At 61.8% G+C, this 83,460-nt stretch carries 62 protein-coding genes and 1 pseudogene; 41 read left to right on the forward strand and 22 right to left on the reverse strand.

From position 1 onward, the window contains the following. The 25 genes from ACFQ95_RS20185 to ACFQ95_RS20305 all read left to right on the forward strand — a co-directional run. On the forward strand, nucleotides 1-929 hold a 929-nt coding region (locus ACFQ95_RS20185; RefSeq protein WP_422833857.1), incomplete at its 5' end, for a TRAP transporter substrate-binding protein. A gap of 55 nt (nucleotides 930-984) precedes the next feature. After that, nucleotides 985-1,923, forward strand: a complete 939-nt coding sequence (locus ACFQ95_RS20190; protein ID WP_422833858.1) for a C-terminal binding protein — start codon at nucleotides 985-987, stop codon at nucleotides 1,921-1,923. Nucleotides 1,924-1,970: 47 nt separating this feature from the next. Next, on the forward strand, nucleotides 1,971-2,618 hold the full coding sequence (locus ACFQ95_RS20195; RefSeq protein WP_422833860.1) for an RraA family protein: 648 nt from the start codon (nucleotides 1,971-1,973) through the stop codon (nucleotides 2,616-2,618). After that, nucleotides 2,605-3,561 (forward strand): sugar kinase, encoded by a 957-nt coding sequence (locus ACFQ95_RS20200; protein ID WP_422833862.1) that lies wholly within the window; start codon nucleotides 2,605-2,607, stop codon nucleotides 3,559-3,561. The genes ACFQ95_RS20195 and ACFQ95_RS20200 overlap by 14 nt, the downstream gene beginning before the upstream one ends. A gap of 61 nt (nucleotides 3,562-3,622) precedes the next feature. Further along, nucleotides 3,623-4,837, forward strand: a complete 1,215-nt coding sequence (locus tag ACFQ95_RS20205) for an L-dopachrome tautomerase-related protein (protein WP_422833864.1) — start codon at nucleotides 3,623-3,625, stop codon at nucleotides 4,835-4,837. A gap of 834 nt (nucleotides 4,838-5,671) precedes the next feature. After that, entirely contained in the window at nucleotides 5,672-7,210 is a 1,539-nt protein-coding gene (locus tag ACFQ95_RS20210; RefSeq protein ID WP_422833866.1) for an efflux RND transporter periplasmic adaptor subunit, read from the forward strand. Continuing rightward, nucleotides 7,207-10,392 carry an efflux RND transporter permease subunit gene (locus ACFQ95_RS20215; RefSeq protein WP_422833868.1) on the forward strand — a complete coding sequence of 1,062 codons (3,186 nt, stop codon included), beginning with the start codon at nucleotides 7,207-7,209 and terminating at the stop codon, nucleotides 10,390-10,392. The genes ACFQ95_RS20210 and ACFQ95_RS20215 overlap by 4 nt, the downstream gene beginning before the upstream one ends. Further along, nucleotides 10,379-11,884 (forward strand): efflux transporter outer membrane subunit, encoded by a 1,506-nt coding sequence (locus ACFQ95_RS20220; protein ID WP_422833870.1) that lies wholly within the window; start codon nucleotides 10,379-10,381, stop codon nucleotides 11,882-11,884. The genes ACFQ95_RS20215 and ACFQ95_RS20220 overlap by 14 nt, the downstream gene beginning before the upstream one ends. Before the next feature lie 586 nt (nucleotides 11,885-12,470). Next, on the forward strand, nucleotides 12,471-14,132 hold the full coding sequence (locus tag ACFQ95_RS20225) for a DUF1302 domain-containing protein (protein WP_422833872.1): 1,662 nt from the start codon (nucleotides 12,471-12,473) through the stop codon (nucleotides 14,130-14,132). Between the two features lie 29 nt (nucleotides 14,133-14,161). Continuing rightward, nucleotides 14,162-15,544: a DUF1329 domain-containing protein gene (locus ACFQ95_RS20230; protein ID WP_422833874.1), complete on the forward strand. Its 1,383-nt coding sequence runs from the start codon at nucleotides 14,162-14,164 to the stop codon at nucleotides 15,542-15,544. Between the two features lie 12 nt (nucleotides 15,545-15,556). Beyond that, nucleotides 15,557-16,708, forward strand: a complete 1,152-nt coding sequence (locus tag ACFQ95_RS20235) for a WD40/YVTN/BNR-like repeat-containing protein (protein WP_422833876.1) — start codon at nucleotides 15,557-15,559, stop codon at nucleotides 16,706-16,708. Beyond that, complete coding sequence (locus tag ACFQ95_RS20240) at nucleotides 16,705-19,200, forward strand: efflux RND transporter permease subunit (protein WP_422833878.1); 2,496 nt, start codon at nucleotides 16,705-16,707, stop codon at nucleotides 19,198-19,200. The genes ACFQ95_RS20235 and ACFQ95_RS20240 overlap by 4 nt, the downstream gene beginning before the upstream one ends. An 84-nt stretch (nucleotides 19,201-19,284) precedes the next feature. After that, on the forward strand, nucleotides 19,285-19,944 hold the full coding sequence (locus ACFQ95_RS20245) for a glutathione S-transferase family protein (protein ID WP_422833880.1): 660 nt from the start codon (nucleotides 19,285-19,287) through the stop codon (nucleotides 19,942-19,944). A gap of 167 nt (nucleotides 19,945-20,111) precedes the next feature. Next, entirely contained in the window at nucleotides 20,112-21,083 is a 972-nt protein-coding gene (locus ACFQ95_RS20250; RefSeq protein ID WP_422833882.1) for an ABC transporter substrate-binding protein, read from the forward strand. Nucleotides 21,084-21,100: 17 nt separating this feature from the next. After that, entirely contained in the window at nucleotides 21,101-22,141 is a 1,041-nt protein-coding gene (locus ACFQ95_RS20255; RefSeq protein ID WP_422833883.1) for an amidohydrolase family protein, read from the forward strand. Next, nucleotides 22,138-22,983, forward strand: a complete 846-nt coding sequence (locus ACFQ95_RS20260) for an amidohydrolase family protein (RefSeq protein WP_422833885.1) — start codon at nucleotides 22,138-22,140, stop codon at nucleotides 22,981-22,983. The genes ACFQ95_RS20255 and ACFQ95_RS20260 overlap by 4 nt, the downstream gene beginning before the upstream one ends. Before the next feature lie 91 nt (nucleotides 22,984-23,074). Continuing rightward, nucleotides 23,075-24,403 (forward strand): MFS transporter, encoded by a 1,329-nt coding sequence (locus ACFQ95_RS20265; RefSeq protein WP_422833887.1) that lies wholly within the window; start codon nucleotides 23,075-23,077, stop codon nucleotides 24,401-24,403. 86 nt (nucleotides 24,404-24,489) lie between these two features. Next, nucleotides 24,490-25,491: a protocatechuate 3,4-dioxygenase gene (locus tag ACFQ95_RS20270; protein ID WP_422833889.1), complete on the forward strand. Its 1,002-nt coding sequence runs from the start codon at nucleotides 24,490-24,492 to the stop codon at nucleotides 25,489-25,491. Nucleotides 25,492-25,552: 61 nt separating this feature from the next. Continuing rightward, nucleotides 25,553-26,416, forward strand: a complete 864-nt coding sequence (locus tag ACFQ95_RS20275) for an HpcH/HpaI aldolase family protein (RefSeq protein ID WP_422833891.1) — start codon at nucleotides 25,553-25,555, stop codon at nucleotides 26,414-26,416. A gap of 13 nt (nucleotides 26,417-26,429) precedes the next feature. Then, entirely contained in the window at nucleotides 26,430-27,974 is a 1,545-nt protein-coding gene (locus ACFQ95_RS20280) for an acetolactate synthase large subunit (RefSeq protein ID WP_422833893.1), read from the forward strand. A gap of 43 nt (nucleotides 27,975-28,017) precedes the next feature. Then, entirely contained in the window at nucleotides 28,018-28,914 is an 897-nt protein-coding gene (locus ACFQ95_RS20285; protein ID WP_422833895.1) for a phosphate ABC transporter substrate-binding protein, read from the forward strand. 214 nt (nucleotides 28,915-29,128) lie between these two features. After that, nucleotides 29,129-30,067 (forward strand): helix-turn-helix domain-containing protein, encoded by a 939-nt coding sequence (locus tag ACFQ95_RS20290; RefSeq protein ID WP_422833897.1) that lies wholly within the window; start codon nucleotides 29,129-29,131, stop codon nucleotides 30,065-30,067. Nucleotides 30,068-30,224: 157 nt separating this feature from the next. Beyond that, nucleotides 30,225-31,412, forward strand: coding sequence for a lactonase family protein (locus tag ACFQ95_RS20295; RefSeq protein WP_422833899.1), 1,188 nt, complete (start codon nucleotides 30,225-30,227; stop codon nucleotides 31,410-31,412). 51 nt (nucleotides 31,413-31,463) lie between these two features. Next, nucleotides 31,464-33,383, forward strand: coding sequence for a hypothetical protein (locus ACFQ95_RS20300; protein WP_422833901.1), 1,920 nt, complete (start codon nucleotides 31,464-31,466; stop codon nucleotides 33,381-33,383). Between the two features lie 80 nt (nucleotides 33,384-33,463). After that, on the forward strand, nucleotides 33,464-34,432 hold the full coding sequence (locus tag ACFQ95_RS20305; RefSeq protein WP_422833903.1) for a Bug family tripartite tricarboxylate transporter substrate binding protein: 969 nt from the start codon (nucleotides 33,464-33,466) through the stop codon (nucleotides 34,430-34,432). A 79-nt stretch (nucleotides 34,433-34,511) separates the two neighbouring features. Here ACFQ95_RS20305 and ACFQ95_RS20310 read toward each other — a convergent pair whose 3' ends face one another. The 17 genes and pseudogenes from ACFQ95_RS20310 to ACFQ95_RS20390 all read right to left on the reverse strand — a co-directional run bounded on the left by ACFQ95_RS20310 (nucleotide 34,512) and on the right by ACFQ95_RS20390 (nucleotide 54,027). Next, entirely contained in the window at nucleotides 34,512-35,468 is a 957-nt protein-coding gene (locus ACFQ95_RS20310; RefSeq protein WP_422833905.1) for an NAD-dependent epimerase/dehydratase family protein, read from the reverse strand. Continuing rightward, nucleotides 35,465-36,451 carry a fumarylacetoacetate hydrolase family protein gene (locus ACFQ95_RS20315; RefSeq protein WP_422833907.1) on the reverse strand — a complete coding sequence of 329 codons (987 nt, stop codon included), beginning with the start codon at nucleotides 36,449-36,451 and terminating at the stop codon, nucleotides 35,465-35,467. Before ACFQ95_RS20315 ends, ACFQ95_RS20310 begins: the two co-directional genes overlap by 4 nt. Before the next feature lie 26 nt (nucleotides 36,452-36,477). Further along, nucleotides 36,478-37,254: an SDR family NAD(P)-dependent oxidoreductase gene (locus tag ACFQ95_RS20320; protein WP_422833909.1), complete on the reverse strand. Its 777-nt coding sequence runs from the start codon at nucleotides 37,252-37,254 to the stop codon at nucleotides 36,478-36,480. 6 nt (nucleotides 37,255-37,260) lie between these two features. Further along, nucleotides 37,261-38,241 (reverse strand): Bug family tripartite tricarboxylate transporter substrate binding protein, encoded by a 981-nt coding sequence (locus tag ACFQ95_RS20325; RefSeq protein ID WP_422833911.1) that lies wholly within the window; start codon nucleotides 38,239-38,241, stop codon nucleotides 37,261-37,263. Nucleotides 38,242-38,387: 146 nt separating this feature from the next. Next, entirely contained in the window at nucleotides 38,388-39,299 is a 912-nt protein-coding gene (locus ACFQ95_RS20330; RefSeq protein ID WP_422833913.1) for a helix-turn-helix domain-containing protein, read from the reverse strand. 94 nt (nucleotides 39,300-39,393) lie between these two features. Next, the gene (locus ACFQ95_RS20335) at nucleotides 39,394-40,392 is read right to left on the reverse strand and encodes a PDR/VanB family oxidoreductase (RefSeq protein ID WP_422833915.1); all 999 of its coding nucleotides are present in this window, start codon (nucleotides 40,390-40,392) and stop codon (nucleotides 39,394-39,396) included. Then, a complete protein-coding gene (locus ACFQ95_RS20340) occupies nucleotides 40,392-41,480 on the reverse strand; it encodes a Rieske 2Fe-2S domain-containing protein (RefSeq protein WP_422833917.1) in 1,089 nt (362 codons plus the stop codon). Before ACFQ95_RS20340 ends, ACFQ95_RS20335 begins: the two co-directional genes overlap by 1 nt. Before the next feature lie 40 nt (nucleotides 41,481-41,520). Then, entirely contained in the window at nucleotides 41,521-42,948 is a 1,428-nt protein-coding gene (locus ACFQ95_RS20345) for an MFS transporter (RefSeq protein WP_422833919.1), read from the reverse strand. 151 nt (nucleotides 42,949-43,099) lie between these two features. Further along, on the reverse strand, nucleotides 43,100-43,615 hold the full coding sequence (locus tag ACFQ95_RS20350; protein ID WP_422833921.1) for a MarR family winged helix-turn-helix transcriptional regulator: 516 nt from the start codon (nucleotides 43,613-43,615) through the stop codon (nucleotides 43,100-43,102). A gap of 234 nt (nucleotides 43,616-43,849) precedes the next feature. Next, complete coding sequence (gene fdhA / locus ACFQ95_RS20355; protein WP_422833923.1) at nucleotides 43,850-45,046, reverse strand: formaldehyde dehydrogenase, glutathione-independent; 1,197 nt, start codon at nucleotides 45,044-45,046, stop codon at nucleotides 43,850-43,852. Nucleotides 45,047-45,149: 103 nt separating this feature from the next. Continuing rightward, nucleotides 45,150-46,277, reverse strand: coding sequence for a porin (locus ACFQ95_RS20360; RefSeq protein WP_422833925.1), 1,128 nt, complete (start codon nucleotides 46,275-46,277; stop codon nucleotides 45,150-45,152). Nucleotides 46,278-46,436: 159 nt separating this feature from the next. Continuing rightward, nucleotides 46,437-47,600, reverse strand: coding sequence for an ABC transporter substrate-binding protein (locus ACFQ95_RS20365; protein WP_422833927.1), 1,164 nt, complete (start codon nucleotides 47,598-47,600; stop codon nucleotides 46,437-46,439). Nucleotides 47,601-48,048: 448 nt separating this feature from the next. Beyond that, a pseudogene (locus ACFQ95_RS20370) lies at nucleotides 48,049-49,073 on the reverse strand (IS630 family transposase); the annotation flags it as partial. 122 nt (nucleotides 49,074-49,195) lie between these two features. Further along, on the reverse strand, nucleotides 49,196-50,680 hold the full coding sequence (locus tag ACFQ95_RS20375) for a methyl-accepting chemotaxis protein (protein ID WP_422833929.1): 1,485 nt from the start codon (nucleotides 50,678-50,680) through the stop codon (nucleotides 49,196-49,198). 286 nt (nucleotides 50,681-50,966) lie between these two features. Further along, nucleotides 50,967-52,250, reverse strand: a complete 1,284-nt coding sequence (locus tag ACFQ95_RS20380) for a glucarate dehydratase family protein (RefSeq protein ID WP_422833931.1) — start codon at nucleotides 52,248-52,250, stop codon at nucleotides 50,967-50,969. A gap of 128 nt (nucleotides 52,251-52,378) precedes the next feature. Continuing rightward, nucleotides 52,379-53,068, reverse strand: a complete 690-nt coding sequence (locus ACFQ95_RS20385; protein WP_422833933.1) for a FadR/GntR family transcriptional regulator — start codon at nucleotides 53,066-53,068, stop codon at nucleotides 52,379-52,381. A gap of 38 nt (nucleotides 53,069-53,106) precedes the next feature. Further along, nucleotides 53,107-54,027 (reverse strand): dihydrodipicolinate synthase family protein, encoded by a 921-nt coding sequence (locus ACFQ95_RS20390; protein WP_422833935.1) that lies wholly within the window; start codon nucleotides 54,025-54,027, stop codon nucleotides 53,107-53,109. A gap of 258 nt (nucleotides 54,028-54,285) precedes the next feature. Here ACFQ95_RS20390 and ACFQ95_RS20395 point away from each other — a divergent pair, with 258 nt between their 5' ends. From ACFQ95_RS20395 to ACFQ95_RS20425, 7 genes are all read left to right on the forward strand, one after another. Further along, nucleotides 54,286-56,250: an ABC transporter substrate-binding protein gene (locus tag ACFQ95_RS20395; RefSeq protein ID WP_422833937.1), complete on the forward strand. Its 1,965-nt coding sequence runs from the start codon at nucleotides 54,286-54,288 to the stop codon at nucleotides 56,248-56,250. A gap of 71 nt (nucleotides 56,251-56,321) precedes the next feature. Then, on the forward strand, nucleotides 56,322-57,308 hold the full coding sequence (locus tag ACFQ95_RS20400) for an ABC transporter permease (protein ID WP_422833939.1): 987 nt from the start codon (nucleotides 56,322-56,324) through the stop codon (nucleotides 57,306-57,308). Nucleotides 57,309-57,333: 25 nt separating this feature from the next. Then, nucleotides 57,334-58,500, forward strand: coding sequence for an ABC transporter permease (locus ACFQ95_RS20405; protein ID WP_422833941.1), 1,167 nt, complete (start codon nucleotides 57,334-57,336; stop codon nucleotides 58,498-58,500). An 8-nt stretch (nucleotides 58,501-58,508) separates the two neighbouring features. Continuing rightward, nucleotides 58,509-60,212: an ABC transporter ATP-binding protein gene (locus ACFQ95_RS20410; protein WP_422833943.1), complete on the forward strand. Its 1,704-nt coding sequence runs from the start codon at nucleotides 58,509-58,511 to the stop codon at nucleotides 60,210-60,212. 13 nt (nucleotides 60,213-60,225) lie between these two features. After that, entirely contained in the window at nucleotides 60,226-61,452 is a 1,227-nt protein-coding gene (locus ACFQ95_RS20415) for a mandelate racemase/muconate lactonizing enzyme family protein (RefSeq protein WP_422833945.1), read from the forward strand. Between the two features lie 11 nt (nucleotides 61,453-61,463). After that, nucleotides 61,464-62,219, forward strand: coding sequence for a ribonuclease activity regulator RraA (locus ACFQ95_RS20420; RefSeq protein WP_422833947.1), 756 nt, complete (start codon nucleotides 61,464-61,466; stop codon nucleotides 62,217-62,219). After that, nucleotides 62,216-63,415, forward strand: coding sequence for a mandelate racemase/muconate lactonizing enzyme family protein (locus tag ACFQ95_RS20425; RefSeq protein ID WP_422833949.1), 1,200 nt, complete (start codon nucleotides 62,216-62,218; stop codon nucleotides 63,413-63,415). Before ACFQ95_RS20420 ends, ACFQ95_RS20425 begins: the two co-directional genes overlap by 4 nt. Nucleotides 63,416-63,460: 45 nt before the next feature. On the opposite strand, the gene ACFQ95_RS20430 is transcribed toward ACFQ95_RS20425, so the two are convergent. Beyond that, on the reverse strand, nucleotides 63,461-64,372 hold the full coding sequence (locus tag ACFQ95_RS20430; protein WP_422833950.1) for an aldose 1-epimerase: 912 nt from the start codon (nucleotides 64,370-64,372) through the stop codon (nucleotides 63,461-63,463). Between the two features lie 271 nt (nucleotides 64,373-64,643). Here ACFQ95_RS20430 and ACFQ95_RS20435 point away from each other — a divergent pair, with 271 nt between their 5' ends. Together ACFQ95_RS20435 and yddG are read left to right on the forward strand one after the other, a co-directional pair. After that, the gene (locus tag ACFQ95_RS20435; protein WP_422833952.1) at nucleotides 64,644-67,712 is read left to right on the forward strand and encodes a bifunctional diguanylate cyclase/phosphodiesterase; all 3,069 of its coding nucleotides are present in this window, start codon (nucleotides 64,644-64,646) and stop codon (nucleotides 67,710-67,712) included. 309 nt (nucleotides 67,713-68,021) lie between these two features. Beyond that, on the forward strand, nucleotides 68,022-68,951 hold the full coding sequence (yddG, locus tag ACFQ95_RS20440) for an aromatic amino acid DMT transporter YddG (protein ID WP_422833955.1): 930 nt from the start codon (nucleotides 68,022-68,024) through the stop codon (nucleotides 68,949-68,951). Between the two features lie 83 nt (nucleotides 68,952-69,034). On the opposite strand, the gene ACFQ95_RS20445 is transcribed toward yddG, so the two are convergent. The 3 genes from ACFQ95_RS20445 to ACFQ95_RS20455 form a co-directional block, all read right to left on the reverse strand. Further along, entirely contained in the window at nucleotides 69,035-69,817 is a 783-nt protein-coding gene (locus tag ACFQ95_RS20445; RefSeq protein ID WP_422833957.1) for a transporter substrate-binding domain-containing protein, read from the reverse strand. 190 nt (nucleotides 69,818-70,007) lie between these two features. Then, complete coding sequence (locus ACFQ95_RS20450; RefSeq protein WP_422833959.1) at nucleotides 70,008-71,600, reverse strand: glucan biosynthesis protein; 1,593 nt, start codon at nucleotides 71,598-71,600, stop codon at nucleotides 70,008-70,010. Between the two features lie 139 nt (nucleotides 71,601-71,739). Beyond that, nucleotides 71,740-73,035, reverse strand: a complete 1,296-nt coding sequence (locus ACFQ95_RS20455; RefSeq protein ID WP_422833960.1) for an acetyl-CoA hydrolase/transferase family protein — start codon at nucleotides 73,033-73,035, stop codon at nucleotides 71,740-71,742. Nucleotides 73,036-73,239: 204 nt separating this feature from the next. Between ACFQ95_RS20455 and ACFQ95_RS20460 the strand changes: the two genes are divergently transcribed. Continuing rightward, a complete protein-coding gene (locus tag ACFQ95_RS20460; RefSeq protein WP_422833962.1) occupies nucleotides 73,240-75,021 on the forward strand; it encodes a methyl-accepting chemotaxis protein in 1,782 nt (593 codons plus the stop codon). A gap of 45 nt (nucleotides 75,022-75,066) precedes the next feature. Here the strand turns inward: ACFQ95_RS20460 and ACFQ95_RS20465 are convergent, their stop codons facing one another. Continuing rightward, nucleotides 75,067-76,005, reverse strand: a complete 939-nt coding sequence (locus ACFQ95_RS20465; protein WP_422833964.1) for a LysR family transcriptional regulator — start codon at nucleotides 76,003-76,005, stop codon at nucleotides 75,067-75,069. A 161-nt stretch (nucleotides 76,006-76,166) separates the two neighbouring features. On the opposite strand from ACFQ95_RS20465, the gene ACFQ95_RS20470 reads away from it, so the two are divergent. The 6 genes from ACFQ95_RS20470 to ACFQ95_RS20495 all read left to right on the forward strand — a co-directional run. Then, nucleotides 76,167-76,892 carry a class II aldolase/adducin family protein gene (locus tag ACFQ95_RS20470; RefSeq protein WP_422833966.1) on the forward strand — a complete coding sequence of 242 codons (726 nt, stop codon included), beginning with the start codon at nucleotides 76,167-76,169 and terminating at the stop codon, nucleotides 76,890-76,892. Between the two features lie 36 nt (nucleotides 76,893-76,928). Then, complete coding sequence (locus ACFQ95_RS20475) at nucleotides 76,929-77,900, forward strand: Bug family tripartite tricarboxylate transporter substrate binding protein (protein WP_422833967.1); 972 nt, start codon at nucleotides 76,929-76,931, stop codon at nucleotides 77,898-77,900. A gap of 48 nt (nucleotides 77,901-77,948) precedes the next feature. Beyond that, entirely contained in the window at nucleotides 77,949-79,883 is a 1,935-nt protein-coding gene (locus tag ACFQ95_RS20480; protein ID WP_422833969.1) for an FAD-binding monooxygenase, read from the forward strand. 137 nt (nucleotides 79,884-80,020) lie between these two features. Further along, nucleotides 80,021-81,307, forward strand: a complete 1,287-nt coding sequence (locus tag ACFQ95_RS20485; RefSeq protein ID WP_422833971.1) for a citrate/2-methylcitrate synthase — start codon at nucleotides 80,021-80,023, stop codon at nucleotides 81,305-81,307. A gap of 133 nt (nucleotides 81,308-81,440) precedes the next feature. Beyond that, nucleotides 81,441-82,418: a tripartite tricarboxylate transporter substrate binding protein gene (locus ACFQ95_RS20490; protein ID WP_422833973.1), complete on the forward strand. Its 978-nt coding sequence runs from the start codon at nucleotides 81,441-81,443 to the stop codon at nucleotides 82,416-82,418. A 72-nt stretch (nucleotides 82,419-82,490) separates the two neighbouring features. After that, the coding region (locus tag ACFQ95_RS20495) for a thiamine pyrophosphate-binding protein (RefSeq protein ID WP_422833974.1) at nucleotides 82,491-83,460 on the forward strand (970 nt) is incomplete at its 3' end.

Here is an 83,460-nt window from a genome sequence, read left to right on the forward strand (position 1 = left end):
ACCCGCCGCTGGCACAAAGTGTGGCCAAGCTTGGCTACGGTGCTGCTGACGACCACCCCCAAGGCCTGGGCGCCAAACGTTTTGCCGAACTGGTCAAAGCCAAGACGGCGGGCCGCATTACCGTCAACACCTACGGTAGCGGCAAGCTGGGTTCCGACCCGGCCATGCAGTCGTCCGTGCAAGGTGGCACGCTGGAGATGATGGTTGGCCCCACGTCCAACCTGGTGGGTGCCGTCAAGGAATTTGCGGTTTTTGACCTGCCTTTCATTGTGGCCAACTACAAAGAGGCCGATGCGCTGCTGGACGGCCCGGTAGGTCAGCAACTTGCGGGCAAGCTGGATGCGATTGGCCTGGTGGAACTGGCCTACTGGGAAAACGGCTTTCGCAGCATGACCAACTCCAAGCGTGCCATCCACAAGCTCGAAGACCTGGCCGGTCTGAAGGTACGCGTGATCCAGAACCCGGTGTTCATCGAAACCTTCAAGACCCTGGGCGCCAACCCCGTGCCCATGCCGTTCACCGAACTGTATGGCGCGCTCGAATCCAAGGCTGTGGACGCACAAGAAAACCCCGTGGGCTTGATCGATGCATCGAAGTTCTACGAGGTGCAAAAGTACTTGTCCATGACCGGCCACATCTACTCGCCCTTCATCCTGATTGCGGGCAAGAAGTGGATGGACAAACTCTCGCCCGCCGACCGCACGGCGGTGAAGGAAGCCGCCGAAGAAGCCGCCAAGTACCAACGCCAGTTGCAGCGCGAGCAGTCACTCAAGCTGGTGGCCGAACTCAAGGGCAAGGGTATGCAGGTCAACGAGTTGAGCCCAGCAGAGCTGCAGCGCCTGCGCGATGCGGTCAAGCCCGTGGTCGCCAAGTTCTCCAATGACATTGGCGCCGAGCTGGTGAAACAAGCCACAGCCGTGAAGAACTGATGACGCAGAACACCGGAGACACAAGCTGTTTATGAGCCCTTCCAAAAGACTTGTTGTGGCCATTGACGATGGCTACCCGTCGTATGACCAGGAACGGGCGCTGCTGCAAACCGTGGGCGCCGATTTTGCAGTGCGCCCCTGTGCCGCTGACGTGCAACGCGCACGCGAAAACTGCCGCGATGCCGATGTGGTGCTGGTGCGTGAGTCGCCCGTGACCCGTGCCGTTATCGAAGACATGCAGCGCTGCAAAGCCATCATCCGCTACGGCATCGGCGTCGACAACATCGACATGCAGGCGGCGCGTGAACGCGGCATTGCCGTGGCCAACGTGCCCGACTACGGCATCGACGAAGTCAGCACACAAACCGTGGCGCTGCTGCTGGCGGTGGTGCGGCGGCTGCGCATCCATGACCGCGAGGTGCGCGAGGGTAGGTGGTCTACCGGTGTGCTGCAACCCATGTACCGCCTGCGTGGCCGTACCCTCGGCTTGCTGGGTTATGGGCGCATTGCGCGCATGACCCACGAGATGCTGTCGGGTTTTGGCTTTGGCCGGGTGCTGGTCAATGACCCTTTGGCCAAAGCCGCTGACGGCATTGAGCTGGCCTCGGTCGAACGCATCTGCCAAGAGGCTGACGTGATCTCGGTGCATGCACCGTTGACGGCCGAGACCAGGCAGCTGTTGAACGCCGAGCGCATCGCCATGATGCGCCCGACCGCCGTGGTGGTGAACACCGCGCGTGGTGGTCTGGTGGACTTGAATGCGCTTCACAAAGCCCTGGCCGAGGGCCGTATTTTGGGCGCTGGCCTGGACGTGTTCGAGCACGAACCCCCCGATGCCAAACACCCCCTGTTTGCTTTGGACAACGTGGTGGTGAGCAACCACATCGGCTGGTATAGCGAAGAAGCCATGCGTGACGTGCAGCGCAAAGCCGCCGAAGAGGCGGTGCGTGTGCTGCGCGGCGAAGCGCCGGTGCACTGGCTCAACCGCTGGTAGCCACCACAGCGCATTTCCCCGTATTTATTCATGACAAGAGGACAAACATGCAAGATCTGATTGAAGGTTTCAAAAACGTCGCCATTGCTTCCATCGCCGACGCGGTGGACAAGGTGTGTGGCCAACGCGGCTACTTGAGCAGCAGCATCAAGCCACGCATCAACGACGAACGTATCTGCGGCCCGGCCGCTACCGTGCTGGAAGCCGCAACCGATGAATTTGTGCCACCACAACATGCGCTCGATCTGATCGACGAAGCACCTAGCGGCAGCGTCATCGTCATCGCCATTGAAGGCGGCCAAACCGATGTGGCGGTGTGGGGTGGGTTGATGACGGCGGGTGCCGTGGCCAACGGCCATGTGGGCGCGGTGCTGGACGGCGCGGTGCGCGACCTCACCGAAATTCGCCGCGACTACGGCTTCCCCATCTATGCCCGCGATGTGAGCCCCGGCACCACGCTGGGCCGCTACCGTACGGTGGCTTCGCAGGTGCCGGTGCGTGTCGGCGATGTGGTGGTGCACCCAGGTGACATCGTGGTGGGTGATGTGGACGGCGTGGTGGTGGTGCCGCAGAACAAGGCCGCCGAAGTGCTGGCCGTGGCGCAAGAGATCGACGTGCGCGAGCTGGAGCAGGCCAAGTTGATCATTGCCGAAAAGTCCTTGCGCACCGGGCTTGCCAAATATGGCCGCATCTGAGGGCAAGGCGCACACCGGTCTCGACATCGTGGCGCTGGGCGAAGCCATGGTCGAGTTCAACCAGACGGGCGAGCGCGGCGGCAAGCTCTATCTGCAGGGCTTTGGTGGCGACACCTCCAACTTTGCCGTGGCCGCCGCGCGCCAGGGCGCGCGTGTGGCTTATGTGAGTGCACTGGGGCAGGACCAGAATGGTGCCATGTTGCGCGCGCTGTGGGATAGGGAAGGCGTCGACCATTCGGCCGTTCAGGCCGTGGCTGATGCGTACACCGCTATCTATTTTGTGAACCACAACGAAGCCGGGCACCACTTCAGTTTCTTCCGAAGTGGCTCCGCCGCCAGCCGTATGACGGCAAGCGACTTGCCGCTGGACGTGATTCGCCGCGCCAAGGTGCTGCACCTCTCTGGCATTTCGCTGGCAGTTTCGGCATCGGCCTGCGATGCGGCCTATAGCGCCATTGAGCAGGCGCGGGCCGCCGGCACGCTGGTGTCGTTTGACACCAACTTGCGTCTCAAGCTGTGGTCGGTGCAGCGTGCGCGCGCGGTGATGACGGACGTGATCCGTCAGTCGGATATTTGTTTGCCGAGTTATGAAGACATCGTGGCCATCACCGGCCTCACCGATCCCGATGCACTGGTCGACCATTGCCTGAATCTGGGGGCCAAGGTGGTGGCGCTGAAGCTGGGTGAACGTGGGGCGTTGCTGGCAGACGGCCATCAACGTCATATGCTGCCGCCGCACCCTTGCCAGCCGGTGGATGCCACCGGCGCGGGCGACACCTTTGGTGGCGCCTTTGTGGCGCGCCGCGTGGCGGGCGACGACCTGCGTACCGCTGGCCGTTATGCGGCAGCCGCAGCGGCGCTATCCACCCAAGGTTTTGGCGCGGTTGATCCCATTCCCCATGCGGCGCAAGTGCTTGCCGCCTTGCAGGCGCAGAGCGACTGACGGTTTTGCCAAGATTTTTCCGTGTTCCCTGCTACGCCAATCAATTTATGGAGACATGTTCATGAACGCATCTTTGAAGTTGTGTGCCCTGGCCTTGGCCGCGAGTGCCAGTCTGGCGCAGGCGCAAACTGCCGCGCCCAAGCTGGAAGTGGTGGCCGAATGGAACCGTCTGTCTTATGACCTGGGCGACAAGGCCGCGGAGAAGGCCTATGACGACCAGCAGGTCTACAAAAAGGCTTTGTTGCATGGGGTCAAGGTCGACTCGCGCGGCACACTTTACGTGAGCACGGCGCGCTGGGGCGGGGCCGAGGTGCCGGCCACCTTGTCTAAGCTGGTGAAGAAGGGCAAGGCGTGGAAGCTGCAGCCCTTTCCCAGCAAGGCGCTGAACGATGTGACCAATCCCAAGGGCCTGAAGGCAGTGTTGGGTTTCGAGATCGACCGTAATGATGTGATGTGGATACTGGACCAAGGGCACGTGGCCGGTGCACCTTCCAAGCCGGGAGATGAAAAGCTGATTGGCTGGGACTTGAAGACCGGCCGCGAAGTGGCGCGTTACGAGTTCTCTGATGCCGACAGCGACAAGAAGTGCTCGTTCTTGAACGACGTGGCCGTAGACAACGATGCGGGGGTGGTCTACATCAGCGACTCGGGCATTTTCTGCAATCCGCTCAAGGGCGGCATTCTGGTGTACGACATCCAGTCGAACAAAGCCAAGCGGGTGTTGTCGGCCCCCGAGTGGGTCAACAACGAAGACTACAGTTTCAAGATCCACGGCCGCGATGTGCTCAAGCCCGTGGACGGCAAACCCAACGGCATGAAAACCGGCGCGGACGGCATTGCCTTGTCGGGCGACAAGAAAACGCTTTACTGGACCAACCTCACGGGCAACCGCCTGCTGTCCTTGCCCACGGCGCTGATCCGCGACTTCAGCAAGAGTGAAGACGAGGTCAAGGCGGCGGTCAAGCTGGTGAACAGCTTGCCATCGAACACCGACGGCATGACGGCAGACCGCAACAACAACCTCTACATGACTGCGCTGGGTTTGAACGGCATCATGAAGCGCGATGCCGCCACGGGCGAGGTCAAAACCCATGTGAGCCATGACGAGGTTTCCTGGCCCGACACCTTGGCCTGGGGGCCAAAGGGCATGCTTTACTTCGTGAGCAACCATCTGCATTTGTGGGTCGACGGTGACATGGATTTCGACCACCCTAAAGTGCCGAACTTCCGCATCTACCGCTTCGCAACCGGCGCAAAGCCGTACCTCGCGAAGTAGGCCGCCATCGCTGTGCGTCATGAGAGCCGCTTGGCTGCGGATCTCATGGCGGCTGGGGATCTGGTGGTTTATGCCGATCTAAAAGGTATGGCCGGCGTTTTTGGATGAATTCAGTATGCCCCTTTGCCCAGTCGTACTGCAGCGTTGCCGGAATCGCGGCGGTAGACAGGGTGCACCTTTGCCCTGCAAGAAGACTGTGCTTCGCGGTCCGGCAATGGCATCCACGCGCTTGGTGAAGCTTGACCACGCCATGTCTTTCTGCTGCATGTCGCTTGCAGCGCGATAGAGACAGGAAAAACTACACCGTCTGGTGATGGCCAACTGGCTGTACATCAAGCGCCGCCAAGCCTTGGCCGGCGACGGTTCACGCGGTCAGCCACTGCTTGACGCTCCAGAAAGCAGGGACGGAGCTTGAATCGACTGAGGCCTGTTTTGTTGGTGCAATACAACTGGACACGACCTATGTCGCTGGTTAGCATCAGTCTGTCTTCCAGTTTCAGCGCAGCTGTTTTCGCCTCTTTGCAGCGTTAGCGCGCAGCCCATGGCCATCTTCTGTGTTTACATCTTTGGGGTGCGTGTTCTAGCGTCAAGTTTGACAAGACTTTCGAGTCAGGCCTCATGCGGCCTGCGATGGGCCAGAGCAAAGTTAGCAGCCTCAAAGCTTGCCCATCGTTTCATCCGTATGGCCGGACCGAAGAGATGAGACCGAGGCCTGCGCACCTGGGGAATTGATTCATTCGAGCGGACCATGTGAAGCCAGGGCGAAGTCAGCCCAAGCCAAGGCGCGTCGCCACGCATCCAGCACAGCGCCCGAGAGGGCGGAAAGAGGGGAATATGCACGCGAAAGTTGTTCCTGTCCTTTTGATCACGGCCTGCTTGGTCGCATGCTCCAAAGCGCCACCAGCCGCGCCCGCAGCCGCTGCGGCGGTCGAAGTCAGCGCCATCACCGTCAAGGCTCGCGACGTTCCGGTCGAGTTCCAGTTCGTAGGCCAAACCGAGAGCTCGCAGCAGGTCGAGATACGCGCACGTGTGCCCGGCTTTCTCAACAAGCGCATCTACACCGAAGGCAGCATGGTCAAGGCCGGCCAGCCGATGTTCCTGATCGACGCCAAACCATTCAACGCCGATCTGTCGGCGGCACGTGCCGAGATGGCCCAGCAGCAGGCCAGGCTCAACACCGCGCGCGCCAACCTGACCCGTGTCAAGCCGCTGGTCACCGACAACGCGCTGTCGGCGAAAGACCTGGATGATGCCACCGGCCAGGAGCAGGCAGCCGCGGCCGCGTTGGAGGCCGCGCGCGCCAAGGTCACCTCGGCGGAACTGAACCTGAGCTACGCCACGATCAGCTCGCCGGTGTCGGGCTTGTCGTCTTTTGCCAAGGTCCAGGAGGGCGCCTACGTGGACATGGGCAACAGTCTGTTGACCTATGTTGCCAAGCTAGATCCTATGCGGGTCAACTTCAGCCTATCGGAGAACGAGTCGCTGAGTCTGCGTTCCGAGGTCGCCAGTGGCCGTTTGAAAGCTGCGCCTGGCGAGCGTTATACCGTAGAGGTGGTGTTGGCCAATGGCGCCTCGTACAAGAGCCCGGGACGCATCACCTTTGCCGATGCCTCGTTTAGCCAGGAGACCGGCTCTTTCCTGGTGCGAGCCGAAATTCCCAATCCCAAGGGGGAGTTGCGGCCTGGGCAATTTGTTCGCGTTCGTGTGCATGGGGCCACGCGCAGCCACTCTATTGTCATCCCGCAGGCTGCTGTCCAGCAGAGTCCGCGGGGCAGCTTTGTCTGGGTGGTTGACAAGGACGGCAAGGCCGCACAGCGCAATGTCGAGGCCGGCCAATGGATGGGCGACAACTGGCTGGTCAGCAGTGGCCTGGCCGATGGCGACCGTGTGGTTGTCGACAGTATTCTGCGCATGGCGCCGGGCGTGCCGCTGAAACCCACCGAGGCCCCGGCCGTGGTGCTGCCGCCGGCAGCCACCGGCAGCGCGGAGGCACAAACGTCCGGGGCGGCCACGGCCAGCGCCGGTGCTGCTGGTGCCGCCGGTGCCACATCGGCTGATGCCGCATCGCTGTTGTTTGCCAGCGCCAGCACCCAACTGGACGCCGTCGCCCGCGCCGAGCTGTCACGTGTCGCGGAACGCCTGCGCGCCAACCCGCAGCAGCGCGTGTTCATCAGTGGTTATGTGGATGAACACGGTGACCCAGAGCGTAATGCCAAGCTGGCGCAAGCGCGCGCAAGCAGCGTGCGTGCCGCCTTGACGGCCCAGGGCATCGCCGCCACACGCATTGAACTCAAAGCCCCCGCCGATATCGTTGGTGGTGCCGATGCCGAGCAGGCGCGCCGTGTGGACATCGTCACGGTGGCCGGCTCATGAAGATTGCACACTTCTTCATCGACCGGCCGATCTTCGCATCCGTTCTCTCCATCATCCTGGTGCTCGCCGGCGCCGTGGCGATGCTGAACCTGCCGATTGCGCAGTTTCCCGAGATCACTCCGCCGCAGATCTCGGTCACGGCTACATATCCCGGAGCCAGCGCCGAGGTTGTGTCGGAAAGCGTGGCCGCGCCTATCGAGCAGCAGGTCAACGGTGCCGACAACATGATGTACATGAACTCGACCTCGAGTTCGACCGGCAACGTCACGCTGTCAGTGTTCTTCGAGATCGGCACCGATCCGGCATTGGCGCAAGTCGATGTGCAAAACCGCGTCAACCTGGCGCTGCCAACCTTGCCTTCGGCGGTCAGCAGCCAAGGGGTTAGCGTGGCCAAGAAATCGGCCGCCTTTATGGTGGTGGTGGCGATCTATGCACCCGATGGCCGCTACGACGCCAACTATGTTGCCAACTACGCCAACATCAACGTGCTGGACGCGCTCAAGCGCATTCCCGGCGCCAACCAGAGCGCCATCATAGGCTCGCCCGACTACGCCATGCGCCTGTGGCTCAAACCCGATCGCATGGCCAGTCTGGGCCTGACCGCGACCGACATCCAGCAGGCCGTGGCGGCGCAGAACCAGCAGTACGCGGCCGGCCGCCTGGGCGCGCCACCGACCACGACGCCGGTCCAGCAGACCTTTCCCGTGACAACTTCGGGCCGCATGACCGAACCCGCGCAGTTCGAGAACATCATTCTGCGCGCGCAGGGCGGCACGGGCGCCATCGTCAAGGTCAAGGATGTGGGCCGCGCCGAACTCGGTGCCAAGGACTACTCCATACGCGGCAAGTACAACGGCAAGGTGGCCACGCTCATCGCCATCTACCAGCAGCCGGGCGCGAATGCGCTGCAAGTCTCAAAGGACGTGAAGTCCACGCTGGCCAGCTTGAAGAAAAGCTTTCCCGAAGGCATGGATTACGACATCGCGCTGGACACCACCGAGTTCGTGCAGGAATCCATCACCGAGGTGATCCACACCTTTGTCGAGGCGGTGATCCTGGTGATCATCGTGGTGTTCCTGTTCCTGCAGAGCTGGCGTGCCACGCTGGTGCCCATCCTGGCCGTGCCGGTGTCCATCATCGGCGGCTTCATAGGCATGACGGCCATGGGCTTCTCTATCAACATGCTGACGCTGTTCGGCATGGTGCTGGCCATCGGCATCGTGGTCGACGACGCCATCGTTGTGGTTGAAAACGTAGAGCGCAACATGGCCGAGTTCGGCCTGTCGCCCAAAGAGGCCGCCAAACGCGCGATGGACGAAGTCTCTGGCCCCGTGGTGGCCATTGTGCTGGTGCTGTGCGCGGTGTTCATTCCGGTGGCATTCTTGTCGGGCATCACCGGCCAGCTCTACAAGCAGTTCGCCATCACCATCGCGGTCTCGGTGGTCTTGTCGGGCCTGGTGGCGCTGACCTTGTCGCCGGCCCTGGCCGCCATCCTGCTCAAGCCTGGCACACACGAGAAGAAGGGCTTCTTCGGCATGTTCAACCGGGGCTTTGACAAGCTGACCAATGGTTATAGCCGGCTGGCGCAGTTGGTGATCAAGCGTGTGGTGGTGGCCGTGGCGTTGATCGTGGTGATGGTGGCGCTGATGCTGGGCCTGTTTGGCCGGGTACCCTCGTCCTTCCTGCCGGTAGAGGACCAGGGCTACCTGTTCACTGCGGCCATCATGCCGGACGCCGCCAGCCTGGACCGCACCGAAGCCGAGACCGACCGTGCGATGGCCTGGTACCAGAAACACCCGGCCGTCAAATCAGTCGCGGCGATGCCGGGCTTCAGCCTCATAGACTCGCAATACAAGTCGAATGCAGGCACGCTGTTCGTGGCCTTGAAGGGTTTTGCCGAGCGCCAGGCGCCATCGGACAAGGCGGCGGCCTTGATCCGCGACGCGGGCGCCGAGTTCCGCCACGACAAAAACGCGCTGCTGATCCCTATCAATCCACCGTCCATCCCTGGCCTGGGCACGACCGGCGGCTTTGAGTTCTGGGTCCAGAGCCAGGGCGACGCGCCACTGCAAAAGCTCGAGGCCGTGACACGCGACCTGATCGCCAAGGCGCACCAGCGGCCAGAGCTGCGCGGTGTCAGCTCGACCATCAACACACGCTCGCGGCAGATGCTGGTCGACGTGGACCGTGAGCGCGCCGAAAGCCTGGGCGTGCCGGTGCAAGACGTGTACTCCACCTTGCAGACCCTGTTCGGCTCGCTCTACGTCAGCCAGTTTCCCAAGAGCAGCCGCTTGTTCCAGGTGATTCTGCAAGCCGAGCCCAATTACCGCGTCCAGCCCGAGGACCTGGGCAATATGTATGTGCGCAACCGCGCGGGCCAAATGGTGCCGCTGAAGGCGGTGGCGACAACCCGCTTCGTCACCGGAGCCGACATCGTTACCCGCTTCAACAATTTTCCGGCGGCCAAGGTGACGGGTGATGCCGCCGAAGGCTACAGCTCCGGCCAGGCGCTGGCCGCGATGGAAGACCTGGCGCGCGAGGTGCTGCCGCCAGGCTTTAGTTATGCGTGGTCCGGCCAGTCCTACGAGGAAAAGAAGGCCGGCTCCACGGCCGGCATGGTGTTCGCCTTTGCGCTGGTGATGGTGTTCCTGATTCTGGCGGCGCAGTACGAGAAATGGACCCTGCCATTCGGCGTGTTGCTGGCCGTGCCGTTTGCGCTGTTCGGCGCCATCACGGCCATCTGGCTGCGCGGCATCGAAAACGATATCTACTTCCAGATCGGTCTCACGGTGCTGATTGCGTTGGCGGCGAAGAATGCGATCCTGATCTTCGAGTTCGCGGTCGAGTTGCGCGAGAAGGAGGGCAAGTCGCCGTTCGACGCCGCGGTTGGAGCTGCCAGATTGCGTCTGCGTCCTATCATCATGACCTCGTTGGCCTTCATCCTCGGGTGTATTCCGCTGGCGATTGCCAGTGGTGCATCGTCGGCCAGCCGGCAGTCGCTGGGCACCGGTGTGATCGGCGGCATGTTGGGCGCTACGGTGATTGCCATCTTCTTCATTCCATTGTTTTTCTGGGGTTTCGAAACCTTGTCCGAGCGTTTTGGTGGCGCAGGCAAGGCCAAGGCGCCAGCAGCGGAAGAAGCCGCAGCCTTGACGCAAGGGAGGCCCCATGGCGAAGCTTGACATTGCTTCTGGCCGCCTGGGGGTTATCCGCGGCGCTTATATCCTTCCGGTTGCACTGCTCGCCGTGTTGAGTGGATGTACCTTGGGGCCCGACTATCAGCGGCCGGCCCTGGATGTTCCGGCGCAGCACCGGCATGCCGAGTTGGCCACAACTGGTGCGGTGGTGGACGTGGCCTGGTGGAAGCAGTGGGGCGATCCCGTGCTGGCCGCGCTGGTGGACGAAGCCTTGACGGCCAACCAGGACATCGCCGCATCCTCGGCCCGGGTTGAGCAGTTTTATGGCAGCCTGGGCCAGATCAGAGGCCAACTCTATCCACAGATTGGCGCAGACTTGGGCGGCACACGCAGCCGGGCCAGCGGCCGCAGTGTTTCACCGGCACCAGCGCAAAACCCCTACTCCGGCTATCAGGCTGACCTGACCGTCTCGTGGGAGATCGACCTGTTTGGCCGTGTGCGCCGCCTGACCGAAGCCGCCCAGGCAGATTTGCAGGCGGCGGAAGAAGCGCGCAGAGGCGTATTGCTGTCGGTGGTGGCGGCCACGGCCAGCGGTTACGTCACGCTACGCGACCTGGACAATCGGCTGGAGGTGTCACGGCGCACGCTGGCATCACGCGAGGCAGCGCTCAAGCTGTTCGAAAGACGCTTCAGGGGCGGCGTGATCTCCGAGGTGGAACTCAGCCAGGCACGTACCGAATACGCGCGCGCATTGCAGTCGGTTCCCCAGTACGAACAATTGGTCAGCCAGCAAGAGAACGCGCTGTCGTTATTGCTTGGACGTAACCCTGGGCCGATTGCCCGTGGCCTGTCTATCGACCAGTTTCAGCCGCCTCCGGTACCTGCCGGCCTGCCTTCTGAGCTACTCGAACGGCGCCCGGATGTGCGCCAGGCTGAGCAATCCCTGGTGGCGGCCAATGCGCGTATTGGTGCGGCGAAGGCGCTTTATTTCCCGCGTATCTCGCTCACCGGGGCTTTCGGCTCTGAGAGTTCTGGGCTGTCCAATCTTTGGAGCGGGCCGGCGCGCACCTGGAGCTACGGCGGAATGCTGGTGGCGCCGATCTTTACCGGTGGCAGCACACAAAGCCAGGTTTTTGGCGCAGAAGGTGCACAGCGCGAAGCTTTGGCTCTTTATCGGCAGTCGGTGCAAACCGCATTTCGCGAAGTCGACGATGCCTTGGTCGGCATTCGCAATACAGTGCAATCGCGCGATGCGCAAAAGCTTCAGGTCGATTCCACCGGTCGTTACGCGCAACTGGCCCGGCGCAAGTACGAGGGCGGATACACCAGCTACCTGGAGGTGTTGGATGCCGAGCGCTCGCAGTTCAGCGCCGAGTTGGCCTACTCCCAGGGCATAGGCGACGTTCTGCTGCAGCAGATCGCCATGCTGAAGGCCTTGGGTGGATCCTGGGTGGAATGGGCCGAGAAAAACGCATCTCCACCCCGCTCGCTGGATGTCGCCGAAAGCACTGCTACATCACCTCGTCAAGAAAAGTGAATGCAGCGGCAAACGCGCTGTGTGTGTTTGCCGCTTCGTTTGTACTTCGTTGTATTTGCTCCAATCGCCGCTCTACGCCTGGCCGCTGCTGAATGCCGGCCAGCAGACGCGTCCACTGGAGATCGCCGGGCCTGTCTACAACTCCGCTGGAAACACGCATTCCTCGGGGTGATCAAGAAGCCCACGCAGTCACTGGATCCGCAGCACCTCGAACAGTGATCTGGCTGGGGGGCCGCCTGCTTTGTGGGGCCTGTAGGCGCTGAGAAGGGAGACTCTGCCGAAATGCGACCGGCGGCGAGCGCCCGGCGGTTCTAGCCCCTGCGCTTGTTGACCACCATGTGTCCTCTCTACTTGGTGGACCACTTGGGCCAAAACGGTTCGCACTATTGGCGCCTTTCCGTCCAACAAGCGCCTCAGCCTTGTTGCGCGTCTCGGGCGCCTATTGCCTCTGAACAAAAGTGCCAGCGAATCTGCTTTTTGTATAGAGGCTTGCCGCCACGCAATCAATACAGTTCCCTTAGCCAGCGACGAACACCCCGAGCAGAGGGTGGCGGCTTGGCACAAGCATTAAAAACAGGAGACAAGAGTGGACAAGATTGCGTGCACGAAGAATCCGGCCGCACCAGTGGCCAAACACCTGGTGATGGCCATTTTGGCGACGTTGGGTGGCGGCGCCTCGGCGATGGACCTCAACCCCGGCGGCGAATGGCAGGTGCGCTGGGACAACACCGTCAAATACAGCTCGGGTTATAGGCTCAAGTCCCCATCGGCGGACTTGATTAGCCCTGTCTCGGTCAAGGCCAACGCAGACGATGGCGACCGCAGCTTTGGTCGTGGCCTGGTGTCCAGTCGCGCCGACTTGCTGAGCGAGTTTGACATTCAAAAAGACGGCTTTGGCCTGCGCCTGAGCGGCGCCGCCTGGTACGACCAGGTCTACAACCGCAGCAACGACCACGACTCGCCGATCTCGGCCAACCGCGTGCCCTACAACCAGTTCACGCCCGGCACGCGCGATGTGGCCGGCAACAAGGCCGAGATGCTCGATTGGTTCGCATTCGGCCGTAACCAGATCGGCGACAGCACCTTGTCGTATCGCCTGGGTCAGCACTCGTTGATCTGGGGCACCAGCATGTTCTTCGGCATGAACGGTCTGGCCAAGGGCATGGCGCCTATCGATGTCTACAAGCTCAGTATTCCAGGCGCCCAGGCCAAGGAAACCACCATTCCTGTGCCGCAGCTGTCGTCCACGTTGCAGTTCACCGAGCAGACCAGTGTGGAAGGTTATGTCCAGTTCAAATACCGTCCCACCCGCTTGCACCCCGCCGGCAGCTACTTGAGCAGCACCGACATGTTGGGTGATGGCGCCCAGCGTATGTTCATAGGCAACCCCACGGCAAACCAGTGCGGCAGCACGGCCGTGCCGGTGGCGCAGCGCTTCAACAACTGCTATCTGGGCTACAACGGTATCGACGAGGGCAAGAACAGCAACAACTTCGGTTTTGCGCTGAACACCCGCAGCGACTGGCTGGATGCCGACCTGGGCTTTTATGCCATCAGCTACCGCGACACCTCGACCATCATCCAGACCAGCACCGCCACAGGCCGCTACAAGCTGATTGTGCCGACCGACCCCGTGCGTTCGGTAGGCATGAGTGTGGCCAAGCTGGTGGGCGACACCAACGTCGGCCTGGAGATGTCCTTGCGTGACCGCCAGCCGCTCGCCGTCAAGGAAGGTGTGGTGACGCCGACCGACCCGAACTATGTGACCGGCCGCACCGCACACATGAACCTGTCCTGGACGCAATTGAGCGGCAAGGCGGGCTTCTGGGAAGGGTCCAGCCTGGTCGGTGAACTGGCGGCCAACCATGTGATGAGCATCAACGACGTGCGCACCACGGTGGCCGGGCGTTATGCCGTGGGCACTGAGAAGGTCAACCGCGACAAGAGTGAATCGAGTGTTGGCATGCGGGTGATCTTCACACCCACCTGGTACCAGGTGTCGCCCGGGCTGGATCTGAGCGCCCCCATCAACCTGGGCTGGGCTTTCCGTGGCACGTCGATGATCGACACCTCGTTCCCCTTTGGTGGCAGCCCCAACCGTGGCGGCGAGCTGATCCTGGGCCTGACGGGGGTCTACCTCAACAAGTGGATCGTCAACCTCTCGTGGATCAACTACCTGGGCAAGTCGGACACCCAGGCGCTGCTGGACCGCGACTATCTGCGTCTGAGTTTGCAGACCACCTTCTGAGCTGAAGAACAACTATCTGGAGACTAGCCATGCGCACCCCTTACTATCCACCTCTGCCACTCTTGCGGTCACTGCCACGCCTGAGCGTTCTGGCCGCCGCCTTGCTGATCGCCGGTGCGGCGTCCGCCGCACCCGAGGACGTGGCCGCCCTGAAGTCGGGCAACCTCACCCCCTACGGCGCCGAGCGCGCGGGCAATAAAGACGGCAGCATTCCCGCCTGGGATGGCAAGGCACCTGCCACCGGCGGTGCAGGCAATGCCAAACGCAGCGACCCGTTTGCCGCCGACAAACCACGTCTGACCATCACCGCCGCCAACGCCGCGGAGTACAGCGCGCAGTTGAGCGACGGCACCAAGGCCTTGCTGGCCAAGTACCCCGGATTCAAGCTCGACGTATACCCTACGCGGCGCAGCGCGGTGTTTCCGCAGGCCATCTACGACCAGGTGGCGAAAAACGCGGCGCGCGCCAAGCTCATCAACGATGGCTTGACGGTGGAAGGCGCCTACGGCGGCGTGCCTTTCCCGGTCCCCAAGAACGGGCACGAAGCCATCTGGAACCACATGCTGAGCTACCGGGGTCAGGTGACGAGTTTTGTGGCCGACAAATACGTCATGACCGCCGCTGGCGACCAGTTGCTCACCAGCCGCCAAAAGACCAATCTGATCTATCCCTTCTACGACCCGGCGGGCAGCCCGGAACAGTTCAGCGGTGAATGGGCGAGGGCGCGCATCGACATCACCGAACCACCCGCCAACGCGGGCCAGGCGCTGATGACGGTGGACTATGTCGACAACTTCGGCAAGCCCAAGGAAGGCTGGCAATACCTGCCGGGCCAACGCCGTGTGCGCAAGTCGCCATCGATTGCCTACGACACGCCCGATGGCTCGGCCGCCGGTCTGGCCAACTTCGACGACGTGAACCTGTTCATAGGCTCGCAAGACCGCTACCAGATGAAGCTGATCGGCAAGCAAGAGGTCTTTGTGCCCTACAACAACAATGGTTTGATGGCCAAACCCATCAAGGACGCGATTGGCAAGGGCACGCTGAACCCTGATGCCGTGCGCTGGGAACTGCACCGCACCTGGGTGGTGGAAGGCACGCTGCGTGAAGGCAAACGCAACACTGCGGCCAAACGCCGCTTCTACCTGGACGAAGACACCTGGCAAGCCGTGTTGACCGACAGCTGGGACGCACAAGGCAAGCTGTGGAAGACCGGCCAGGCCTTTACCTTGGTGGCCGGAGACCAACCCCTGGCGACCACGCTGAGTTATGCCTGGTTCGACTTGCTGGCCGGTGGCTGGGTGTTTGCCGGTGCGGTCAACGAAACCGGTGGTGTGGCCTACCGCGCTTTTGACAGCAAACAAATGGCCAACTTCTCGTCCGCCGCACTCGCCAGCGGCGGTGTGCGCTAAGGCCAATAAACGATGAAGCAAGTGGATGGAATGACACGCCGCATGGCGCTGCTGGGGGCAATAGGCTTTGGCCTGGCTCCGGCCGCCCACGCGGCTCAGCCTTTGGCGCGGGCGCTGGGCCAGCCCGCACTGAAGGTGGCGCGGCCTACACAGGCTGTGCTGCAAGCCGTGGCGCGCGCCGGGCAACGCCTGGTGGCCGTGGGCGAACGTGGCTTGGTGGTTTATTCAGATGACCACGGCCAGAGCTGGCAGCAGGCACAGGTGCCGGTCAGTTGCACCCTGACCGCACTGCGTTTTGCCGATGCCAAGCGCGGCTGGGCCGTGGGCAATATGGGCGTGGTGTTGAAGACCGAAGACGCTGGCGCCACGTGGCTGAAGATGCTCGATGGCCAGGCTGCTGCCGAGTTGGCATTGCAGGCCGCACAGGCGCAACGCGAGATCGGCAAGAGCCCGGACGCGGCCGCGCGGGCCAGCGTGTTGCTGGAAGACGCCCAACGCCTGGTGGCCGAAGGCGCAGACAAGCCGCTGCTGGACCTGAGCTTGCGTGCCGACGGCTCGCTGCTGGTGGTGGGGGCTTACGGCCTGGCCTTTGCCAGCACCGATGGTGGGCGCAGTTGGCAGTCGCAAATGCACGGCCTGCCGAATCCCGAGGGGCTGACGTATTACGGCATGGCCGAGCGCCGCCACGAGAGCCTGCTGTTTGGCGAACAAGGCCTGCTGCTGCGTGCCACCGCGCCGAATGAGACTTTTGCAGCGCAGACGCCGCCGGCGAACGGTAGTCTGTTTGGCGCTGTTGTATTGCGCGAGGGGCCGCTGCTGCTGCTGGGCCTCAGAGGCAAGCTGCTGCGCAGCGCCGCGGTGGGCGAGGGCTGGAGTGTGCTGCAAACCCCGGTTGAGGCTTCGTTGATGGCTGGCAGCCAACTGGCCGACGGCCGGGTGTTGTTGGTTGGCGCCGCCGGCCAGTTGCTGCAAAGCGAGGATGGCGGCGAACGCTTCCAGCCCCTGGCATTGACCCAGCGTTTCCCCTTCACCGGTTTGCAACAGGCCGCCGACGGCGCCCTGGTGCTGGTCGGCATGCGTGGCCTGTTGCGGCTGACACCGGCCGAGCTGGCCGCTGCTGCCATTCCTTCTTCTTCCCCTACTGCCAGAAAGCCCGCCATATGAGCATGGCGCCGCATCCCACGGTTCGCGCGAGCGACGCTGTTTCAGTCGAGCATTTTGATTCCGCCTCAGGCAGCCGCCTGGAACGCCTGGTGTTCAACCACCGCAGCCTGGTGCTGCTGGTTTGCCTGGTGTTGACACTGTTGCTGGGCTGGCAGGCCACACGTGTGACGGCCAACGCCAGCTTCGAAGGCATGTTGCCGCTGGCGCATCCATACCTGCAGAACTACCTGGCTGAACGCAAGAAGATTCCGTCGCAAGCCAATAGCCTGCGCATTGTGCTGGAGCGCAAAGACGGCGGCAGCATACTCGACCCCGACTACCTGGCCCGCTTGCGCGCGCTGAACGACGAGTTGTTCCTGTTGCCCGGTGTGCAGCGCGGCCAGATGCGGTCGCTGTGGACACCCTCCACCCGCTGGACGGCGGTGACCGAAAGCGGATTTGAAGGTGGCACCGTCATGCCCGACAACTATGACGGCTCAGCCACCGCGCTCGCGCGTGTGCGGCTGAACATAGAACGCTCGGGCGAGGTCGGGCAGTTGGTGGCCAAGGACTACCAGTCCAGCGCGCTGATCGTGCCCCTGGCCGAGCGCGACGCCGAGACCGGCCAGGCGCTGGATTACGCGCAGTTGTCGCAACGCCTGGAAGCCGTGCGTGCCAAGTACAGCGACGACAAGCTGGCGCTGCACATCACCGGCTTTGCCAAAGTGGTGGGCGACCTCATCGAGGGCCTGACCCAGGTGTTGGTGTTCTTCGCGCTGGCCGCCGCCATCGCCACCGCCGTGGTGCTGTGGTACACACGCTGCCTGCGTAGCACGCTGCTGGTGATGTTGTGCTCCATCGTCGCCGTGGTCTGGCAGTTGGGCCTGTTGCCGCTGCTGGGTTTTGCGCTCGATCCCTACGCGGTGCTGGTGCCTTTCCTGGTGTTTGCCATCGGCATGAGCCACGGCGCGCAGAAGATGAACGGCATCATGCAGGACATAGGCCGTGGCATGCACCGCCTAGTGGCCGCGCGCTACACCTTCCGGCGCCTGTTCACGGCGGGCTTTACGGCGCTGGCTTGTGATGCCGTAGGGTTTGCGGTGCTGCTGTTGATCAACATCCAGTCGATTCGCCAGCTGGCCATCATCGCCAGCCTGGGCGTGGCAATACTGGTGTTCACCAATCTGATTCTGCTGCCGGTGTTGTTGAGCTTCACAGGGGTGAGCCCGGCCGCCGCGCGCCGCATCGCGCTGGCCGAAAGCGGCGAAAACCCGAACACCGGCTGGCTGTGGGATCTGCTGTGCCGTTTCACAGCGCGGCCTTGGGCCCTGGGCGCGATCGTGGTCGCAGGGCTGCTGACCGGTGTGGGCCTCTACCATGGCCGATTGCTGCAGATTGGTGACCTGGATGCCGGCGCACCCGAGCTGCGTGCCAACTCGCGCTACAACCAGGACAACGCCTATCTCACCGCCCATTACGCCACCAGCAGCGATGTGCTGACGGTGATGGTGCGCACATCAGAGCAGGGCGCCATGTCGCATGCAGTGCTGGAGCGTGTCGACGAGTTGGAGTGGGAACTGCGCCAACTGCCCGGTGTGGAGAGCACGCAGTCACTGGCCTCGCTGGCGCGCCAAACGGCTGTGGCCATGAACGAAGGCAATCCGCGTTGGTACGAGCTGCAACCCAACCAGGGCGCGCTCAACACCGCCGGCTCGCGTGCGCCGCGCCAACTGGTGGATGCGGGCTTTTCGCTGCTGCAGGTGCAGGTCTACCTGGCCGACCACAAGGCGGAGACCCTGAAACGTGTGACGGCGGCGGTAGAAGACTTTGCGCGCCGCAACAGCCAGGAAGGCAGCGAGTTCCTGCTGGCGGCTGGCAATGCGGGTTTTGAGGCCGCCACCAACGCGGTGGTGGAAAAGGCCAACCGGCAGATGCTGCTGTGGGTTTATGCCGCCGTGGTGCTGCTGAGCTACTTCACCTTCCGCTCCTGGCGTGCCGTGGCCTGCGCCATCATTCCGCTGGCCGTGACCTCGGTGCTGGCCGAGGCGCTGATGGTGCAACTGGGCATTGGCTTGAAGGTGGCCACCTTGCCGGTGGTGGCGCTGGGCGTGGGCATTGGTGTGGACTACGCGCTGTACGTGCTGAGCATTGTCCTGGCGCAGCTGCGCCAAGGTGCGTCCTTGCGTGCCGCCTACCAGCAGTCGCTGCTGTTCACCGGCCGGGTGGTGATGCTCACCGGTGTGACGCTGGCGCTGGGTGTGGCCACCTGGGCGCTGTCGCCCATCAAGTTCCAGGCCGACATGGGGGTTCTGCTGGCCTTCATGTTTGTGGTCAACATGGTGGGCGCCCTGGTACTGCTGCCTGCGCTGGCGCACTTTTTGTTGAAGCCGGCGGTAGTGCCCCAGGTGGACGTGGTGAGTCGCCACAGTGCGGCTTCAGAGAAAGCGGCGGTGCCTGAATCCTTTGGCACGAACGTCACTGACACGTCGCTGCTCAAAAGCGCTAAAGCATAGGCCTTCACCGGGGCTTGCGCAGCGCAAGAAGCACGCCTATTCTGCTAAAGCTTGTGTTGTGCAAGCCTTAGCAGGTGCTTCGCCATGTCTCTCGCGCTCTACGGTCATCCCTTTTCTTCGTACACGCAAAAAGTGCTGGTGGCGCTGTACGAGAACCATACCGCTTTTGAATTTCGCAGCTTAGGGCCGGACACCCCGCAGCACGCGGCCAACTGGTTGCGGCTGTGGCCGCTGCGCAAGTTTCCGGTGCTGCTGGACGGAGAGCGCCGCGTCGCTGAGAGCAGCATCATCATCGAGTATCTGCAGCTCACACACCCCGGCTCGGTCAGCCTGCTGCCGGTGGAGCCTATCGCAGCCTTGGACGTGCGTTTTCTGGATCGCTTTTTTGATCTACACGTGATGACGCCCATGCAGCATGCCGTCAATGGCGCGTTGACGGGTGACGCCAGCAAACGCCGTGACGCGCAAACAGTGGCAACGGAAAAGCTGGAACTCGCCTACGCCTGGCTGGAAAACCATCTGGCCGACAAAACCTGGGCCGCGGGTGAACACTTCACGCTGGCGGATTGCGCAGCCGCACCGTCGCTTTTCTACGCCGATTGGACGCACCGCATCTCTGAGGCCTACCCCGGGCTGCGTGCCTATCGCGCACGTTTGTTGGCGCGCCCATCGTTCGCCAGGGCCGTGGATGAAGCGCGCCCGTTCCGGCCCTTGTTTCCGCTTGGTGCACCCGATCGGGATTGACCCGGCGGCAACTCTCATTTGCTCCAGCAGAAAGTGCAAGCGAATCTGCTTTTTGTAGATGGGCGCATACACGCGCGCTGCGTAACCTTAGGTCTGTTAATTCAATATGTTTTGTTGCGTAGCGCCGCTTCTGGCCTGCGGCAGCAGAAGACCCAAGGAGACATCAGTTGGCTAGCAAAGTTCATCTCAAGATCGCCATTGCGGAACACCCGCACACCTCGGCGATTCGCAACGGCTCCATTCCCATCGAAGGTGTGGATGCCGAGTTTGTAACCGTACAACCGCAGATCGGCGCTTTCCGCCGCATGGTGCGTGATGTCGAGTTCGACGTCTGCGAAATCGCCCCCACCACCTACATCATTGCCCGCGCCTACGGTGCACCGTTTGTGGCCCTGCCCATCTTTGTGGTGCGCCGCTTCCACCATGCGGGTTTGCTGGTGCGCCCCGACGCGGGCATCCACACACCCAAGGATCTGGAAGGCAAGAAGGTTGGTGTGCGAGCCTACTCGGTGACCACCGGTGTGTGGACACGCCAGGTGCTGATCGACGAGTTCGGCCTTGATTCTTCCAAAGTGACCTGGGTGGTGGACGATGAAGAACACGTGACCCAGCTCAAGCTGCCGGGCAATGTGGTGCATGCGCCTGCCGGCACTTCGCTCAACGAGATGATGGCCAAGGGTGAGCTGGTGGCCGGTTTCGCCGCCGCCGCCGGCATTGGCCGCACCGGTGCCCCCACCGGTGGCTGGAAGGAAGCCGAGGCCGACTACCCCGACCTGTTCCCCAACGCGGCAACGCTGGAAGCCGAATACTTTGCGCGCACCGGCATCTACCCCATGCACGGCACCATCGTGGTGAAAGACTCGGTGCTGGCTGAAAACCCCTGGGTGGCCAAGTCCATCTACAAGGCCTTTGACCAGGCCAAGAAGGAATGGCTGGCCAAGCTGGACGCGGGCCAGGCCACCAGTGCCGGCGACAAGAAGTACCTGGAGCTGCGCAAGATCGTCGGCCACGACCCGCTGCCCTACGGCTTGCAGGAAAACCTCAAGACCATAGAAGCGCTGGAGGCCACGGCCTTCAAGCAAAACCTCACACCGCGCCGCATGGCCATCAACGAGTTGTTCGTTGACCCACAAGCCTGAACGCCACGGAGCTCAACATGATCATCGATTGCCACGGTCACTTCACCACCGTCCCGGCCTCCTTCCGCAACTGGCGTGCCAAGCAGGTTGAGTTTGCCAACGACCCGGTCAATGCCCCGGCACTGTCGGGCGCCCATGTGTCGGACGACGAAATCCGCGAAGGTGTGGGCAACGGCCAGCTCAAGCTGCAGCAGGAGCGCGGCAGCGACCTGACGCTGTTCTCGCCGATTGCCGGCCTCATGAGCCACCATCTGGGTAACGAGCGCACCAGCCTCGCATGGGCCACGATCTCCAACGATCTGGTGCGCCGCGTCTGCGATCTTTATCCCGACAATTTTGTGCCCGTGGGCATGTTGCCGCAGTCGCCGCTGGCGCCGCCGAAGAACTCGGTTCCCGAGCTGCGCCGCATTGTTAATGAACTGGGTTTTGTGGGTGTCAACCTGAACCCAGATCCCAGCGGCGGCCACTGGACGGGTCTGCCCATGACCGACAAGTCCTGGTACCCGGTGTACGAGGCGCTGTGTGACATGGATGTGCCGGCCATGATCCACGTCGCGGCTTCGTGCAATGTGTGCCACCACGGCACCGGCGCGCATTACCTGAACGCCGACACCTCGGTCTTCATGCAACTGCTGCAGGGCGATGTGTTCAAAGACTTCCCCTCTCTGCGCTTTGTCATCCCACACGGCGGTGGTGCCGTGCCCTACCACTGGGGGCGTTACCGCGGCATGTCGCTGGAGATGGCCAACCGTCCGCTCGAAGGCCTGCTGGACAACATCTTCTTCGACACCTGCGTCTACCACCAGCCCGGCGTGGAACTGCTGACCAAGGTGATACCAGTGAAGAACGTGTTGTTCGGCTCTGAAATGATTGGTGCCGTGCGTGGCCGCGACCCGTTCAACGGCCAATATTTTGACGACACCAAACGCTACCTGGACGGCTGCACCGCGCTGACCGATGCCGACCGCCAGGCGATTTTTGAAGGCAACGCACGCCGTGTGTATCCACGTCTGGATGCGCTGCTGAAACAACGTGCCCAACAGACGGAGGCCGCATGAACATCGTCGACATTCATCCACACATCATCTCGGATGATGAGAAGCGCTACCCCCCGGCACCGCTGTTTGGCAAACGCTCCGATTGGTCGCAAGAGCGCCCCAGCACCGTTGAATCGTTGATCGCCGCGATGGACACAGCAGGTGTGGCCAAGGCTGCCGTGGTGCATTCCTCCACCACCTATGGTTTCGACAACGCCTATGTGGTGGACGGCTGCAACCAGTACAAAGACCGTCTGGTGGCGGTGGGTTCGGTTGACATGCTGGCCGACGATGTGCCTGCCGTCATCAAGACTTGGGCCGACAAAGGCCTGGCCGGGTTGCGCATCTTCACCGGTGGCTCGACCAAGGACTTCGACCCCAGCGAGCTGGACAACCCCAAGTCCTTCAAGGCCTGGGAAATGCTGGCCGAACTGGGCCTGCCCATGTGCATACAGACGGGGCCCATAGGGCTGCCGCAGGTGCGCATGCTGGCCGAGAAGTTCACGCGCGTGAACATCATCCTCGACCACCTGGGCCGCCCGGATGTGCTCGACGGCCCGCCGTACACCAACGCACAAAGCCTGTTCGACATGGCCGACCTGCCGAATCTGTACATGAAGCTCACACCGCGCATCTTTGGCGACGTGCAAAAGGACAAGGCCAGTGCCGAGACCTTCTTCCCGCGTGTGGTGGAGGCCTTTGGCGCCAAACGCATGGCCTGGGGCTCGAACTTTCCGACCTCGCCCGGTACGCTGTCGGAGATCCTGGCCACGGCGCAGGCCGGCCTGGCCAGCCTGAGTGAGGAAGACCGCACCTGGGTCTTTGGCAAGACGGCGCAGAAGCTCTATCCGGGGCTTGCCTAGACCTAGCTCTGGTGATCCCGGCCATTCGCGGACAAGGCGCCGATAGAGCGCCATCCCAACCCTAACGGTTCAGCACATCAAAGAGAACGACATGGAGACAAGCACCTCGAAACCAACCGGCACTGCCAGCGTCTGGGCCATCCTGGCCCTGCTGACGGTGGGCCTGTTGATTTCTTTCATAGACCGCACCAGCTTGTCGTCCGCCTTGGCGGACAAGCATTTCATCGAAGAGTTTGCATTGAGCAGCGTGGACCGGGGTTGGCTCAACTCGGCCTTTTTCTGGTCTTATGGCCTGATGCAATTGCCCATGGGTTGGCTGGTGGACCGTTACGGCGTGAAGTGGCCCTACACCATTTGTTTTCTGCTGTGGTGCCTGGCCACGGCGCTCACCGGCCTGGTGACGGCTCTCGCAGGGCTGATCGCCATGCGGCTGATCGTGGGCGCGGCAGAGGCCATCGTGATCCCAGCTAGCTACCGCTGGATAGGCAGCAACATGGGCGAAAACCACAAGGGCCTGGCCGCCGGCATCCTGTCCATGGGCGGCAAGTTTGGCCCGGCCATTGGCGCCCCCGTCGCCGCCTGGTTGATCGTCAGCTACTCGTGGAAGTGGATGTTTGTGCTGACCGGGGTGCTGGGCCTGATCTGGCTGTTGCCCTGGCTGATGATGGTGCGCAACGACCTGCCGTCCAAGACCGAGTTGGTCAGCAACAAGGCCAAGGCCTCGTCGGTCACGCTGGGTGGCCTGTTGAAGGCGCCGGTGATCTGGGGCGCCATGATCAACAATTTCTGCTACGGCTACTTCGTCTTCTATTGCATGACCTGGATGCCCGCCTATCTGGTGGAGCAGCGTGGCCTGTCGCTGAAGAACTCGGGGCTCTACACCTTCTTCAGCTTTGCGGGCATCGCCATCGTCGCCACCTTTGCGGGCTGGCTGGCCGACCGCATCATAGAGCGCGGGGGTGACGCGGTTTTTGTACGCAAGGCCTTTGTGATTGCCGGCTTCATCGGCGGCAGCACCGTGTTGTTTGGCAGCTTTGCCGAAACGCTGGACCAGGCCTTGTTCTGGAACGTGTTGTCGCTGACGCTGCTGGGCCTGGCCACTGCCAACAACCTGGCGTTGTGCAAGCTCACGCTGATCCCCAAACCGGCCATCGGCCTGGCCACCGGGGTGCAGCAATTGGCCACCAGCCTGGCCGGTGGTGTGTCGGCAAGCCTGTCGGGCTGGTTGCTGCATGTCAGCGGCAATTACGACTTGCCCATGAAGGTGATCGTGCTGTTCTTGCTGATTGGTGCGACCAATACCGCCATCTTGCTGCGCCCCAAGTGGGCGCCCAAGGTGGCGGGTGATGAGGCCAAACGGCCTGACGCGGGGGCCGCCGGGGTGCCCAAGGCAGAAGCGCCCGCGAAGTCAGGCGCCTGAATCAACCCCGCTTTTGATCAAGACGGCAGACGGCGAGGCTGCCGCAGAGCTTCCTTTTTTGACCACCCATTCAAACACACAAAACTATGGCAAAAATCGTATTCGGCATGGCGGTACCGCACAGCGGCATGCTGGGCCAGGCCCCCGAAGACTGGTTGAAAAACGGCGAACGTGACCGCAGCAACCCGGCGCTTTGGTTCCGCAACCGCACCTGGACTTACCCGGAGCTGGAAGCGCACCGTGGTGCTGCATTCGAAAAATTCCTGACGCTGGAAGAGCGCACCACACGCGCCCAACGTTGCCGCGCCGCACTCGATGAAATGGCCGCCGCTTACCAGCGCGCCAAGATCGATGTGGCCATCATCCTGGGCAAGGACCAGCAGGAAATCTTTGTGCACCACTCGCCCTCCATCGCCATCTACTCGGGCGAAGAGGTGCACAACGGCCCGCCACAGCGCGCCGTTTATGCACCCGACCACCACGTGGTGCACAAGTGCCACCCCAAACTCGCGACCTACCTGATCGACACCTTTCAAGCCAAGGGCTTCGACCTGACCGACCTGTTCGCCTGGCCGGAGAACGTTTGGATGGAAAAGCAGATGAAGCAAAAGGCCGACTACCCCGTGGTGCCGCATGCCTACAGCTTTGTCTACCACCAGATCATGGGCGACAACCCGCCGCCGCACGTGCCGGTGCTGATGAACCTGTTCTACCCGCCCACACAGCCATCCATGGCGCGCTGCATTCAGTTTGGCGATGTGTTGCGTGACGCCATAGAGGCCTGGCCCGAGGATGTACGCGTGGCCATCATCGCCTCGGGCGGTTTGTCGCACTTCGTCAACGATGAAGAGTTTGACCAGGATGTTTTGCAGAAGCTGGCCAGCTACGACTACGACGGCCTGGCCGCCATTCCAGACGGCTGGTTCCAGTCCGGCACTTCGGAGGTCAAGATTTATTCGACCGTGATGAAGGCACTGCAGCACACCGGCGCACAGATGACCCTGGTGGATTACGTGCCGTGCTGGCGCACTGCCGCCGGCACGGGCGAAGGCATGGGCTTTATGTACTGGGATCCCGAAAAGACGTGAGTCTTTCTCCGCTGCCTCCCGCATCCCTGAACAAACATATTTGAATCAAAGAGAAATCAACATGAGTAACGACAACCGCCTCAACAGCGTCATCCGCGCATTCGAATCCGGCAAACACGCGTTTGCCGCGTTCGCCAAGCTAGACAAACAGACTGCCATCGAAATGGCCGATTCGCCGTATGACGGCATCGTCTACGAGATGGAACACAACCCCTACGATGTGTCTGCGTTTGGTGATGCGCTGCAGTACATGCTGAACCGCAAGCAGATCGCGGAATCGGGCTCGGTCGCGCCCAAGGTGACACCGCTGGCACGCATCCCGGCCAACGGCGCCGAGATGAACCAGAGCTTCGCCAAGCAGGTGCTGGACCGTGGCGCCTACGGCGTGATCTGGCCACATGTGTCTACCGTGGCGCAGGCCTACAACGCCGTGGCCTCGTGCCGCTATGCACGGCCTAAGAATGCGCCGCTGTACGAGCCCAAGGGATTGCGCGGTGACGGCCCGGCGAACGCCTCGCGTTACTGGGGGCTGTCTATGGCCGAGTATTACGAGCGCGCCGATGTCTGGCCGCTGGCGCCCAGGGGCGAGATTCTCGTTGGCCTGATGTGCGAGAGCCCGGAGGCCATAGACAACCTCGACGACATTCTGGCCAACGTGCCGGGCATTGGTTTCATCTTGATTGGTGAGGGCGACCTGAGCCAGGCTTTGGGCTACCCGCGCCAGTACGAGCACCCTGAAGTGCTAGACGCCATGCGCAGGATTGTCGAGACCTGCCACAAACACAAGGTGATTGTCGGCAACCCGCATGTCACCGCGAAGAACCACCGCCGCCTGATCGAAGAGGGCTACCGTTTCCTGATGGCCGCGCCGCAGCGCACCTACGGCGTGGTGGGCTTGGCCCAGCAAGCCGCCACCAGCTACTGAAGACGCGCGCCATATGAACGGAGCTGAAAGCCTGGTCGATACCCTGGTGAACCAGGGGGTGGACATCTGTTTCGCCAACCCCGGTACCTCGGAGATGCATTTCCTCGCGGCGCTGGAGAACCCGAAGATGCGCAGCGTGTTGTGCCTGTTCGAAGGTGTCGCCACCGGTGCCGCCGATGGCTGGTACCGCATGAAAGACACACCGGCGTCTACGCTGCTGCACCTGGGGCCTGGCCTGGCCAATGGCTTGGCCAACATCCACAACGCCAAACGCGCGTCCTCGGGCATGGTCAACATCATTGGTGAGCATTCGGCCGCGCACCTCAAGTACGACCCGCCGTTGACCTCGGATATCGAAGGCCTGGCGCGCCCGCTGAGCCATTGGGTGCGGCGTGCGGAATCGGCCAGTGCGATTGCGTGGGACACGGCGCAGGCCGTGGCCAAGGCCAGTGAACACCCGGGCCAGATCGCCACGCTGATTCTGCCGGGTGACACCTCTTGGCAGCAGGCCGCGCTACCGCTGCTGCCAGCACTGCAAAAGCCTGGCCTCAAGGCCCCGAGCGCCGAGCGCATTGCCCACGTGGCGCGTGTGCTGCAGTCGGGCGAGCCCGCGTTGATCATTCTGGCGAACAAGGCCACACGTGGCCAGGCCTTGGTGCGTGCGGGCCAGGTGGCTGCGGCCACGGGCGCACGGCTGGGTTCTCAGTTCTTCACTGCGCGTATTGAGCGCGGGGCTGGGCGCGTGCCCATCGAGCGTATTCCCTACGCCGTGCCGCAGGCGCAGGCTTTTCTAAAAGACTTCAAACACATCATCACCGTGGAAACGCGTGAGCCCGTGGCCTTCTTCGCCTACCCGGACAGGCCTAGCCTGCTGAAAGCCGAGGGTTCGCTGGTCCACCCCCTGGTCGAAGCCGATGAAGACAGTGCACTGGCGTTCGAGATGTTGCTGGAGGTGCTGGGCGCCACCCATGTTGCTCCGGTATTGCAGCCACGCATCGCAACACCTGCACCCAGCGGCGCGCTCAACCCGCTGAGCATTGCCCATGCGCTGGCCGCTGCACTGCCGGAAAACTGCATTCTGGTGGACGAGTCGCTGACCACAGGGCGTGAGTCCATGGGCCACACCCTGGGCGCCTTGCCACACGACCTGATCAACAACATGGGCGGCTCGATTGGCTACGCCACACCTGTGGCCACGGGCGCGGCATTGGCCTGCCCGGACCGGCGCGTGTTCTGCATGGTGGGCGACGGCAGCGCCATGTACACCATACAGTCGCTCTGGACCCAGGCGCGCGAGAGTCTGGACATCACCACCATCATCTTCGCCAACAACAGCTACGCCATCCTGAAAGCCGAGTATTCCAACATGGGTGCGGGTGTGCCGGGCGCCCGGGCGCTGTCGATGATAGACATCGACCGCCCGCGTATCGACTGGCTGGCCATGGCCAAGAGCATGGGTGTGCCCGCCGTGGCCGTGGACACCGCCGAAAGTTTTTACAAGGCCATGGTCGATTCGGCCCGCGAGCCCGGCCCACGGCTGATCGAAGTACGCCTTTAACGCACCTGATGAACCCCCCCCCTGATTTCCCGAGGAGACCAATATGAGCACCACCGCCACCGAAGCGCCCACGCTGCGCACCAACCTCTCTGAATACGCCGTCACCAAGGCCATGCGTGATGGCCGGGTCAAGTCCGAGCTGGTGAACCTGGACTTCTGCGGCCCCACGCCGGCACACAACGGCTTCAAGGCCATGGTGCGCGAAAGCGCTTTTGATGCGGGCGAACTGGCCATCGTCACCTATCTGCAGGCCAAGGCTTATGGCAAGCCGTATGTGCTGTTGCCAGCGCCCATCTCGGGCCGCTTCCAGCACCATTGCGCCGGGTTCAACATCGACTTCGGCCACCTCGACCCTAAAGACATCGAAGGCAAAAAAGTCGGCGTGCGCAGCTACGCTCAGACCACCGGCCTGTGGATCCGCGGCGTGCTGCGCCATGAATACGGTGTTGACCTCGACAAGGTCACCTGGATGACCTTGATCGACGGCCACCTGGCCGAATACAAAGACCCGGAAAACTGCATCCGCCTGCCCGCCGGTTCGGCTATTCCGCAGATGATGCTGGACGGCGAGATCAGTGCGGCGCTGCTGGGTGAAGACATGCCCAAAGACCCACGCGTGCGCACCCTGGTGCCCGATGCACAGGCCGCCGCCAAGACCTGGTATGCGCGCGAAGGCATAGTGCCCATCAACCACATGTTTGCGGTGCACAAGGACCTCTCTAAAAAGCGCCCCGACATCGTGCGCGAGCTGTACCGCATGGTGGCCGAGAGCCGAGCCCTGGCTGAAGGCGGGGTGCCTGCGGTGTTCCCACCGCTGGGCCTGGAGGCCAATCGCAAGGGGCTGCAACTGGCCATAGACTGGGCGCTGGACCAGAAGATCATTCCGCACCGCTTGAGTGTGGACGAGTTGTTTGACGATGTCACGGGCAGCCTGGGCTGATGTGGTTCAAGAGGCGTCTTGCAATACCATTCTGATGGATTGAATACACAGCAAACACGGTGTACACGGCCTGCTGCGCTGGGGATTCCCCTCTTGCCCATCACACGAGGGGAATCCAAGATGCGGCTACTCAAGCTTGTTCTATTTCCATGGACTCAGTTCACTTTTTATTCACCTGGTGCGCGCCTCAACAAGGTGTAGCCGGAGCGTCGTCATGAGACACCTGGCCAGCAACCGTTCGCCGCGCGAGCGCAATCTTCTGGCGGCGCCCGTGCCGGTGCCCAAGGTGCGCCTTTACGTTGAAACCCCGGAGACCCAGCAGTCCTGGTTTGTCAACGTGGGGCACGTCACCGAAGGCGGGCGTCGGCGTACCGCGCCGCACGCCCATCCGTTCTACGGGCAGGTGATTTTTGTGCGCATTGGCAAGGGCGTGATGAACCTGGAAGGCAGCAGTGTGCCGTTTGAAGGGCCTTGCGCGCTGCTGCTGCCAAATGAATGTGTGCACGGGCTCGAGTACGAAATCGACGTGGACCGTTGGGTGGTGACCATAGAGGAGACCTACCTCAAGCAGGTCAATACCAAGCTGCCGGAGTTCATGCAGTTGTGGACCGAGCCCCGGGTGATTCCGCTGAGCTACGACGCCGAGGCACCGGCCGATTTCTACGGCCTGATCAGAAGACTGGAGCAAGAGATACGCTCCAAGGCGGCCGGGCATGCGGTGGGTACCGAGGCCGCGCTGACCTCGCTGCTGCTGATGCTGGCGCGCGGCACCAGGCTGGACCAGATCGACCAGGAGGGCGCCACGCGCAAGGCCATTCGCCTGGCCGATCGCTTCCGTGAGTTGATTCACCAGCACTACCGCGAAAACCTGCGGCTGCAGCACTATGCGTCCATGATGGCGGTGTCGCCTGCGCAACTGCGCGCCGCCTGTGTGGCCGCTACCGGGCTCAGCCCGACCAAGCTGATCCATGCGCGCCTCATCACCGAAGCCAAGCGCAACCTGATTTTTGGTGACATGTCGATCGAGCAGATCGCCTATGGCCTGGGCTTCATCGACACGGCGTATTTCACCCGCTTCTTCCGCAAGGAAGTGGGCCAGTCGCCCAGCCAGTTCCGCCTTGCGGCGCGAGACCACACGCATCAGGCGATGTGACGGGTTCAGCGGCAGGGGCGCTTTTATACCTGTCGTTTTTCCACGCGGCTGTGCCGCGACAAAAGTGCAAGTGAATCAGCCTTTCGTGTAGGGGCAGCTGCTGGCTCCTGTCCTATTCTTTGGTCATTGCCCGGCCCTTGTGCCTGGCGACAAAAGAATGACAGGAGACGATTTGAAGATGTTGTGCTGGAAGAGGCTGCTGGGCCTGGTGCTGTTGGCAACGTTTGGCGCACAAACGGCGGTGGCTGCAGAGTGCGCCGCCACTGAGTTGGCTTATGTCGGCACCGATGGCCAGCACCTGCGCGCGCTGCACTTCGATGCCTGCAGCGGCCAGATGGCCATGATTGGTACTGTGGCAGAGTTGCCCAAGCCGAGGTGGGCCGTGCTGCTGGCCCAGCCGCCCGTGCTTTATGTGGCAAGTGATGGTGACGGCAAAGTAGGCAGCGTGGTGTCTTTCGCGCTAGACCGGCACTCCGGTGCGCTCACCAGGATCAATGAGGCCGCTGCCGGTGGCGCTGGCACCACCCATCTTTGGCTGGATCAGGCTTCCAAGACCCTGCTCGCCGCCAACTTTGGCAGCGGCTCGGCGGCCAGCTTGCCGCTGCGCCCGGATGGCAGCGTGGGCGCCGTGGTGTCCACCCTCAAGGCGACAGGCTCGGGCCCGCACCGCCGCCAGGCCAGCCCACATGCACATGGTATTTCCGTGGATCCCACTGGCCGTTACGCCCTGGTGGCCGACATGGGCGCCGACCGCGTGTTCGTATATGAGTTTGACCGCGCCACACATGCCTTGGCCACGGGCGATACACAAGCCGAAGCCGCCTCTCGTAGCTTCGCAACGCCTGCCGGCAGCGGGCCGCGCCGCGCCATCTTTGGTGCAAGCTCTGGCGCAAGCTCTGATGCGGATGGGCGCTTTGTGTATGTGCTGAACGAACTCACCGCCGAGGTGATGGTGTTGCGCTGGGATGGTCGGTTGGGGCGGTTGTCACTGGTGCAAACAGCACCGCTGTCTGGCCCGGCGTTTGACGGCGCCAAGAGCGCCTCGGAGATCGCCGTCAGCCGCGACGGCCGTTTTGTGTATGCCTTGAACCGTGCCGAAAACACCATTGTGGTGTTGCGCGTCGACCCAGCCTCCGGTGAACTCTCGACCGTGCAGCGTTTGCCCAGCGGCGGCGAGGCGCCGTGGGCGTTTGACATCCATACATCGGGCCAATGGCTGCTGGTGGCCAACTACCGCAGCAACCGCTTGAACCTGTTCCGCATCGACGCCGCATCCGGTCTGCTTGCAGACAGCGGACAGGCACTGGAATCACCCGCGCCGGTGAGCATCACCTTCGCCAATTAAGGGGCCACCGTCCGGTGTTCCCCAAAACATCATTTGCAGGAGACAAAAAACGTGGACCGTAGAAAATTTATCGGCGGCGCTTACGCGGCCGTGCTGGCCCTCGCGCAGAAGCCGCTGGCCGTGTTGGCGGCAGAACCGAACAAAGCCGCCCAGGGCGCGTTGCTGCTGAACCGCATCGGCCCCGCAGCCTCGCAGATTTTTGTGGCCAACGCCGATGGCAGCAACGAGCGCAAGCTGATAGACAGCGGCACGCTGGACTACAACGCCTCCTTCTCGGCCGATGGCCAATGGTTGGTGTTCACCTCCGAGCGTGATGGCCTGGGCAACTCCAACATCTACCGCGCGCGTGTCGATGGCTCCGAAGTGGAGCGGCTGACGGACTCTCCCGCGGTCGACGATGCCGCCGCGCTGTCCCCTGATGGCAGCAAGCTCGCCTTCGTCAGCACGCGTGATGGCTTTCTCGCCAACATCTGGGTGCTGGACCTCAAAACCCGCGCCTTGCGCAACCTCACGGGTGCCAGCGGGGTACAGGGAAAAGCAGATCTGCCCAACGGCTTCTTCCGCCCCTCGTGGTCGCCCGACAGCCAATGGCTGGCGTTTTCATCCGACCGCAACACCGAGTGGAAGGGCCACCACAACGGCGCGGGTTGGGAGCACACACAAGAGCTCAGTGTCTACATCATCCGCGCCGATGGCAGCGGCTTCCGTCAGGTGGCGAGCCGGCCCAACCACTGCCTGGGCTCGCCTAAGTGGTCACCCGACGGCAAGCGCATCGTCTTCTACGAAACGCTGGCCGAATACACCTATTGGGTGCTGCGTCCCGACCTGCTGCCAAAAATCGATTCGCAAATTGTGTCGGTCGACGTGGCCAGCGGCGCACGCATAGAGCACACCAGCGGGCCGGGTTTCAAGCTGGGGGCGCAATACATCTCCATGGACGAGATCGCCTACCGCCGCAAGGGTGGGGCCGACGCCGGTCTGTATTCCACGCTGGTGGGCAAGGGTGTGGTGAAGATAGACCGCCTGCGCACACCAGCCTGGTCGCCAGACGGCAAACAAGTGGTCTACGAAAAATTCACCTGGGGCGGCTGGAAGCAGAACCAGTCGTTATACAGCTGGGATGCCGAGCGTGAGTACCGCTACACCGATGTCTGGCCCGCGTTCTCCAAGGACGGCATGATGGTGCTGACCGCCAAGGGGCAAGACTCGTCGGTGGACATCATGCGGGCCGATGGCAGCGAGCGCAAACGCATCTTTGATGTCAGCAAACAAAGCGACCTCGACCCGGTGTTGGTCAAGCGTGGCCTGGCCGGTGCGTTCTACCCGGTGTGGTCGCCCGATGGGGAATGGGTGGTTTTTGGCCTGGGCAGCTGGTTCACCGAGCGTGGCAATGGCCGCGCGCGGTTGATGCGTGTGCGGCGCGACGGTTCGGCCGTGGAGCAACTCACCGACGACTCGGTGTTCAACGCCGGCTTCCCCAGTTATTCGGCCGACGGCAAGGAGGTGGTGTTCCGCGCCTGGGGCAAGGATGGCCAGGGCTACGACCAGCAGGGGTTGCGCATCGTCAACCTGGAAACGCGCAAGATCCGTGTGTTGACCAAGGACTACGACAACCTGCCGCTGTGGTCGCCCGATGGCAGCCGCATCATGGTGACACGCGGCGTGAAGAAGGAAGGCAGCATCTGGTCCAACTTCGACATCTTCACCATTCGCCCCGATGGCACAGACCTGCGCCGCCTCACCACCAGCGAGGCCAGCGACGGCCACGCGGTATGGACCAACGGCGGCAAACAGATTCTCTGGAACAGCGCCATGGCCGGTTACCGCGATGAGGCCTGCATGTATGACCAGACCTTCCAACCCTATGGCCAGGTGTTTGTGATGGACGCGGACGGCAGCAACAAGCGCCAGATCACTGACAGCATTTGGGAAGACTCCACGCCGCAGTTTGTGCCGCCGGGAGCGCGGTAGTCACCACGAACAGGCTAAAAGCTCGGCGCAGTGATGGGCTTTGCCTGTTCTCCTAAGTCAGAACGAGAATAGGAGACAGCGTGAGAAGACGCAGTTTTATGGCGCGCTGCTCGGCGGCGCTGGCGCTTGCCGGCCCGCTGGCCCAGGCTGGCGCGCAGACTTATCCGGTCAGGCCTATACAGTTGTTTGTTGCGCTTGGACCCGGTGGTGCCGGCGACTTGGTGGCCCGTATGCTGGCGAAAAAAATGGGGGAGAGCATGGGGCAACCGGTGGTGGTCGAAAACCGGCCAAGCCCGGTGGTGGCGGTGGCGACCGTTGCCAAGGCCAAGCCCGACGGCTACACCATGATGATGGCAGGCAGCGGAACAGCGCTGAGTTCGTCGTTGTTCAAAAGCCTGCCCTACGATTTGATGGCTGACTTCATCCACGTCTCTACCATGGCCTCTTTTGATTTGGCCCTGGTCACCGGCAGCCAATCCAGTTTCAACTCTGTGGCCGATGTTTTGGCCTACGCAAAGGCTAACCCCGGCAAGCTGAACATCGGCACCATACGCATAGGCAGCACTCAGCATCTCAGCGCCGAAATGTTCAAGTCCATGGCCGGTATTGATGTGGTGGTGGTTCCCTACAAAACCACGCCCGATGTGGTGACCGCCTTGCGCGCCAACGATGTGCAGGTGGCGATGGAAATCCTGTCGCCCGTGCTGGGGCAGATCAAGGGCAAAAATATCAAGGCTTTGGCCGTTACCTCGACCCATAGGTTTCCCGGCCTACCCGATGTACCCACCGTGGCTGAGAGCGGTGTACCAGGCTTCGAGGCCAGTTCGTGGAATGGCATCAGTGTGCCCGCTAGAACACCTGCGGAAATTGTGGCCCGGCTGGGCAAAGAGGTGCAAGCCGCGATATCCTCGCCTGAGGTGTTGGCAGAGCTGCAGGCCATGGGCATAGTCGCAAGCCCCAGCACTTCTGAACAGATGAGCTTGCGCATGAAGCGCGACATGGCGAAGTGGCAGGGCGTGATCCACAAGGCGGGGATTCCACGGCAATGACCCATATGCTGGAAACCGGCGCGCCTGTGTCGGCTGAGCCAAGGGCACGGGGCACGGCCGAAGTCTGAATGCCGGCATATCAGCTGCCGCTCAGCCCCTCTTGTGCACGCGTGACCAGCGTATGGACATCGCCGTCGCTGCGCAATCCCAGGCGTTCGGCCTGGGGCGTCAAGAGCGGCGGTGCGCTGGCAAACAGCCGTTCCACGGCAGGCTGAGGCGCGTAGTGCAGCAACTGTTCTGCCGACCCTCCAAAGCGTTGCAGCAACTCTTCTGCTACGGCTTGTATGGACAGGTGCAGCACCGGCATTTGGTAGCGACGTTCGGCCGACCATTGGGCCGGGTTTATTGTGGCCATCTGCAGCAGGTTGTCTACGCAGGCGCCGACCGATATCCACCAGCAGCGGCCTTGGGGCGAGATCGGCAAGGTGATGGCTTGGCCCCTGGCCATGGAGCAGAACAACTGGCTCATGAAGGCGGAAACCAAACCGGTGTTTTCATCGGGCCGCGCCACCACGCCTGGCAGCCGCAAAGAAGCACCCTGCACCCAGCCGCGCCGGCTGGCATCGGCCAGCGCGATCTCGCACATCAGTTTGTGCGCGCCATAAGTGGTAGCCGGTGCTGGTGGCGAATCCTCGTGCAGCACCGCACCCAGGTTCTCGCCATAGACCGCGACCGAGCTGGCGTAGATGAAACGTGGTGGGGTTGGCAGAGCACGGCAGGCCTCGACCAAGCCCAGCGTGGCATCCAGATTCACACTGCGACCAAGCGCGGGATCGCGTTCCGCCGCACCGCCAGGCACACTGGCCAGGTGGAAGATGACATCGGGTGCGGTGTTGATGGCCATGCGCCGTACGGCGTCATCTGCGAGGCTGCCGCGTACCACGCGCACCCGCGCATCGCCGCTGCTGTTGGCAGCCGCCAGATCCAGCAGAATCAATTCTTTGATAGGCTGGCCCAGTAGCCCAGCGCTGAGCAGCCTGTGCACCAGCGCCTGGCCGATGAACCCCTGGGCCCCCGTCACCAATACCCTGCTCATGGCTGGTACTCGACCACACGCTGGTCGACCACGCCGAACGGTCCGGCCGTGCCGTCTTCAAAACGGGCTTGCATGCGTACACGGTCGCCAAACTGCATGAAGCCAGTGCTGGCCTTGCCCAGGTCAATCATCTCGATCACGCGGCGCTCTGCAATACAGGCCGAGCCTGCGCTGCGCGCCACGTTGGAGACGGTGCCCGAGCCTATGAGCGTGCCCGCGCTGAGGCGCCGGGTGCGCGCTGCGTGGGCAATCAGCTCACCGAAGCCGAAGTTCATCTCGCCGCCATGGGGATGGCCAAAGTGGGCGCCGTTCCACTCCACGTGTAACTGCAGATGCACGCGGCCGTTGAGCCAGGCTGCGCCCAGTTCATCGGGGGTGACCGCCACGGGTGCAAAGCTGGTCGAGGGTTTGGCTTGCAGGAAGCCGAAGCCGGTCTTCATTTCGTGTGGACCCAGCGCACGCAAACTCCAGTCATTGAGCTGCACCACCAGACGCACCGAGGCGAGCGCCTGCGCCGCTGAACAGGCCATGGGCACAGGCCCGACGATCACGCCAAATTCACCTTCGAAATCTATGCCATGTTCCTCTCGGGGCAGCGGCACATCGGTTGTGGGGCCGAGGAAGTCGTCACTCGCGCCTTGGTACATCACCGGCACGGTGTCAAACAGTGGAATGGGTTCGCTGTTGAAGGCCTGCTCCATCAAGCGTCCGTGGTTCAAGAACGCCGAGGCGTCACACCACTGCGGGGCGCGTGGCAGAGGTGCTGCACAAGCTTGCGCGTCAAATGCCTGCGCGTCGGGGCAATCCCCGGCATTCAGCCGGTCGTAGAGCTTTTGCAGTGCCGGGGCCGTGGTTTCCCACTGCTGCAAGGTGGTCAACAGGTTGGGCGCGATGGCCGAGGCATCGGCAACCAGGCTGAGATCACGCGAGACAACGATCAGGCGACCATCAGGCTGGTCGGAACACAAGCTGGCAAGTTTCATCGGGGAGCTGCAAAAAGTGGGTGAATTCAGTTGCCGTCGCTGATGGTGGTACCACCGTCGACCACAAGGTTGTGGCCGGTGATGAAGCCACCTGCCGCGCTGGCCAGCATGACGGCGACACCGGCGATTTCATGGGGCTCTCCGACGCGACGCAGTGGCGTCAGGGACAGGCGACGTTGCATGAACTCGGCATTGCCGAGCAGGCTGCTGGCCAAGGGGGTGTGGATCAGGCCGGGAGAGATGGCGTTCACACGCACGCCGCTGGGTCCCCATTCCACTGCCAGGTTGCGCGCGAGTTGCGCCAGTGCAGCCTTGGACAGGCCATACAGGCCAATCGACTTGTTGCCGCGCAGGCCTGCAATGCTAGACATCAGAATGACATTGCCACCCCCGCGCTGTGCCATGGCGGGGATCAAGCTGGTGCTCAAGGCCACTGCCGACCGCAGGTTGATGTCCATGACTTGCTGCCAGTGGGCTTCGGTGGTCTCGGCCACGGGACCTGCAGGCCCCTGCACACCAGCGTTGCAGACCAGCACATCGACCGGCCCATGCCGGGCCAACACATCCGCCGCCAGGGCTTTGGCCGACGCAAAGGTCGAGAGATCACCGGGCAGCGCGCAGGCCAGTCCGCCAGCCTGGCGCAAAGACATGGCTGCCTGTTCGCAGGCCTGAGGCTGGAGGTCGGACACCAGCACCGTGGCGCCGTGGGCGGCCAGCGCCTGGGCGATGCTGGCGCCCAGGCCGCCCGTGGCACCGGTGACCAAGGCCAGCTTGCCGCTGAGGTCGAACAGTGTTGAGGGCACGCGGCTTTACTCCAGTACCACGCCGGCGCTGCGAATCGCGCCGCCCCATCGGTCGGTCTCAGACTGGATGTAACGCGCGAAGTCGGCCCCGCTTTGGGGGGCGGGTGTCACACCCAGGTCGCCAAAGCGGCGCTTGATTTCGTCGGATTCGACGGCCTGCACCACCAGGCTGTGCAGTTGTTTCACGACATCGTCTGGTGTGCCACTGCGTACCACCACACCGGTCCAGCCGGGGGCATTCAGGCTGGGGTAGCCGAGTTCTGTCATCGTCGGCACCTGTGGCAAACGCTCCAGGCGTTTTTCGGAGCCAACGACGGCCAGCGCGCGTAGTTTTCCTTCCTGCACATAGGGCTGGCTGTTGGCGGTGACGTCCAGCATCACATTGATGTGGCCGCCCAGCAGGTCTTGTACCGCGGGTGCGGCGCCTTTGTAGGCCACGTGGGTGAAGTTGCCCTTGGTCTCGCGCTTGAGCATCTCCATCCAGATGTGTGGCTGGCTGCCCATGCCGTAGGAACCATAGGTGATGCCTTGATCCTCCTTGGCGGCCTTGCTGGCCTTCAGCAGGTCGTCCAGCGTTTTGATCGGGCTGTTGGCGGGCACCACCAGCAGCAGGCTGGAGGTGAGCAGCCGGGTCAGTGGCGTGAAGTCTTTGAGGGTGTTGTAGTTCAGCTTGGGGTAGAGCGCTGCATTCATGGCGAACGGGCCGATGTCGCCATAAAACAAGGTGTGGCCGTCAGCCGGTTGCTGCTTCACGTAGATGGCTGCAATCTGGCCGCCGGCGCCGGGCTTGTTTTCGACAATCACCGGTTGTTTCAGCGCGGTGGAGATGTGCTGCGTGAGTACACGCGACACTGCATCACCAAAACCACCCGCGGGATATGGCACGACCCAGGTGATGGGGCGGCGCGGAAAGGCGGGTTGTGCAAACGCTGCCGGGGCCAGGCCTAGCGCGGCAGAGGACAGAACGAGTGAACGCCGAGAAATCATGATGGTCTCCATGTTGTGAACGTGCCGTTGTGAGCGATTCACAACGGCCAGGTGCCGATTCGCGGTCGGACATGGGTGCAGTATGGAGAGTCGGTTTTCGAGAAATGTCGATTTCCTGCGTTTTTTTGGAAATCGTGCGGTCGCCGCTAAAAACGCTGACGCATTTGCAGCGGTGTCACTCCCCAGTGTTTTGAAAACGCCTGAGAGAAGTAGGAGAGCGATGAAAAGCCCAGCGCGCGCGCGATTTCGCTCACCGGGCGCCTGGTGTCCAAAAGCCATGTGCGCGCACGCTCCATGCGTATGCGCAGCACGAACTGATGCGGAGTGAGGCCGCTGGATAGCTTGAGGCAACGCGAAAAGTGGAACACGCTGAGGCGTGCTTCATGGGCCAAGGTGGCGGCCGCGAGGGGCTGGTCCAGGTTGTCCTTGACGAAGTTTTCCACGTGGCGCAGTTGCCAGGCGGAAAGCGGCGTTGATCTTTCCGATCGGCTCTGCGGTGCGCGGTAGTGCTCCAGCAGATGCACCGCCACACTGGTGGCAAGGCCCTCCGCAAACGCCGCATGCAGCGCACTGTTGTCGTGCAGCGCGAGCACCAGAACTTGCACCAGTTGTTGCAGTACCGGGTCTTTGGTGCCAAAGCAGCTGCGTAGCGCGAGGTGGGGAGCCTCTTCGCCATGCACACGCTGCAGCCACTGCGGGGACAAGTCCAGATGCAGGTTGTCGCGTTCCTGCTCGGTTCTCCAGAAACTTGGCGTGTGTGCGGGCAGTATCACGACTTCGCCCGGGGCCCACTGGCGCCACTGGCTTTCGTTGCCGTGGCGCTGGAACAAGCCGGTACTTTGGCCGTGCCGGACGATGATGCAATGTTTTCCGGCCGCCGGGATGTACAAGTCTTCGGCGTCCGCCCGCTGATGCCAGAGCGACAGCCCATGCCATGGCAGACCTTTGCTGGAGCACAAAATCTGCTCGGGAGGGACGGCGTCCAAGGGCTCGGCAACGTAGCCTTGTTCAGCTGCCCGCCAACGGCGGCTGTCTACGTCGATAGATTGGGCAAGCATGGTGGGCGGTCGGCAGATGGCGTCTAGGTCGTTGGCATATCTTAGTTCGATTCCTTGGTTCGATTCTTACCGGCGTTTGCTCAAGCGCGAACGGTTATAGATCCAGCACCAGGCGTTGGCTCTTGGCGCGCGAGCAGCAGATGAGCATCTGATCGTTGGCGGCCTTTTCATCGGCTGTCAGATACGCGTCCCGGTGATCCGGTTCGCCCTGCAGAACCCGCGTGATACAGGTGCCGCAAATGCCTTGTTCACAGGAGGTTTCGACCTCCACGCCGGCCGCCAGCAACGACTCGGCGATGGAAACCCCGGCTTGAATCGGAATGACGCGCCCGCTGCGGCGAAGTTCGACGCAGAAAGCATCGCCAGCGTTCAAGGCGACCGGGTCGACAGACGCACCGAACAGCTCGAAATGCACACGTTGCGCGTCCCACCCGGCCTGATCGGCGGCCTGCCGCGCTACATCGATGAAACCCTTGGGGCCACAAACGTAGAGATGTGTGCCGGGAGGCTGCGCGGCGACCACCTGCGCAAGGTCGGCCCGTGCCTGGGCTTCGCCCTCGACATACAGGCGCGTGTGCTGGGCGTAGCCTGCGTCTTGCAAGTGCTGTGCAAACGCCATACGTTCGCGGCTGCGCGCCGCATAGTGCAACTCAAATGGCACATTGCGTTGGTGCAGTGTGTCGGCCATGCACAGAATCGGCGTAATCCCTATGCCAGCCGCCAGCAGCAAAATGGGGGCTGCATTTTCTTCCAGCTCGAAGTGGTTTTTCGGTGTGCTGCACCACAGCGTGTCGCCGACTTGAACCTGGTCATGCATGGCGGCAGAGCCACCGCGCGAGTCTGGCGCGCGCAGCACACCAATGCGGTAGGTCTTGCCGTCCGGTGGTGCCCATAACGAATACTGCCGCTTGAGGCCTGCACGCACCTCTACCTCCAGGTGCGCGCCAGGGCTGAAGTGTGGCAGGGTGCTTGCGTCCGGGGCTTGGAGTTCGAATCCGGCGATGTCCTGCGCCAGCGCGACTTTGCGCACCACACGCAGCATCAAGCCTTTGGTGTTGGCCGCCACGGAGGCCGCGTGATCCATGATTTCCATTAAACGCTCTCCGACATGTTTTCCGCTGAGGCTTGACGCTTGAGAATGCCCGCGATGACACGGCGGGCGCGATTCGGGCCTACGTCGACGTGGATGTCTATCATCGGCCGCGGGCCAAAACGCAACTGGTTGCGGTACTGCGCTTCGATCACGATCTTGTCTTCTTCGAACGTGGCTGCGGTTTGGTCGACCACCAATTGGGTCACATCGTCGCGATCCGGGTGCGGGTTGGTGGCAATCGTCCAGAAATAGTGGGCGGTGGTCTCGGTCTCGGGCGTCACGCCGTGAAAACCGCGCATGTGAAAACCTTCGCGTTGCGGGTCATCGAGTGCGCCCGTACCCTGGTCCATTGCGCCGGTCCAGACCTGGATGTGCGAGAGCTTGAACTCCACCTCCTGCCAACGGTCGATCTTGCCTTTGAAAGGCCATGCGGCGCTGTAGGTCGGTGGTGGATCCGATTCGGGCATCCAGCGGATCACGCGCACCACCTCGTCCTCCTGCTCCACCTTCAGCTGGGCATTCATGTGGATCTTGGCGTTGCCGCCAATGGTTTTCAGATGCACATAACCCAGGTGGCTCAAGTCCAGCAGATTGTCGTGTATGAGTTGGTAGGGGGCATCGTAGTGGTAGACGTCGCCGTCGAACTTGTAGCGAGGGTCACTATGCACCGGGTAGGCCGGCGGCGCGCAGTTGGGCTGCGAGTCGGGCGTAGAGCCCACCCATAACCACAAGATCTGGTCGCGTTCGCGCAGCGGATAGGAGCGCACCTTGGCTTTGGCCGGAATACGCTCCTGGCCCGGAATCTCGATGCAGTGGCCGGCGCTGTTAAACAGCAGCCCGTGGTAGCCGCAGCGCAGACCGTCCTTCTCCAGCGTGCCACACGACAGCGGCAGTTCACGGTGGCAGCAACGGTCTTCCAGCGCGCCCACTGCACCGTCGGGTGTGCGAAACAACACCATGGGCCGCGAAAGCAGGGTGCGCCCGACGGGCTTGTCCTTCAGTTCCCAGGAGAAACCGGCGACGTACCAGCGGTCAAGTGGAAAAGCGTTGGTGGAAGCCTGCAGAGGCAGTTCTGATGGGGCGTTCATGGTTTTGGACTTTCTGGTGTCAGGAGAATATGGGGTTGAGTCAAGTGGAGAGTGGCCGTCCATTTGCAAACGGCGCTGGTTCGGATCCACCCTGGATACGGGCTCTTTCTGCAACAGGCTCTGCGGATTCCGGTGTTGCCAACCGGTGCATCAGCACCACCAGCGCCGCTGCCACAAAGGCCATGCCGTAGCCCAGATACAACTGGGTCGGACGCAACTGCGCATCGATCAGCGCCCCGGCGACCAAGGGCGAAACGATGGCGCCAATACGCCCTACGCCTATACCCCAACCCACACCCGTGACGCGGACCTCGGCGTCGTACACCATGGGGGCGATGGCATAAAGACCGGCTACGCAGGCGTTGACGAAGGCGCCAATGAGGAATGCCAACACGTAATAGGCGGCCAAGGAGTTGCTGCCACCGACAAAAACGCAGAGCAAGCCAGCGGCGATCAGCATGAACAACGCCAGTACCCGGTGCATGCGGAACTTCGCACCCAAAACACCCAGCAGCGCCGTGCCAAAGATGCCGCCCAGGCTTAGTAAGACGCCTGCGGTCACGCCTTGTTCGCGCGTCAGGCCCGATGCGGCCAAGAGCTTGGGCGTCCAGCTCATGACGAAGTAGAAGCCGAACATTGTGAGGAAAAACGAGGCCCACACCAGCACCGTAGGGCGAGCCAGTTCGCGCGAGAAAAGTGAGCGCAAGCGGCTGGTTTTGAGAGATGCTTTCTCGGGTGCTGGCGGCAGCGTTTGCAGCGGTTCTAGCCCCATGCGGAGCAGCAGGGTGTTGACCTTGCGTAACAAGGCATCGCCATGTGGCCGGGTCAGCAGATAGTCTATGGATTCGGGGAGTCGCCAAAACACCAGCAGTGCCATGGCCAAGGTGGCCAGGCCACCAAACATGAAGACCGAGCGCCAGCCAAAGGCCGATAACAACCACACCGCGATGGTGCCGCCAATGGTGGCGCCCAATGCATAACCAGTGGATTGCAGGCTCACCGCCAGCCCGCGCCAGCGGCGCGAGGCGTATTCGCTGGCGATGACGTTGCTGCAGGCCAGGATGCCGCCGACACCCAAACCCGTGAGCACACGCAGCGCCGCCAGTTCTTGTGGTGACCGTGCCCATGCGGAAAGCAACATGCCTGCCCCCGACACCACCAGGCAGCCGAGCGTTAAAGGTCGGCGGCCGATGCGGTCGGCCCACGGGGCGACGAAGAGTGAACCACCGGCCATGCCGAACAACCCGGCGCTCAACAGAAAACCCAACTGCGCGCCGCTGAGCTGCCACTCGGCCGACACCGAGGCTGCGGTAAAGGCCATGACCAGCACGTCAAAGCCGTCGATCATGTTCAGCAGCATACAAACGGCCACGGTGGACCATTGGTAGAAGGACATGCTGCGGTTGTCTATAGCCGTGCGAATGCTTGTGGGTGCGGACGTGGCGCCGGCCTGATCTGAGGTCTTCATCGTGTCTCTTTTGTTCAGTATGCTGAATGTGATTCAGTTTACTGAATGATGATGCAGGAAAAAATCGGGTAAACCCTGAAATCAGATGGTGGGCCGAATGGGGATGGATGTGCAGCCCACCTGGCCAAGCACCACGTGGGCTGGCGCGATGTCAGCGCCCCGAGCGTGTTGTCTTTGGCTCGGCGCTGGGTTCCGTCTGCGAGGCGTGTGGCAAGGTGCCGTTGTGAATGTGCACGAACTTTTTCAGGATGCGCTTGAACTCGGCTTGTTCCTCGGGCAGCAGGTCTGCCAGCAGCCTTTCGCGGAGTTCGTGCACACCGGGCACAAATTGCTGCAGCATCTCCTCGCCTGCGGGGCTCAGCGTCAGGCTGCGCTGGCGGCGCGGTAGCAGTTCGCGGGAGATCCAGCCCTTGGCTTCAAGCCGAACGGCTATGTCTGCGGTGGTCGAAGTGTCTAGCGCGACCAGTTTCGCCAGGGTCACTTGGTCTATTCCCGGTCGTTCCTGCAGCATGCGCATGACGGCGTACTGCACCGGCGTGACCTCGGGGCCTATGACCTCCCTGAACATCGCCAACGCGATTTGCTGCGCGCGCCGAATCAGGTGGCCCGGCTGGTCATACAGGTCCAAGGACAGTTGGTCGGGCTTCTCTTTTTGGGGCTTTGCCATCGGTGTGTGCAGGTCTTATGCGAACGGGCTCGAAAGCCACGCCGCAGTCTACCCCACAGGGCACCCTTGTTCGAGAAGCAGCAGGTCAAGAAGTAGGGGCCTCTTTGACGGAGGGCTGCTGGCGAATCCTGTACCGTCGGCCCAAAAAAGGGCTTGGCGGGCGGCACCGCCAAGGCAATCGTTGGCGCAATGGTGTTGACGGTCGCTGCGCCGCTGGCGCGTCAAAACCCTCGCTTAGTGGCTCAGTTGGCCATGCGGATCAATGACGAATTTGACCGGGGCTCCGGCATCGAACTGCGCATAACCTGCAGGCGCCTCATCCAGGGAAATCAGCTTTACACCCACGATGTCGGCAATTTTGATGCGCTCCCAGAGAATCGCTTGCATCAGGGCACGGTTGTATTGGATGACGGGCGTTTGCCCCGTCATGAAGCTGTGCGACTTGGCCCAACCCAGCCCCAGGCGAATGCTCAGCGAACCAGTCTTGGCGGCCTTGTCCACACCGCCCGGATCGTCCGTGACGTACAAACCCGGAATGCCGATTTTGCCGGCCGCGCGTGTGACCTCCATCAGCGAGTTCAACACCGTGGCGGGGGCTTCGTGTTGTGCCCCTTCGTGGCCATGGCCACGCGCTTCAAAGCCTACAGCATCGATGGCACTGTCAACCTCGGGCACGCCGAGGATGGCGGCGATCTGCTCGGCCAGCGGGGTGTCGGTGGAGAGGTCTGCGATTTCAAAGCCAACACTCTTTGCATGCTGCAAGCGTGCCGGATTCACGTCGCCGACGATCACCACGGCAGCGCCGAGCAAACGTGCCGAAGCGGCGGCAGCCAGGCCCACCGGGCCGGCGCCCGCGACATAGACCGTGCTGCCGGGCCCAACACCCGCGGTCACTGCACCGTGGTAGCCGGTGGGCAGGATGTCCGAGAGACAGGTCAGGTCGCGGATCTTTTCAATGGCTTGTGCCCGGTCCGGAAACTTGAGCAGGTTGAAGTCGGCGTAGGGCACCATCACGTACTCGGCCTGGCCGCCGATCCAGCCGCCCATGTCAACGTAGCCGTAGGCACCGCCGGGGCGGGATTCGTTGACGGTGAGGCAAACACCGGTCTGGCGCTCCTTGCACAAGCGGCAGCGGCCACAGGCCACATTGAAGGGCACGGAGACGATGTCGCCCACAGCCATTTGCTCCACATCTTTGCCGGCCTCAATGACCTCACCCGTGATCTCATGGCCGAGGACCAGACCCGCTGGCGCGGTGGTGCGGCCGCGCACCATGTGCTGGTCGGAGCCGCAGATGTTGGTGGTGAGCACTTTGAGGATGACACCGTGGTTGGCGGTGCGTCCCCTGGGGTTGATGAGCTTGGGGTAGTCGATGCTGCGCACCTCTACCTTGCCCTGCTCGACGTAGACAACACCTCTGTTGCTGGCCATGGTTCACTCTCCTTTGTGACAAAAATGAAAACCGCGCACCGCATCCTTGCGCGCGGAATGGATGCGGTTTGCAGTGGATGACTTGGTGAAGCTCAAGCAGCAGTTAGAAGATGACACGTACGCCGGTGACCAAACCGGTTTGGGAGCCGCCTGCCAATGGATTGCTGCCGCCAGCACCGCCACTCACGGAAATGGCGAGTGTCCCGTCGTTGTTGATCCGGCCCGCGGCGGCATAGACCGCGGTGGTTTTGGATAGGTTGTAAGTGCCGCGCAGAACACCCATCAAAGCCTTGTTGCCCGAGTCTTTGAATTTGAGCTGCGAATACTGCGCATCCACGACGAAGGCCGGCGTCACGGGATAACTGGCGCCAATGAAGTAGAGGTCGCTGCGGGGTGTTGTTGCACTGCCTTCGTTGTTGCGGTGGACCAGGCCGGCGCCGATTTTCAAACCACCGAACTTCACATAGCCGTTGACCGTGGTGCGCTTGTCGGAGAGTGCGGAAGACGTCAGGCCTAGGGCGGTCCAGGAGCCAGCGCCGCCATTCAATTGGTCAAGTGCAGCAGCGATGCCCCAGTTCGCCTGGTCAAACTTCGCCATCACCGACCATTCCCTGCAGGCGCTGCTGTCGTTGGCGACTTCACCGCCGCAATTGGTGCCGCCGGGGTTGTTTGGCACCGGGTTGGCGGTGTCGCGCCCGAAGCTGTAACTCGCGCCAATCGAAAGGTCTGAGAACTTGGCACGATAGCTGAGGGCATTGTCGGCGCGGGCGTTGGGGAGGTAGTTGTCCAGCGAACCCAAACTGAATGTCATGGGGCCAATCACGTCGGCGTCCAGCAGGGACCAGAAGAGCATCGTGTATTGCCGGCCCAGGGCCACAGTGCCCCAGTTGCCGCTGAGGCCTACGAAGGCTTGACGACCGAACATGCGGCCCCCTTGGTTGAGCACGCCACTGTCCGAGCCGAAGCCGCTCTCCAGGGTGAACACGGTTTTTAATCCGCCGCCCAAGTCCTCCGTCCCTCGCATGCCCCAACGCGAGGGCAGGCCGGTTGTGGCGGTGGGCATACGTGTGATGCTGGCGCCGGCAGCCCCTACATTGCTGACGTGTTCTACGGCGGCATCAACGATGCCATAAAGTGTCACCTGCTGCGCGCTCACGGCCGTGGTTGCGAGTGCGGCGCTGGCGCAGAGCAGGGCGCTCAATCCTGTCGTGGCGGGGCTTTTCTTTGTCATTGTGGTCTCCGGTGGTGCTAAAAATGGCGCGCGTGTTTTTACCAAGGCACGCGGCCAGGTCTTCTTCTCAAAAATGGAATGGGCGAATGGGCCCATGGGTAGGGCCGGGCACGTCGACGAGGGGTTCATCTGCGGCCACCGAACCCGTGCCTTCGCGGCTTACTTGCCTGGGTCTTTGACGCCAGCGACTTTGTCGATTTCGATGTTGTAGAGCTGCCCTTCGCGGCGTTCCACCTTGCGGATGTAGATGTCCTGGAGGATGTCGCGTGTTTGCGCATCGATGCTGATGGGGCCGCGTGGGCTTTCAAACGAGAGCCCCTTCATCGCATCGACCAATGCCTGACCCTTGCCCTGACCCTTTGTTTTCTCCAGCGCAGCGTAGATGACGGCCATACCGTCATAACCGCCAACGGCCATGAAGTTGGGGCGCTGGCCTTTGTTCGCAGCTCCAAAATCGGCAACGAATTTGCGGTTCAGCGCGGAGTCGTGTGCAGCCGAGTAATGAAACGATGTGACAACACCAGTGGCCGCATCGCCCATGTCGTTGAGCTGGTCATCGTCGGTGATGCCGCCGTCGCCTATCAGCCTGATCCCGGCCTTGTCTAGGCCGCGCTCGGTGAATTGCTTCATCAGCGCTGCACCCGGCCCCGAAGGGACAAAAACGAACACCGCATCGGGGGCTGAATCCCGCACGCGTTGAAGAAACGGTGCGAAGTCCGGATTGCGCATCGGCACACGCAAGGTCTCGACCACTTTGCCGCCAGAGGCCTGCAGGCGCTCGGAGAAGATTTTCTCGGCGTCCAGGCCAGGCCCGTAGTCCGAGACCAGGGTGACCACTTTGCTGATCTTGTTCTTGGCAGCCCATTGCGCCATGGTGGAGGCACTTTGGTACAGCGTGTAGCTGGTGCGTACAAAGAAGGGGGATGTGGCGACCGCGCTAGACGTTGCCGCCGCCATGATCACCGCAGGTGTCTGCGACTGCGTGGCAACGGAGGCGGCCGAGAGCGCGCTGGGGGTCAAACCAAAGCCTGCAAGCACGTTGACCCTGCCACTGGTGACCAACTCGCTTGCCAAGCGTTTTGTGGCGTCTGGAACACCGCCGTCATCCTTCAGGATGAGCTCCACCTTGCGACCGGCGACGGTTGATCCGGCATGCGCCATGTACAGCTTGACGGCTGCTTCGATCTGCTTTCCGGTGGAGGCGAAAGGACCGGTCATCGGAAGAATCAGGCCAATTTTGAAGGACTCGTCTTGGGCGTTGGCGCTGCCTACAAGTCCCAGAACCGAACAGGCCAGCAGAGATAACAAGCTGCGTTTTTTCATTTTTGTCTCGTGAGTTGTTGTGGGGACCACTTGATGTGGCTTCATTGTGTATGCTGAATCAGAATTAGTGTACTGAATGAAAATTGGCAAATCAACGCCCAGGATTTGATTTCACATGAGGGGTTTCCCTGCTTGTTGTCGACGACCCAGCCTGGGCTGACGGGTTCAGAAATTGTTGTCAGGAGGGGGCAGAGCTTGCAGCCTGCGCACTTGGCATTGCGCTGTGCGTAGCGGTTTGGGTCAGGGCTCAAGTTGCTCGGTGCACGGCAGGTGTTGGGGCTGCCACCGATCAATGCAAAAGATGTTGATGACTTTGGCGGGGCGTGTTGTCACAGCGTCACGCCGCAAACGGGCAGCGATACCAACCCTCTGTTGCCGACTTTCATTCGCGGGAATACTTTCTATCCTGGTTGGCCAGCAAGCCATGAGAGTTGTTGGCGCCCATCCAGTGTGCTGTCCCTGTGATACGTGAGCAAAGTCTGCAGAGCTTTGCCATGCTTGGCAGTCGCGGTCCGCGAAACGGCCAACAAGATTCGTCGTATTGGCTCACGAAGTCGTCCATGCGTTGAACCCATTGCTTGACGCCGGTGAACCAGCCCCTTCAGATAACTTTTCAATAATCAGCGCGAACAGGTGTTCGACCCGGTTGAGCCTGGTGCTGCAGGTCGGGAGTACGTGTGTGTGCCAATGCGCCCGTGCAGCTAGCCAGGATTTGAACTTGTAACGGCTGTGCTTAGCCTGGTTGTCCGGGATGCCATGAAGGCCCAGCATGGCCGGCCTGGCATCTTCCATCGCCTGCAGGAATGACAGGCAGTCTTGGAGACTATGGCGCAGCCTTGCTGTATGCCAGTAAGGCTCCATGGAGTACATCGAGTGCTGCAAACAGCGTCTTGACTCCGTAGCGCTTACAGTCGTGGGTTGTGCTTCCAATATAACCAAAGCCCATTGATAGCATGGGCAGCGTACGCTCCAGTGCTTGGCACTGGCTCTTCTCGTCCACGCAGATCAGCACTACATTTTCTGCTGGGCTCAGGTACAGGCCGACAGCATCCCGCAACTTCTTCGCGAAGAAGGCATCGGTTGATAGCCTGAACTCTCGCTGTGGTGGGCCGCAGCCCAAACGCTTGGAAGTGGCGCTGTAGGCTGCTTTTGGAGATGCCCGTCTCCGCCGCTACCGAGCGCATGCTTCAGTGTGTCTAGCCATCAGCCGGTTTGGTGAGCAGTGTTTTCTGGATCAACTGCACCACCTTCTCGTCGTTGATGGTGCGTGCAGGCCCGGGACCCATCGTATAGACCAGCCACGCGATGAGTGATGAAACCGGCACGCCATTTGCCAACGGGCGCCTGGCGCATTTTGAGCATTGCGGTGATTGACAGATGGTCTTGGCCATCGGCGTTGTACAAAACAATGCGTGCTCGTACCACCAGCGCTGCAGGCAGCGGGCGGCTGCGCACGAACGACTCAAGCTGCATATGCTCTGCCACGCTCAGATCGCATTGCTCTTAGTGCCTGCCTGTACTCATCGCGACATGCTCTTTGCAAAGATACCGCATTCGCATTCTCTATTTATGCAAGGTTTCCACGGGACAGCGCATCAGGCGCTTACCGTATTAAATACCGAAGTGCTTTGGCTCAAGCGGCTGGCTTGCTCGCGCATGCTTTCCGCAGCGGCGGAGGATTGCTCGACCAGCGCGGCGTTCTGTTGTGTCATCTGGTCGAGCTGGCTGATCGCCTGATTGGCTCGGGCGATCTCGCTGCTCTGATGGGCTGAAGCACTGGCGATGCCATCAATCAGGCTGGCCACACGTTGTACCGCCGTTTCAATTTCTTTCATCGACGCGCCGGCGGCCTGCACGTGTTTGGCACCGTCGGCCACCTCTTGTGTGGACTGGTTGATGAGGCTTTTGATGTCCTTGGCGGCAGCGGCCGAGCGTTGCGCCAGGCTGCGCACTTCAGACGCCACCACCGCAAAGCCGCGGCCCTGCTCACCGGCGCGCGCAGCCTCTACCGCCGCGTTTAATGCGAGGATGTTGGTTTGAAACGCAATGCTGTCGATGAGGCTGGTGATGTCGGCGATCTTGCTGGCGCTGACGTCTATGGCCTGCATGGTGGCCACAACTTCGGCCACCACCTCACCACCCTTGGTGGCAGCGCCGGAGGCTCTGCCGGCCAGGTCGTTGGCTTCGTTTGCCGATGTTGCAGTCTGGCCGATGCCGCTGGTCAGCTGTGCCATGGCTGCCGCGGTTTGCTGCAGGCTGGACGCAGTCTGCTCGGTGCGTGTCGACAGGTCGGCATTGCCGCTGGCAATTTCTGCGCTGGTCTGGTTGATGGTGTGTGTAGCGGCCTGCACTTCGTGCACGGCGTTGTTGATGCGGCTCAAGGCATCTTTCAGGCGTGCGGAGGTTGTGCCCGCCGCAAAATTGCGGCCACTGGTGTCCAGGTGGATGTGCTCGTCTGCCGTGAGTTGCTCGACCAGGTCAACCAACTGCACCTGTTCCACGGCCCGCTGTTGCATACGCACGGCAATCAGCACTTGAAACGCTGTTTGAACGATCACGTAGCCGGCGTGGACCAGCACGCGGCCGAAATTCGGCTCGGTGAGGCAATACACGTTCATGCCGGAGAACTGCAAACGATCAAACAGGATGTGATGAACTGCGATCACCGCCGCCCCGGTGACGATAGGCGCCCAATGCCGGTACACCAGCAAAAAAGCCAACGAGACGAATACGCCGAAGTGGTACTCCAGCATGCCGCGCGCTAGCTGTATGTGCAGCGCCACCATCACCATGGTGGCCACCGCCATGGTGTGTGCACAAAACGTGGAGCCGCCAAAACGCGCCTGCACCAGCAGCACCAAAACCAGCACCGGCAACGCAACACCGAGAGCCACACTGGTGTCGCCCCACTGCAGGCCGATGGCGATGGCCACCAGGGTCTGCAACACAATCGCGCCGACCATGATGCGGTCGGCTTCACGCCAGGCGGTTTCTCGCCAGGACGTCTTGCGCGGGGTGAACCCGGGGGCGGAGGAGGGGGTGCGTTGGGCAACACTGGAAATCTGGGCGGCTGTGGTCATGGCGTAGTTCCGATCTATGGCGCATGGCACTCCAAAAAAGCTGCCATGCCAAAGTAGAGAGGCTGGTCAGCGCTGAAGGTGTGTGCGTTCTGAGGATACCTATCGTCAAGCCAAGACGCAACGTGGATCACACCGCTTCTGTGAGGGGCAACAGGTGGTGTTGCGCGGATCACAATTCCACGGATGGCACGCTGCAGCAATGCAGAGGGTGCCTGTCCGCGAGGACAAGGCATAGAGGCCGTGACGACCGCCGCCCTGCCGTGCAGCGCAGCCCTGAGTGTTGGCGTCAGTAGCGCGGATTTGTGCCGCCAAAGGCCGGGTTGTACTTGCGCATCTGGCCGAGGTCATCGCGGTTCTGTATGCCGCATTCGAGGTACTGCTGATGCAGCTTTTGCAGCTGGGATGGGGCAATTTCAACGCCCAGGCCTGGTGTTGTTGGTACCTTCACCGAACCCTCGACAAACGCCAGCCGCCCACCCTTGATGACCTCTTCCTCCTGCCACGGGTAGTGTGTGTCGCAGGCATAGGTCAGGTTGGGGATGGCGGCCGCGACGTGTGTCATCGCCATCAGGCTGATGCCCAGGTGAGAGTTGGAGTGCATGGACATGCCCATGTCGAACACGGCACACATGCGCGCCAGGGCAACGGTGGCGCGCAGGCCGCCCCAGTAATGATGATCGGACAGCAGAATCTTCACCGCGTGTGTGGTGGCGTTGCGTTTGAACTCTTCCATCGAGGTGACGCACATATTGGTGGCGAGCGGCGCACGACAGTGTTTGGCCAACTCGGCCATGCCTTCCTGACCGGGTGTCGGGTCTTCGTAGTATTCAAGCAAGTCATCCAGCTCTTGGGCGGCGGCGATACTGGTGGCGAGCGACCAGTTGGCGTTCGGATCGAGCCGTAGCGGTGCGGTCGGAAATGCCTTGCGCAACGCTTTCATCGAGGCGATTTCCAGCTTGGGGTCGAACACCCCTCCCTTGAGCTTGATGCTTTGGAAGCCGTATTCGGCCACCATTTTTTGCGCCTGCACAACGATTTGTTCTGGGCTTACAGCCTCGCCCCAGGCATCCGGCGCGTAGGGGCGGTCGATATGCTCGGCAAACTTGTAAAAGAGGTAGGCGCTGTAGGGGACCTCCGGGCGAACGGCACCGCCCAGCAGGTCGCAGATCGGCATGCCGAGCATTTGCCCCTGCAGATCCATCATGGCCGCTTCGAAGGCGCTGATCACCTTTTCGGCGTTCTTGGTGACGTGTGAACCGGTGGCGAGTCCGAACTGTATGGGGCGATCAGCGCTGACGCCGGGCTGTATGGCTGCGCGCACCCTGGCTTCCATGGCATTCAACGCAAACGGAGAAAGCCCCAGCAGCAAGTCCTGAGCCTCTCTCAGCGCCCGGAGAACCGACGCGTCGCCATAGGTTTCCGCGATGCCCACGCGCTGATCCGAGGTTTCGACTTCGACGATGCTACGCAACGCCCACGGCTCGTGGATACCCGCGGCGTTGAGCAACGGGCCGTCGCGGAAAGCGATGGGTGTGATGCGAACCTGTTTAATCGTCACCTGATTCTTCATTCTGCTGGCCCTTTCACTGGCTAACGTCGACGAATGCCGTTGCTGCATGAGTCACTCAAAATGCTCGCGAACGGTTTTGCGGCGGCATGCTGACTCGCCGGTACGCAGCCGCCTTGTGGCGGCTTTATCTATTTGCCGAACATGCGGTCGCGCGCGTTTTCCAAATGTTGCCGCATGCCCTGGCTGGCGGCCTGCGGGTCGCGGCGACGTATGGCTTCCAGCACCACCTCGTGTTCTGCCTGCACGACTTTTTGACGTTCCACACTCTTGGTCAGCGAGAGGCTGCGCATCAGTGTCATGCTGGCCATGATCTGTTCCTGCATCGAGCCAATCGCTGAAATGAAAAACTGGTTGCGTGTGGCCCGTGCCACGGCCAGGTGGAAATCGAAGTCTTCGCTGGAGCCCAGGCTTTGTTGGGCGATCACGGTGTTGAGTTGCTGAAAGCGCTGTATCAGGTCGGCGATTTCCGCTTCACCAGCCTTGGTGGCCGCCAGCGCAGCCGCGCCCGACTCGGTGACGATGCGGAACTCGAAACAGCGCTGCACATCGGAGAGTGTTTCCAGCGGTGTGAAGCGTGGCAAGTCCGGGTCGGGGCGGCGCTGTACGTAGCTGCCCGAGCCCTGGCGCGTGTTGGTGATGCCATCGGCACGCAGGCGCGTCAACGCCTCGCGTATGGTCGGGCGCGAAGCCGTGAAACGTTCGGTGAGGGCCAACTCGGTGGGCAGTTTGTCACCCTCGGCGAATTCACCGTCGATGATGGACTTGAGGATCTCGCGGTAAACCCGGTCGACCAGGCCGCTGCCTTTGCTGCTTTTCATGTTGGCTGGAAAAATAGAGACTGGGGAAGTGCTGAGTATCAGAACTCTTTATCGTAAGCGAGCAGCGCCAGCGCCTGTGCGCGGATCTCTTCCATGCGATCGGCAGGGCTTGGGCTGAGCAAGGGCAGGTGGGCCCCCATGTCGGCGATGCCCGACAGGCTGACGGCGTCGTGCAAGACGCGGATCAGCGAAATGGACTCGCGCAAATCCTCCATGGGGAGAAACCGCGCATGCAGGGCGGTGGCTGTGCTCATGTCGCCGCGTTTAAGCGCGCGCAGCAGCGCTATGCAGGGTCTGGGGGCGATGCAGCCCGAGCCGGTGGTGAAGGAGGCCAGTCCAAACTGCTGCAGATGGACCAGTACCGGGCGTTCACCCATGCCACTCACAATGCGCTCGCGCGGCAGACGTTGCACCAGCTCTGCAAGATATGGGTCCTGCGCCGGATCATCGCGGACGATGGCGTACTTGACGGCTGCAATGCTGCCTTCTTCGACGAGTTTGGCCAGCGTGGCCACGTCTATGTACTGCTCGCTCTTCAGGTAAAGCGTCAGTGGCATGCCGGCGGCCTGCACCACACGGCGCAAACCATCGGCCACACCGGCGGGCGTGGTGAATCCGGCCATGGGCAGCACCATGGCCGTGCGGTAACCGCTGTCGCGCAGCAGTCGGGCCTGGTCCATCATCTTGCCGAAATCCGGGCCTATGGAAGGGATCACGCGGGTGGTGGTGGCCGCGGCGGCAGCCAGGTCCTCCAGCAGTTGCGCGTAGTCACTCAGTGGGCAGTGGTAGAGGTTGGCGTTGCCGCCGTACAGCAAGGTGCGGTGGCCGCCTGCTTCCATGTGCCGGATCAAACTGGCGTTTTGAGCGGTATCCAGCGTGAGGTCGGGGCGCCGCGCCAAGGGTGGTACGGCCAGCACGGCGTTGCCGAATTCTTCTGGAAGCAAGGGGGTCGTGTTCATGCGTCGGGAACTCCAGAGTGTGTGTTTGGCGGCCATGCGCTAGGCCAGCAAGTGGATGGATATTGTATGACGAATATAAAGTTGTCAGACAAAAAATCATTCGTGTGTAGAGCGAGGTGGCGGATTGCAGCCGTGTGCAGAGACGAAGTGCCTAGTCTTTATTGGTAAAAATGACTTAATTTCCCTAGGGTTTGTCCGTGATTGGCGCTGCAAAAGTTGTCTGACAAAATTGTTCGATAACTTGATAGGAGACACCCCATGTTCACGCCGCGTCGTTCCTCTCGTTTCCCTGCGTCCGCCAGTGCAGGCCGTCGAACGGTCTTGAAGGGTTTTGCTGGCGCGGCGGCCCTTGCGGGGGTGGGCAGCTCGGCGTTGGCGCAGGCCGCGAAGGAGGCTGCGGCATTGGGCAAGCTGGTGTCCGATGGCAAGCTGCCTGCGCTGGCGCAGCGGCTGCCGTCCATGCCGCTGGTGGTGCAAGCCGAAAAAGTGGGGACCTATGGCGGCGTGATTCGCCGCGGGCTGCGCGGTAGCTCTGATCACAACGGCATTCTGCGCATGGTGGGCAACCAGGGCTTGGTGCGCTGGAACCTGGCCTTTACCGAAGTGCTGCCGTGTGTGGCCGCACGCTGGGAAGTGAATGCCGCAGCCACGGAGTTCACCTTCCATCTGCGCCCAGGCATGAAGTGGTCGGATGGCAAGCCTTTCACGGCGGACGACATCGTCTTTGCGATTGAGGACTGCTGCAAGAATCCCGAGCTCTACAAGACCGTGCCTTCAGTGCTGGTGATCAACAACAAGCCGGTGGTGGTGACCAAGCTCAGCGACACCGCTGTCAAGTTCACTTTTGCCAGTGCCTATGCGCTGTTCCTGGAGCAATTGGCGACGCCGCTGGGCCAGCACCCCACGCTGTTTCCCAAGCATTACTGCAGCCAGTTCCTGCCCAAGTACAACCCCAAGGCGCTGGACAACGCAAAGGCTGCGAATGTGGCCGATTGGCCCACGTACTTCCGTAACAAGTGCGGCGACATCGAGATCCCTTCGCGCTGGGGCAATGTTGAGAAACCTACCTTGGACCCGTGGATTCTGACGGAGGCTTATTCGGGTGGCGCCACACGTGTGGTGATGGACCGCAACCCCTACTTCTGGCAGGTGGACCAGGCCGGCAACCAGTTGCCTTATGTGGACCGCTTGAGCTTCAATATCTCGCAGGACGTGGAGTCGCTGATGCTGGACGCGCTGTCGGGCAAGCTCGACATTCAGGAGCGCCATATTGATTCTCTGCAGAACAAGCCCACGCTGTCGCAGAACATGCAAAAGGGCGGCTACCGGCTCATAGAGTTGATCAACACAAGTGCGCAGCAGGTACAGATCTACCTGAACATGACGCACAAAGACCCGAAGATGCGCGAGATGTTCGCCAACAAGCAGTTCCGTCAGGCGCTATCGCTGGGCATGAACCGCAAGGAGATCATTGACATCGTCTACCTCGGTCAGTCCGAGCCCTACCAGACCGGCCCGCGCCCTGGCCACCCTTGGTTCAATGAGAAGCTGGCCTACCAATTTACCCAATACGATCCCAAGCAAGCCAACGAGCTGCTTGACAAGTTGGGCTACGACAAGCGTGACGCGCAGAAATTCCGCCTGCGTCCGGACGGCCAGAAGGTGTTCTTTTCCATCGATGTGATTCCCACGCTTTACCCCGATGCGGTGGATACCTTGGAACTGGTCAAGCGCCATTGGGCGGAGATTGGTGTGGACATCAAGGTCAACACGATAGAGCGTGCTCTGTATTACACCCGGGGAGATGCCAACGACCATGACGCCGCCACCTGGCCGGGCCCGGGTGGCCTGGACCCTATGCTGGATGCGCGCGACTTTATTGCGACACATCCCCAAGGTTCGCGTTATGCGATTCCCTGGTCTGTCTGGTTCACCTCGGGCGGGAAAGATGGCCAGGAGCCACCTGCGAGCCAGAAGCAGCGCATGAAGCTATACGACGAGGCGCGTGCCACGGCCGATCTGAAGAAGCGCGGCGAGCTGATGAAACAGGTCTTCGATCAGTGTGCCGAAGCCTTCGAGACGATTGGTGTGTGTCTGGCCGTGAACTCCTTCGGCATCTGCAAGACCAATCTGCAGAACGTACCCAAGAGTTATCCGAACGGCTGGTCGTGGCCCAACCCAGCGCCGGCGCTGCCGCAGCAATTCTTCTTCACGCGTACGTAAAGTTTCCCGAGGTTTTTTGAACGTTGCGGCCCTCCCTGTGGGGGCTGCATGACGAACTTTTGGCCCAAACCATGTTGAGCTTCATTGTTAAACGCCTGCTGTGGATGCTGCCCTTTTTGCTGGCGATCAGCTTTTTGTCCTTTGTGCTGATCCAGCTGCCGCCCGGAGACTTCGTCACCACCTACATCGCCACGCTGGCCGCCTCCAACGAGGTGGTGGACCAGGGCACTGCGGCCAGCCTGCGCGAGCGTTTCGGCCTGGACCAGCCCATGATCGTGCAGTACTGGCGCTGGATCTCGAATATCGTTCTGCACGGTGACTTCGGCCTGTCGTTTGAATGGCAGCAACCCGTGGCCGACCTGATCTGGGAGCGCATGAGCCTCACGCTGGTCCTGACCTTCTCTGCCTTGCTGCTGACCTGGGGCATAGCGCTGCCCATCGGTGTGTATTCCGCTGTCAAAAAGTACTCGATCGGCGACTACCTGGTGACTTTTATGTCCTTTGTGGGCCTGGCCATCCCCAGCTTTCTTCTGGCGCTGGTGTTGATGTATGTCGCGGCCGTGAAGCTGGGGCGTGACGTCGGTGGACTGTTTTCCGAGCAATACCTCACGGCGCCGTGGAGCATAGCCAAGACCCTGGATCTGCTGGAGCATCTGTGGATTCCGGTGGTGATCCTCGCCATCTCGGGCACGGCCAGCCTGATCCGCGTGATGCGCGCCAACATGCTCGACGAGTTGCACAAGCCCTATGTGACCACCGCACGCGCCAAAGGCCTGTCGGAGTTCACGCTGATCATGAAGTACCCCGTGCGTATGGCGATGAACCCGTTTATTTCGACCATCGCCTGGTTGCTGCCCAATCTGGTGTCGGGCTCCATCATCGTCGCCATTGTGATGAGTCTGCCGACAGCCGGCCCCTTGCTGCTGCAGTCGCTGCTGAGCCAGGACATGTACCTGGCGGGTGCCTTCATTTTGCTGATCTGCCTGCTGACGGTTGTGGGTTCACTGGTCAGCGACATCCTGCTGGCCATGGTGGATCCGCGAATCCGGCTCGAATAAACACTCAACGGACGCCAATTTCCATATGAGCGGCACCATCGTTTCTCCTCCCGCGATCTCCGAGCCTACGCCAGACGAATCAGCCGCCCGCGCCTCAGCGCGCATGGCGGTCGCCTCGCAGTGGCAATTGGTCTGGTGGGCGTTCAAGCGGCACCGTCTGGCCATGGTCGGGCTGGTGATCACGGTCGTCTTGTATGTCATTGCCGTGGTGCCGGGCTTTTTTGCCATCAACGACCCCGCAAAACAAAACGCAAGAGCGGCCTTCCATCCGCCGCAGGCGCTGCATTTCATTGACAGACAGGCGGATGGTGGCTGGGCCCTGCGACCCTATATTTATCCCTACGTACTCAAACGAGACCCGCAGACGCTGGCCGCCGTCTACGAGCAAGACCTGACCCGCAAGGTCTATCTGAAGATGTTCGCATCGGGCTACGAGTATTCGGTGCTGGGCTTGTTCAATTCCAGCACCCACCTGTTTGCCTCGGAGGATGCGCGAGCGCCGGTATTCTTCTTCGGTGCCGACCGTCTGGGGCGTTGCGTGTTCAGCCGCATCATGGTGGGTGCGCAAATCTCGCTCTCCGTGGGGCTGGTGGGCGTGATTCTGTCGCTGGTGATAGGCATTGTGTTGGGCGGAATATCTGGCTATTACGGTGGACGTATCGACTTCGCAATCCAACGGGTGATCGAGCTTGTGCTTTCGCTGCCCGCCATCCCGATCTGGCTTGCGGCTTCGGCCGCGGTGCCGCAGAACTGGCCAGCCGTGCTCAATTACTTCATGATCACATTGATTCTGTCGTTGACCGGCTGGGCCCAACTGGCGCGTGTGGTGCGCGGCCGCTTTCTCAGCCTGCGCACCGAAGAGTTTGTGATGGCGGCGCGGCTGGATGGCGCCTCTGAGGGGCGCATCATCTTCCGCCACATGTTGCCCAGCTTCGCAAGCCACATCATCGCGTCGATCTCACTGGCCATTCCCGCGATGATCCTGGCCGAGACCTCGCTGAGTTTTCTGGGCCTGGGGCTGCAGCCGCCCACCATCTCCTGGGGCGTGTTGTTGCGCGAGGCGCAGAACATCCGCTCGATCGCCACCGCGCCCTGGCTCTTCATTCCCGGTGCCTTTGTGGTGCTGGCGGTCATCGCCATGAACTTCCTGGGCGACGGCCTGCGCGACGCCTCCGATCCGTACAACAAATGAAAAGCAGCATGAACGCATCCACCGCCGAGGGCACCCCGCTGCTGCAGGTGCGCGGCCTGCAGACCCACTTCCCGCTGCGCAACAGCATTTTGAAAGCCGTAGACGGCGTGTCCTTCGACGTGTTGCGCGGCCGCACCTTGTGTGTGGTGGGCGAGAGTGGCAGCGGCAAGAGCGTGACGGCGCGCTCCATCCTGCAAATCGTCGACGAGCCCGGGCGCATCGTGGCTGGTTCCATGCTTTTGCACAGGCCCGATGGCAGCAGCCTGGACCTGGCCCAACTGAACCACCGTGGCAAGGAGATTAGGGCCATCCGCGGTGCCGAGATCGCGATGATCTTCCAGGAACCCATGTCCTCGCTGTCGCCGGTGCACACGGTGGGCAACCAGATCATGGAGGTGTTGCGCCTGCATCTGAAGATGTCCAAGGACGAGGCGCGTGCACGCTGCGTCGAGCTGCTGGGTCAGGTGGAGATTCCCAATCCTTCCAGGGCCATAGACCGCTACACCTTCGAGTTCTCGGGCGGCATGCGCCAGCGCGTGATGATTGCCATGGCGCTGGCCTGCAAGCCCGCACTGCTGATCGCCGACGAACCCACCACCGCGCTGGACGTGACCACGCAGGCCGAGATCCTGGACCTGATCAAGCAGTTGCAGCAGAGCCAGGGCATGGCCGTGATGTTCATCACGCACGACATGGGCGTGGTGGCCGAGATCGCCGACCAGGTGATCGTGATGCACCATGGCCGCATCAAGGAGGCGGGCCCGGTCGAGACCATCTTCCACGCACCCCAGGACCCCTACACGCAGATGTTGATAGGCTCGGTGACTAAGCTGGGGCGCACTGCCGACATTCGGCTGCAACGCCCCGGCATCCCCGAGACCACGCAACCCATCATCGAAGTACGCGATCTGTGCCTGAGCTTCCGCTCCGGCAAGACCGAGATCAAGGCCGTAGATCAGGTGTCGCTGAAGGTGATGCCGGGCGAGTCTTTGGGCATTGTGGGCGAGTCCGGCTCTGGCAAGACCACCATGGGCCGCTGCCTTCTGCGGGTCTACGATCCGCAGTCCGGTGCCATCGACTACCGGCGTGCAGATGGCTCGGTGGTGGATTTGTTGAAGACCGACAAACACACGCTCAAGGACTGCCGGCGCGAAATCCGCATGATCTTCCAGGATCCCATCAGCTCGCTGAACCCACGCATGACCGTGGCGCAGATCGTGGCCGAGCCCTTACTCGTCAACAACCTTGCCAGGGGCAAGGAACTTGATGAACGTGTGGCTGAGCTGCTGCAGAACGTGGGGCTGGATCCCGCTTGGCGCGAGCGTTATCCGCATGCTTTCTCGGGCGGCCAGCGCCAGCGCATTGGCATCGCACGTGCGTTGGCGTTGAACCCGCGTGTCATCGTGGCCGATGAGGCCACCTCGGCGCTGGACGTGTCCTTGCGCTCGCAGATGCTGGACCTTTTGCTGAACCTGCAAGACAAGCTGGGCTTGTCCTTCATCTTCATCAGCCACGACATCGCCGTGATCCGTTACTTCTGCGACCGTGTGGCCGTGATGTACCGCGGAAAAGTGGTGGAGACGGGTGAGACCAACCAGGTCTGCGATGCACCTACACATCCCTACACACAGGCGCTGTTGTCGGCTGTGCCCAAGCCCGATCCGCGTGTGCGTGGCTTGCACACCCGTTTCCGCTACACCGAGAAAACGTAAGCGAGGGCTGCGCATGAAGATCACCGACATCAAAACTTTTCTGATGCATGCGGGTGCGCCGGAGCCCAAGGCCTGGGCTTCCGATAACGTCTTCGGCGTCAACAGTTATTCACCGGGGATCACTGGCACACGCAACTGGCTGTTCGTGAAGGTCTACACCGACCAAGGTATTGTGGGCATTGGTGAATGCTCCGGCTGGCCGCGCGTGGTCGAGACCGCGGTGCAGGATTTAAAACGCATCCTGATCGGCGAAGACCCAACACATATAGAACGTTTGTGGCAGCGCATGCAGTCGGCCATCATGGTGCACGGCATGACGGGCACCGTGGGGGGCGGCGCCATGACCGGTATAGACATGGCGCTGTGGGACATCAAGGGCAAGGCACTGGGTGTGCCGGTGTGGAATCTCCTGGGTGGCAAGCTGCGCGACAAGATCCGCATCTACGCCCATGCCAACACACCAGAGGTGGCCTTGAGCCTGAAGGCGCGCGGCATCACGGCCATCAAGTGCGGCGGTGTGTCCGATCCGGTACGCATGGTCGCGCAACTGCGCGAGGCCATAGGCGAAGAGATGGACCTGATGATTGACCTGCATGGCGTGCCGTGGATGACGCCTGGTGATGCGGTGCAAGTCGCCCGCGCTTTGGAGCCTTACCACCTACTTTTCATCGAGGACCCGATCGCGCCCGACAACCTGGACGACTACAAGCGCATCCGCGATGCGGCCCATGTGCCACTGGCTGCGGGCGAGCGTATGAGCACGATCTTCGGCGAGCGCGAACTCATCACCTCAGGCCTGGTCGACGTGATACAGCCGGATACGGGCAGGGCCGGGGGCATCACACAGATGAAGAAGATCGCCGCCATGGCCGAGGCGCACCACATCATGATGGCACCGCACTCGGGCTCGCTCGGTCCTGTGGCCGAATACGCCGCGCTGCACGTGCTGGCGGCCATACCAAACGCGCTGTTCCTGGAGCGCATCGAGGACGACTGGGCGGGGCGTGCCCACACAGTGATTCCGCACCCTATATCCGAGAACGGTTACTTGAAGGTGCCCGATGTTCCGGGCCTGGGTGTGGATATCGACGAGGCCTTTGTGGCTCAATATCCCAGCCAGGCGAATATCTCGGTGCAAGCTACGGCGGCCTCTGGCTCCTACGCCGAGGGTACACACGACGAGCATCTTTTTGTGCAGACCCGCCTGCAGCGGGCACGCTACTTTTCAGCTCGGCAGTGAGCGGCTACACCATGCCCCTGGCAACGCCCACTCCCCTCAGCACGACCGCCTTGGATGTGCTCAAAACCAGCTCTACCGCCACCTTGACCACGCTACTGTTCAAGCGCGGTCTGCGTAATGCCTTTATGCAGGGTGTGCGTGTGCTTGGCGCGGGGGCCGGCCAGATGGTGGGCCCGGCCTACACGTTGCGCTACATTCCGGCCCGCGAAGACCTGGACCACATCGCTGTGTTCCAGAACCATGAGCACCCGCAGCGCAAGGCCGTGGAAGAGATTCCACCCGGCCATGTGCTGGTGATGGATTGCCGCGGGGATGCCTCGGCGGCATCGGCCGGCTCCATACTCGTGACCCGCATGATGCTGCGCGGTGTGGCAGGCGTGGTCAGTGACGGCGGTTTGCGCGACAGCCACGAGATCGCCAAGTTGGCTATTCCCAGTTATTGCGGCGGGCCTTCCGCACCGACCAATCTGATCAAGCACCATGCGGTGGACATCAATGTGCCCGTGGGTTGTGGTGGTGTGGCTGTGTTTCCGGGCGACATCGTGGTGGGCGACCCCGACGGTGTGGTGGTGATCCCCGCGGAGATCGCAGAAACCGTGGCCGGGGAGGCCTTGGAACAGACGCTGTTTGAAGATTTTGTGATGCAGCAGGTATTGGCCGGCCGTCGCATCTTTGGCCTGTATCCGCCCACCGACCCCGCCACGCTGGACCAATTCAAAACCTGGCGAACCCAGTTGGGCACCGGCCAAGAAAGAGAGAAACCATGAAAATCGACCGTCTTCGCGTCTTCATGTCGCGTGACAAGGATAGACCCCGCGTCATTGTCGCCATGGATACGGACCAAGGTATCACTGGCTGGGGCGAGTGTTACAACCACGGTCCCGACCTGGCGTTGTTTCCGCTGCTGGAGTACCTGCTGAGCTTTCTGCAAGGCAAAGACCCGAGGCGCGTGTCTTTCCACATCCACCACCTGCTGCAACAGACGCGCTTTCCCCCGGGCGCGCTGGGCCTGGCCGCGATCTCCGCACTGGACCACTGCATGTGGGACATTTCGGCGAAGGCGCTGGGTGTGCCGGTCTACATGTTATTGGGCGGCAACGTACGCGACCGCGTGAAGGTTTATGCCGGCCTCTACACCGCACCTGAACCGGCGGCCGCGCGCGACCAGATGGACGCCTTGAATGCCGAGTGGGGCCTGTCGGCCTTCAAGCTCAGCCCCTACCGGGTCGACATGCACCGCCACCGCTGGGGTGAGGTTGTGCGCCAGGCGGGTGACTATTTCGGGAAGTTGCGCGAGACCGTGCGCAGCGACTACGAGATGGCCTTCGACGCACACGCCAAAATCTTCGAACCCGCACAGGCCATGCAATTGGGTAACGCGCTGGCGCCTTATGACCCGCTGTTTTTCGAGGAACCCATACGTCCCGAAAACTTCGAGGCCTGGGGTGAACTCAAGCGTGGCTTGCAATGCACGCTGGCGACGGGTGAGTCGCTCTACAGCCGCTTTGAATTCCTACGCCTCTTGCAGGTGCGTGGCTGCGACATCGTCCAGCCCGATATCTGCGTGGTCGGCGGCCTCACCGAGATGGTCAAAATCGCGGCCCTTGCCGAGGCGCACTACGTGACGATTGCGCCGCACAATCCCATGGGGCCGCTGGCCACGGCGATCAATGTGCACTTCAGCGCCGCGACGACGAATTTCCGCATTCTTGAGTACCGCCTGCCGCATGGGCCTGGATATGTCTTCGGCACCGGCAACCAAGAGGTGGCATCGACGAGCCAGTACGAGGGTGCACACTATGTGCTGGACCCTTACCTGCCTCGCGAGGGTTATCTGGATTTGCGCCCCGATCGTCCCGGCTGGGGGGTGGAGATGGACGAGAAGTTATTGGGCACAGAGCAATACATCCACTGGGAGCGCAAGGTGCCGCTCAAGCCCGACGGATCTACCGGTTACGCCTAATAGACCGTGAACAGGCTCCAGGCACTTGAACCCCAGGCAAGCGGTTTAGCCAGTTAGCGTAAAACGCATGCCGCCGGTCAGACTCTCACCGGGCTGCAGCCAGTGAGTGCCAGTGCGGGCCACACCCCGTGCAGCCAGATTGAACCCATCCGCCACATGGCTCACCGGCTCCAGGCACAGGTAGGCGGGGTTTTCGGGTCTATGCACCACCAGGTGGCCAAACACCGGGTCGGCTTGAATGTTCAGCCGCGCATCCTGCGGCAGATCCACCGAGGCTGAGCCATTCCACCCGCCGACATAGTCGGTCAGGGGGCCGTCGGGCAGGCAACGCGCAGGTACGTAAGATTCGTCGCTGCGCTGCTCCCGCTCGGTGCCGGGCAGGTATTCGGCCGTTGCAGGCCATACGCTGCTGGCCGCATAACTCAACTTCGCTGCTGGGTCGTGCAGAAAATAAGGGTGCAGACCAAAGCCCGCAGGCATGGTGCGCCGGTCTACATTGCGCAGGGTCAGCTGTACATGAAGTGACGAAGCAGTCAACTCGAAGCGCATACGCGCCGTGTAATGCCAGGGCCAGGCAGGGCTTGCTGGACTGTCCAGTACCAGCGTGGCGCTGGCGGCATCGGTCTGCTCAGCGCGCCAAGCCTGTGCGTGGGCATTGCCATGCAAAGTATGGGGCAAGGCATTGGGATGCGGTTGCAGTGCCACGGCATCACCGTTGACCTGCAGCACAGCATTGGCGATGCGGTTCGAGTAGGGCATCAGCGGATAGATGCCGCCTTTGGCCCAGACGATGGGGTCGAAAAAATCTTCCGGATAGGGATACAGGACATCGGCAGCCTGGCCATTCGGCTTGATCAGGCTTAATGCCGAAACACGTCCCCCCGCATGGGCAAGCAGCCTCGCGCAAGCACCGTCTGCCTTGAGTTCAATTACCGATGATTCCATTGCTAAAGCCATATTGTGTCCAGTGAGGTCATGTATGCCCGGTTTGCTGCGAACCGAATGCTAGCCATCATGGCGGTCACCTGGTAACGCGGCAAACCCGCATGAATGCCCGACCCGCTGCGCGTCTGAGATAAAGGGGCGGACCTCGCGGGCTCGCCGAGCTTGTGCCAGCAGCGCATCGTGCAGTCGACGCCAACAGGCCAGGCCGCCCGAGACTGGAGCCCTGGTTGGTGGGCCTCTGTTGGTATAGACTCAAATGCCCATGCACATCAGTGGAGCAGGCATGCCGGACCTCGATACCCTCGCCAGTCCTACTTCCAAAGCTCTGTCGATGCTGCGAAAACTCAATCCAGTCCCCTGGCTGCGATACATGGGTTTGTGGGAACTGGCGGTGATGCTCTTTTCGCTGCTGCTTCTCGCCATGTTGTGGGGTTATTCCGCCGAACGCGCCGAGCAGGAGTTGCGGCAGCAAACCGATGCCGCAGTGCAGAAGGCCCACTCGCTCACCCGTTTGTTCGAGGCGCAGACTTCCAAAACACTCAAGAACCTGGATCTGGCCCTGGAGTTTGTGGCGCGAGACTATCTGGCGGGCGGGCGCCAGCTCCAGCTGGCGCAACTGCTCGCCAGCAAGCTGCTCGATAAAAACACCTCCCGCGAACTGGCTGTCATCAACGAGCGAGGTCAGTTGGCACTGACGGTCAGTGAAATGCCCAACCCCGACCTGAGCGATCGTGAGTATTTCAGGATCCTCCGGGATTCGCCTGCACGGCGTCTCTACATCGGCCAGCCGGTTCGCAGCCGGAGCACGTCGAAATGGCTGATCCCGGTTGCCCACCGCATGACCGGGCCCGGAGGCGAGTTCAAGGGCATCGTGGTCTGCGGTATAGACCCGGCTTACTTCGTTGACGACTTCAACCGATCAGATCTGAACGAGAGCGGAGTCGTCACGCTGCTCGGCGGCGACGGTATCACCCGGGCGTTGCGCAGGGGCGATGTGGACCGGTTTGGCGAAGATACCCGCAGCAACCGGTTGCTGGAAAAGGCCCAACAGGCGCCGGCCGGGGACTACGTGGGGGCAAGCGTTTTTGATGAGATCCCGCGCTTTCAGAGCTACCAGACCTTGATCGATTACGACCTGATCGCCAGTGTGGGCCTGTCGGTCGATGAGTCGCTGGCCGCAGTGCGCGAAAGGGTCAGGCGTTACCGGCAAATCGAATTGCTGGCCTCGGGCCTGATCCTGATGTTTGGCGCGACGGTCATCGTCGGGTCGGTGCTGCGCCGCCGCGCACAAGAGCGCGCTCACGTGCAGGAGCGGCAGCGGCAGGCCATTCTCGACAATATTTCGGAAATTGCGTGGTTCAAGGACGCGAAGTCGCGGTTTCTCGCCGTCAACCTCGCCTTTACCCAGATGGCAGGTCGCAAGCTGGAAGACATCGTCGGTAAAACCGATTTCGAACTCTGGCCGGCGCCGCTGGCGCAGGCTTACTTCGCCAACGACCAGCAGGTCATGCGTGATGGCGTTCGTTTGGAAGTGGAGGAAGATCTTGCCTTTTTCGACGGCAGCATCCGCACGTTCGAGAGTACCAAGAGCCGGGTCACCGACGGAGATGGCAGACTGGTCGGCACCGTAGGCATCGCACGCGACATCACCCGCCGAAAGCAGGAAGATGCGGTGCGCCGGCTGAGTGCCAAAGCCTTTGAAAGTGTCGCCGAGGGCATCATGGTGACGGACGAAAACCGGTGCATTGTTTCCGTCAACCAGGCTTTCTGCAGGATCTCCGGTTACCAGCCCGATGAGGTGTTGGGAAAACATCCCAGGCTTCTGCAGTCGGGACGCCACGACAAGGCGTTTTATCAGGGGATGTGGGAAGAGATCAACAGCAAGGGATTCTGGCAAGGCGAGATCTGGGATAGGCGCAAGAACGGGGAGATTTTTCCTGAGCTGCTGAGCATCAGCGCGGTCAAGGACGATGCGGGCAAGACCATTCACTATGTTGGCATCTGCTCGGACATCACTTCGCTCAAGGGCTACGAGGAGCGCTTGCGCTACCAGGCAGAACACGACGCTCTGACGGGATTGCCCAACCGCTTTCAGTTTCAGGAGCGGTTTAGCGCGATGCTGGAAAGATCGGATCGACAGGGCACACAGGTGGCGGTGATGATGCTGGACCTCGACCGCTTCAAACATGTCAATGACTCGCTCGGGCATGCGGCAGGGGATCAACTTCTACAGCAGGTGGCCGGGCGGCTGAAGCTCTGCCTGCGTCAGGTGGATATCGTCGGCCGCTTTGGCGGCGACGAGTTCTGCGTGCTGCTGGGGGACGTGAGCCATCCCAAGAGCGTGGCGACCATCGCGAACAAGATACTCGATGCATTTGGCCCGCCGTTCTCGGTTGCAGGCCATGAACTGTTTATTTCCTGCAGCATTGGAGCGAGCTGTTATCCAGCCGACGCTGCGGATACCGAGGGCCTGCTGAAGAACGCTGACGCCGCGATGTACCAGGCCAAGTCAGCAGGGCGAAATAACTTTCAGTTCTTCTCGGCCGAGATCAATGCGCGCGCCATGGAGACCCTGCTGATGAGCAGCAGCCTTCGCCTGGCACTCGAGAGGAATGAACTGCTGCTCCACTACCAGCCGCGTATCGATTTGCGCACCGGAAGAATCAGTGGGGCAGAAGCGCTGGTGCGCTGGCAGCATCCCGAGCTTGGTTTGTTGCCACCGAACCGGTTTATCTCGATTGCAGAGGAAACCGGACTGATAGACGCATTGAGCGACTGGGTGTTGAAGCAGGCCTGCAGGCAGATGCGCACATGGCTGGACGCCGGGCTCAAACTGCAGCGGGTTGCCGTGAACCTCGCGGCGCGACAGTTCTCGCAGACCGACTGCGCGGCGCGTATTGGCGCGGTTCTCAGTGAATGCGGGCTGGACGCGCGCTATCTCGAATTGGAGATGACGGAGTCCATGGTGATGCAGCAGCCCGAGCGGGTGGTGCAGGTGCTCACGGAACTCAAACGCATGGGTATCGCGCTGGCCATAGACGACTTCGGAACCGGCTACTCGTCGCTGAGCTATCTGAAACGTTTCCCTCTGGACTACCTGAAGATAGACAGGTCCTTCGTCAAGGACATCCCGGAAAACAGCGACGACGTGGCCATCACCCTGGCCATCATTGCGATGGCCAAGAGCCTGGGCCTGCAGATCATCGCCGAGGGCGTGGAAACACCGGCTCAGCGCGACTTCCTATACCGCCATGCTTGCGAAAACGGGCAGGGCTATCTGTTTAGCCGACCGGTGGTTGCGGATCAACTCGCGATTTTGTTGCAAAACGAGCATAACTCTGCCAGCTCCTGAAGGCCGGCCTGGCCTGTGCAGCGCAGGCCACCCTTTCTGCACCTGAGAGAACGATTTTTGCAAGCACAGCGCCGGCGTTGGGTTCTCAAACGGCCTCCACTGCTTGTGCAGCCGTTGATGCGTGAGGGGTGCCTGAAGCAGCATTTCTAAAGGGTGAAGGACATTTGTACACTTGAGCTTGCCGCTCAACAGGCTTTGCCGTACGTTTGTTCTCGCGGCTGTGATGCCGCCGTCGGCTGAACCCAGCCGCGAAGCTCGGTCTCGCATCACCCTCTAACCCTCGCTAATGGCCGTCGACCAGGCTTGACCATGCCCAAGACTTCACCCGTTCTCACGCTGTCCATCGCCCAAAACCGTTCCGCTACCCTCAAGGGCCTCGTGGCAGTCCTGCTGTGGAGCACCACGGTGGGCCTGATTCGCAGCATCTCAGAGCTGCTGGGGCCCATAGGCGGTGCGGCGATGATCTTCAGTGTGGGAGGCATCCTGGCGGCGCTGGCACTTGGGGTGCCGCGGCCCGCCAGCTTCAACCGCATCTACCTGTTCGTGGGTGGAGCCTTGTTCATCACCTACGAGATTTTCCTGGCGCTGTCCTTGGGCCTGGCGACCAATCGCACGCAGGTTCTGGAGCTTGGCATGCTGAACTACATGTGGCCGTGCCTGACGATTGTGCTGGCCGTCATGCTGAAGCAGCAAAAAGCCAACTGGGCGATGTTCCCGGGGGCGCTCCTGAGTTTCCTGGGCTTGGTCTGGGTCATGAAAGGGGATGGCGATTGGTCGCCAGCCGCTCTGCTGGCCAACCTGCAAAACAATCCCCTGGCATATGGCCTGGCCGCTACCGCAGCCATTTTGTGGGCGGCGTATTCGGTGCTGACGAAGAGGTTCGGCGAAGGCAAAAGCGGCGTGCCGCTGTTCCTGCTGGGGACCGCATTGATTCTTTGGCTGCTCTATGCCATCAGCCCCGAGCCCGCGCTGCGCTTCACTTTCAGCGGCGTGGCCCAGGTGGTGGTGATGGGCGCATTTATGGCCACCGCCTATTCCGCGTGGAACTACGGCATACAGAAAGGCAACCTCACGCTGTTGGCCGTCGCCTCCTACTTCACCCCCGTGTTATCCATTTTGCTCGCCAGCGTTTGGCTGAGTACAGCGCCGTCTGCCTCTTTCTGGCAAGGTGTGGCCATGGTGTCGATTGGCTCGGTGGTTTGTTGGTGGTCTACGCGAGCACACTCACGGCATGCATAAAGGACAAAGCCCAGGCTTTTTAGCCGCAGCCTGCCAGTCTAGGCATAGGCGCGGCTAGGGGCGAGGCAGGCTTCAGTTGCGTTTTACTTGAGCCATTTATCGGCGGCCTGCTTGACGCCACCGCGGCTGTCCAACAGGCTCCAGACGAAGGACATCACGCGGGAATAGTCGGCATCGTCCTTGGGGAGCATAAAGCCCAAGGTGTTGGGTGGCGTCAGCGGCTGTTGGATGAACGCCGCGTACAAGCGTGGATCGGCCTTGGCGTAGTACAGTGCTTCGTAGGTTTCGGTGATCATCACATCACCCTTGCCTTCGGCGATCAGCGCCGGAATCTCGGCGTTTTTGTCGTGTGTGCTGACTTGCGCCGCCTTGAGGTTTTCCAGCACAAAGGTTTCGTTGGTGCCACCAGGATTCTTGATGACACGCACAGTGGCTTGGTTCAGGTCGGCGAGCGCGCGGAACTTGTCTTTGTCTGCCGCGCGCACCAGCGCCACCTTGCCGAACGACGCGTAGCCCGGCAGCATTTCAATCTGCCGGATACGCGTGACGTTGCGGGTGATGCCACCGACCGCCACGTCGAACTTGTCTGATTGGATGTCCTTCATCAGATTGGGCCAGGTGGTGGGCACGTATTCGATCTTCACACCCAGTTCCTTGGCCATGGCTTCGATCAAATCGATGTCATGGCCCGCGTAACCCGTATCCGTCTTGATGGCGAAGGGGCGGTAGTCTCCGGGTGTGCCGACCCGCAGCAGCTTGCTGTCCATGATCTTGTCTAGCCTGGGCCCGGCATGGACCTGCGAGGCCAAGCTGGTACAGGCCAAAACAGCGACGGCGATCAGAGACAAATGGGTTTTGCGCAGCATGGAAAAAATGTCCTTGAAGAGTGGGTAAACGTGTCTGCGATGCGCCGTGATGATCAACGCAGGCCCGGCAGACACTGCTGCGATTTAGCAAGGGATGTGCCATTGGCGCAATGCGCGTTTGCCTCTAGGGCTTGATGGCCAAGCGTTCTCGCACCAACGTTTGTTGTACGCCGTGCGGGCGCTCATGGCCTCAGGTCAACAACTGGTAGAGCCAGGTTTCCGACAGGGTTTCGGTGCCGTTGCGCAGAAACAGTCGCAGATCCACGGGGCCGCTGCCTTCCGGTGTGTAGTCGAACTGTGCGCGCCAATGGCCTGGCACGTTGTTTGGCACGGCTTCGGTGAACACATACGAGAACTGGCCGCGCGGCGCGCTGAGCACGGCCTCCGGCTTCACGCCGAAGGGCAGGTTGGCCAGCGGTCCGCCCAGGAACTCGACCATGAGCTTGCGCACGCCTGGTGGCCGTGGCTGGCCTGGAACGCCGCCACGGCCTATGCGCGTGGCCACACAACGCGCCAGTGGCGTGGGGAAGGGCTCGTCCGCGACCCAGTGCAGGCGGTAGCGCAGCGAGTAGCTGCTGCCGGCTGTGGCGGGCGCCTTGGGCACCCAGAAGGCACCGATGTTGTCGTGGATCTCGTCGTCGGTCGGGATCTCGACCAGCTCGACGGCACCGTCGCCGAAGTCAGAAAGCGGCTCCACCCACAGGCTGGGGCGCTTGTCGTAGTTCACCCCGTCCAAGTAGTGGTCGAAGTTGCGGTCGCGTTGCATCAGGCCAAAACCCTTGGGCGACTTGTCGCCAAAGGCCGAGATGCCGGTGGCATTGGGGTTGTTCAGTGGGCGCCAGATGCGCTCGCCGCTGCCGGTCCACAGCGCCAGGCCATCGGAGTCGTGTACCTCGGGGCGCCAGTCTATGCCGGTGGGCTTGAGCTTGTCGGAATACCAGTACATCGAGGTCAGAGGCACCAGGCCCAGGCGTGCCACGTCCTGGCGCAGGAACAGCCGGCATTCGATGTCCATGATCACGGCCTGGTCGCGGCGCATCGCAAAGCGGTAGGCGCCGGCAATGCTTGGGCCCTCGAGTAGCGCGTAAACCACCACGGTGTTGCTGCCTTCGGCGGGCGGTTCAAACCAGACCTGGGTGAACGCCGGAAACTCTTCGTTCTTGCCGTTGACGGCCACGTCCAGCGCCACGCCGCGTGCCGACAGGCCGTATTGGTAGAGCCCGCCGATGGCGCGGAAGTACGAGGCACCCAGAAAGGCCACCCAGTCGTTGTTTTGCCACGGCAGCTTGGCTTGATCGCCCAGGCGGCTTTCCTGAAAACGGAAACCTGCAAAGCCGGCGCCGTCGGGCAAAGCCTTGGCCGGGCTGTCGGCCGGCATCTCAAAGTAGCTTGGGTCGTAGAGGATCTCGCGCCCTTGCGCGCCGCTGCCAGCCTGGTCCAGCAGATGCATGTGCACCGGGGTCTGGAAGTAGCGGCCCATGTGGAAAAAGGTCAGCGGGAAAGCGCCTGGGCCGTCTTTGAACAGCGCGAAATCGGCCTTGTACTTGAGCTTGCCGTGTGCGTCGTAATCTATGCGTTCAAGCACTTCGCGCGGCAGTGGCGGCGGTGGCGCATAAGGTTTGGCGGCCAGGGCGCGCGCCTGTTCTATGAGTGCGTCAAAGGCGAACGGCTTGGCCGGACCGAATTTGAGCCCGGCTTGCGCCATGGCCTTGGGGGACAGGCCTAGCGCGGCCAGGGCGGCTGCGGTCGTGCCAGCGGTGAGTAGGGTTCTGCGGTGCAACATGTTCATGATTTAACCAGAATCATGAACATGATTTTTGTCATCAAAAGCGCCATGAAGACATCGGCGGTCTTCGTGGCGACATTGTTTCAAAGTGTGCAAGACCTCCAGCTGGCTCAGCCTGGCGCGAGGGGCGGCACGCTCAAATCAGTTTCAGCTCGCGCGCGCGCTCGCTCAGTTCCGCTCTGAATTTGGGATGCGCGATGGCGATCAGGGCTTGGGCGCGTTGCGCTGCGGACTTGCCGCGCAACTGGGCCACGCCGTGTTCCGTGACCACGTAGTTGATGTCGTTCTTGCTGGTGCTGACATGGGTGCCGGGCGACAAGGATGGCACGATGCGCGAGATGGTGTCGCCCTTGGCGGTGGACGGCAGCACAATGAAGGCCTTGCCGCCGCGCGACCGGTTGGCCGAGCGCACGAAATCCGACTGCCCACCCGTGCCGGAGTAGGGTGCATGCCCCAGGCTTTCGGAACCACACTGGCCCAGCAGATCGATTTGCATGGTTGCGTTGATGGCGATGAGATTGTCGTTGAGGCTGGCCAGTGCCGGGTCATTGGTGTAGTTGACCGGGTGCATTTCGAGTGCCGGGTTGCGATCCATGTAACGGTAGAGGCGGGATGAACCCAAGGCAAACGTGGCGATGGTTTTACCCCGCAGGTAGCTTTTGCGCCGGTTGGTGACTACCCCGGCTTCGATGAGCGAAAGAATGCCGTCGCCAAGCATCTCGGTGTGTATGCCCAAGTCGTTTTTATCGGTGAGCTGCATCACCACCGCATCGGGGATACCGCCATAACCGATCTGCAAGGTAGCGCCGTCCTCGATGAAGGCAGCAACATGTTTGCCTATGGCCTGTTGCACCGGGCCGATTTGTGGCAAACCGACTTCGAGCACCGGCTCGCTGCTTTCGACCAGGGCCGTCACCTGCGAGATGTGTATGTGGCAGTTGCCATTGGCAAACGGCACGTTGGGGTTCACTTCGAGCACCACGGCGCGTGCCTTGGCGATGGCTGCCATGGTGTAGTCCGCGCCCAAGCTCAGCGAGAAATAGCCATGGGCATCCATGGGTGAGGCCATGCTGAACACCACATCGGCCTTGATCTGTTCGCGCTCGATCTGCTCCGGAATCTCTGAAAAGTAGTTGGGTATGAAGTCGATCCAACCCTGCTGCCCACCGGCACGTGTGGCGCCACCATAAAAAAACGCAACGTGGCGCACGTGCTCTACGGTTTCGGGGTCGAGGTAGCCATATTTGCGCATGGCAAGGATTTGCGCGACCTTGACGTCCCGGAAAGCAAGCCTTTTCTCCGACAGCGCGGTGAGCAGGCTGGGCGGCTCGCCTACGCCGGTCGGCACGATGATCATGTCGCCGTTGTGCACCTGTTGCACGGCGTCAGTCGCGCTGGTGCATATGCGCTTGTACTGGTCCTGAATCGTCATGGTTTTATCGTCTCCTTCGTTTTATCTTCATTTTCAAGAGCCGTTACGCGACAGTCAATCAAGGCGGCGCTTATCAGGCGACACCATATCGCGCCTTGCGTACCGGCCATGGCTCAAATTATGTGTACCATGTTGTTCGATGCAACTGCATGCAATTTGGCAAAACAGCCAGATAGTTCATGCCTCTTTTTTGATCGGTCTTCTATGAAATTCAGCGACTTGCGCCTCTCCTACAAGCTTTGGAGCGTGATTCTTGGACTGCTGATTGCCATGCTGGCGGTTTCCCTCTGGGCGCAGTTCAGCGCCAACCGCGCAGTCGACGCCGCCATGGCTTCAGTCAACGCCTTCGAGCAAAAAATCACCACCGCAGTGCGTTGGCGCGGGGCCACTGAAACTGCCGTCACCATGGTGCTTGGCGGTGCGGTGACCACCGATCCGGTGCTCGCCCAGTCCTACGATGCGCAGGTCAAGGACATCATTGGCCGCATCAACGTGATCCAGAGTGAGGTGGTGAAATCGGCGGTTTCGAGTGAAGACAAGCAGGCGCTGGAAAACGTCGCCAGCGCGCGCTCCATCGTGCTTGGCCTGACGGCGAAAACCAAGGATGTGAAGGCCGCCGGTGACGCCGCCGCCATGCAAAGCTTTGTGGACGGCACCTACAAGCCCGCCATCGCCAAGTACATCGCTGCGCTGGACAATTTCGTGACGGTGCAGGAGCGCCAGCGTGATGCGGCCAAGGCCGAGGCCGATGCGTCGCGCCATCAAACGGCCACCGTGGCCATGGTCAGTGTGGCGGTGGTTTTTGCATTGGGTGTGTTGTTGACGCTGGTGCTGGTGCGTTCCATCACCCGTCCGCTGGGCGAGGCGGTGGGCCTGGCCCAGGCCATCACCAGCGGCGACCTGACGCAGCAACTTCAATCGGAGCGTAAAGACGAGTTCGGACAGCTGCTGCGGGCCATGTCGGAGATGGTGGCGAAGTTGCGGCAACTGGTCGCCGAGGTGCGCAGTGGGGTTGAGTCGGTATCGACGGCATCGGTGGAGATCGCCAACGGCAACCAGGACTTGTCTTCGCGCACCGAGCAGACGGCGGCCAATCTGCAAGAAACCGCTGCCAGCATGGAGCAGTTGACCAGTACGGTGACGCAATCGGCCGACACCGCACGCCAGGCCACTCAACTGGCGGTCACGGCTGCGCAGACGGCTACACGCGGCGGCGAAGTGGTAGGCCAGGTGGTGCACAGCATGCAGAACATCAGCGAAGCCTCACGCAAGATCGGCGACATCATTGGCACGATCGATGGTATTGCGTTCCAGACCAACATCCTGGCCTTGAATGCGGCCGTGGAAGCGGCGCGTGCGGGCGAACAAGGGCGCGGCTTCGCCGTGGTGGCCTCCGAAGTGCGCAGCCTGGCGCAACGTTCGGCCCAGGCGGCCAAGGAAATCAAGGACTTGATCAGCGCCTCCGGTCAAACCGTGGAAGCCGGCACACAACAGGTGGCTCAGGCCGGCGAAACCATGGGCGAGATCGTCAGCAGTGTGCGCCGCGTCAGCGACCTGATTGGTGAGATCAGCGCTTCGTCCACCGAACAGCGCGACGGCATAGGCCAGGTCAACCTGGCGGTGACCAACCTGGACCAGATGACGCAGCAGAACGCCGCCTTGGTGGAGCAGTCGGCGGCGGCGGCGGCCGGGCTGCGCGACCAGGCGCAGCGCTTGTCGGAAGTGGTGGCGGTGTTCAACGTGGGCGCGGGCGCCGGCCTGGCGCCACGAGCGGCGGCACATGCGCCGGTCGCCGCAGCCGTGCGGACACCCGCAGCACGCCCGGTGCCGGTGAAGCATCACGCCCCCGCAACGCCGCGGCCTGCGGCGCTCAAGCCCAAGGCCGTTGCCAGTGCGCCGCGCAAGCTCGGGCTGGCCACTCCGGCAGCGCCAGCGGCCAAGCCGGCCGCTGCCAGTGGTGGCGAAGGTGACTGGGAAAACTTCTGATGTGATGATGGCGGCTGCGTTAGCCGCCATGCAAGGACCCGGTTTTCAGCGCGGCACGGTTGAGTTGCCCACCCGCCCCGCAGTGTGGCGTGCGTCGCCCAGCAGCTCGGACATGGTGCGGCGCAGCCACACGTTGCCCGGATCGGAATGAAAACGTTCATGCCAGTGCTGCTTCACGTTGTAGTGCGGCAGTGCATGCGGCACCGCCAACAGCCGGATCTGCTCGCGTAAGGCCACCACCTGGCCGAACAGCAGTGGCACCGTGGCAATGAGTTCGGTTTCGGCCACGATGCGTGCGACACCCAGGAAGCTGGGCACACGCAGCACCACCTGGCGCGGCACGCCGGCGCGCTCCAGAACCTTGTCGACGATGGCGTGGCCCGTGCCCGATGAACTGACCAGCACGTGGCCTTCCCGGCTGTAAGCGGTCTTGCTCAGCCGGCTTGCAATGCGTGGGTGATTGGCGGCCACCAGACAGACAAAATTCTGCTCGAACAATACTTGCTGGTAGAAGCCGGCATCCAGCTGCGGCATGAAGCCGACGGCCAGGTCTACATCGCCGTCCTGCAGACGCCGCACGCTGTCGGTGGAGATTTTCTCGATCTCCACCTGCACACCTGGCGCCACCTTGCGCAAGTGGTTCAACAGGGTGGGCAGCAGCACGATCTCGCTGATGTCGGTCATGCCTATGCGGAAACTGCGCTGCGCCTGCGCCGGGTCAAAACCACCGCGACTGGCGTGCGCCTGCTCCAGATGGCCCAGCACCGCACGCAGCGACGGCTGCATGGCCTGCGCATACGGCGTGGGCAACATGCCACGGGCCGTGCGGCTGAAGAGTTTGTCGCCGAAGTGCGCGCGCAGCTTGATGAGTGCCGTGCTGGCCGCGGCCTGGGGAATGCCCAGTCTATCGGCGGCCTTGGACACGCTGGCGGTCTTGAACACCTCGTCAAACACTTTGATCCACTCGAGGTCTAACTTGGCCATTGGTCCATTTCCTTTTGTGTGCGCTTCATTATTGAAAAACGCGATATTGATTATCTTCTGACACGCTTGCCAGCATAAAGCTTGCGCGCCAAAAATAGCAGCAATGCACGCCTAAAGCGCGATGCATCAGCCCCAGAAGCCGCCACCAGGAGACATCACCCATGCCCATTCCCGCCCCCTCGGCCGACCTCGTCGACCGCCTTGTCTACGCCAACCGCATCCTCTACGACCAGAACATCGTTGACGGCCTGGGCCACGTCAGCGTGCGCCACAACAGTCTGCCGGGTGCTTTCCTGCTGTCCTGCAACCGCGCACCGGGCATGGTGCGCCGCCGCGATATCACCACTTATGACTTCGATGGCAACACCTTGTCGGAGCAGTCCGAGCGGCCCTACCTGGAGCGCTTCATCCACGGTGAAATCTACCGCGCCCGCCCCGATGTGATGGCCGTGGTGCACAGCCATTCACAAAGCGTGATCCCGTTTGCGATCACGAAGAATGCACTCCGGCCGGTGTTCCACATGTCGGGTTTTTTGGGAGAGGGCTCGGCGCATTTCGAGATCCGCGAAGCCGGCGGCAATACCGACATGCTGATCAGCAGTTCCTATCTGGGCACGGCGCTGGCCAGGTCGCTAGGCAAACACAACTGCGTGCTCATGCGCGGGCACGGTTCCACGGTGGTGGGCGCTTCACTCGAGCAGGCGATCTACCGCGCGATCTACGCAGAGGTCAACGCCCGGCTGCAACTCGCGGCGAATGGCCTGGGCGAAATCACTTTCCTGAACCAGGAAGAGGCGCAGCTGTCGTCGGACATGAACGACGGGCAGATCCCACGGTCCTGGAACTTGTGGATCAAGCGCCTGGGGCAGATTGATCTGGACCAGTGATCCGGCACGTAGCAGAACAAATAAAGGAGACATCTCATGCGATTCAAATTTTCATTCTTCAGCGCCTGTGCGGCGGCGCTGGTGGTGGCGAGCGCTGCGGCGCAGGCCGATACCTATCCCACAAAGTCGGTGCGCATAGTCGTGCCCTACGCCACCGGCGGCGGCTCTGACATTCTGGCGCGGCAAATCGGCGCGGGTCTGCAGCAGGCCTGGGGACAGGGTGTGGTGGTGGACAACAAGGCCGGCGCCTCGGGCAATATAGGCAGCTCCGAGGTGGTGCGTGCGCCTGCCGACGGCTACACCTTGCTGCTGCAAAACAGCACCATGGTCACCAACCTGGGTGTGATGGGCAAACTGCCCTACGACCCCGAAAAAGATCTGACGCCCATCATGCTGCTGGGCGTGACGCCGATAGCCCTGGCCGCACATCCGTCGCTCAACGTGAACAACGTCAAGGAACTCGTCGCCTTGGCCAAGGCCAGGCCCGACACGCTGAGTTATGGCTCGTGCGGCATAGGTACACCGCAGCACTTTGTGATGGAACTGGTCAAGCAGCAAACCGGCGTCGCGGCAGCGCATGCCGGGTACAAGGGTTGTGCCCCGGCCGTGACCGATGTGATCGGCGGACAGATTCCCCTGGCCATTGTGAGTGCCAACCTGGTTGCACCCTATGCCAAGAGTGGCAGGCTGAAGGTGCTGGGGGTGTCGACCGCCCAGCGTTATGGCCTGCTGCCCGATGTGGCTACTTTTGAAGAGCAAGGCTTGAAGCCGTTCGACTTTTCGATCTGGTATGCCCTGATGGGGCCGAAGAACCTGCCAGCCGCCGTGGTCGCGAAACTGGCGACCGACATCTCGAAGATTCTGACGGATGCGACGGTGGTGTCCAACCTGTCGAACGCCGGTGTCGAAGCCTACAAGGGAAGCGGCGACGATCTTGCCAAGCTGATCAAGGCCGACACCAAGCGTTATACCGAGCTGGCCAGAAGCGCCAACATCAAGGCCGAATAAACACCGGCGCAAGCCTTTGCGAAGATCACAAGAGAAGAGGTTAGGAACATGCAATTTCATCTGAACGGCTTCAGGCCCGGTGACCCTGAGGTGCTGAGCGCCGAGCCGGATGTGGCGCGGCGAGAGGACACACTGCCAGAAGAGGTCGACGTGCTCATCGTGGGTTGCGGGCCGGCGGGCTTGACCCTGGCCGCGCAGTTGGCGGTTTTTCCGCACATCCGCACCTGCATCGTTGATCAAAAAGACGGCCCTTTGAAGCTGGGCCAAGCCGATGGCATTGCCTGCCGGACCATGGAGATGTTTGAGGCATTCAGCTTCAGCGAACGTGTGCTCAAGGAGGCCTGCTGGATCAACGAGGTGACCTTCTGGAAACCCGATGGCGCACACCCCGGCGACATTGTTCGCCATGGACGGGTGCAGGACACGGAGGACGGGCTGTCCGAGTTTCCGCACGTGATCCTGAACCAGGCCAGAGTGCACGATTTCTATCTGGAGAACATGCGCAACTCGGCCAGTGGCTTGGTGCCGCACTATTCACGGCGCTTTGTCGACCTGCAGATAGACCATTCGCGCGGCGACTATCCGGTCACGGCGCGGCTTGAGCGCACCGACGCGGCCCACAGCGGCACGCTGGAAAGCGTGCGTGCGCGTTATGTCGTCGGTTGTGATGGCGCCCGCAGCGGTGTACGCAAGGCGATTGGGCGCAAGTTGGTTGGCGACTCAGCCAACCACGCCTGGGGTGTGATGGACATACTCGCGGTGACCGATTTCCCGGACATACGCTACAAGGTGGCGGTCCAGTCTGCCAGTGGCAATCTGATGGTGATACCGCGCGAGGGCGGCTACCTGGTGCGCCTTTATGTTGAAATGGACAAGCTGGGTGAGGAGGAGCGGGCCGCGGACCGTGGCATCACGCTGGAGCAGCTGATTGCCGCGGCGCAGCGCATTCTGCATCCGTACAAGCTGGACGTGAAAGAGGTTCCCTGGTGGTCGGTTTACGAAATTGGCCAGCGTATTTGCGACCAATACGATGACGTGGCCGAAGACGACGCTGGCACACGCCTGCCACACGTTTTTATTGCCGGAGATGCTTGCCACACCCACAGCCCCAAGGCCGGGCAGGGCATGAACTTTTCGATGCAGGACACATTTAATCTGGGTTGGAAGCTGGCGGCCGTGCTGTCCAAGCAGTGCGGGCCGGAGCTGCTGCTGAGTTATTCGCAGGAGCGGCAGGTGGTGGCGCAGGAACTCATCGATTTCGACCGCGAGTGGGCCAAGATGTTCAGCGACCGCGCGCAGCAGGAAGGTGGCGACCAAAAGCAGGGGGTGGACCCCAAGGAGCTGCAAAAGTATTTTGTGCAACATGGCCGTTTTACCGCCGGCATGGGCACACGTTATCGGCCATCGGCCATATGCGCAGATGGCGGCGCGCAACATCTGGCGACCGGGTTTGAGATCGGCACACGCTTTCATTCGGCACCTGTGGTGCGGGTGTTCGACGCGAAACCGATGGAGCTGGGGCACGTTGGCAAGGCCGATGGGCGTTGGCGCATCTACGCGTTTGGCGCTACTGCGGCCAGGCCTGCGCACGTCGCAGAAACCGGGATCGCGGCCTTGTGCCAGTTCCTGCAGGAGTCTGCTGAGTCACCCATACGCCGCTACACACCAGCGCATCAAGACATCGATGCGGTGTTCGATGTGCGGGCTGTTTTTCAGCAGGCGCACCAGGAAATCGACTACGGCGCGCTGCCGACCTTGCTGCGCCCCGCCAAGGGCAAACATGGCTTGCTCGACTACGAAAAGGTTTTTTCTGCCGATCCCCGCAGCGGCCGGAACATCTTCGAGTTACGCGGCATTGACCGGACACGCGGCGCACTGGTGGTGGTGCGGCCCGATCAGTACATCGCACATGTGTTGCCGCTAGACGCTTACCAGGCGTTGGCAGGATTCTTTGCGGGCTTTATGCGCCCGCAGCAAGACTGATGCATGCTGGCCCATAGTGGTAACCCCGTTCCGGCGCTGCGCTGCCAGGGCGGAGAATCATGCCGCTGCCGTCACCACCGGATGGCGCTCCAGGATCAACAGCCGGAAGAACACCCGGAACAACGCGTTCTTATGATGTGAAGTCTAGCCCCCTAGCGCTTTCCCCCGAGCCGCGCAACGCTTACGCCAGCGCGGCCGAGGCCATGCAATTGCTGAACGTGCGGCAGCAAACCCTGTATGCCTACGTCAGTCGGGGCTGGATCCGCAGTGTTCCGCAAAAGGGGCTGAAGGCGCGGCTTTACCTGCGCGAAGACATCACCCGTGTGGGCATGCGCTCGGCGGCACGTGCAGGCCATGGTGCGGTGGCCGCTTCGGCGATGAACTGGGGCGAGCCGATATTTCCCACCTCCATCACCGAAATCACGCCCCAGGGACCGCGCTACCGTGGCCATGCCGCTGCGGACCTGGTGCGCCAGGAGGTCTCTTTTGAAATGGTGGCCGAGTTGCTCTGGACCGGAGAGTTGAGCCGCTTGCCCGCCTGGCCGGTAGAAAAGCCGGGTGCGGCGTTGCTGCATTTGACGCAGACGCTGAGCTCATTGCAGGCACGTGACAACATCCTGGAAACCTTTTCCCTGGTGGTGCTGATGCTTGGCATGCGCCGTGGGCCGGTGGCCGAACGGCTGCAGCAAGGCCGCACTTTGGCCGCCGCGCGTGAACTGATGCAGACGGTGGTGGCGTGTTGTGGCTTTCTCGGTCCGGCACAACAGTACCGGCCGCTGCGGAAAGGGCAGTCCATCGTCGACGGCCTGGTGGCCGCTCTGGGTATGCCGGCCTCGGATGAAAATCACGCCGGTCTGCGCGCCATCCTGATCCTGATGGCCGACCACGAGTTGTCACCCGGCACGCTTGGCGCACGTGTGGTGGCCTCGGCCGGCGGCACGCTGCACAGTTGCATCGCCTCCGCGCTTTGTGCCACCTCGGGTGTGGAGGTGGGGCGTATGTACGAGCGTGTGGAATCGTTTCTCGGCCGACCTCAAACGCGCAGTGTGTTGTTCAACCGGGCGATGAAATTGCATGGCCAGGGGCAAAGCGTGCCGGGCTTCGATCATCCCCTGTACCCCAAAGGCGACCCCCGGGCCGCACAGCTGCTGGACCTGGCCCGGGCCCGTTGTCAGCAGGGGCGGGAACTGAAATCGATCTTTGCTTTCCTCGAAGACATGTATGCCACAGCCGGCCTGCTGCCGCGCCAGGAGTTGGCTCTGGTGGTGCTGGCGCGTGCCATGAACTTGCCACCCCAGGCACCAGCGGCGTTGTTTGCACTGGGCCGCATCGCGGGCTGGGTGGCGCATGTGCGTGAACAACGCGCCTCGGGCACATTGCTGCGGCCCCGGGCCAAGTTTGTCCAAGCGCAGAGCGCTCCCTAAGCGCCGCGGGCCTGGCGGCTAGACGCCGCAAAGGCTTTGTTGGCGGTCTTCACATTGATTCAAAGTTCAAGATTGAATGTTCGGGATCGTCTCCCTACGATGCGTCGGCGACCGTCAAAAACAGGAGACAGACATGAAACCCAATCCACGTGTATGGGCCCTTGCGGCCGCGGTGTTTGCCGCGGCCTTGTGCCCGCAAATACAGGCGCAAGAGTTCCCTAGTAAGCCGATTCACATCGTTGTGCCCTTGCCGCCCGGAGGTTCCAACGATGTGCTGGCGCGTTTGTTGGGCCAGAAGATGTCCGAGGCTTTCGGCCAGCCCGTGGTGGTGGACAACAAGCCCGGCGCCGCGGGCAACATCGCCACCGAATTCATGTCGCGCGTCGAGGCCGATGGCTACACCATCGCCGTGGCACCGAACCAGACCGTGGCCGTGAATCCGGTGCTCTACCCCAAGTTGCCGTTTGACGTGGTGCGCGATCTGCAGGGCATTTCTATGATGGGCCGTGTGCCCATGGTGTTGGTGGTGTCCAGCAAAGTGACTGCAGCCAGCGTCAACGAGCTGGTTGCACAGGCCAAGGCCGCACCCAACAAGTTCACCTATGCCTCGGCCGGCGCCGGCAGCCCGCAGCACATGGCCGCCGAGGTGTTCAAGGCGATGACCGGCACCAAGCTCACACAGATTCCCTACAAGGGTTCGGCGCCCGCCATGGTCGACGTGCTCGGCGGCACCGTCGATGTGATGTTCTGCCCTATCAACACCGCTTTGCCACATATTCGCAGCGGAAAGATACGCGCGTTGGGCAGCACCGGCACGCAGCGGCTAGACGCCCTTTTGCCTGGTGTGCCGACCATCGCCGAAAGTGTGCCCAACTACGAGAGCGACATCTGGATAGGCATGGTGGCCCCGGCGAAGACACCGCAGCCCATCATCCAAAAGCTCAATGCCGAACTGCGCCGCTCGCTGGAGTTGCCCGACGTGCGCGCCAAGCTGGCCGAGCAAGGCATTTATGCGGAAACCAGCACGGCGGCGGAGTTCACCGCGCTGATTGCGGCCGACCAAAAACGCTGGGCGGCGGTGATCAAGGCCGCCAACATCGTGCCCGAATGAGCACGCGCCTGACACCTTGCGAATGACCTTCTTCGCCACGCTTTGATCCATTTCCCCGCATCAGGAGAGCTCATGCCCCTTATCTCAAACCCGGCCGTGCGCCGGGATATTCCCCAGCCATCGGAGCCCGACGCCACCGTCTGGGGCAGCGACGCGATTGCAGAAATGCTGCGCGCGATGGACATTCCTTACGTGCTGCTCAACCCGGGGGCGAGTTTTCGTGGCCTGCACGACAGCCTGGTCAACCATCTGGGCAACGAGAAGCCGCAGATGGTAGTGGTGTTGCACGAAGAACATGCGGTGGCGATTGCGCATGGCTACGCCAAGGTCACGGGTCAACCGCTGATTGCCATCCTGCACAGCAACGTGGGCTTGATGCACGGCAGCATGGCCATCTTCGACGCCTGGGTGGACCGCGTGCCGGTGATTGTGCTGGGCGCCACGGGGCCGGTGGATGCGCACAAGCGGCGCCCCTGGATCGATTGGATCCACACGGCACAGGACCAGGGCGCGCTGGTGCGCAACTTCACCAAATGGGACGCGCAGCCAGCTTCAATCCCTTCAGCGCAGGAGGCCTTGCTGCGCGCCCGGCAGATCGCCACCACCGCGCCGCAAGGGCCGGTGTACGTGTGTTTCGACGCGGCACTGCAGGAGTCGAAACTTGCCGAGAGGCCGGTGCTGCCAGATCCCGCACGTTACCTCGCGCCTGCACCCGCACGCCCTTCGGACGAGGTGTTGGCGCAGGCCGCCGCATGGCTGTCAGGCGCGCAGCGCCCGGTCATCCTCATGGGCCGCGTGAACCGCGACGAGCAGGGCTGGCAGCAGCGCGTATTGCTCGCAGAGAGCTTGCAGGCCGAAGTGCTCACCGATCTGCGTGTAGGCGCGGCTTTTCCTACCGATCACCCTCTGCACGCCGCACCAGCCGGTGCTTTCCTCAATCCTGCCGCGCAAGAAGTGCTGCGCAATGCCGACGTGGTGTTGAGCCTGGATTGGCTCGATCTGGCGGGCACGCTGAAACAAGCCTGGGGCGAGCAGGCCGTGG

Source organism: Variovorax sp. HJSM1_2, from assembly GCF_049316285.1.
In the GTDB taxonomy this organism is placed as follows: Bacteria; Pseudomonadota; Gammaproteobacteria; order Burkholderiales; family Burkholderiaceae_C; genus Rhodoferax_B.

Bases quoted from the DNA above. Each gene is read 5' to 3' on its own strand.
- ACFQ95_RS20460 (WP_422833962.1), top strand. From the start codon at position 73,240: ATGAAATTCAGCGACTTGCGCCTCTCCTACAAGCTTTGGAGCGTGATT.
- ACFQ95_RS20360 (WP_422833925.1), bottom strand. From the start codon at position 46,277: ATGACAAAGAAAAGCCCCGCCACGACAGGATTGAGCGCCCTGCTCTGC.
- ACFQ95_RS20435 (WP_422833952.1), top strand. From the start codon at position 64,644: ATGCCGGACCTCGATACCCTCGCCAGTCCTACTTCCAAAGCTCTGTCG.
- ACFQ95_RS20330 (WP_422833913.1), bottom strand. From the start codon at position 39,299: ATGCTTGCCCAATCTATCGACGTAGACAGCCGCCGTTGGCGGGCAGCT.
- ACFQ95_RS20290 (WP_422833897.1), top strand. From the start codon at position 29,129: ATGAGACACCTGGCCAGCAACCGTTCGCCGCGCGAGCGCAATCTTCTG.
- ACFQ95_RS20465 (WP_422833964.1), bottom strand. From the start codon at position 76,005: ATGGCCAAGTTAGACCTCGAGTGGATCAAAGTGTTTGACGAGGTGTTC.
- ACFQ95_RS20275 (WP_422833891.1), top strand. From the start codon at position 25,553: ATGAGTAACGACAACCGCCTCAACAGCGTCATCCGCGCATTCGAATCC.
- ACFQ95_RS20480 (WP_422833969.1), top strand. From the start codon at position 77,949: ATGCAATTTCATCTGAACGGCTTCAGGCCCGGTGACCCTGAGGTGCTG.
- ACFQ95_RS20210 (WP_422833866.1), top strand. From the start codon at position 5,672: ATGCACGCGAAAGTTGTTCCTGTCCTTTTGATCACGGCCTGCTTGGTC.
- ACFQ95_RS20445 (WP_422833957.1), bottom strand. From the start codon at position 69,817: ATGCTGCGCAAAACCCATTTGTCTCTGATCGCCGTCGCTGTTTTGGCC.
- ACFQ95_RS20340 (WP_422833917.1), bottom strand. From the start codon at position 41,480: ATGAACGCCCCATCAGAACTGCCTCTGCAGGCTTCCACCAACGCTTTT.
- ACFQ95_RS20230 (WP_422833874.1), top strand. From the start codon at position 14,162: ATGCGCACCCCTTACTATCCACCTCTGCCACTCTTGCGGTCACTGCCA.
- ACFQ95_RS20240 (WP_422833878.1), top strand. From the start codon at position 16,705: ATGAGCATGGCGCCGCATCCCACGGTTCGCGCGAGCGACGCTGTTTCA.
- ACFQ95_RS20410 (WP_422833943.1), top strand. From the start codon at position 58,509: ATGAACGCATCCACCGCCGAGGGCACCCCGCTGCTGCAGGTGCGCGGC.
- ACFQ95_RS20365 (WP_422833927.1), bottom strand. From the start codon at position 47,600: ATGAAAAAACGCAGCTTGTTATCTCTGCTGGCCTGTTCGGTTCTGGGA.
- ACFQ95_RS20205 (WP_422833864.1), top strand. From the start codon at position 3,623: ATGAACGCATCTTTGAAGTTGTGTGCCCTGGCCTTGGCCGCGAGTGCC.
- ACFQ95_RS20470 (WP_422833966.1), top strand. From the start codon at position 76,167: ATGCCCATTCCCGCCCCCTCGGCCGACCTCGTCGACCGCCTTGTCTAC.
- ACFQ95_RS20260 (WP_422833885.1), top strand. From the start codon at position 22,138: ATGAACATCGTCGACATTCATCCACACATCATCTCGGATGATGAGAAG.
- ACFQ95_RS20325 (WP_422833911.1), bottom strand. From the start codon at position 38,241: ATGATTTCTCGGCGTTCACTCGTTCTGTCCTCTGCCGCGCTAGGCCTG.
- ACFQ95_RS20195 (WP_422833860.1), top strand. From the start codon at position 1,971: ATGCAAGATCTGATTGAAGGTTTCAAAAACGTCGCCATTGCTTCCATC.
- ACFQ95_RS20295 (WP_422833899.1), top strand. From the start codon at position 30,225: ATGACAGGAGACGATTTGAAGATGTTGTGCTGGAAGAGGCTGCTGGGC.
- ACFQ95_RS20255 (WP_422833883.1), top strand. From the start codon at position 21,101: ATGATCATCGATTGCCACGGTCACTTCACCACCGTCCCGGCCTCCTTC.
- ACFQ95_RS20345 (WP_422833919.1), bottom strand. From the start codon at position 42,948: ATGAAGACCTCAGATCAGGCCGGCGCCACGTCCGCACCCACAAGCATT.
- ACFQ95_RS20420 (WP_422833947.1), top strand. From the start codon at position 61,464: ATGCCCCTGGCAACGCCCACTCCCCTCAGCACGACCGCCTTGGATGTG.
- ACFQ95_RS20425 (WP_422833949.1), top strand. From the start codon at position 62,216: ATGAAAATCGACCGTCTTCGCGTCTTCATGTCGCGTGACAAGGATAGA.
- ACFQ95_RS20455 (WP_422833960.1), bottom strand. From the start codon at position 73,035: ATGACGATTCAGGACCAGTACAAGCGCATATGCACCAGCGCGACTGAC.
- ACFQ95_RS20490 (WP_422833973.1), top strand. From the start codon at position 81,441: ATGAAACCCAATCCACGTGTATGGGCCCTTGCGGCCGCGGTGTTTGCC.
- ACFQ95_RS20405 (WP_422833941.1), top strand. From the start codon at position 57,334: ATGAGCGGCACCATCGTTTCTCCTCCCGCGATCTCCGAGCCTACGCCA.
- ACFQ95_RS20350 (WP_422833921.1), bottom strand. From the start codon at position 43,615: ATGGCAAAGCCCCAAAAAGAGAAGCCCGACCAACTGTCCTTGGACCTG.
- ACFQ95_RS20245 (WP_422833880.1), top strand. From the start codon at position 19,285: ATGTCTCTCGCGCTCTACGGTCATCCCTTTTCTTCGTACACGCAAAAA.
- ACFQ95_RS20315 (WP_422833907.1), bottom strand. From the start codon at position 36,451: ATGAAACTTGCCAGCTTGTGTTCCGACCAGCCTGATGGTCGCCTGATC.
- ACFQ95_RS20375 (WP_422833929.1), bottom strand. From the start codon at position 50,680: ATGACCACAGCCGCCCAGATTTCCAGTGTTGCCCAACGCACCCCCTCC.
- ACFQ95_RS20285 (WP_422833895.1), top strand. From the start codon at position 28,018: ATGAGCACCACCGCCACCGAAGCGCCCACGCTGCGCACCAACCTCTCT.
- ACFQ95_RS20385 (WP_422833933.1), bottom strand. From the start codon at position 53,068: ATGAAAAGCAGCAAAGGCAGCGGCCTGGTCGACCGGGTTTACCGCGAG.
- ACFQ95_RS20270 (WP_422833889.1), top strand. From the start codon at position 24,490: ATGGCAAAAATCGTATTCGGCATGGCGGTACCGCACAGCGGCATGCTG.
- ACFQ95_RS20395 (WP_422833937.1), top strand. From the start codon at position 54,286: ATGTTCACGCCGCGTCGTTCCTCTCGTTTCCCTGCGTCCGCCAGTGCA.
- fdhA (WP_422833923.1), bottom strand. From the start codon at position 45,046: ATGGCCAGCAACAGAGGTGTTGTCTACGTCGAGCAGGGCAAGGTAGAG.
- ACFQ95_RS20475 (WP_422833967.1), top strand. From the start codon at position 76,929: ATGCGATTCAAATTTTCATTCTTCAGCGCCTGTGCGGCGGCGCTGGTG.
- ACFQ95_RS20450 (WP_422833959.1), bottom strand. From the start codon at position 71,600: ATGTTGCACCGCAGAACCCTACTCACCGCTGGCACGACCGCAGCCGCC.
- ACFQ95_RS20335 (WP_422833915.1), bottom strand. From the start codon at position 40,392: ATGGAAATCATGGATCACGCGGCCTCCGTGGCGGCCAACACCAAAGGC.
- ACFQ95_RS20215 (WP_422833868.1), top strand. From the start codon at position 7,207: ATGAAGATTGCACACTTCTTCATCGACCGGCCGATCTTCGCATCCGTT.
- ACFQ95_RS20265 (WP_422833887.1), top strand. From the start codon at position 23,075: ATGGAGACAAGCACCTCGAAACCAACCGGCACTGCCAGCGTCTGGGCC.
- ACFQ95_RS20400 (WP_422833939.1), top strand. From the start codon at position 56,322: ATGTTGAGCTTCATTGTTAAACGCCTGCTGTGGATGCTGCCCTTTTTG.
- ACFQ95_RS20280 (WP_422833893.1), top strand. From the start codon at position 26,430: ATGAACGGAGCTGAAAGCCTGGTCGATACCCTGGTGAACCAGGGGGTG.
- ACFQ95_RS20430 (WP_422833950.1), bottom strand. From the start codon at position 64,372: ATGGCTTTAGCAATGGAATCATCGGTAATTGAACTCAAGGCAGACGGT.
- ACFQ95_RS20220 (WP_422833870.1), top strand. From the start codon at position 10,379: ATGGCGAAGCTTGACATTGCTTCTGGCCGCCTGGGGGTTATCCGCGGC.
- ACFQ95_RS20380 (WP_422833931.1), bottom strand. From the start codon at position 52,250: ATGAAGAATCAGGTGACGATTAAACAGGTTCGCATCACACCCATCGCT.
- ACFQ95_RS20310 (WP_422833905.1), bottom strand. From the start codon at position 35,468: ATGAGCAGGGTATTGGTGACGGGGGCCCAGGGGTTCATCGGCCAGGCG.
- ACFQ95_RS20415 (WP_422833945.1), top strand. From the start codon at position 60,226: ATGAAGATCACCGACATCAAAACTTTTCTGATGCATGCGGGTGCGCCG.
- ACFQ95_RS20200 (WP_422833862.1), top strand. From the start codon at position 2,605: ATGGCCGCATCTGAGGGCAAGGCGCACACCGGTCTCGACATCGTGGCG.
- yddG (WP_422833955.1), top strand. From the start codon at position 68,022: ATGCCCAAGACTTCACCCGTTCTCACGCTGTCCATCGCCCAAAACCGT.
- ACFQ95_RS20390 (WP_422833935.1), bottom strand. From the start codon at position 54,027: ATGAACACGACCCCCTTGCTTCCAGAAGAATTCGGCAACGCCGTGCTG.
- ACFQ95_RS20235 (WP_422833876.1), top strand. From the start codon at position 15,557: ATGAAGCAAGTGGATGGAATGACACGCCGCATGGCGCTGCTGGGGGCA.